Raw genomic sequence first — 97,577 nt, forward strand, 5'->3', positions numbered from 1 at the left:
TGGACCGAGGAAGAGGTGGATAAGCAGCTCCACCAGATCATGAATACGATCTACACCATGAGCGTGGAGGCCGCTGAAAAGTACGGCCTTGGCTACAATCTGGTGGCGGGCGCCAATATCGCCGGCTTCCAGCGGGTCGCCGACGCCATGATGGCCCAGGGTATCTTCTAAGCGTTTTCCGAGATGTCAAAAGGTCTGGCAGGGATCTCCTGCCAGACCTTTTTTCAGGAATCAGCAATATCCCAGTCCGCCCGCCCGCTTGGTGATTAGAGTCCAGACCTCCAACGCAGCTGGCGTTCTTTCATCCATCTCTTTCCCCGCTCACGAACGCGCCGCCGGGCAGCTCCCTGGCCCCGGCAGGACCTCCTTTCGATCCATTCTCCAGCGCATCCTCGGTGACGGACGGCTGCGGCTCCACCGGCGTCCAGGCAGGCTGTGCGTCCTCCCCTGCCGCCTCCCGCAGCTCCGCCTCCGTCTCCGGCGGCTCGTCTCCATTGGGGACGTTCTCCCGCAGGTAGTCCATCACCTCGTCCAACGTTGCGGCATCGGCAATGTCTGCGTAAACAGTTCGTTCAAAAGACAATCCCTTGCCAGTGTCCAGGAACAGGAAGCGGATCCCCTCCTCAAAATACAGCTCCGCCAGATCCCCATAAGCGAAAAAGCCGTCTCCGGCGCTCCAGCCCGCCTCCTGTCCGGCCCAGCGGGGCATAAAGACGGCGTCGCTGCCCTCCTGGAGCTTTTCCAGGTCCCCGGAGACGGAGCTGCCAGATAGGCCCAGGACCCCCGGATACAGCACATTGTAGATATCGCCTGTCCCCAGCTGGCCCCGGATGCAGTCCGTCACCTCTACCGAAGCCACGGTATAATAGGCCGCCTCTTTGCCGGCCATCACCTCAAAGCACCGCAGATTCCGCACGGTGCCCCGAAAGACAGCGGTATCCATAGCTAAAATTTCCTCCGGCTCCAGCCAGGCAAGGCAGGCGGAACTGCGGTTCTGCGCCGGCGCCTTGTTCGCCGCAGCCTGGGGATCGGCGCCCTCCACGGCCAGTTCCGACCACTTCACGCCGGTAGAGCGGATGGGCCGGGCCTCCGCATCCTCCGGCGTGCTCTCCGGTGTGGAATAGTGGCTGCCGTCCAATCTGCTGTCCTCGATCAGGCCCGTTCCCTCGTCAATCATCCCGGCAGGCCGCAGCCTGTTCATAGCAAGGCCCGCTGCCAGCACCACCGCCAGGCAGGCCGCCAAAGCCCCGTACCGCCGCCAGCGGAACGGCTGCTTTTTCGTTTTTTCCGCTTCTTCCGCCTGGTCCTCCCGAATCTGGCCCACAGCGCGGAACAGTTCTTCTCTTGTCATAGATCATACCCCTCTCGTATCAGGTATTCCCGCAGGCCCTTTCGGGTCCGGTGGAGCAGAGACCGGATCTTGGCTTGGGTATAGCCAGTGGCCTCCCCGATCTCCGCCATGGTCTCACAGTGCCAGTACCGGCGCAGAAAGGCCCGCCGCGCCGCCGGAGAAACGGTATCCAGATACGCTGAGATGCTCTCCCCCAGCCGCCGCAGGTCAAAGTCCTCCCCTGCCGGGTCGCCGCCCACGCACTCCGCCAGTTCCTCAAGCACCAGCTCGAAATCACCGCATCGCCGCCGGGCCGTGTTATAGCTGTACCGGTCCAGAGCCGTGTTTCGGGCAATGCGGCCCAAAAACACCGCCAGCTTGGCAGGCCGCTGGGGCGGTATGGCGTTCCAGGCCCCCAGCCAGGTGTCGTTCAGGCACTCCTCGCCGTCCCGGCCGTCTCCCAGAACCCGCCGGATGATAGCGCCGCAGTATCCGCCGTATTTGGCCGCCGTAGCCTGGATAGCCTCCTCCGACCGCGCCCAGTACAGGGCGATGATATCCTTGTCCTCCATGCCGTCACTTCCTTTTGAAAGCTGCTTTCACCCATATAGTCGGCAAAAGCCCGCCCTTTGTCGCGCAGGCTGGGAAATTTTTTGCAGGAAACGGACCGCTCCCACCGGAACAAAGCGCCTGGAACACACAGTGTATCCCAGGCGCTTTTCACATGGAGAAATGAAAACCATGCCGCCATCCCCTTGGTGTCATCCGAACTTTCTGAAATCAGGTGCGGGACCTTCCCTGTCCGATGTGGGATCACAAGGCCAGCATCTCCGTCAAAGAGAGAACCCGCGCCCTGCCAACGGTCTGACCCGCGCCGGCAGACACGCCCGCCGCATAGCCGGGGAACAGCTCCAGCGGACGGTAGGTCTCGTCCGGCGCCAGCGGTGGCTCCTCTCGCAGGAAGGCTCCCACGCCCCGGCCGGTGCGCTTTCCCCGGGCCTCCCGCCGGACCCAGAGGCGGAAAAATTCCTCCTCCGCTGGTGCGCCCATCCGGGCCAGAAGCCGCCTGCTCACTGGGCGGAACGCTTGGATATCGACCCCGATGGGCTGGTCTGACACGCCCGCCAGCACCGCCCCGGCGGTGTGGCTGACGCTGAAGCACACCTGGGGCCAGTCCGGAAAAAAGGGCTTGCCCAGAGGCGTGGTCTCCATCAAAGGAAGTTCCCGCCACTGGTACTGTTCTTCCAGCGCCCGGCGTAATATCCAATAGGCACACAGGATCTCCGCCTGCTTCTCCGGCGGGCCTGACAGACGATGCCGCCGCTCCAGCGGCAAGGCCTCCAGCAGTTTGGCCCGCTCCCCCGCCGTCAGGGGCCGGTCCAGCCGGGCGGCCCAAAGCGTGATGGCCACGATGGCTCCCCTCCCTTGGTTTTTTCTTTATTCTACCGGCTTTTCCCCCCCCTGTAAAGCCCGGGGCATCATCAAGGGGGCTGAAAAAACCTTGTCAAGCCCTCTTTTTGATTTTGAGCTGGTATGAGCGTACAAAATTTTCGAAAAAAATTTGTGAAAAAAAGAGGAAAATTAAAAAGTGCGGGGTATAGTATTGATAATCCTGTTTTTATCCCCGCCCAGCGGGGGTATGACGGCCGGATATCCTGGCTAAACTGAACGAAAGGAGGGACCCGGCTTTGGCATTCCCGCAGAGCTTTCTGGACGAGCTGATCGCCCGCAGCGACATTGTGGATGTGGTGGGCAGCTATGTGCAGCTGACCCGCAAAGGCTCCAACCTCTTCGGCCTGTGTCCCTTCCACAGTGAAAAGACCGGCTCCTTCTCCGTCTCCCCCGACAAGCAGATCTACCACTGCTTCGGCTGCAAAAAGGGCGGCGGCGTCATCAACTTCATCATGGAGGAGGAGAACCTCACCTTTCCCGAGGCGGTGCGCTTCCTGGCCAAGCGGGCCGGTATGGAGGTCCCGGAAGAACAGGGCGACCGGGAGGCAGGGCGCCGCCGCCAGCGGCTGCTGGACCTGAACCGGGACGCCGCCCGCTTCTATTACCAGCTTCTTCAGCAGCCCGAGGGCCGGGCGGTGCAGGAATATCTGGACCGCCGCAGGATCCGCAGGGCCACCGCCGTGAAGTTCGGCATGGGCGCCTCGCTGGATTCCTGGGACACCCTGCTGACCGCCATGACGAAAAGGGGCTACACCAAGACTGAGCTGCTGGAGGCGGGTCTGGTGGTGCAGAACAAGAACGGCGGCCTGTACGACAAGTTCCGCAACCGCCTGATGCTCCCGGTGATCGACACCCGGGGGGATGTGGTGGCCTTCGGCAGCCGGGTTTTGGACAAGTCTGAGCCAAAATACATGAACTCCTCCGAAACGCCGGTGTATTCCAAACGGCGGGTCCTGTACGGATTGAACCTGGCGAAAAAGAGCAAGCGGCCCAACATCATCCTCTGCGAGGGCAACCTGGACATTGTAACGCTGCACCAGGCGGGCTTCGACAACGCGGTGGCCTCCATGGGCACGGCGCTGACGGTGGAGCAGATCCGGCTCCTCTCCCGCTTTACCAAGGAGCTGGTGCTGTGCTACGACAACGACAACGCCGGAAAGATCGCCACGGAGCGGGCCTTGCAGCTTTTGAACAACTCTGAATTCTCCGTCAAGGTCCTGCAGCTTCCCCGGCGGCTGGTGGACGGCGAATATATCAAGCAGGACGCCGACGACTTCATCAAGTTCCAGGGGCCGGACGCCTTTGAGCGGCTGCTGACCGGCAGCGAGAACGGCGTGGAGTTCCGGATGGCCCAGGTGGCCGGGAAGTATGACCTGGCCAGCGACGAGGCCAGGGTAGCCTACTGCGGAGAGATCAGCGAGCTGCTGGCCTCTCTGCCCAACGCGGTGGAGCGGGAGATCTACACCGTCCGGGCCGCTGAGACCGCCAAGATCACGCCGGACGCCATGAAGCTGGAGGTCCAACGGGCCTTTAAGCGCCGCCTTTCCCAAGAAAAGCGGGCAGCGCTGCGGCGGGAGCTGAATCCGGCAGTCCAGGCCCAGCCCAAGGAGCGGGCCTTCCGCTATGACAACATCCGCTCCGCCAAGGCGGAGGAGGGCATCCTGCGGCTGCTGCTGATGGACGCCAGCCTCTTCCCCCCGGAGCTGTCCCTGACGCCGGAGCAGTTCTCCTCCCCCTTGCTGGGCAAGGTCTACGGCCTGCTGCGGCAGGCCCAGGCGGCGGGACGCATACCCTCCGCGGCGGTCCTCACAGGGGAGCTTACCAACGAGGAGATGAGCCACCTCACCGCCGTCTGCCAGCAGCCGGAATCGGCCCGGAACGGAAAACAGGCCCTGGCGGATTACATACGCGTCGTACAGACAGAGGCGAGCAAACGGGCCGGCGGAGGGAATTTGGACCCCCTGCTGGCGGCGACAGAAAAATACAAAGACAAAAAGAGAGGAAAGCAGCATGGCGAATAAAAAGGAATTGACCCCCGAGGAGCTGGAGCAGCAGGCGGACGCCCTCCTGGCCGCCGCCGACGCCGCCGACGCGGAGATCACCGCTCCGGCAGAGGCCCGCAAGCCCGCGAAGAAGTCCGGGAAGAAAAAGGAAGCGGAGCCGGAAGAGCCTCCCCGCCTCCTGACCGACGAGGAGGCAAAAAAGGCCGGCATCCTCCGCCTGGACGACAAGCAGGTGGCGGCGCTGCCCGCCTCCGGCTGGCTCATCAACAATGAGAAGCTGCGGGAGCTGCTGGCCAAGGGCAAAAAGAAAGGCAAGCTGGAATCCGCCGAGCTGATGGAGGCCGTGGACGACCTGAACCTGGAAGGCGAGCAGATGGACCAGCTGTACGACTCCCTGGAGGCGCTGAATATCGACATCAGCACCGACGAGGACCTTCTGGCGGACCTGCCGGAGGAGGGTCCTGCCGCCGAGGAGATCGCCGACGTGGAGGAAGAGGAGCTGGTAGATCCCAATACCCTGGTCAACAACTTCTCCATCGACGATCCCGTACGGATGTATCTGAAGGAGATCGGCAAGGTGCCGCTGCTCTCCCCCGACGAGGAGGTCACGCTGGCCCAGGCCATGTCCGCGGGCAACGCGGCGGCGGAAAGGCTGGAGGCGCTGAAAGCGGCCCGGGAGGCCGGCGAGGCCGTGGAGATCACCGCTGAGGAAGAGGCGGCCCTGAAAAAGGACCACAAGGCCGGTGAAGCCGCTAAGCAGAAGCTTGCGGAGGCCAACCTCCGGCTGGTGGTGTCCATCGCCAAGCGCTATGTGGGCCGGGGCATGCTGTTCCTGGACCTGATCCAGGAGGGCAACCTGGGCCTCATCAAGGCCGTGGAGAAATTCGACTACACCAAGGGCTATAAGTTCTCCACCTATGCCACCTGGTGGATCCGGCAGGCCATCACCCGGGCCATTGCCGACCAGGCCCGCACCATCCGCATCCCCGTCCATATGGTAGAGACCATCAACAAGGTCATCCGGGTCAGCCGCCAGCTTTTGCAGGAGCTGGGCCACGACCCCTCCCCCAACGAGATCGCCGCCGAGATGAATATGCCGGTGGATAAGGTCCGGGAGATCCTGAAGATCGCCCAGGAGCCGGTCTCCCTGGAGACCCCCATCGGCGAGGAGGAAGATTCCCACCTGGGCGACTTCATCCCCGACGAGGGCGCCTCCGAACCCAGCGAGGCCGCCAGCTTCACCCTGCTGAAGGAGCAGCTGATGGACGTTCTCTCCACCCTGACTCCCCGGGAGGAAAAGGTGCTGAAGCTGCGCTTCGGCATCGAGGACGGCCGCACCCGCACCCTGGAGGAAGTGGGCAAGGAGTTCAACGTGACCCGGGAGCGCATCCGCCAGATCGAGGCCAAAGCCCTGCGAAAGCTGCGCCACCCCAGCAGAAGCAAAAAGCTCAAGGATTTTCTCAACTGATCTTTGGCCGAAAAGGCATTCCGCCCTGGGCGCAGCTTTCGCATAAAAGGGGACCCCAGAAAGGCCCAGCGAAGCGGGCTTTCTGGGGAGAGGAGGCGCGGCGCAGGGAGCGGCACTTGCCGCCTGGGGCGAGGGCCGCGATACGGAGCATGCGCCGACGACGCGCCACCCCAGCAGAAGCAAGAAGCTGAAGGACTTTTTGAACTGAAGCCACACAAATACTTTTCATGTGTTTGGACGTAGCCCCTTCAAACTGACCTGAAAATGAAAATAAGAGCATGACCCTGCGCCGCCGGGAAAACCCTGGGACCGGGTCATGCTCTTGTTTTTCGCTGTCACACGCCGGCGGGCGGCGCCTCCCATTCCACCAGCGGGACAGCTTCGTCGTAAGATACGTTGTATTGATAGCATTGGTTTTTCCAGAAGGACACTGCGAAGGTATCTCCCCATCCCCCGACGTGGAACACACCGCCAGTTCCCAGTTCATAGCCGTCACAATAGTTGAGACAGTAAGCATAGACGGTCCCATTCTGTTCGCTGAACACGATATACTGGTCCGGCCAGCCCTCCGCGCCGTCCAGCAGGCGCAGAACGCACTCCCGCTGTCCATCGCCGTTCAGGTCTGCCCAAGCCAGCTTTTCGATCTTCTGCGGCGTATCCGCGTACCGGTCCACGCCGCCGGGGGCCAGATACCGCTCCAGCACCGTCCAGCCGGTGTCGCCGCCAAAGCCGTCGGCGGAGACGCCGTAAAATTCCGTGCCGTCCTCCAAGACCGCCTGTATGGCAGCCTGGGCCGCCGCGTCCCGGTCCGGGTCCAGTTCCCGCCGTTCCCGCTCCCGGCCATAGTCATAAATGGGCAGAAGCAGCGGCTGGTCCGCACTGGAATCAAACTCCTCGCCAAAGGTCAGGTCCAAGGTCGTCCGAACCTCCCGCAGGTTTTGACTGTCGGGGACGATGTCCGCCATTTCCGTATATGCCTCTACCGGCTCCTCGATCCCCTCTTCAAAGACCGTCTCCCATTCCAGCGCACCGTCCGCCAGACTGCCCTTCTGCACATAGTGGCCACCCATGTGGCCCCAGTTGAAGGCCACGGCGTTCTCTCCCGGCCAGGTGTACAGGCTGGCATGGCCGCTGGAAAAGTCCCCTAGCTCCGCCACTGCGCCGTCCGCCCAGCCGTAGACAGTGGTGTGATACGCCGCCTCGCTGTCACCATACCGGACCGTCAGCTCCGGTACGCCGTCCTTGTTAATATCGTAGAGGCAGTAGCCGCTGCTCAGCATTCCAATCTCGTAAGGATATTCGTTGGGGTCATAGTCCGGCCGGTCGATGTCCCGCACTGCCGCCTCCCGTCTGCACAGCTCCCGCAGGAAGTCCACATAGGTCTGCTGCCAGTCTGCCAGTCCGGATTCGTCATAGGCAAAGTCCAGCTCCCGGCGCTCTCCGGCGCTTTCCTCCGCCGGGCCTTCCGGCTCTTCCGCCTGAACAGGCGGCTCCTCCGCCTCTGTTCCCTGCGTTTCCGCCCCGCAGCCTGTCAGCAGGCACAGCGCCAAAACCATCCCCATCCATCGTTTCATAGAAACACCGCCTCTATCTGATCTTTACTCAGTATAGAGACGGTGTCGCATTTATGTCAACTACAATTCAGTAACAAACGATGTCAAAACAGTTACAGGTCTTTCACGGCTTCCAGCAGCACCGCCCGCTCATTGGGCAGGCCTCCATCCACGACCCTCTCCAAAAGCGTGTTCAGTGCCCGGCCCACAGCCGGTCCCGACAGGCCCATTTCTGTCAAGTCCTTTCCGTTTACAGCAAGCTGTTTCAGGGAAAAGCAGGCGTCCTCCGCCAGCAGGCGGTCCAGAATGTCCTCCGCCTTGTCGATCTCCGCCTGCCGGTCCCAGAACTGAGGGGCCTGGGCAAAATTGTCCGCCCGCTTCACCAGGATCAGCCGCCGCAAGTCCTCCTCTCCCAGGACATTCAGAGCCTTTCGGACACCCCGGTCCGTCCGGGGGATGTCCCGGTCGTGCCACTCCACCAGCCGAGTCACCGTCTCCCGCAGCTCGTTGGAGCATTTCAGCCGCCGCAGCATTCCGTCAGCCAGGTCCCGGCTGATAGCCGGATGGCCGTAAAAATGGCCCAGGCCTTTTTCATCTGCTGTAAAGCAGTTTGGCTTTCCAATGTCGTGGAGCAGCGCGGCACACCGCAGCACCGGGTCCCCCGGTATCCAGTCCACCGCGTGGAGGGTGTGCTCCCACACGTCGTAGCAGTGGTGGAAATTTTTCTGGTCGAAGCCCACCATGGGCAGCACTTCCGGCCAAAACACGCCCACCACGTCCGGATACTCCCGCAGCACCGCCGCCGCGTCCTTGCCCTGCAGCAGCTTGAAAAATTCCACCTGGACCCGTTCGGCGGCGATATCCCGCAGCAGCTCCCGATTTTGGTGGATGGCCGTCGCCGTGCCGGGTTCGATGGAAAATCCCAGCACTGCCGCGAACCGCAGGACCCGCAGGATGCGGAGGGCGTCCTCCTGAAAGCGGCGGTCCGGGTCTCCCACGCACCGCAGAATGCCCGCCTTCAGATCAGCCTGTCCGCCGAAGGGGTCCCGCAGCGTTCCCCGCAGGTCCATGGCCATGGCGTTGACAGTGAGGTCCCGCCGGGCCAGGTCCTCTTCCAGCGACCGGGTGAAGGCAACGGAATCCGGCCGCCGGTGGTCGTGATAGGTCCCATCGACCCGGTAGGTGGTGACCTCCACGCTCTGATGCTGGGACCGGACCGTCACAGTGCCGTGCTTCAATCCCGTGGGAAAGGCGTGGGGACCGAACACCGCCATGATCTCCTCCGGCAGAGCGCTGGTGGTCACGTCCCAGTCCTCCGGCTCCCGGCCCAGCAGCGTGTCCCGTACGCAGCCGCCTACGCACCACGCCTCATAGCCCGCCGCCTCCAGGGCCTCCAGCACGGCCCACACATATTTTGGCGCCTTCGCCACACTTTCACCTCATTTCCCGTTGCATTTTCAGGGGAACTGCATTATAATAATTGGGCTGTGTCAAGAATATTTCCTGAAATGAATATGTGATATTATACACCGTTTTTTCCGTTTTCGCAACGCGAAAAGCTTTTTGGAAAGGAAGTTCACGTTCCATGATGAACAATCCAAATCCCATTTCCACCTATCTGGTCCCTGGCAAGCGGGTCCATCTGGTGGGCATCGGCGGCGTGTCCATGTGTCCCCTGGCGGAGGTGCTGCGGGGCATGGGCCTGCTGGTCCAAGGCTCCGACATGACGGACAGCGACACCGTGGAGCATCTGCGGGGCCTGGGCATTCCCGTGGCCATCGGCCACAACGCGGAAAACCTGGGCGACTGCGACTTCGTGGTCCGCACCGCCGCCGTACATGACAGCAATCCGGAGATCGCCGGCGCCGTGGCCCGGGGCATTCCCGTGTATGAGCGCGCCCAGGCGTGGGGCGCCATCATGCGGCACTACCCCAACGCCCTGTGCGTCTCCGGGACCCACGGCAAAACCACCACCACCTCCATGTGCACCCATATCTTTATGGCCGCTCAGGCGGACCCCACTGTCATGATCGGCGGGACCCTGCCCCTGCTCCACGCCGGTTACCGGGTCGGGCATGGCGACACCATCATCTTGGAATCCTGCGAGTACTGCAACAGCTTTTTGAGCTTCTTCCCCACCGTGGCGGTGATCTTGAACGTGGAGGAGGACCACCTGGACTTCTTCAAAGATCTGGCGGACATCGAGCGCTCCTTCCACCGGTTCGCGGAGCTGGTCCCCGCTGCCGGCCATGTGGTGGTCAACGCCGACAATCCAGGGGCAATGGACGCTGTGGCCGGTGTGGACCGCCCCCTCTTCACCTTCGGCCTGGACCATCCCGCCGACTGCACCGCAGCCAATCTGCGGGAGGCGGACGGTGTGCCGGACTTTGACGTTCTGATCCGCGGCGAGAAGTATGCCCACGTGACCCTGCACGTCTATGGCCGCCACAACGTGCTCAACGCCCTGGCGGCCGCGTCCGCCGCCTGGGTTCTGGGCATCCCCGGCAGCGCTGTGGAAGCGGGCCTGTCCGCCTTCACCGGTGCGGGCCGCCGGTTCGAGCATAAAGGCACCTTCAACGGCGCTGAACTTTACGACGACTACGCCCACCATCCCGACGAGCTGCACGCCCTGCTGACCACCGCCCGGGCCATGGGCTACCGCCGGGTCGTGGTGGCCTTCCAGCCCCACACCTACACCCGCACCGCCAAGCTGTTCGACCAGTTCGTGGAAGAGCTGAAGCTGGCGGATGTGGTCATTCTGGCGGAGATCTACGCCGCCCGGGAGCAGAACACCCTGGGCATCTCCTCCGCCGACCTGTGCCGGAATATCCCCGGTTCCGTCTACTGCTCCACTCTGGATAAGGTGGCGGAACAGCTGCGGCAGACCGCCCAGCCCGGCGACCTGATCCTGACCGTGGGCGCAGGCGACATCTACCGCGCCGGAGAAAAACTTTTGAAAAAGGACTAAAGAGGACCATGGAAATCTCCCCGCTGTATCACAACACCCGCCCGGAAGGCGCGCTCCTCCCCCAGGAGGACGTTGCCTTCGGCATTCTGGAGGAGCTTGGCATCGACTATGACCGGGTGTCCAGCGACCCCGCCGACACCATGGAGAAATGTGCCGCCGTCAGTCAGGTGCTGGGGGTGCCCATCTGAAAGAACTTGTTTCTCTGCAACCGGCAGAAAACCCAGTTCTATCTGCTGTGCATGGGGCCGGACAAGCCCTTCCACACCAAGGATCTGAGCCATCAGATCGGCTCCGCCCGCCTCTCCTTCGCCCCGGAGGAGAGCCTCTGGGAGCTGCTGCGCTGCACCCCCGGCTCCGCCACCATCCTGGGCTTGATGAACGACAGGGAACACCAGGTCCGCCTGCTGATGGAACGGGAGGTCTATGAGGCGGAGTATCTGAGCTGTCACCCTTGCATCTGCACCAGCAGCCTGAAGCTGAAAACCGCCGACATCCTTCACAAATTTCTGCCCCGCACCGGCCATGCGGTCACGGTGGTGGACTTATGAAGGCCAAAACACCTGCCTCTGGCAGGTGTTTTCTTGTTCCAAACCACTCTTTTTCCATCCCGCAACTGGCAGTTGCTAAAATTGCAAGTCCGTTTGGTGGACTTTTTCCGCCCTTCCCGGTATACTGATACTAATCACTAATGAAACAATTTTCTTGTTTTATTAGGGCCGCATAAGCGGCCCCGGCGGCAAAGCCGCCTGTGATGAAAGTCCATGCTTTTCCTGCGCGACGTAGGCACGGCGGCGCGATGCGCCGCAATAAAAAACTTTTTTAAAGTTTTTTATCAGGAAACAGTATGCGGAAAGCATTGAGTAAACAAAGGAGAACGCATTATGGATCTTGGAACCACCATCAGCCGTCTGCGGGCGGAGCGAAGCATGTCCCAGGGCGATCTGGCGGAGGCGCTGGACGTCTCCCGACAGTCCATCTCCAAGTGGGAGACCAACGCCAGCGTGCCGGAACTGGACAAGCTGGTGAAGCTGAGCCGCCTGTTCGGCGTGTCCCTGGACCAACTGGTCACCGGTGAAGCGCCCGCCGCCCCGGAAATGCCCTGCCATGCCTCCCCGGCCGCCCCCGCTCCCCCAGAGCCGGCCCCCACGCAAAAGCTCCCCGGCCACAGACTGGCGGGAATCATCCTGTTGTGCATGGCGTTTTTGATCTGGCTGCTGCTGACGGTGATGGGCGGTCCGCTGGAGGGACTGGTCCTGGCCGCTCCCTTTCTGCTGTGCGCCGCCATCTGTTTTGCCTGCCGCAGACGAGCGGGGCTGTTCTGCGCCTGGACCGTCTATCTCTCTGTGGAGCTGTACCTCCGCTGGGCCACCGGCATCACCTGGGGCCTGGTGCTGATGACGCCGAGCTTTGAGCCGTGGATGAACTACACACGCCTTGCCATCGCCTGGGTGCAGTTCTTCGCGATGCTGCTGATGTTCTTCCTGACCATCCGCTCCTTCCGTACTGTCCATATCGACCTGAAAAACCGACGGAACCTGTTTTTACTGATCGTCGGCTGGACAGTGCTGGCTACGCTGTACCTTCTGCGGCGTTGGGGCTTTCCCCTGCTCTTTCACGGCCCCGCGTTTGATACCAGCCTGGGCTTCCGGCTGCTGCTCAAATCGGGAGATGTTCTGCTTCTGGCCCTGCTCGCCGCACTGCTGACTGCCACGGTCTGCGGCCTGCGCACCCTGCGCCAAAAGGAAGCCTGACGAAAACAAAAGAAGGCCCGCTGAGTTTCCTCAGCGGGCCTTCTTTTGTCGTGCTGGAATTTATTTCTTGCTCAATGCCTCGTCGATGGCCTTGGCGGCAGTCTTGCCGGCGCCCATAGCCAGAATGACGGTGGCAGCACCGGTGACGGCGTCACCGCCGGCGTACACGTTCTCCTTGGAGGTCAGGCCGTCCTCGTTCACTACGATGCCGCCCTTCTTGTTGATCTCCAAGCCCCTGGTGGTGGACTTGATCAGGGGGTTGGGGCTGGTGCCCAGGGCCATGATGACGCAGTCCACATCCAGCTCGAACTCGCTGCCGGGAATTTCCACAGGACGGCGGCGGCCGGAGGCGTCAGGCTCGCCCAGTTCCATCTTGATGCAGCGGATCTTGTTCACGTCGTCGTTTTCGTCGGCCAGGATCTCCACAGGGTTATTGAGGGTCTTGAAGATGATGCCCTCTTCCTCGGCATGCTCCACCTCTTCCTTACGGGCGGGCAGCTCCTCCATGCCCCGGCGGTACACGATGTACACCTCAGCGCCCAGGCGCTTGGCACAGCGGGCAGCGTCCATAGCCACATTGCCGCCGCCGACCACGGCCACCTTCTTGGGGTGCTGGATGGGCGTGTCGGAATCGGGCAGGTAGGCCTTCATCAGGTTGATGCGGGTCAGGAACTCGTTGGCGGAATACACGCCGCGGTAGTTGACGCCGGGAATATTCATGAACATGGGCAGACCGGCGCCGGAACCGATGAACACGGCCTCAAAGCCCTGCTCCTCCATCAGCTCGTCAACGGAAATGGTGCGGCCCACCACAGTATCGGTGGCAATGGTCACGCCCAGGGCCTTCAGGCCGTCCACTTCCTTCTGGACGATGGCCTTGGGCAGACGGAACTCGGGGATGCCGTAGACCAGCACGCCGCCGGCCAAGTGCAGCGCCTCGAACACGGTGACGTCATATCCCTTGCGGGCCAAGTCGCCAGCGCAGGTCAGGCCGGCAGGGCCGGAACCGATGACCGCGACCCGGTGACCGTTGCTGGCAGGCTTCGCGGGGGCCTCGGTGCAGTGGGCGTTGTGCCAGTCAGCCACGAACCGCTCCAGGCGGCCGATGCCCACGGGATCGCCCTTCTTGCCCCGGACGCAGTACTTCTCGCACTGGCTCTCCTGGGGGCAGACACGGCCGCACACGGCGGGCAGGGCGGAGGTATTGGAAATGATCTGATAAGCGGCCTCAAAATCGCCCTTGGCCACCTCGGCAATGAACTCCGGGATATGTACCATGACAGGGCAGCCCTGCATACAGGGTTTGGCCTTGCAGTTCAGGCAGCGCTGGGCCTCGTCCAGAGCCTGTTCCTCGGTATAGCCCAGGGCCACCTCGTCAAAGTTCTTGTTGCGGACGTTGGGGTCCTGAGAGGGCATGGGATTTTTCGTCAAAGACATGTTGGCCATCTTATTCAGCCTCCTTCTTGAACAGGTTGCAGGTCTCCTCGTGCTTGTGCATCTCAAAGTCCCGGTACATCTGGTTGCGCTTCACCGCCAGATCCCAGTCCACCTTGTGGCCGTCGAAGTCGGGGCCGTCCACGCAGGCGAACTTCATCTCGCCGCCCACGCTGAGGCGGCAGCCGCCGCACATGCCGGTGCCGTCGATCATGATGGGGCTCATGGAGACGGTGGTGGGGATGCCGTAAGGCTCGGTGGTCTTGGAGACGAACTTCATCATGATCATGGGACCGATGGCGAACACCTCGTCATACTGGTTGCCGGCGTCGATCAGCTCCTTCAGCGCGTCGGTCACCAGGCCCTTGCGGCCATAGGAACCGTCGTCGGTGCAGACCACCAGCAGATCAGAGGACTTCTTGAAGTCGTCCTCTAGGATGACCAGGTCCTCGGTGCGGAAGCCCACGATGGCGTGGACCTCGGCGCCGTCGTCATGGAACTTCTTCAGCACGGGATAGGCGATGGCGCAGCCCACGCCGCCGCCTACCACGGCCACCTTCTTCTTGCCCTCGGTCTCGGTGGGCTTGCCCAAGGGGCCGACGAAATCCTGGAGGCAGTCGCCCTGCTTCAGGTGGGCCAGCTTCTCCGTGGTGGCGCCCACGGTCTGGACGATGATGGTCACGGTACCCTTCTCAGGGTCGTAGCTGTTGATGGTGATGGGGATCCGCTCGCCCATTTCGTCAACCCGCAGGATGATGAACTGGCCTGGCTGGGCCTTTTTGGCCACCAGCGGCGCTTCAATCTCATACAGGGTCACAGTGGGGCGGAGGGCTTCTTTTCTCACGATACGATACATAGTTTTCCTTCTTTCCCTCATGTAGAAATTTTCGGAGTTACGCGGGGTGTTCCTGCGATCAGACACATTGTTTACATTTTAACAGATTCACGTTGGACAGTCAATTCCTTTCCATAGTCAAAGCCCCAAATTTTTTGTGTTTCCTTTGTGGCTTTCGTGGGAAGACTCACCTCAACAGGGTTATCTGCCGCCCGTTGGATCGGATCAGCCCCTCCTCCCGCAGGCGCTTCAGCTCCCGCATCATGGCGCTGCGGTCCGTGGCGATGTAGTCCGCCAGGGTGCTGAGGGAAAAGGGCAGAGTAAAGCTGTCGCTCCCCTCCTGCTCCGACATCTGGCGGAAATAGCACAGCAGCTTTTCCCGGATGGAGCGGCGGGACAGCACATCGACCCGCCGGCTGAGGGCCTGGGCCTTTTCCGAGATCAGCCGCAGCATGTTCTGCACCAGCATGCTGTGATGGGTGCAGGCCTTTTCGCACCGCTTCAGGATGTGGGGATAGTCGATGAACAGCACCTCGCAGGGAGAGCGGCACACCACCTCCAGGCTGTCGCTCCCGCTGCCGGCGAAGGCCAGGGAGCGGCCGAACACGCCGCCAGGCCCCAGCTCCTCCAGCACGGTGGCTACGCCCTCCTCGTCAATGCGGATCAGCGCTGCGCTCCCCCGCTCCAGAACGCCCACCACATCTGCCTGGGGAGACGCCAGGTCACAGATCAGCTCGTCAGACCGGAAGCTGCGCCGCACCGCCTGAAAGCAGCTGAGCATCCGGACGTACTCCTCATAACTGATATCCTGAAATAACGGGCTTTTTTCAAATTCCTCCTGTTTCAGCAAAATAGCCCCCTTCTTTCTGTTGCATATATCACAGTCTTATCGTACCAGCTTTCCCTGAAAAAGTAAAGAGCTATTTAATACAAATTTCATAAATTATTCATCATTACTGCCGGAAGATATTGTATATTATAGATAAAGAGCACCGACCCCATCACAGGCGGTCAGCCCGCCTTGAAGAAATGAGGCAGATCCAGTGAACATAGCTTATTTTCTGCTCCCCAAGAACCGTGTCGCTTATCTGTATGATGACTGCACTTTTCGCCAGGGGCTGGAAAAGATGCGGCATCACGGCTACACAGCCATTCCCGTCATAACCCGCACCGGCCAATATCTGGGCACTGTCAGCGAGGGGGATTTTCTCTGGCGCATCCTGTCGGAGCAATCCTGCTCCATGAAGGAGCTGGAACACCTTCAGGTGCGGGATATCCTGCAGACCTGCAACAACTATCCCTCCGTTCGCATCACTGTTACCATGGAGGAGCTGCTGCAAAGCGCCATGAACCAGAATTTCATCCCTGTGGTGGATGACAGCGGCAGCTTCATCGGCATCGTGACCCGCAAGGACATCATCCGATACTTCGCGGAGGAAAAGGGCGCAGTCTCCCCATTGCAAAAGATCGTATAGGCGCGGAACACAAATCCGGCGGGAGATCTCTCCCGCCGGGCTTTTTTATGACCGGCGCAGTTGAGAAGACGCTCCTTTTCAACTGCGCCTCTTCCGTTACTGGCCGTCAGGCCAGGCGGCGGCGCAGCTGCTCGGGATTGTCCGCGTAGTCCAGCGCCGTCTCCATGGTGATCTGCCCTGCCCGGTACAGCGCCAGGATGGACTGATCCATGGCCAGCATCCCCTCCGCGCTGCCGGAGGCAATGGCGTTGTCGATCTGGTGGCTCTTGCTGTCCCGGATCATGCTGCGGATGGCGGTATTCATGTGCATGATCTCATAGGCGGGCACCAGGCCGCCGTCCTTGTCCGGCAGCAGCTGCTGGGACACCACCGTCCGCAGCACCATACTCAGCTGGACCCGGATCTGGGCCTGCTGGGTGCTGGGAAAGGAATCCACGATTCGGTCCACGGTGTTCACCGCTCCCTTGGTGTGGAGGGTCGCGATGAGCAGGTGGCCGGTCTCCGCCGCCGTCATGGCGGTGCGGATGGTCTCCTGATCCCGCATCTCTCCCAGCAATATCACGTCCGGTGCCTGCCGCAGGCAGGCCCGCAGGGCGGAGAGGTAGTTCTCCGTATCGATGGCGATCTCACGCTGGCTGACGATGCTCTTCTGGTCCCGGTGAAGATACTCGATAGGGTCCTCCAGTGTGATGATATGGGCCTCCCGCGTCCGGTTGATACGGTCGATGATGCATGCCTGCGTGGTGGATTTTCCGCTGCCCGCTGTGCCGGTGACCAGCACCATGCCGTGGCCCGTGTCCGCCAGGTCCATCACCGCCGGGGGGATATGGAGAGACTGCCAGTCCGGGATATCGAAGGCCACCACCCGAACCACCGCCGCCAGAGAGCCGTGCTGGCGGTAGGCGTTGACCCGGAATCGGGCCAGGCCCGGCAGGGCGAAGGAGAAGTCGTCGTCTCCCGCCTCCCGATAGTGGTCCATGGGCCGCGCGGCCATGGTATACAGCTCCGCGATCAGCCGCTCCGTCTCCTGGGGAAAGACCCGCTCATCGCTGACGGGGCGGATGCGCCCCTCCGTTTTTTCACAGACGGGGCCGCCGGCCACGATGAACAGATCCGAAGCCCGGTCCTCCACCGCCCGTTTCAAATATTCCAACAGTTCTGCCATGGCAGACACTCCTTTTCGTTAAAACATAAAGCCGTCCCACAGCTGTAAGCTGTCGTCCGCCTGCCAGTCGGTAACAGACACCGCCTGCCACCGCAGCACGGTCCAGGCCGTTCCCTCCAGCCGCACCTCTACCTCCAGGGCCTGGGTGTCGGAGATGGGGCAGGTGTAGGCATACGTATCGCCGTCAACAGTGACGCCGCCCGGAAGCTCCCCCGCCCGCAGTCGGGCCAGGATCTCTTCCGCCTGATAGTCCGCCGCGTAATAATTTGCCACCGCTTCGGCGGAGGCGTCGGACAGCCGCCCGTCCGCCCGAACAGTGGACAGGCTCAGCAAGGCAAACACCGTCAGGCACAGCACGGCGAAAATCACCAACAGAGAGCTTCCGCCCACCGCCGGCGGGGAAAACCGCTCCTTTTCACGCATCGCCGTCCACCTCCTGCCATGCCACGTCCAGGGAAAACAGCTCTCCGCCGTCCCACTCCACCGCCACATGGGCCATGGCCAGACCGGATACGCCGGAGTCTGTCCCCTGGGCCGTCAGGCGGTACGTGCCGCCGCCAGGCTGCCAGTTTTCGTCATAATCGACCCACAGCAGTCCCTGGGCGCAGTCTCCGCCCAGCCGGTCCGCTGCGTCGGACAGCCGCCGGCCCATGTCGCCCCGGCCGCTTTTCAGCGTTTCCGCCGCATTCTGGGCCGCCAGGACCGCCTGGTCCCGCGCCTCGTACCGGCGGGACGCCCGGTCCGACAGCACGAACACCTGCACGCACAGCGCCGCCGCAAGGGCGAACACCAGCACCATCATCAGCTGCTCCATCAGCGCCAGGGGCGCCTTGCTCTTCATGCCGCCCCCTCCTCTCCGCTGCGGAGCGCCAGGACGATCCGGTCTGCCTCGCCCTGGGCATAGGTGATCTCCGCCTCCAGCGCGCCACTGACGGTCCAACCGAAGGTCAATCCCCCGACCTCCAGGATCTTCTCCCCATCCTCCGGGGACAGCGCCGCGCCGGCGTCGCTGAACAGCTCCCGGATGTAACCGTCGTGGTAATAGACCCGGGTGATGTACTCCGTGCCGTCAATGGCCTCCCGCAGGAGCAGGACCTCGCCGCCCGCCTGCCCATCGAAGCCGGACACCTCCACACTGCCCGCCGCGTCTCCTTGGCGGACCTTCGTGGCGATATACTGGGCGGCGGTGCGGCGGTCATAGGCGCTCCGGTCCCGCTCCGTCAGGCTCCGGTAGGCGTCCGCCCCCAACAGCAGCACCAACAGCACGCAGGCTGCGAAAATGCCGAACAGCAGCAGCACCAGCAGGCCGTCTGTATGATGTTTGATCGGTTTATTCCTCATCATGTCTCATTTTCCAGCACCGTGATATCCGGCATCAGATTCTCCGCGAAAATCTCATAGTACACCGTGTACCGCTCCTCGTCCACCTGCACACCATAGTGCTCCTCCAAATAGGCCACGTCCATGGGATAGATCCCCTCCACCGCGTAGCAGGCCACGGCAGCCCGGCGCAGGGAGTCCTCCAGCTGCCGCTTTCCCTCCTGGTCCCGGCCGGTCCGCAGCCGCTCCAGAGATGTGGAGAAGCACAGCAGCACCGCCGCGGCCAGCGCCAGCAACATTCCGCCCCGCAACAGGGCGGGCCAACGTCTCGTCCGTTTCATCGTCTCACCCGATCGCCGTCATGATATTCATCAGGGGCAGCATCACCGCCAGCAAAATGGCGCCCACCAGCAGCGAGGTCACCAGCACCAGCGTCGGCTCTACCCGGCTCACCTTCTCCTCCAAAGCAGTCTCACTGGCCTCTGTCAGACGGCGGGAGACCTCCTCCATCACCGCGTCCACGGTGCCGCTGCGCTGGCCCAGGGCCAGCAGACGGCATTCCGCCGCCGGCAGCACGCCGGTATCCCGCATGGACCCGGCCAGCTCTCCGCCCTGCTCCAGCAAGTCCAGACAGGCTCTGCACCGAGCCTGAGCGGCCGGCACATCTCCCTGCAGCTTGCCAGACAAGGCCAGCGCCTCCTCCAGCGGCAGACCGCTTTGCAGGCCCATGGCCAGCGCCTGGGCAAACCGGGCGGTGTTCAGCTGGCGGGACACGCCTTTGTCCCCCCGGCCCTTCCGCCACCAGGACAGTATCGCCTCCCGGAAGCGCCCGCCAGCGGCAAAGGCCGCCAGAAAAGCCACCGCCAGGACCAGCAGGACGCACAGCACCGGCATGGCGGCGTCCAGCCCCCGGCCCAAGGCCAGCAGGCCCCCGGCCACGCCGGTCAGCTGCCCGCCCAGGGAGGCGTACACCTCGTTGAACACCGGCAGCACCTGGCTCAGCAGCACCACGATCACCACCAGCATCAACAGCAGCAGCACCGCCGGATACAGCAGTGCGCTGCGGATGCGCCGGTCCAGCCGCGCCCGGTCCTCGTAGTACCGGGCCAGCGCCGCCAGGGCCTCTTCCAGCCGTCCGGCCCGCTCACCCACCTCAATGAGTCCCGCCGCGTACTCCGGGAACTGCTCGGACTTCCGGATGGCCTCCGCCAGCGGGCAGCCGTCGTCCACCTGGCGGGCCAGGTCCTCCAGCAGCGCCCGGTCCACCTGGGTCTCCTCCGCCAGCAGAGCCAGACCGTCGCCCACGCCCACACCGGCGTGGAGCAGCAGCGACAGCTCCAGGCAGATATCCGCGATCTGTTCATGTGTCAATGCGTTTTTCATGCTTCGCTCCAGTCAAAAATGGGCCACGCCCATTTTTCCATAGAATTCTTTTTTAATATAGCAGATTCTCCGCAAAAAAGGAAGCCCCTTTTGGGCAGAAAAAACGTCCCCAGCGGGAACGCTTTGGGCCGGAAAAAGCCCCGGGCGGATGCCCGGGGCTTTTGGTCTTATTCGTCCCACACGGGATCGGCGTTCAGAGCGGTCCAATTTTCCATCAGTTCGTCCTTCACGCGGCGGTCATAGTCGTGGGAGTTGGTGGCTTCCAGCACCACGAAGTAGTGCCAGTCGCTGGGGTTATTGTCGCTCCACTGGGTCGCGTTCGCCAGCAGGCCTTCCTCATCCACGCGGCGCTCCAGCACATTGTTGATGAGCTTCATGGCCGCGGCGCGGGTGATGTTGTTCTTGGGACGGAAAGTGCCGTCGGCATAGCCGTCAATCCAGCCCAGGTAAGAGGCATAGGCGATCTCATCCTTGGCCCAGTAGTCCTCCGGTACATCGGTGAACAGGTTGGGCAGTCCCTCCTGCACCACGGAGAAGCGGGCCGCGATAGCCGCGAACTGGGCGCGGGAGATGTAGGCGTTGGGACGGAAGGTGCCGTCCTGGAAGCCGGTGATCACGCCGGCGTTGCTCAGCGTGGAGATCGCCTTGTTGGCCCAGTAATCGGCGGAGACGTCGCTGTAATTATTCAGGTCCGCGAAGTAGATGGCGCGGGTCTCCTCGGTCATCAGGCGGTAGAAGATGGTGGCCACCTGGGCGCGGGTGATATAGTTGTTGGGACGCACGGTGCCGTCGGCATAGCCCTTGATGTAGGCGAAGTGATCCTCCTTGTTCAGGTTCAGGTCGCCCGCCAGAGGCACCTCCTCGTCCAGGATGGTGGTATCGTCATCATCGTCACGGCGGGGAGGATCGTCGTCATCGTCATCATCGTCGCCCGGGTCATAGCTGCTGCGGCCAAAGTTGGCGGTCACAGTGTAGTCCTTGCCGCCCTCAACGGTGATCGCCTTATTGAGAGTCGCACCGCTGGTGCTGCCGGGCACGCCTGTGATGGTCCAGTTGCTGAAATAGGTACGGGAGATGGACGTATTACGGCTGGCAGTCGCAGAAACCGTGATACTGCCACTCGCAACATACTCGCCCTGATCGTCCTTCAGCGTAAAGACCTCGGAGGTCTTGTTGACCGTACCGTAGTTGTTGTTGGTCTTGTAGGTCACCTTGACCTGATACTTGTCGGGGATCTCGTCGCCCTGTCCGGGTTCAGTGCCGCCGACCTTGTCGGTATCGTAATACAGCCGCAGCGTTACGATATCATCAGCGCTTTCAATTTTCTTCAGAGTTCCGCTCATGGTGGAGACCTGCTCATTCAGGCAGTAGCCCTCGTAGGTCTTTGCTTCAGCCGTTACAGTGTCTCCGATCTTGCCGGGCAAACGCTCCGTGTCCGTTGCGGTCTCGGGATACGTTCCATCGGCATCTGCCTTGTAATGTTCGACGATGTACAGAACCGTTTCGCCAGGAATGATCGGGGTCGTGCCTGGGATGAAAGTATAGGTATAAGTCACATCCTCTGTGCCGCTGACGGTTTCGGGAGGCGTTGTATCCCAAGCGCCGTTTTTGAAGCCCTCGCCAGCTATCATATCGGTAGGCGCGGTCAGCGCGGCACTGCCGTTCTCTGCCCACTTTCCTTCCGTTTCCAGCGTCAGATATTCGACCTTGGGATCAGTCGTTCCGTCAGCCCAGGTGCCGTTGACCACTTCGAAGGTGACCTTCTTCTGGTACTTGTCAGGTGTGCCATCGCCGCCATCATCGCCGCCGACCACGTCGATATCGTAATACAGCCGCAGCGTTACGATATCATCAGCGCTTTCAATTTTCTTCAGAGTTCCGCTCATGGTGGAGACCTGCTCATTCAGGCAGTAGCCCTCGTAGGTCTTTGCTTCAGCCGTTACAGTGTCTCCGATCTTGCCGGGCAAACGCTCCGTGTCCGTTGCGGTCTCGGGATACGTTCCATCGGCATCTGCCTTGTAATGTTCGACGATGTACAGAACCGTTTCGCCAGGAATGATCGGGGTCGTGCCTGGGATGAAAGTATAGGTATAAGTCACATCCTCTGTGCCGCTGACGGTTTCGGGAGGCGTTGTATCCCAAGCGCCGTTTTTGAAGCCCTCGCCAGCTATCATATCGGTAGGCGCGGTCAGCGCGGCACTGCCGTTCTCTGCCCACTTTCCTTCCGTTTCCAGCGTCAGATATTCGACCTTGGGATCAGTCGTTCCGTCAGCCCAGGTGCCGTTGACCACTTCGAAGGTGACCTTCTTCTGGTACTTGTCAGGTGTGCCATCGCCGCCATCATCGCCGCCGACCACGTCGATATCGTAATACAGCTTCAGTGTCAGGATCTTGACTTGTTCGCCCTCCAACGTCGGCATGACAACTTCGCCGGACTGGATGGAAGTCTCGGTATTCAGCGCATAGCCACTATATTCTTTAGGATTGGCCGTGACCGTCTTGCCGATCTCACCGTACAGGGGGAAGTCCGTATCTTCTTCTTGTAGGGTATACCCTTCCCCACCCTCATTTTCCAGATAATGCTCCACCTTGTAAGCGGCTACCTTGGGTTCGATCTGCTGGCCCTCAGCTACAAACGTCCAGGCGCCGGTGATCATCACATCTTCCGCAGGCATCTCAAAGTTTTCTGTATGATCCCAGCCAATGAAGGTCCACTTTCCATCATAGGTCCCATCTGTGGCCTCTTCCGTGGTCAGAGGCGCGGCAATTTCCACAGGTGCGCCGTACATGTAAGAGGCTGTTTCAGGAACCTTACTGTCCGCAGGCGCGTTCCCAGTGACCTGATAGGTCACTGTATAAAAATTGCGGGCATAGTACAGCTTCAGAGTTACGATATCCTCGGCGCTTTCAATTTTCTTCAGCGTGCCGGTCATTATGGAGTTCTCCGCATCCAGGCTGAAGCCCGTATAGGACTTTGCCGTGGCCGTTACTTCGTCTCCGATCTCGCCGGGCAGACGCTCTGTTTCATCCGCAGTTTCGGGATATGTTCCGTCCAAAGTCTCCTTGTAATGCTCGACAATGTAGAGAACATGATCGGGTTCAAACGGAGTCGCGGCCAACTCATAAACAGCGGTCAGCGTCATGTCTTCAGCCACGCTAAGCTCCGTGCCCGCCTGATAGGAAGTCCCGTTTTCATCCTGCCAGTTGGTAAATACATAACCTTCTTTGGTCGGAGCGGAGGCGATGGTGATGGTCTCATTTTCCCTTACGGTAACAGGGTCATAATTTCCATTGGGATCAGGAGTTCCGCCATTCAAATTGTATGTAACCGTATACTTTTCGCCAAAGTCGATCTCAGGGGAGCCGATGGCGTCGGTGGTGAACTCCACCGGGCCGCCGGTCTTTGTGCTTTCAAATTCCAAAGAAACGCCGGTATTGGTCTTGATGACGCCGGACGGGTCAACGTCCTCTTTCAGCCGGATCGTGAAGGAGACCGTCTGCTCCTCCGCGCCGATGGTGCCGATGTCCCAGACCAGAGCGCCGTCTACGTCAGTCGTCAAGCCACCAGCGTCTTCCACTTCAAAATAATCGGTATTGACCACGTCGGTCATCACCGCGTTTTCACCGGCGTTGATGGTCTCCTGAATGGTCTGACGCAGTTGATCGAGGATGGTGTCCAGCGCGTCAGAGGCGGCAGCGGTATAGAGAGGGTTGTCGTCCTTGTCCACAGAGGAAATGGCTATCAGCGAATCCTCAGTGCCACTATCAACATCAATGCCAACGGTCATGATGGTAACGCCGGAGTTCTTCAAAGCATCCGCTTCTAATTTACCATCTATTGGGCCATAGATACCACTCCCTCTCTCAGGTTCTCCGTCGGACAGGAACACGATGAACTTATTTTTATTCTCGCCTCTGTCCAAAATGGCCTTTGCCGCTTTCAGACCAGCGGTATAGTTCGTGCCGTCTCCATGCTTTGCGTTCAGGTCCTGGGAATCAATTTTACTATTTAACTCAGCCGCGTCTTGGGTCAGCGCAACTGAAAAATGGCTCTTGCCGGAGAAGTCCGTCAAGCCGACGTTGATCTCGCTTCCCTCTGTCAGCATACCACCCACGAACTGCTTTGCCGCTTCCTTGGCGTAATACATGCGGTCATAAATAGTGTACACGTCTTCATTGCAAAAGCCTGGAGCGCTAAATTCAAGCCACCAATGCACTGGGCACTGATAATAAGTATATGATCCTCCTAAACCATACTTAGTTTTTCTTCAAGCTTTTTGCCGCACGTTGTCCTATCATAATCAACTCTGTCAGCCATACTACCGGAGCTGTCGATCACCAGCACCACGTCGGCGGGCAGGTCGGTGGTGGTGGTGCTCTGGGAACTGGTCCCCTTTACCGACAGCGTGATGGTATATGTACCATCTCCATTGTCCCTGACCGTCTTGTCCGCGGTCACGCCTGTCGCTTCCTGAGCGGCGTCTTTGTCGCCATATTGGACAACATCGCTCGCCGCCAGGGCCGCCGTGGGCAGGATGCCGGTCAGCATGCATACCGCCAGAAACACAGCGAATAGTTTTTGCAGTCGCTTCTTTGCCATCATGTTCTTCTCCCTTATTCCAAGAATTTTGAAATCCGAATATGCGGCGGCTGGGCCGGCGTGGCGGGCGCGCTCCCCGCTTTAGCCCCCTGGCTTTGCGTCCCGGCCTTTCAGCCGGTTTGCTTTTTTCGAATATTCCGCGGACTCCCCCGCGCGGGAATGAAAAGGACCTTCTGTCTTGCTGGCGCAAGACAGAAAACGGGCAGCCCGTTTTGGCATGGCCGCCGGCGCTCCCGCCGTCGTTTCATGGGGCTATTATAGCACACCCTGGTTACAAAATCAGTTACAAATCCAAATTTTTACTTCAAAATCACATTGTCATTTTTAACAAATTTAATCGTAATATTTTATATATTTTTTACATCGTTTCATTCCTGCGCACATGTGGAAAGCGGGGGGCCGCCGCCCCCCGCTCTGTTCTTTATTCCGGCTGGATGCCCCGCTCCGCAAAGGCCCGCAGCAGCAGGTCCATGCCGGCGGGGATGGTGATGGGCTCGCCGCAGGACTTGATGGCGTTGGCCACATCCTTCAGGCCGTTGCCGGTGACCACGCTGACCACGGCGTCGTCCTTTCCGATGATCCCCTGTTCGCACAGCTTTTTCACGCCCGCCGCGCCGGTGACGCCCGCCGGCTCGCCGAACACGCCGCAGGTGCGGCCCAGCAGCTTCTGGGCGGCCATGATCTCCTCATCGGTGACGTTGACCGTGAGGCCATGGCTCTCCCGGATGGCCATCAGGGCCTTGTCGGCGTTCCGGGGCACGCCCACGGCGATGGAGTCCGCCAGGGTGTTCTCCTCCATGGGGTGCCAGGGCTCGCCGGTCTCGATGGCGCGATTCAGGGGGCAGCAGCCCGCCGCCTGGGCGGAGATCAGACGGGGCAGACGGTCGATGAACCCGATGGCGTACAGGTCCTTCAGGCCCTTCCAGAGGCCCGCGATGGTGCAGCCGTCACCCACGGAAATGGCGATGTAGTCCGGCACCTGCCAGTCCAGCTGCTCCATGATCTCCAGAGCCACGGTCTTTTTGCCCTCGGACAGATAGGGATTGATGGCGGCGTTGCGGTTGTACCAGCCCCACTTGTCGATGGCAGCCTTGCTCAGCTCGAAGGTGTCCTCATAACTGCCCTGAACGGAGACCACGGTGGCCCCAAAGGTCATCAGCTGGGCCACCTTGCCCTTGGGGGCGCGGGAGGGGACGAAGATGTACGTTTTCAGGCCCGCCGCCGCGGCGTTGCCCGCCAGGGACGAGGCCGCGTTGCCGGTGGAGGAACAGGCGATCACCTTGGCCCCGGCCTCCCGGGCCTTGGCCACCGCCATGGCGGAGGCGCGGTCCTTCAGGGAGGCGGTGGGATTCTGGCCGTCGTCCTTCACCCACAGCTTTTTCAGGCCCAGCTGCTCCGCCAGGCGGGGCTCTTCATACAGCGGGGACCAGCCGACCCGCAGGGGCGTAGGCTGGGTCGCCTCTTCAATGGGCAGCAGCTCCCGGTAACGCCACATGGTCCGCTCCGCCCGGGCCGCCAGCTTTTCCTTGGTGAGCTGGGACCTGATGTAGTCGTAGTCATAGGTGATGTCCAGAATGCCGCCGCATTCACAGGTAGTCAGGTCCGGCGTAGCCTCGTAGGTCCGGCCGCACTTGACGCATTTGCCATATAAGACGTTTTTCATAGAGGATTCTCCTTATTCAGATTTATCCTGCTCTCCATCCTCTTTCAAATTCTCCAAAGCCACACGGACTGCTTCAACCACAAAGGCAGTAAAAGTACACTCTTGACCTCGGATCGCCTCCTCGACCTGCTCAATTACATCGTTTGGAAAACGAATGCTTTTGCTGGTGGTCGATGGAATTTTGGGGATTTTAAATTTAGCCATACCGCACCTCGTCATACAAGTATATGACAAGTGTATTGCAATATACGTTTCATTGGTGAACTGCAAAATGAGCTGCATTTGAATTGCATTTGTAGCTCAGCTGTGGTATACTTCGAACGAGGTGATAAAAATGGAAAATCTCCCCAGGTACTACACGATCCTGTTCAACGCCGTGACAGACGCCATCACCGCCATGGAGCAGCACAATTTCGGCACGGCGAAGGCGCTGCTGATCCAGGGACAGCAGGCGGCGGAAACCGCTTATATCGGAGGGAAGGAGGATGTGTCCCGCACCGAGACACTGGAAAAAAGAGCCGCATCAATTTAACAACAGGGGCGGGGCCGGCAGCCCCGCCCCTGAGGCGTTTTTCAGGTAGGTGAATTTTTACAGCGCTTTCAGCACGCCGCTCTCCTCGTTGAAGGCGTTGATCAGCTCATCCAGATCCTTGGCCTGAGCGTGGACGGTGTCCCAGGTGCCTTCCACGTCGTACCACAAGGCGTTCAGGTCGTGCATGTCCTTGCCCTGCTGCTCGACCCAGGTGTAGTACTTCAGGTTGTGGACCCGCTTGCGGTCAGCGTAGGTCAGCTCCATCAGGTTGTCGGTCTTGAGACCCAGCATGTGCAGATTGTGGTCCAGGGCAGCCTCATGGACGTTGTAGGCGCCGTGGAGCTCGTTCAGCTCGGTGACGCGGCTGCCGTACATCACGGCGGAGTCGGTGAGGACGGTGCCCACCACGTCGTGCTCGGTAAACTCGTAATACTTGGCCATCTTGATGCAGCACAGCACGTTGGCGATGCCGGAGATGCCCAGCCAGGTCAGCTTCTCCACCAGCTCGGGGTCCAGCTTCAGGGTGTTCAGCAGGTAGTCCTGGCCCTCGGGGGTGTTGAACAGGCGCAGCAGCCGCTGGCTGTCCTCGTCGTCGATGGCGATGGCCATGTCGGTGTTCTTCACGTTGTGGATCCAGGGGATGTGCTTGTCGCCGATGCCCTCGATGCGGTGGCCGCCGAAGCCGTTGTTCAGGATGGTGGGGCACTGGAGGGCCTCGCCCACCGCCAGCTTCAGGTGGGGATACAGCTCCTTCAGCCTATCGCCGGTGGACATGGTGCCGGCGGAGCCGGAGGTGAACGCCGCGCCGGCGAACTTATCGCCAGGACGCTTGACGGCCTCGAACACATCCGCCAGGGCGTTGCCGGTGACGTTGTAGTGCCACAGGGGATTGCCCATCTCCTCAAACTGGTTGAAGATCATGTACTGGGGGTCCAGCTTCAGCTCGTTGGTCTTGTCGAAGATCTCCTTCACGTTGGACTCGCAGCCGGGGGTCGCAATGACCTCGGCGCCGATCTCGTGGAGCCAGTCGAAGCGCTCCTGGCTCATCTCAGCGGGCAGGATAGCAACGCCCTGAGCGCCCAGCAGCCGGGAGTTGAACGCGCCGCCGCGGCAGTAGTTGCCGGTGGACGGCCAAACAGCCTTATGCACGTCCACATCGAACTGGCCGGTGACCAGCCGGGGCGCCAGGCACCCGAAGGACGCGCCCACCTTGTGGCAGCCGGTGGGGAACCACTTGCCCACCATGGCCACGATGCGGCAGGGCACGCCGGTCAGCTCCGGCGGCAGCTCGATGTAATTGGGCACCGCCTGGAACAGGCCGCCGCTCTCCTTGGCCTCGTTCTTCCAGGTGATGCGGAACAGGTTCAGGGGATTCACATCCCACAGGCCCACGTCCTTCAGCTTCACCTGGACCTTCTCGGGAATGGTCTCGGGGTGCTGCATCTGGGCGATGGTGGGGATGATGATGTTGTTTTCTCTGGCCTTCTTGATGTTGTGGGCCAGGCCCTGCTTGTTGATGCTCAAATCGATCATGACGTTTTACCCTCCTGTTGTTTGTTGTCGATATAAGAATACAGAGTGTACTTGGATATCCCGAAATACTTGGCGATCTTATCGCCGGACTTGGTGACCAGAAAGGCCCCGTTCTGGTTCAGGAACTGGATGGCCCGCACCTTGTCATCTTTGTTCATCAGCGCCACCGGCTTTCCCACCAGGGCCACCGACTGTTGGATCAGGTCCTCCAGCAGGTCGTTGACGTTGACGATCTTCTCCGGCTCCGTCTGGGTCGTGTCCCGGGGAGAGATCAGGTCCTTCACCGCCCCGTCCAGCATAGCCAGGGCCGAGATGTCATAGTTGATGGCCAACAAGGCGATGACCTTGCCCCGGTTGTTGCGGATATATATCGTGGAGGATTTCAGCACCTTGCCGTTGGGGCTTTTCGTCAGGTAGCCCAGGTGGTCCTCCACCGGGATGTCCAAATGGGCATCCTGCTGCACGAACTGCTCCACCGCCACGTTAGAAGCACCGTCTCCCACTTTCCGGCCCGTCACGTGTCCATTTTCGATGTAGACGATGGAATTGTCCATCGTTTTGCCGCAGAGGTCGTGGATGACCACCTCACAGTTGCTGCCAAACTGCGCCGCGATCCCCGCCGCGATCTGCTTCAGCATTTCCAGCTTATTCGCTTCCAACGATATACACGCCACCTTTCTCCTGTAGATTCTCTCATTGCTTCTGATATCATCATACCACATTTTCCAAAATAATCAACAGGTTTCCTAAATTTCTTTTAGTTTTTCTGCCATTTCCCAGCGAATTAACAAATATGGAGCGAAAGCCCGCCTGGGACTGGGTCCCAGGCGGGCTTGACAGCGTTTCATTTAGAATATGGCGCGGGAAAAATCAGTCCTCCTCAGGAGCCAACTCAGTGGTGAACTCCTTGGGCGGGAAGATCTTGGAGAAGATCAGGAAGAAGATGAGACCCACGATCAGTCCGGGGATGATGGGCTGGCTCAGCTTCATGCCGAACAGCACGCCGCCGGAAATCTTCTCCAGGTAAACCACCACGATGGAGCCGGCGATAACAGAGGCGATGGTGCCCTGCCAGGAGCCGCCCTTCCAGTAGTGGCCCAGCACATAGGGGAAGAAGGTGCCGGCCGCCCGGAGGGTAAAGCAGAAGGTCAGGATGGCGATGAGGCTGGCGGGGTTGAACAGCGCCGCGGCGGCAGCGATGACACTGACGATCACCATGGTGATCTGGGTGACCCGCATGATCTCCTTGCTGTCAGCCTCCGGCTTGATGTAGACATGATAGATGTCGTTGGCGAAAATGGAACCGGCGCCCAGCAGGTCGGAGTCGGAAGAGGACATGGTGGCGGAGATGATACCGGCGAACAGCAGGCCGCAGATGATGGCGGGCATGGTGCGGATGGCCAGCACGGGCAGGGCATAGCGAGCGCCCACGGCGTCGAACTCAGCGGAGCTGAACACGCCCATATTGATCAGGGCCAGAGTGATGATGCCCAGGATGGCGGGGATGAACGCGAACACGAAGTTGATGATGGCAGCCAGAACGGAGCCCTGCTTGGCAGCCTTGCCGTCACGGGCGGCATAGTACCGGGAAACAGCCTCCTGGCCCACGGTGAAAGTGGCCACATACATGATGACCAGGGAAATAACGGCCATGGGGCTGTAACCCTTGAACATATCAAAAGTCTCAGGCGGCACGTTAGCCACCACAGACTCCCAGCCGCCGGCGGTGTTCAGCGCGAAGGGCACGGCAATGATCATGCCGATGATGATGAGGAACACCTGCACAAAGTCGGTGAGTGTTACGGACCACAGACCGCCCATGACGGAGTAGGCCGTAACTACCACTGTCACAATGAGGATGGCAGGCTTGAAGCCGATGCCCAGCATGGTGGACAGAATGGTAGCGGAAGCCACAAACTGGCCTTCTGTCAGCCCGATCAGGGGAATCAGCATGATAATGGCGGTGACCAGGCCGGAGCCCTTGCCGTAGCGCCGGCGGAAATACTCAGGCACAGTCTTGACGGTAGCCGCCCGGAATTTGGGAGCCAGGAAGGTCAGGATGACAAAAGCGATGCCCATGGTCAGGATGTACCACGCGGAGGAAATGCCGTGGTTCTGCATGCCCTGCTGGACCACGCCCAGAGAGCTGCCGCCGCCGATTTCTGTGGCGGCCAGGGTACCGGCCATCAGGAAGGGGCCCAAACGGCGGCCCGCCACCATAAAGTCGGTGTTGGAGGTGATCTTCTTGGAAGAATACCAGCCGATGAACAGCATCACCAGAAGGTACAGCACCACGATCACTGTGACTGTCATGTTAACTTGCATTATGTGTCTCCTTTCTCAAACACACCAAAAACATACGGAGACCTGCCCCAATCACCACCGCCTATTTCACGCGACTGCCTTGGTCCAAGTCTCCATTGACAGGGAAATCATAGCAATTTTTTAGCGCCCTGTCAATTTCTTTGAACAGACTGTGAACGACATTCTCTCTTTTTACCAAATATTCTAAAAAATTTTTGTATAATCTAAATATTTTTCCGGTCGTTTTCCAGAAAATGCCTCTCTTGCCCGCCGGATTCTAAAAAATTTTTTGGTTTTCTAAAAAATCATTTGACAGCATGGCGTGCCCGTGATATCATAAAAATAAGTAGGGTGAATCAATCGATCACGCGTTCCTGAAAACTATATTTTATGGAGGGCAAACATATGGATTTTGAAGCGATCAAGAGAGCAGCAGAAGGCTATAAGACCGACATGGTCCGGTTCCTGCGGGAGATGATCTCCCACCCCAGTGAGAGCTGCGAGGAAAAGGAAGTGGTCATGTGCATCAAGGCCGAGATGGAGAAGCTGGGCTTTGACAAGGTGGAGATCGACGGCCTGGGCAACGTCATCGGCTGGATGGGCGAGGGCGAGAAGATCATCGCCATCGACTCTCATATCGACACTGTGGGCATCGGCAACATCAACAACTGGGAGGCCGACCCCTATCAGGGCTACGAGACCGACGACATCATCTTCGGCCGCGGCGGCTCCGACCAGGAGGGCGGCATGGCCTCCGCCGTGTACGGCGCCAAGATCATGAAGGACATGGGCCTGATCCCTGAGGGCTACAAGCTCATGATCGTCGGCTCCGTCCAGGAAGAGGACTGTGACGGCATGTGCTGGCAGTACATCGTCAACAAGTATTTCAACGGCCCAGAGGACGCCCGCAGCAAGATCGACTTCGTCATCTCCACCGAGCCTACCGACGGCGGCATCTACCGCGGCCACCGGGGCCGCATGGAGATCCGGGTGGACGTGAAGGGCGTCTCCTGCCACGGCTCCGCGCCCCAGCGGGGTGACAACGCCATCTACAAGATGGCCGACATCCTCCAGGACGTCCGTGCCCTGAACGAAAACGGCGACGGCCCCTCCAACACCGTCAAGGGCCTGGTGAAGATGCTGAATCAGGAGTTCAACCCCGAGCACTACGAGGACGCCCAGTTCCTGGGCCGGGGCACCTGCACCACCTCCCAGATCTTCTACACCTCCCCCAGCCGCTGCGCCGTGGCCGACAGCTGCGCCATCTCCATCGACCGCCGCATGACCGCTGGTGAGACCTGGGATTCCTGCCTGGAGGAGATCCGCCAGCTGCCCAGCGTGAAGAAGTACGGCGACGACGTGAAGGTCAGCATGTATATGTACGACCGTCCCGCCTGGACCGGCACCGTGTATGAGACCGAGTGCTTCTTCCCCACCTGGATCAACAAGGAGAGCGCCGCCCATGTCCAGGCCCTCATCGACGCCCACCACGCCCTGTGGGGCGACAAGCGTATCGGCCATGCCGACGCGGACCCCAAGAAGGACGCCATGCACCTGCGCGATGGCCGTCCCCTGACCGACAAGTGGACCTTCTCCACCAACTGCGTGTCCATTCAGGGTCGGTACGGCATCCCCTGCGTCGGCTTCGGCCCCGGCGCCGAGTCCCAGGCCCACGCTCCCAACGAGATCACCTGGAAGCAGGACCTGGTGACCTGCGCCGCCCTGTACGCCGCCGCCATCCCCCTGTATAAGCCTGAGAACAAGACCGACGACGTGACGGAGTTCCGCCAGAGCCTCACTGATAACGACATCAAATAAAGTGTATATTTGGAGTAGTATCAAATCTGATTGCGGCAGTCGTCTTATTCGGAGCCGGGGCAACGGAGATAAACAATCTTCAATATAGCATCCCGGCTACCCTCTGCGTCATAGGAGCTGTTTGTACAATCGTGAAGCTGAGGAAGGATAAGAAATAAGGGACCGCCGCGAACAATATAAAATGTGAAAAGGAGTATTGAACATGTCTAAGACCATTGAACTTGCCAAGCACCTGGAAAAGCTGCATATCAACAACATGTACAAGTCCGACTTCTACTGGACCTGGGACAAGACCGACGAGGAGCTGGACGCCATTTTCACCGTGGCCGACGCCCTGCGGGACCTGCGGGAGCGGAACAAATCGACCCGCATCTTCGACTCCGGCCTGGGCATCTCCATCTTCCGGGACAACTCCACCCGCACCCGGTTCTCCTTCGCCTCCGCCTGCAACCTGCTGGGCCTGGAGGTCCAGGACCTGGATGAGAAGAAAAGCCAGATCGCCCATGGCGAGACCGTCCGCGAGACCGCCAACATGGTGTCCTTCATGGCCGACGTCATCGGCATCCGGGACGATATGTTTATCGGCGAGGGCCACAAGTATCAAAAGACCTTCATGGACGCCGTGAAGGAAGGCTACCGGGACGGCATCCTGGAGCAGCAGCCCACTCTGGTGAACCTCCAGTGCGACGTGGACCACCCAACCCAGTGCATGGCCGACATGCTGCACATCATCCATGAGTTCGGCGGCGTGGAGAACCTGAAGGGCAAGAAGATCGCCATGACCTGGGCCTACTCTCCCAGCTACGGCAAACCCCTGTCCGTACCCCAGGGCGTCATTGGTCTGATGACCCGCTTCGGCATGGACGTGGTGCTGGCTCATCCCGAGGGCTATGACGTGATGCCCGAGGTGGAGGAAATTGCCAAGAAGAACGCGGCGGCCACCGGCGGAAGCTACAAGAAGGTCGCCACCATGGAAGAGGCCTTCCAGGACGCCGATATCGTCTATCCCAAGAGCTGGGCGCCCTTCGCCGCCATGGAGCAGCGGACCAAGCTGTATCAGGCCGGCGATCAGGCGGGCATCGACGCCTTGGAAAAGCAGCTCCTGGCCCAAAACGCCCAGCACAAGGACTGGACCTGCTCCGAGGAGATGATGAAGCGGACCAAGGACGGCAAGGCCCTGTATCTGCACTGCCTGCCCGCCGACATCACCGGACTGAGCTGCGCTGAGGGCGAAGTGGACAACAGCGTGTTCGACCGCTATCTGGTGCCTCTGTACAAGCAGGCCAGCTTCAAGCCCTACATCATCGCCGCCATGATCATGATGAGCAAGGTGAAGGACCCCGCGGCCACACTGATGGCCATGGACGCTGCCGGCAAACGGAAGCTGTTTTGATCTATAAAGGGGAACGGCGCCATGAATCAGAAACGCTGGAATCTTGTGACTGTAGCGGCTCTCGCCGCACTGGCTGCAGGCCTGCTCCTTACGCGGTCCGTTCCCTTGGCGGGGCGATTGCTGCTCATCGCTGGGACCATTGCGTTCCTTGCCAGTATGATCGGTTCCCGCCGTTCTGCAAAGGCTTACAGCTGCCCGCTCTGCGGCGGGCGGCTGCGGCCCATGGGCCGGTATTTTCCGGGCCTTCCTCAAACCAGTTTTTTTCACTGCACGCACTGCGGCGCTTCATTTCCCCTAGAGGAGCTGGAGAGAAACGAAGATTCCCAAAACCTCCATTCCTAACTCCTCATTCTTAATTCCTAATTGACCGAACGAGGTAATATCATGGGTAAACGTATCGTCATCGCCCTGGGCGGCAACGCGCTGGGCAAAAATCTGCCGGAGCAGATGATCGCTGTGAAGCACACAGCCAAGGCCATCGTGGACCTGATCGAAGAGGGCCATGAGGTAGTGGTGGCCCACGGCAATGGCCCCCAGGTGGGCATGATCAACATCGCTATGACGACCCTGTCCCGGGAGGACCCCACGCACCCCCTGGCCCCCATGTCCGTCTGCACGGCCATGAGTCAGGGCTACATCGGCTATGACCTGCAGAACTCCCTGCGGGAGGAGCTGCTGGACCGGGGGCTGGCAAAGCCCGTGGCCACCATCCTCACCCAGGTGGAGGTGGACGAGAAGGACCCCGCCTTCCAGAATCCCACCAAGCCCATCGGCACCTTTATGACCGAGGCCGAAGCGGAGGAGATGCGCCGCCGGGGCAACGCCGTCATGGAGGACGCCGGCCGGGGCTGGCGGCGGTGCGTGGCCTCTCCCCTGCCCAAGTCCATCATCGAGATCGACACCATCCGCGCCCTGCTGGATGCGGGCCAGGTGGTGGTGGCCTGCGGCGGCGGCGGCATTCCGGTGTACAAGACCGGCGTTCATCACCTGAAGGGTGCGGGCGCTGTCATCGATAAGGACTTCGCCTCCGAGCTGCTGGCGGAGGAGCTGGACGCCGACGCCCTCATCATCCTCACCGCTGTGGAAAAGGTGGCCGTCAACTTCGGCAAACCGGATCAGCAGTGGCTGGACCGCCTGACCCCGGAGGAGGCCCGGCAGTACGCCGCAGAGGGCCAGTTCGCCCCCGGCAGCATGCTGCCCAAGGTCCAGGCGGCGGTGAAGTTCGCCGAGTCCAAGCCCGGCCGCACCGCCCTCATCACCTTGCTGGAAAAGGCGAAGGACGGCATCGCAGGCAGGACCGGCACCTCCATCGCCCTGTAAAGGGCCAAAAAAAGCGGAGCACGGGACGTTGGGATATGCCTTTCACGGCCCCGCCCGGCAAAATAGGTCGACCTGTTAAAATCAGTTAGGGGGGCGGAAAACCGCTCCCCTTTTTTTGTGCGCTTTTTTTCAGATTTGTCTATTTTCATAAAGGTCGACAAACAGACCCTGGGAATTTCCGGCTATTTTTTCATGAAAATGTAAAAAATCTGTTGAATTTTCAAGCGTGAGCTTGTATGATATCATCAAGAGAGGTCATTTTTGACCTGTCGGATCCTACTGTTTTCATAACGCATAAAGGAGGAAAATTAGAATGAAGAAGTTTCTTGCACTGCTCCTCACTCTGGTCATGGTCCTGAGTCTGGCCGCCTGCGGCGGTGACAAGGCCGAAGAGCCTGCCAAGACCGACGAGCCCGCCAAGACTGATGAGCCTGCCGCTCCCACCGTGAAGGTCGGCTTCATCTGCCTGCACGACGAGAACTCCACCTATGACCTGAACTTCATCAACGGCGCCAAGGCCGCCTGCGAAAAGCTGGGCGTCACCGACTACGTCATCAAGACCAACGTCCCTGAGGGTCAGGAGTGCTATGACACCGCCGCCGAGCTGGCGGACGACGGCTGCAACATCATCTTTGCCGACAGCTTCGGTCATGAGGACTACATGATCCAGGCCGCCAAGGACTTCCCCGATGTGCAGTTCTGCCACTCCACCGGCACCAGAGCCCACACCGAGGGCCTCAGCAACTACCACAACGCCTTCGCCTCCATCTATGAGGGCCGCTATCTGGCGGGCATTGCCGCCGGCATGAAGCTCAACGAGATGATCGCTGACGGCAAGTTCACCGCGGAAGAGGCCAAGATCGGCTATGTCGGCGCCTACACCTACGCCGAGGTGGTCTCCGGCTACACCTCCTTCTTCCTGGGTGCCCGCTCTGTGTGCCCCACCGCCACCATGGAAGTCACCTTCACCGGCTCCTGGTATGACGAGACCGCCGAGAAGGAAGGCGCGCAGAAGCTCATCAACAACGGCTGCAAGCTCATCAGCCAGCATGCCGACTCCATGGGCGCTCCCACTGCCTGCGAGCTGGCCGGTGTACCCAACGTGTCCTACAACGGCTCCACTGCGGCCGCCTGCCCCAACACCTACATCGTGTCCTCCCGCATCGACTGGGCGCCCTACTATGAGTACGCCATCGGCTGCGTGATGAACGGCGAAGCCATTGACGCCGACTGGACTGGAACCCTGGCCACCGGCTCCGTGGTCCTCACCGACCTGAACGAGAACGTCATCGCCGAAGGTACTGCCGACGCCATCAAGGAAGCCACCGCCAAGCTGGAGGACGGCTCCCTGCACGTGTTCGACACCGCTGCCTTCACCGTGGGCGGCACTGCTCTGGACAGCTATCAGGCCGACGTGGACACCGATGCCAACTATACCCCCGACACCGAGGTCATCCTTGACGGCTACTTCCACGAGTCCGAGTTCCGCTCCGCCCCCTACTTCGACCTGCGGATCGACGGCATCACCCTGCTGGACGAGGCCTATTGATCCTCTCCTGGGTATGTCATTGTGCATGCATACCTCCCCTGCCCGGCTCACACCGGGCAGGGATTTTTTTGAAGAAAGCCCCTGGAATTTTGATTTACATTACCTGTGGATTATGGTAAAATTGTTTTATACAAATCGGCTCACGGATCGGCTCAAACCCCGGGAGGCGGCTCTCCGGCCCCTCCCCTAGAGAAAGGATGACAGCCTTGGAAACTGCTAAGAACGCCATCAGAATGGAGCACATCACAAAGCGCTTCGGCAATGTGGTGGCCAACCACGATATCAATCTGGAGCTCCACAAGGGCGAGATCCTGTCCCTGCTGGGTGAAAACGGCAGCGGCAAGACGACCCTGATGAACATGCTCTCCGGCATCTACTACGCTGACGAGGGCCAGATCTACGTCAACGACCAGCCGGTGACCATCTCCTCCCCCAAGGACGCTTTCGATCTGGGCATCGGCATGATCCACCAGCACTTTAAGCTGGTAGACGTTCTGACCGCCGCCGAAAACATCGTGCTGGGCCTGAAGGACGAGGGAAAGCTGGACCTGAAGAAGGCCGAGCAGACCATCACGGAGATCTGCCAGCGGTATGGCTTCGAGATCGACCTGAACCGGAAGATCTACGAAATGTCAGTCTCCCAAAAGCAGACGGTGGAGATCGTCAAGGTGCTGTACCGGGGAGCGGAGATCCTGATTTTGGATGAGCCCACCGCCGTCCTGACGCCTCAGGAGACGGATAAGCTCTTCGCCGTCATGCGGAACATGAAGGCTGACGGCAAATCCCTTATCATCATAACCCACAAGCTCCACGAGGTGCTGGAAGTCTCCGACCGGGTGGCGGTTCTGCGGAAGGGTGAGTACATCGGCGACGTACATACCTGCGACGCCAGCCAGCAGTCCCTGACGGACATGATGGTGGGCCGGGCCGTGACATTGAACATCGACCGGCCCCAGCCGGTGAACGTGGCTCCCCGCCTAGAGGTCAAGGGCCTCACGGTTTACGACGAGCTGGGCGTGAAGCGCCTCAGCGACGTCACTTTCACTGCCAACGCCGGTGAGATCCTGGGCATCGCCGGCATCGCCGGCTCCGGCCAGCGGGAGCTGCTGGAAGCCATCTCCGGCCTCTACCCCATCGCATCCGGCAGCGTCCGCTTCCACGACCCGGAGGGCAAAAACGGCCCGGAGGGCCGGGAGCTGGTGGGCCTGGACCCCATGGCCATCCGCAAGTGCGGCGTGTCCATGGCCTTTGTGCCGGAGGACCGGCTGGGCATGGGCCTGGTCGGCTCCATGGGCATGACCGGCAACATGATGCTCCGCTCCTGGCGCAGCGGCAGGGGCGTGTTCCTGAACCGAAAGGAACCGGAGGCGCTGGCCAACCGAATCTGGAAGGAACTGGAGGTGGTGACCCCCAGCACCGCCTTCCCGGTGCGGCGGATGTCCGGCGGCAATGTGCAGAAGGTACTGGTGGGTCGGGAGATCGCCCAGGACCCCGCCGTGCTGATGACGGCCTACGCCGTCCGGGGCCTGGACATCAACACGTCCTACACCATCTATAACCTGCTGACAGAGGAAAAAATGAAGGGCGTGGCCGTGGTCTATGTGGGCGAGGACCTGGACGTTCTGCTGGAGCTGTGCGACCGCATCCTGGTGCTGTGCGGCGGTCAGGTCAGCGGCATCGTGGACGGCCGCACCGCCGACAAGCGAGAAGTGGGCACCCTGATGACACGCGTGGGAGGAGGCAGCGCTGATGAATAAGACGATGAAATTCCATATCTCCAAACGGGCCTCCCTCCCCTGGTACAAGGCGTGGGGCATCCGGGCCGCCGCCATCCTGGCGGCTCTCCTGACCTGCGCCGTGGTGACCATGCTGCTGACGGGCGAGAACCCCCTCAACATCTTCACCACTCTGTTTTACGGCGCCTTCGGCACCGCCCGCCGGTCCTGGGTCACGATCCAGGAGCTGGCTATCCTGCTGGGCATCTCCCTGGCGGTGACCCCCGCCTTCAAAATGCGCTTCTGGAACATCGGCGCCGAGGGCCAGGTGCTCATCGGCGGCCTGGCCACCACTGCCTGCATGATCTGTCTGGCGGATAAGCTGCCTAACGCCGGGGTCATCCTGTGCATGATCCTGGCCAGCATCGCGGCAGGCGCGGTGTGGGGCTTTCTGCCCGCCTTCTTCAAAGCCCGGTGGAACACCAATGAGACGCTATTTACCCTGATGATGAACTACATCGCGACCCAGCTGGCAGCCTATTACATCATCGTGTGGGAGGTGCCCAAGGGTGCCGGCAAGATCGGCATCATCAACCAGAGCAGCGAGATCGGCTGGCTGCCGAGACTGGGCAACCAGTACCTGCTGAGCATCCTGATCGTTGCACTCCTCACCGGCGTCATGTACATCTATCTGAATTACAGCAAGCACGGCTACGAGATCGCCGTGGTGGGCGAGAGCCAGCGCACCGCCAGCTACGCGGGCATCAAAGTGGAACGGGTCATCATCCGCACCATGGTGCTCTCCGGCGCGGTGTGCGGCCTGATGGGCCTGCTGCTGGTGGGCGGCATCAACCACACCCTCACCACCACCGTGGTGGACGGCCGGGGCTTTACCGCCGTCATGGTCTCCTGGCTGGCAAAATTCAATCCCATCGCCATGATCTTCACCAGCCTGCTGCTGGTGTTCCTCAGCCGGGGCGCCAGCGAGATCTCCAGTGCCTTCGGCCTGAACCACTCCTTCTCCGATATCCTGACCGGCATCATCCTGTTCTTCATCATCGGCAGCGAGTTCTTCATCACCTATAAGATCAGCGTGCGGAGATCCGCCGGAAAGGAGGCCTGAGCGATGTTTGATCTGGTATCTTTTATCCCCCGGGCAGTGATGCAGGGCATCCCCCTGCTGTTCGGCAGCACCGGCGAGATCCTGACGGAGAAATCCGGCAACCTGAACCTGGGCATCCCCGGTGTCATGTATGTGGGCGGCATCTGCGGCGTCATCGGTGCGTTCTTCTATGAGCAGGCCGTTCCGGCGGCGGAGATGAACGCGGTCCTCGCCATCGGCGTCCCACTGCTGTGCTCTCTTCTGGGGTCTTTGCTGATGGGTCTGGTGTACAGCGTGCTGACCATCTCCCTCCGGGCCAACCAGAATGTCACCGGCCTGGCATTGACCACCTTCGGCGTAGGCGTCGGCAACTTCTTCGGCGGCTCCCTCATCAAGCTCACCGGCAGCGAGGTGCCGTCCATCGCCCTGTCCGCCACCAGCGCCTACTTCAGCAAGTCCCTGCCCTTTGCCGGCGGCCTGGGCTGGTTCGGCCAGGTGTTCCTGTCCTATGGCTTTCTGGCCTATCTGGCGGTACTGATCGCCATCGCCGCCTCTTATGTCATCAAGCGCACCCGGGTCGGCCTGCATCTGCGGGCCGTGGGCGAAAGCCCCGCCACCGCCGACGCGGCGGGCATCAGCGTCACCAAATACAAGTATCTGGCCACCTGCATCGGCAGCATGATCGCGGGCCTGGGCGGTCTCTACTATGTGATGGACTACGCCTGCGGCGTCTGGTCCAACAACGCCTTCGGTGACCGGGGCTGGCTGGCCATCGCCCTGGTGATCTTCACCATCTGGCGGCCCAATGTCAGCATCCTGGCCTCCATCCTCTTCGGCGGCTTCTACATTCTGTATCTGTACATCCCCTCCGGCCTGGACCTGTCAGTCAAGGAGCTGTACAAGATGATCCCCTATGTGGTAACGCTGGTGGTGCTCATCATCGTCTCCATGCGGAAGAAACGGGAGGACCAGCCCCCCGCAAGCCTGGGTCTCCCCTACTTCCGGGAGGAACGCTGACCCGTCGTTTCCCGCCTGACCTGAGCCGCCGCTGCCAGCCGCAGCGGCGGCTTTTTCCGCGCCTTTGAGCATCCTTTTCGAGATTCACACTTTGTTCCCAATTTATTCACTTTTTCCCCTTGTCCTCTGTGCTATGGTATAGTCGATTTACTTGAAAAATCGCAAACAATTTTTCAAACGGGCTGTGCCCGCCGTACGCAAAAAGCATGCGGTTATTGACTATGAAATCCAACTATGAAAAGGTGATCCCCATGCGACTTCCCGATCCTCTCCGCCGCTTTCCCTGGGGCGAGCTGCGGTACGCCCTGTGGCTGCCGGCCTATCTGCTGGCCTTTCTGGTCATGGAACGTCTGTCCGGCCCGGGCTACTGGGCCACCCAGCTGCCCATTGACAGCCGCATCCCCTTCTGTCCGGGATTCGTCATCCCCTACTGCCTGTGGTATCCCCTGCTGGTGTCCGTGGGCCTGTATCTGCTGCTGCGGGACCGGCCCGCCTTCCAACGCTATATGGTCTTTCTGTCCCTGACCTTTTTCATCAGCGAGGGGATCTGGCTCCTGATCCCCAACGGCCAGGACCTGCGCCCCGCGGTGATATCCGGGGACGACTTCTTCGCCCAATGGGTCGCCGGCCTCTACACCATCGACACCAACACCAACGTCTTTCCCTCGGTCCATGTGGTGGGTTCCATCGGCGCGGCGCTGGCGGTGTGGGACTGCCGCCGCCTCCGGCCCGGCGTCCGGTGGGCCACGGCGGCCCTGAGCACTCTGATATGCCTGTCGACCCTGTTCATCAAGCAGCATACCCTGCTGGACGTTCTGGGCGGCCTGGCCCTGTCCTTCCTGGCGGCTATTCCAGTCTATCGCCGCAGTCTGAGCCAGGTCTTCCACCCGCTGACCGCCCCGGAATAAGCCCCGCAAGGAATCCTTGCTTGCCTGCTTCTCCCTGCTCCTCCGCAGAGCTTTCTCTATATTTTGAACGTCTTTCAACAAATACTGCGGCACCTCCCGATGCAGGACTCTGCAACAGGAGGTGCCGCTATGCCGTTTTATCGTATTCTTTCAGTTCTCACAAGAAACGCCGTTTTGCAGACTTGGGCGGATCTCTTTTTTATTCAACGACAAACAGGACATCGCCGCTTTTGACCTTGTCGCCGACTGCGACAAGCACTTTTTTCACAGTGCCGTCGGCGGGGCTGGCGATGGGCTGCTCCATTTTCATGGCCTCCATGACAGCTACAACAGAGCGCGCCTTGACAGCATCCCCTTCCTTTACATTCAGAGAAACAACCTTTCCAGGGATTCTTGCCTTGATTTCCATACTAAATAGCTCCTTTCAAATAAATGCTCAAAATTCTTGTACTTCATCCGATCAGATGGATCGTGCTTACAAAAATGCCCGCAGCAATAGCAGAAGTGAACACGCCGGAAATATTAGCTCCCATGGCCACCGGCAGGATCATCGCAAACGGATTTTCATCCATGGCGGCATGCTGCGCTAATTTCGCCGTTGTCGGAACACAGGAGACGCCTGCGATCCCGATCACCGGATTGAAATCATCGCCCCGGCGCTTGTAGATCCAATACATCACCCAGCCGCCAAAAAGTCCGCCGATCGCAGAGACCGCCAGCGCCATGATCCCCAGGATCAAGATCGTCAGGACCGTAGGATTCAGGATAGTAGAGGCTTCGCACAGAACGCCCAGGATCACTCCCAGGAAAAATGTCGCAAAGTAAGAAAGGCCCTCTTCCAGCAGTTCCGTATATTTTCCTATCTGAGCCTCCTTGACCGCCATGCCAATGAAAAATGAGAAAATCAGCGGCGAGGCCACCGGCAGCAGCAGGCACAGCACAAAACAGGAAACTACAATAAACACGAATTTGGAACGCTGGGATACTTCCGGCACCTCCACGTACATATCGATCCCACGATACTTTTGGGGGATGAATGCCTTGATCAGGAATGGATATCCGCCATATGTCAGGCTGAGATACAGGTATGCGATAATGGAGATCGGCACAAACAATTCCGGCGCCAGCATCAAAGAGGTGAAAAGGACCATGGGACCATCAGCGCCGCCGATGCTGGCCACCGCCGCGGCTGCCCCGGGCGGCAATCCAAATAAAAGGATGCCCGCCACCAGCGTCACGAACGTGCCAAGCTCCGCGAAAATGGCAATGATGATGGAGCTCCAGGGCTTGGCCAGAAGGTAGCTGATCTCGCTCCTCGCTCCAATGCCCATGAACACCAGACAGGCGATCAAGCCATTGGAAAATGTAAGGTTATAGATGGGCTGAAGGAAGTTGATCTGCATGATATCCATCAGTTCCACGGCGTCGGATACGAGCGGGTCCACGAACATGTTGCCGATGACCCCGGAATTCAGGAACATGATGCCCGCGTTCACAGACATCATAGCGATCCCCATGGGGACCATGATCAGCGGCTCCAACGTTCTTTTGAAACCAAAATAGGCCAGGATAAAGCCAAGGACGATCAAGACAATCCGCGCCACGGACACCACAGGCTCCATCGCAAAGAACGTACTGATCCCGGGGAACAGCTGAGACAGAATATCCAATTATTCCACCCCTTTCCCGCCAGACAGCAGCTTATTGATCAGAACGATGATCCCCACAACGCCCAGGGAGATCACCGCGGTAGCCGCGTATGCCAGCAGCGCGTAGACTACGACATTCATGGTCACTGCTCCTCCGATTCCACCGGATGCTCTCTGTTGTAATCCGCGATGATCCGGGGCAGGACCATCTGGTGATGCGGACAGATGCCCTTCGGATTTTGGTAGGCGGCGGCGGTAAACGCCTGCAGATAGGAGCGCAGATCGCTCAAGCGAACGATCTCATCCACCATGCCGGCCGTGGCGCAGTATTCCGCATGAGATTTGTCCGCGTAGTCCTGGATCAGCCGGTTCATTTTATCTATTGTGGGCTGCAGATCCTTGCCAGCCGCGTGGTCCTTCACCAGACGGCGGGCATACATGGCCGCCGCAGCCGTTTCACCATGCATGACATAGATCTCCGTTGCGGCCGTACCCAGAGAGAACGCATTGGTGTCGTTGCCCTGCGGACCGCCAAGAACGTAATGCGCGGCGGCCGTGCCTTTCCGCATAGTGACCTCCAGCATGGGCAGATCGGAATTCTGGATGGAGTAGATCAGGCTCTGCCCCAATCCCAGCAGCTCGGCCCGCTCTGCTTCATTGCCCACGTCGATACCGGAGGTATCCTGCAGCCAGATCATGGGGATGCGGTCTCTTGCGCACAGCGTCACAAACTCGCTCATTTTAATGAGGCCCTGGCGATAGAGCTTTCCTCCCACGCCTAAAGCGTCCTCGCGGTACTCGGGATAATCCAGCAGGAATCCCTGGACATTTGCCACGATGCCCGTCAGCATACCGTCGATCTTGGCCAGGCCGGTGACCATCTCCGGTCCATAGCCCTTTTTATACTCCATGAATTCAGAGCCGTCCACCAGGCGGGCAATCACATCATAGATCTCATAGGGTCTCTTGTGATTGGCGGGAAACAGCGAATACAGGTCATCGGCGGGATAGGCGGGTTCCTTCGGCTGGGATACCCGGAAGAATTCAGGATCAAAGGCCGGCGTATATCCAATATACTTGCGAATGGCCTCCAGCACGCCTTCCTCGCTTCCGTAGACCTCCCGGATAAATCCGGTCTCATCATGGTGGATGGATACGGTCCCGGGAATGTCCTGCTTCAAGCCCTTCTGCGCTTCGATCAGCGCCATGGCGGCCTCCTGATCCACATGGCCCTTCGGCGACATACCGCCTACGATACCGGCGCCGCCCACCGCCATATTGGCGTCCTTATGAGCGACCAGGATCGTGGGGCTGATGGAGTGATAGCCGCCGCCGGCGGGGTTCGTCCCATAAATGCCGACAATGACAGGGATGCCCAATTGATTCAGTTGGGCGTTCCGGTAAAACGGCGTACCGCCTCCCCGACGGTCCGGATAGACCTTTTCCTGCTCATCCATCTTTACGCCGGAGCAATTCAAAAGATAGATCAGCGGGATCCGCAGACGTTTTGCCGTGTCAGAAGCCCGCAGCAAATTCTCAGCCTGCCCAGGGACCCAGGCGCCCGCCATTTTCTTGTTATCCGAGGCGACGATTACAGCCCACCGGCCATTGACACGGGCCAGGCCCTTGACAATATTGGTGGACCCATTGGGATTGCCCCGGGGATTGAACAGGCTGTTCAGTGGATGCCAGGTTCCCTCATCGATAAGCTTTTCAATGCGCTGCATCGCGCAAAGCTGGCCGGCGCTATTCAGATCAGCCGTGGGCTTTCCAGCCTCCAGGATCTCTTCCGCTTTCTTTTTCAGCGCATCCTCAGCGCCGCTCAGAAGTTCTTTGTTCTCTTCATCAACTGCGAAAAGAGGCTCGCCGACAGCTTCCATATGCTGAAAGTAGCGCGGCATAGAGTATTCGTTCATCAAATGGTCCTCCTTTTCGGACTGTATAATTTCAGATTCTGTTGAACAGCGTAAACGGTTCACTCTTTTCCGATGTAAAGGCGGCTGGGATCGATCTGGTTGCGGAGAATCTCCAAGCACTCCTCTTCAGGCGGCTGAGATTCCACAGCTCTGGATATATCGATCTCAAAGCCCGTATTTTCCTGGATCTCCTGTGGTGTGACGCCCGGAAAATACTCAGCCACATACATCCGCTTTGTCTGTTCATCGAATCGCATCAAGCCCAGATTCGTGATCACCACTTGCGGTCCGCGATCCTCTGGCAGGCCCTTTTTCCGGCGTCCGTCCGGCCCGTCGATCCAGCCCGGGCTGGTCAAATAGTCCACCTTTTCCACAAAACGGCGCTTCTGGTGCTGCATCATTAGGACGGTGTTGACATAGGTGGCGATGCCGTTGGCGCCGCCGCTGCCTGAAAACCGTGCGGAGGGATGATGATAGTCTCCAATGGAGGTGGAATTCAGATTGCCATAGGGATCGACCTGCGCTCCGCCCAAAAAGCCCAGATCCATCAGCGGCTTACGCAGATTGTTGTTCTGCATCCCAAAATACCGGAAGGTCTCCCCCAGGGTTGAAGCGCCATTAGAAAAGCGCAGGTCCGCGACGCTGGTGGGCGCCTCGATCGGACAGCCGTCGATCATACCGCTCTCCACCAGAAGGCAGCAGTTGGGCGCGTAAGTCCGCTTTGCCAAAGACGCGCCTACCAGCGGGAGGCCCGTGCCCACGATCACACGCTGTCCATCCTTGATCTGACGCGCGATCATAATGACCTGCATTTCCTTATTTGTGTAGCTCATGCTTTCCCTCCTTCCGATTCCAGCGCAACGGTAAAGTTCATACCCTTGCGGACGCGCAGATCCATCAGGCGCTTGGTCCCCAAGCGCTCCAAATATGCGTAGTGATCGGCAGGCTCTTGGACCCAGCTCTTCAGGAACTCCTCATACAGCCCGTCCTCTCTGCTGACTTTGTCGTAATATTTCAAAAAGTTCCGGTCATAATCATAGTAATTATAGACCTGAGAGGGATGTGCGCCGAACGGCGCCAGGACGATGGCGTCGGGAATGATGCAGGAGATCTGATTCAGCCCAGGCTCTCTGCGGATCTCCTGCTCCGTGACGATCTCCTCGCAGCTAATGATGACATGTCTTGCACCCAGGGCCATATCCAGATCGTTGAACACAGCGCCCTCGATGCGGCATGTCCCATCCAGTGCCGCCTTCTGCACATGGATCAGCGCCACGTCGATATCGGGAACAGGGATGTAGCACAGCTGATCGCCGGGCTTGAAGGGATTTTCGGCGATCTTGCACTTCTGCGGCGGAAGCTTGGGATGCTTGGCCCGTACCTCCTCACTGATGCCGACCTTATCCACCAAGTCGCTGCCCAGCATATGCTTGACCGCGATGAAGGGGAATCCCAGCGCCGCAGCGTGATAGAGCGCGGCATGGATATCCAGGGAATAGTCCTCAAAAAGGATCTTTCCCTCCTCCACATATTTCCGGTACCTGCGCGACACGTTGGTATAGCCGGAGTTTGCGCAGTAAGAATTGATATACGCCGTGCAGCAGTCCGCGCCGATCAGCATATCCGCATCGCCGCCGGAAGCGGCGCCATGCAGATAAAGGCCGGTCCTGCCCTGACGAATGATCTCCCGCACCAGTGCATAGGGCTTCCGGTTGGTGGTGCAGCCGCCGATACAGATGCTGTCTCCATCATGAACATACGTTGAAACAGCTGCTTCCAGGGACATGATCTTGCTCATATCAGGCAGTTCCCCCTTCCCCGTCAACGGCCCTTGAATACAGGCTCCCGCTTCTCCAGGAAGGAAGAGGTAGCCTCGTTTTTATCCTCGGTGGCCCACAGCTTGCCAATGCACGCCGCCTCGAAGTCGATCTTATCCAGGCTGTTTTTCTCGGCCTCGATCATGCACTGCTTGGCATACTGGATCGCCAGCGGGGACTTTGAGGCGATCTCCTTTGCGATCTGCCGGGCGCGGGGAAGCAGATCCTCACGGGTCAAGATCTCGTCGACCAATCCGATCCGCATCGCCTCTGTGGCAGTGATGCGCTCACCGGTATAGACCATTTTGCGGGCCGTGCCGTTGAAGCACCGGGCGGTGAAATGCTGGGTCAGGCCCAGGATCCCCATGTTGATCTCACCTAAATTGAACTTAGCTTCAGGAACGCAGAGACGAATATCGCAGCAGATAGCAAGACCCACACCGCCGCCGAACGCGGAACCGTTCAGCGCACAGATCACGGGCTTGGGGAAGTTGTAAAGGTAGGCACGGACATTGTTGTTCCGTTCAGTATACAGCGGGCCGGTTTCGCCATCCAGCGCGGTGAACTCCTTGACATCGGACCCGCCCACGAACAGCTTCTCGCCTTCCGCCGTCAGGATCAGGACGCGGATGGCCTTATTTTTGCTCAGCTTATACAGCGCCTCATATAATTCTCCGTAATCATCAGAGCCCAGGGCGTTTACTGGGGGCTTGTTGATGGTGATGGTCGCAATGCCGAGTTCTTCTTCAAGCTCGACTTTGATCGTATCAAATTTCATGGTTTCCTCACTTTCACTCATTTGCCGCTTGCACGGTTTTTCTTTTCTTCATTTGACCAAGAAGCACGATGACAAACAGGACGATACCGATGATGTCGGTGATCGAGCCCGGATAGAGCATGCAGAAGCCGCCGACCAGCAGCATCACGCACTCCAAAATATTCGCTTTTCTGAGGAAATACCGCTGGGAGCCTGCAGAGATCGCAATCACGCCGATCACGCTGGTCACCAGGGCAGATATCAGCGTCACGGCCTGCACGTTCTGGAGGATCAGCACTGGCTGATAGACAAACATGAACGGCAGGACAAAGAGCACGATGCTCATCTTGCAGGAGGTGACTGCCACATTCAGCGGCTTGGATTTGGAGATGCCCGCCGCCACATAGGAGGCCAGGGCCACGGGAGGCGTAATGTTGGAGAGAACGCCGAAATACATCACGAACAGGTGCGCCGCGATTTCAGGCACACCTAGGCGGATGATGGCAGGCGCCGCCAGAACGGCCAGGATGATGTAGCAGGCCGTGACAGGCAGGCCCATGCCCAGGATCACGCAGGCGATAGCGGTATACAGCAGCAGCAGGAACAAAGAGCCGCCGGCCAGATCCACCAGCGCGCTGGAAAGCGTCAGGCCAAGTCCGGTCAGGGAGATGACGCCAACGATGATGCCGGCGCAGGCACAGGCCGCGATAATGGAAACAGCCTGCCGGGAACCATCCACCAGGATGTCGAACAACATCTTCAGGTAGCCGCGGATATCCCGCTCCTTCCCCAGCTTCTGAACGCCGTAAAGCACCACGATAGACCAGAAGCCCCAAAAAGCCGCTCTCTGTGCGGAGGTCTTGGCGATGCAGATGAAATAGATCAGGATCAGCATCGGGATGATATACAAATAGCCTTCCTTCATGACGGCCTTGAACTTTGGAAGCTGATCCTTGGGCATACCCACCAGATTCTGCCGACCAGCAATGAAGTCCACAGAGAACAGGATCGCCATGTAGTAAAGTATCGCCGGCAGAGCCGCTGCCGCAATGATGGTCGAATACGCCACGCCTAGGTTTTCCGCCATGATGAACGCTGCCGCGCCCATGACCGGCGGCATGATGAGACCGCCGCTGGCGGAGACCGCCTCGATGGCTCCGGCATCATCAGCGGAATATCCCGTCTGCTTCATGAGCGGAATGGCGATCGAGCCAACACCTGCGACGTTTGCCACGGCGCTGCCGGAGATCATACCCATAAGGCCGCTGCCTACCACCGCGACCTTGGCGGTGCCGCCGCGGAACCTGCCGCAGACGCTGTACGCCAGCTGCAGGAAAAATTCACCGCCGCCGGTCTTTTCCAGCGCCGCGCCAAACAGCACGAACAGGAACACCGTGGTCGCGCTGGCGCCGATGGTCGTTCCAAACACGCCCTCTGTGGTCAGGAACAAATGCGTGGACAGCCATTCCAGATCAATGGCCCGGTGCTGCAGGAAGCCCGGCAGGTTTCCAAGCATAGCATAGGCGATAAAGATAACCGCGATGATAGGCATTGCTGCTCCCAGGGATCTGCGGCAGGACTCCAATACCAAAAGCACGGCCACGCAGCTCACGATCACGTCCATCGTAGACGGGTTGCCGCCGCGATACGCCAGTGCGTCCAGTTCCATGATGAAATAGGTGCAGCAGAGAATGATGCCGACGGTACAGGCAAGGTCGATGAGAAACATCACCTTGTTCTCTTTAAAATCCGGCCGTCCTTCTTTTTTCTTCAAGACCGGATACACCATAAAGGCCATGCCCAAGCCCAAAGCAACGTGGACCGCCCGCAGGGTCTGTGTAGCGATAGGCCGCAGACCGCCGTAAATTTGAATGACGGCCAGAATAAGTCCCAGCACTATGGTGATTTTTGTGCGCCATTTAGGTGCCATAGAAGTTCTCCTTTCCGTATGCGAGGTTTAGCCCGCTCCTTCTGCTCCGCCGGTCCCGCCGGCAAAACAGAAGGAGCCAGGCCGGAATGTCTCAGCGAGGTCAGGCCAGCGGATCCTCGATGGTGATGTCATGATCCGCGAACCACTTGACCGCGCCGGGGTGCGGCGTAATGGTGCAGCCCTCCGCCAGACCGCCCTCCAGGGTGTACTCGGCGCCAGAGGTAGAGATCTCAGTGAGTTCATCGCTATGCTGGTAGATCGTCTCCAAAATCGCGTAGACCGCCTCGTCGGAAACCGCTTCATTGACTGTGTAAGCAGTGATGAAGCCGGCTGTGGTGACGTCCTCCGTCTGGCCCTTATAGGTGCCCGCCGGGATCGTGACGTACTTCATGGCAGCTGCCAATGCGGGGTTTGTCTCCTCCATCTTCTCGATAGAGCCATCAGGAACAGAGAGAATCCGCACATCCATGCTCTGAGAGAGATTCAGCAGTCCAGAGACCAGAATGCCGCCGGAATACACCGCGGCGTCAGCGGTGCCATCCTGCAAAGCCTCGGTGCCCTGGTCTTGGTTCACGGAAACGATCTCGATGTCATCCAAGGTAACGCCGCCCAACTGGAGCAGACCATTGCCCACGATATGGCGGACGCCGCTGCCGACCACGCCGATGGCAACGCGCTTGCCCTTCAGGTCCTCAATGCTGTGAATGTCAGAATCGGCGGGAACAGCGATCTGTCCGATGGAATAGTGTCCGCCGCACATCCAGCGCAGATTTTCGTATTTCTCGCCCTGGAACAGGTCCTGGCCTATGACCGCGTCATGGTCAGCAGGCGGCTGGGTCATACCGATATCCAGCCGGTTCGCTCCGGTCAGACGCATGTTCTCCACCGTTCCGTTGGTGGAGGAAGCGGTCATATTGATATTCGTGTACTTTGTCACCAGATTCGCAATGCCGCTGCCCAGCACATACCATGTACCGCCCGCGCCGGCGGTACCGATCACCAGGCTGGTGGAAGGGCTGTCGATCTTATCGGTGGCGGCAGCGGGTTCCTCTGCAGCGGGGGCATCCGTCTTGGGCGTATCTGTGGTGGTCTTGCTACCGCAGGCAGCTAATGACAATACCATTGCGATTGTCAAAAACAGAGCGAGAGCCTTTTTCATCTTTTTCATACTAATACCTCCCTTTTTTTGTAGCGGACAGCCCGCGGCCGTTCGGGTCATCCGAATATCTTACAGTCCTCATATGCGGACCATAATACTAAAAAATCTCAGATGTTCTGCCATAAATCCAGCGGCTCGCCTGCGCTTTGGAGATGTCGCAAAACAGGGGACCGTGACTTGACAACTTCGTTCTAAGGGACTATCCTTAACTTCAAAGGTATATGTTTCAACGAAATCAACAATTAATCTTTATGTTTATTTCTCCGATATGTAAATATTAACACATTCATTTTCAGAAAAAAATTATATCTAACTTATCGTTTCGTTCCAAATAATGAAACAAAGCAGAGCCCGCAGCTATACGCAAAAGAGGTGCAAATCATGGAATTATCTCAGCTTCGCTATTTCAAAGCATTGGCCGAAAACGGAAATCTGACAAAAACCGCCAGCAAACTGTATATCTCTCCCCCCGCCCTGAGCACCAGCATCTCCAATCTTGAAAAAGAGCTTGGGATTTCTCTTTTCGACCGGGTAGGCCGCCGCATGTATCTGAACAGCAGCGGGATCCTGTTTTTAAAACGGATCGATAACGCGCTGTCCGCTCTGGACTACGCCAAGGCAGAAGTGATGGAGATCGGCATGAAGAAGGAGTCCACCGTGTATGTGGCATCCACCAGTCCCAATGTGTTTCAAAACGCTTTTCTATCTTTTTGGCAGGAAAATCCCAACTACAAGATCTCCCACGAGTCGCTGCGGATCAATCAGATCAACTGCAAAGACTTGTTTTACAAATACGACTTTTTGATCGCCAGCCCAATGGACTTCATCTGCCCGCAGAATATCTCGTCGCAGGTCCTGTATGATTCCGACTATGCCGTCCTGGTCGTAAATCCCGCCCATCCCCTTGCGAATTTGAATCAGGTATGCTTGCGGGAAGTAAAGAATCAGCCCTTTATTGCCCTGTCCCCGCAATATTCCTCCAGGCATTTCTTTGATGTCGTATGCCACAAGGCCGGTTTTATCCCCCATGTCATTATGGAATGCGACTATTCCATGCGGTTCAATATGGTGATGGCCGGTGCGGGAAACACCATCGCAACCGCCCATACAAAGCTGCTGGGGCATTTGGGAAACGCAGTAGCGATCAAGATCAATCCGCCCTTCGTACATCGTGTGCAGTGCATTTTCTGGGACAAGACCCGCCACCAAAATCAAGCCGCATCAGCCTTTCTCTCTTACATCACGGAATATTTCAAAAACATGTCCTTCGAAACACTGGGCAATTAAACCATACATATCCGAAAGCCGTGTAAAGAGCCGGAATCAAACATACCTCCTGCCGCGGAACAGCCGCGGCAGGAGGTATTGATTTATGCTGACTGCCAAGGAGGCACGAAACCGCGGCAAAAGCACCGCATCATGCAAAAAAGCCGCCGTGGAGCTGCAGCTCCACGGCGGCCAAACAATGTTTCCACGCACACGAACGGACCGCGTCATGCGCGATATCACAGCGATGGCAGTTTTATGCCGTCTAGACAGGGTGCTTCCTCAGAAGCGGGATCTTTACCGGTTCTGGTGCCGCCGGGCGGCGGTCAGGAGGTTCTCCATCAGCATGGCCCGGGTCATAGGCCCCACGCCGCCGGGAACCGGCGTGATCCAAGACGCCTTCGGCTCCACGGCGGCAAAATCCACATCGCCGCAGAGCTTGCCGTTCTCGTCCCGGTTCATGGCCACGTCGATGACCACCGCCCCCTCCTTCACCATGTCCGCCGTGATGAAGCGGGTCCTGCCGATGGCGGATACCAGGATGTCCGCCTGGCGAGTCATGTCCGCCAGGTTTTCCGTCCGGGAGTGGCAGACCGTCACCGTACCGTCGGCCTGGGTCAGCAGCATGGCCATGGGTTTGCCCACGATGTTGCTCCGCCCCAGCACCACACAGCGCTTTCCCGCCGCCGGGATCTCATAGGCCCGCAGCATCTCCATGATACCGGCAGGGGTGCAGGGCAGAAAGGCCGGGGTCCCGATAGCCAACAGCCCCACGTTAACGGGATGGAAGCAGTCCACATCCTTGTCCGGGGCGATGGCATTGAGCACCTCGCCAGCGTCCAGCGGCTCCGGCAGGGGGAGTTGACATAAAATTCCATCCACCGACGGGTCGCCGTTCAGGGCCTCCACCAGGGCCAGAAGCTCCTTCTGGCTAGTAGAAACAGGCAGCCGGTGGGTCATGCTCTCAATGCCGCAGGCGGCGCAGTCCCGCTCTTTTCCGTTTACATAAACTTGGGAAGCCGGGTCCTCGCCCACCAGGATCACCGCCAGGCCAGGCCTGCGGGGCAGCTTTGCCGCCTCAATCCTGACCCGCTCCTTCACCTGGGCCGCCAGGGCCTTGCCGTCAATCCGTCCTGCCATCCAGTGCCTCCTTTTCCTTCGCCGCCTGGGCGGGCGCTTCGTTCTCCGCCGTCTCGGCAGCTTCACCGGCGGCCGTTTCAGCATCCGTTTCGTCCTCCGCCGCCATCTCACCGGCGGCCGGTTCCGTATCCGCCGCTCTGGCCGTTTCACCGGCTTCCGCCGCGGCCCGGGCGGCCAGCTGGTTCACCAGCAGTCCATCGGCAGTGCGCTTTTTAACGCGGATGTTATAGAACAGCATGAAGGCAGCCACCGCCGCCATCACCACGCTCAGCGCCTGGGACACCCGGACCGGCTCGCCGAAAAGGGTCCAGTCGAATAGATACAGACTGTCGGTCCGCAGCCCCTCTACCCAAGCGCGGCCCAAGCCGTACCACAGGAAGTAAAACCATGTATTCTCCCCGTCAAACCTGCGGCCCTTGGATACCACCAGTAAAATCAGCAGCAAGCCCGCCAGATTCCACATACTCTCATAGAAAAAGGTGGGATGGACCTCGATATACTGGACCTCGCTGACCCACAGCCGCATCCGCCAGGGAAGGTCCGTCAAGCCGCCGAAGGCCTCCCGGTTGATAAAATTGGCCCACCGGCCGATGGACTGGCCCAGCAGCAGGCCCATAACAGCCAAATCTGTCATGGCACCGAATCGCAGCTTTTTGTGCCGGGTGTAAAAAAACGCCACCAGCACACCTGCGATGACCGTACCGTAAATAGCCAGGCCGCCGTCCCAGATCCGCAGCATCCCGGCCCAGTCCAAGCCGCCGCCGACGGTGCGGTACAGGTCCAGGTAAAAAATCACGTAGTAGATCCGGGACCCCAGGATGCAGCAGGGCACCGCCCACAGCACCAGATCCAGCACATTGTCCTGGGTAAGGCCGTATTTGGGGGCCTGTTTCATGCACAGCAGCAGACCCGCCAGCATAGCGCAGGCCAAAATGATGCCGTACCAGTAAATGCCGTGGCCCACATGAACGGCAATAGGATCGGGGTTGAATTCCCAGCTGCCGAACAGGCCGGGAAAGCTGATGGGCATATTCTTCAAAGCAGTCAAAACAGGATCGTTCCTTTCTTTCTAAAAAACCGGGTCCGCTCATGCCTTTGGCACGATCTCACTGAGGGTCATCCGCTCCCGCCGGATGTTCTCCCGCAGGAAACTGGTCACGTCCTCCTTGGTGACGGATTCAAACACCTGGGGGAAGCGGAAGGGGTCGTAGCCGTGGAAATAGCCCTCTGTCAGGGATACGGCGATATTCTCAAAAGAATTCAGCCCCCGCAGATTGGCGCCGAAGGCCGCCCGGCGCACCTGCTGGTAAAAGTCCTCGCTGATGCCCTCCCGGACCAGCCGGTCCGCCTCCTTCAGGATCTCCTCCTGGACCAGCCGGGGGTCCTTGCAGTCGCCGCCGGCGTAGAGATAGGCCACGCCGGGCATCATCTCAAAGGAGCCGCCGAAGCTGGTATTGATAAGGCCCTGGTCATAGAGCCGCAGATACAGGGGGCTGGAATCCCCAAGCAGGACATCGCAGGCCATGTCGCCCACCACTGCCAGCCGCAGGTAGTCCTCTCCATCTGCCGCTGGGCGGCACTTGAAGCCCGTCAGGAACTGGGGGCAGGAGACCTCCATCTCCATGCGAGTCTCCCCCGCTGCCACGGCCTCCGGCTCGTCGCCGTAGTCCCTGGGGATGGCCGGGCCGCTGACCTTGGGCAGGACCCGCCGGGCGATATCCGCCACATGGATGGGGTCCACGTCCCCCACCACCGTCAGGATCATGTTGGCGGGTGTATAGAACGCCTTGTGGCACTGGTACAGCGTCTCCGCCGTGATGTGGGAGATGCTCTCCACCGTACCGGCGATGCTGGTGCGGGCGGCGTGGGTCCGGTACAGGGACTGCATCATCCGGTTGTAGATCTGCCAGTCGGGGTTGTCCTCGATCATGCGGATCTCCTGGCCGATAATGCCCTGCTCCTTGGCCACACTTTCCTCGGTGAACCAGGGGATGGACACGAAGGACAGCAATATCCGCAGATTCTCCTCAAAGTGGTCCGTGGAATCGAAGTAGTAGCCGGTCATGGCGTTGGAGGTGAAGGCGTTCGGCTCCGCGCCGTTCTTCGCCAGCTCCTGAAGGGCGTTGCCCTCCCGGGTATCGAACATCTTGTGCTCCAGATAGTGGGCAATGCCCGCCGGGGTGTCCAACCACTTTCCATCCAGCTGGAAGCGGATGTCCATGCCGCCGTAGCGGGTCGCGAAGAAGGCGTATTTCTTGGCAAAGCCCGGCTTCGGCACCACGCAGACCTGCAGCCCGTTAGGCAAAGTCTCCCGGTGGACAGACTCGCCGATCCGCTCGTAAAAGCTCTGCTTCATTCCGCCGCCTCCTTTCCCTGCAGGAAGTACACCGTGTCCAGCTTCACTGTCTCCATGGCGGCGAAAATGCGCTCCGCCGTCACGTTCCGCACCTGCTCCGCCAGCTCCTCCGGCGACTCGCTCTGGCCGGTGGCCGCCTGGCCCAGATAGAAGTTCTCCAGCTTGCCCTGGGAATCCCCCATGGAGGCGTAGGCATTCAGCAGGGTGCTCCGGGCGCCGTCCAGCTCCCAGTCCTCCAGATCGCCGTTCCGCACCGCCGCCAGCTGAGCCAGGATCTCGTCGTAGGCCCGCTGATAGTCAGCGAACTCGATGCCGGAGGACACGGTGATGATTCCCTTCTGCCGGTGATAGAGGGAGGAGGCGTAGTAACACAGGGACAGCTTCTCCCGCACGTTCAAAAACAGCTTGGAATTGCTGCTGCCGCCGAAGAGGGTATTGCCCATCAGCAGAGCGGCGGTGTCACTGCTGCCGCAGGAAAAGCCCATGCCCAGCTTGCCCTGGGTCACGTCCATCTCGTCGGTGATCCGCAGGACCTCCTCTCTGGCAGGGTGCTCCCGCACCAGGGCAATGTCCCGCACCGTTTTGCGGGGCAGGGTCGCAAAGGCGGCCTGCAGGGCCCGCTCCACCCGCTCCTGCCGGGCACTGCCGCAGTAGAACAGCTCCAGCCTGGCGGAGGCGATCAGGTCTTTGTACTGAGAAAACAGCTTTTGAAGCTGCACCTTTTCCACACCGGCCTCGTCTCCCAGCCGCGGCACGCCATAAGGCTCCCCGGCGCACATCTCCCGCAGCAGCCGCGCGTCGGCATAGTCCCGCTTGTCGTTGATAAGGCTGCGGATGGCATCGATCAGATTGGTCTTTTCGCTGTCAAAATAGGCGGGCACGAACCGGCCCCGCTCTGTGGCGGGATCGCAGATCAGCTCGCCCAGCAACGCCGCCACCGGCTCCAGCAGCTTCTCCCCCACCGGGGCGTAGCTGTCGTCAATGAGACTGGCCACAAAGCCCACGCACTGGTTTTCGCCCTTTTTGCGGATGGTGTAGTCGATCCGGGCGCCGTACAGCTTGTCCAGCCGGGCGGACAGGCTGCCCATATCCGGGCAGGACACGGTCCCTCGCCGCAGCACGGCGGGCAGCAGAGCATAGGCCGCCGCCGTCTCCTGCCGCAGGGGCGTTACGAACTGGGCGGACAGCAGGCTGGTCTTGAATTTCCTCGCCGGGAGATAGGTGAGATATACGCCCTCCGCCAGCTCGGTCCTTGTCACGTTCAAGATCGTCTCAACTCCTCTTTTGTGTGATAGATATCCAATTATGACCTATTATAGTATAACTCTTCCAATAATTCAAATTCTATTTTCCTAACAGGGAAAACAATAGAGATTGGAGATATATGATAAGCGCTAAAAGATATCTGTACTCTGGAATCCTTGCCTTTCAATCTCAGCCCCCTACCAAGGGTTTTGTTTGGAAGAATCCGCCGGAAAGCGCATATCTGCACTCTCCACTCCTATCTCTTATCTTTTATCTTCCCCAGCGTTCTCAGCAGGTTCCCCCGCGCGATCATCTCCCGCTCCCGCTCCGTCATTCCCAGTTTCTCCAGCTCTCGGAACAAAACAGGGACGCAGCCGCAGTCCTCCAGGCCCCTGGCCCCCTCGTTGCCAGGGCCGAAGTACTGACAGAAGTCGAAGCCGCAGGCCACGTGCTCCACGCCCATCACGTTCGCCATGTGGGCGGCGTGGCGGGCCAGCATCTCCGCCGTCTGCTTCGCCGGGTCATCGTGGATGAAGGCGTGATGGACGTTCAATCCCACCACGCCGCCGGTGTCCCGGATGGCCCGGAGCTGGTCGTCCGTCAGATTCCGCCGCACATCGCACAGGGCGCGACAGTTGGAGTGGGAGGCGATCACCGGTCCCCGGGCCAGCCTCATCACATCCCAAAAGCCCCCGTCGTTCAGATGGGACACGTCCACCACCATGCCCAGCTCCTCCATCCGGCGGACAGCCAACTTTCCCAGGGCCGTCAGGCTCTTCTGGGGGTCTCCCTTTGCCCCGGCGGCCAGGGCGTTCTCCTCGTTCCAGGTCAGCATCCCGATCCGGACGCCGAATTCCCGCCACCGCTCCAGCCAGCGCAGATCCGTCTCCATGGCTGCCATGCCCTCCACCGCCAAAAAGGCGTACAGCTTTCCGGCGGCATTGGCCCGCTCCGCCTCCTCCACGTCCCGGGCCACCGCCAGCCATGGGCACTCCGCAAATTCCGCCAGGGCGCAATCCATCATCCGCTCCATCCGGAAGGCAACCGTCTCCGCCCCCGGCACGTCCTTCCAGAAGGTCTCCCCCGGAGCGCTGGTCCACATGGCCAGCACCAGGCCCTCCATGCCGCCCCGCCGCAGCAGATCCAGATGGCGGCGCTCCAGAACACGGTCCTCCCCCGCCAGCCGCCGCCGCGTCACATCATATAAAAGGTCGGAATGACCGTCAAAGATCCCTGCCATAAGTCCTCCCAATTTATAGGTAAGAGATAAGAGATAACAGATAAAAGATATTGGGACACGATCTCTGCTCTTATCTTTTATCCTTTATCTCTGTTCTGTCGTTTCCATTATACGCTCCTTTTCCCATTTCTCCACCGCCGGCTTGAAATTTTCCAAATTTCTTCTCCATTTCCCCTTGACTTTTTCACCAAATTCCTGTAAACTATTTGTTGTTGTAAAGGTCTAGAACTTTACAGGAAGGAGCGGTCCCCTTGAAAAATCAGACCTATCGCATGACCATGCTCTTCGATTTTTACGGGGAGCTGCTGACCCAGCGGCAGCGGGAATTCTTCGACCTCTATTATAACGAGGACCTGTCCCTGGCGGAGATCGCGGAGAACGAGGGCATCTCCCGGCAGGGCGTTCGGGACGTGATCGTCCGTGCGGAGGCCGCTATGCAGGAGATCGAGGACAAAACCGGCATCATCCGGCGGTTCGAGGCCCAGCGCCCCCATCTGGATGCTATTATCGCCGCCGCGGGTGAGATCAAGACCATCAATTACCGCCAGTTTGAGGACAGCCGGCTCACGGAGCTGGCGGACCGCATCCTGACAGAGACCGGCGCGTTAAAGGACTGAGCTATGGCATTTGAAGGACTTTCTGAAAAACTCAACGCCACATTCAAACGCCTGCGGGGCAAGGGCCGCCTGACAGAGAACGACGTGCGGGAGGCCATGCGGGAGGTCCGCCTGGCCCTGCTGGAGGCCGACGTGAGCTACAAGGTGGTCAAGGAGTTCGTAGCCGCCGTTACAGAGCGTGCCATCGGCGCCGACGTGCTGGACAGCCTGACCCCCGCCCAGCAGGTCATCAAGATCGTCAACGAGGAGCTGACGGCCCTGATGGGCGGCGCCGCCGCCAAGCTGTCCATGGCCAACAACGGCCCCACCGTGGTCATGATGGTGGGCCTCCAGGGCGCGGGCAAGACCACCACCACCGCCAAGCTGGCGGGATTGATGCGCAAGCAGTACACCAAGCGGCCGCTGCTGGCCGCCTGCGACGTATATCGCCCCGCCGCCATTGAGCAGCTGAAGGTGGTGGGCGGACAGCTGGACCTGCCGGTGTACGAGCAGGGCCAGGGCGACCCGGTGAAGATCGCGGAAGCCGCCCTCCGCCACGCCAAAGACCACGGCAGCGACATGGTGTTTCTGGACACCGCCGGTCGCCTCCATGTAGACGAAACTCTGATGGACGAGCTGAAGCGGATGAAAGCCGCGGTCCATCCTAACGAGATATTGCTGGTAGTAGACGCCATGACCGGCCAAGACGCGGTGAATGCCGCCAGCGCCTTTGACGAGGCTCTTGGCATCGACGGCGTGGTCCTCACCAAGCTGGACGGCGACGCCCGGGGCGGCGCGGCTCTGTCCATCCGGGCGGCCACCGGCAAGCCCATCAAGTTCGTGGGCACCGGCGAAAAGCTGGATATGATCGAGCCGTTCCATCCGGACCGCATGGCGTCCCGTATTTTGGGCATGGGCGACATGCTGTCCTTCATCGAAAAGGCCGAGCAGGCCTTTGACGAAAAGCAGGCCGCCAAGCTGGAGGAAAAGCTGCGGAAGAATCGCTTCACCCTTCAGGATTACTTCGACCAGCTCCAGCAGCTCCGGAACATGGGCGACCTGAGCCAGATCGCCGGGATGCTGCCCGGCCAGCTGGGCCGCCAGCTCCAGGGAGCCAGCATCGACGAAAAGCAGATGGCCCACACCGAGGCCATCATCCTTTCCATGACTCCTCTGGAGCGGGAAAATCCTCAGATCCTCAACGCCAGCCGCAAAAAGCGCATCGCCGCCGGCTGCGGCCTGGAAGTAGTGGATGTGAACCGCTTGCTGAAGCAGTTCGACATGATGCAGCAGCTGACGAAGCAGATGACCAAGGGCCGGATGCCTCAGATGCTGGGCGGCAAAGGCGGCAGGATGCACGGCTTCGGGCGGAAAAAGCGCTTCAAGTGAATGGGGAATTCCTCCTCAGCTGTTACGCCGCGGTCCGCGCAGGGGAACTGGCGCGTCTATCCCCGCTGGCAGTTTAAACTTTCCCACTTCTAATTTCTCATTGAAACTGGCATAAGTGCTCTCGCATTTATCAATAGATCAACAATTCAAAATTTTGGAGGTACAACATCATGGTCAAGATCAGACTGCGCCGCATGGGCGCCAAGAAAGCTCCCTACTACCGCGTGGTAGTGGCCGACTCCCGCTTCCCCCGCGACGGCCGCTTCATCGAGGAGATCGGCACGTACAATCCCTGCGTCTCCCCCGCCGTCATCAAGATCGACACGGACCGCGCCCAGGCTTGGATCAAGTCCGGCGCTCAGCCCACCGACACCGTCAGAGCTCTGCTGAAAAAAGTGGAAGTCCTCTGATCCGGAGGATAGAGCATGAAGGACTTGCTGCTCTACATCGCCAGAAACCTTGTGGATGATCCCGACGCGGTCTCCGTTACGGAGATCCAGGGCGATCAGGAGCTGACATTGGAGCTGCGTGTCGCCCCCGACGACATGGGTAAGGTCATTGGCCGCCAGGGCCGCATCGCCAAGGAGATCCGGACCGTGGTCCGCTCCTATGCCCAGCGCACCGGTGTGAAGGTTTCCGTGGATATCGTAGACTAAAAAACTGGAGCGGACCATCCGCTCCAGTTTTTTTGCTTTCCAAGAGGCTCCTCAAAAGGGCCGCCGCTCATTCGCCCCAAATCACATCTACGATGACGCCGTCCTGAATCTCGATATATTCACTCTTCAAAATGTAGTCTGTCTTGCCGATGCGGACCTCCTGGTCTCCTACCTTGGTGGTCATGACCTCCGCCGTGGGAGTCTCGGTGGTGGCGGTGAACAGCAGGGTCACGTGGGTCTCATCTTCCACCCAGTTGCCGCCCGCGTCCAGGACATAATAGGGCTGGCGCTCCACATCCACGATCTCGCCGCCCACCAGGGCGCCGCTGGCCATCAGCTTGGAGGGCAGGTGCTTTTTGCAGTTGTCATACAGCTCCTCCGGCACGCCCTCTGCCCGCACCACAAAGGTCACCGGGGTCATGGCCCGCTCCGCGGATACGCTGTCGTCAGGGCCTAAGATCTTCCAGGCCGCCAGGACCAGCACCGCCAAGATCAGAACCACGGCGATCAGATCGATGATATTGAATTTTCCAACGCGCTTTGCTTTTTGTTCCATGATATCCTCCATAAGGGACGTTTCTTCCTGTGGACAATGTACGGGAAATATTGTATACTATTTTCCGTGATTCCACAAGGACTTTTTTATAAAGAGAGGCTTTTTCATGAAAGTCATCCATCTCATCAGCGGCGGCGACTCCGGCGGAGCCAAGACCCACGTGCTGAGCCTGCTGCAAAATCTGAACAAAACCATCACCGCTCAGCTGGTCTGCTTCCGGGACGGTCCCTTCGCCGAGGAGGCCCGGAGCTTGGGCATCCCCACGGAGATCATGGGGGGCAACAACATCCCCCGGCTCCGCCGCCAACTGACGGACTACATCCGCCGGGGCGGCTATCAGGTGATCCACTGCCACGGGGCCCGGGCCAACATGGTGGGTGCGCTGCTGCGCCTCCCCACGGGGCTGCCGGTGGTCAGCACCGTTCACAGCGACTATAAGCTGGACTACATGGGCCGCCCCCTGAGCCGCCTGACCTTCGGCAATATCAACGCTTGGGCCCTGCGGCAGGTGGATTACCGCATCGGCGTGTCCGACGCCATGGTGGACCTGCTGATCTCTCGGGGCTTCGCTCCGGACCGGTTCTACGCCATTTACAACGGCATCGACTACGCCCCCGCCCCAAGCCAGGGGGACCGGCTCCCCTACCTGCGGAGCCTGGGGGCCGACGTGGACGGAGACAGCGTGGTCATCGGCATCGCCGCCCGGCTGAATCTGGTGAAGGACATGTCCACTCTCATCCGGGGCTTCGCGGCGGGGCTGGCCCAATGCCCCCGGCTGCGTCTGGTCATCGCCGGTGACGGCGAGGAGCGGGACAAGCTGGGCGCCCTGGCAAAGGAGCTGGGCGTGGAGAAGCAGGTGACCTTTGCCGGGTGGATCTCCGGCGGCATGGACCGGTTTTACAGCGCCCTGGACGTCAACGCCCTCACCAGCCTGTCGGAGACCTTCCCCTACGCCCTGACGGAGGGTGCCCGGTTCCACCTGGCCACGGTGGCCACCGCCGTGGGCGGCATCCCCTACCTCATCGACCAGGACGTGAACGGCTTTTTGATCCAGCCCGGCGACTGGGAGGCCCTGGGCCGCTGCTTCGCCGCCCTGGGCAATGACGACGGCCTGCGCCGCCGGATGGGGGAAAAGCTATTTGAAAAAGCGTCGGCCCAGTTTTCCATCCAAAAGACAGTGGAGACCCAGCTCCACATCTACGAAGAAATTCTCCGCCGCCACAGCCGCCCCAAAACGGAGCGGGACGGCGTGGTGATCTGCGGGGCCTATGGCCGGGGCAACGCCGGGGATGACGCCATTCTGGAGGCCATCCTCCAGGAGATGCGCTCCATCGACCCAGACATGCCCGTGACAGTCCTCAGCAAGGACCCCAGATCGACCCGCCTGGCCTATCGGGTCCGGGCCGTCAGCCGCACCAACATCCCCGCCTGGCGGCGGGCCATGAAGCGGGCCAGGCTCTATATCAACGGCGGCGGCAGCCTGATCCAGGATGTCACCTCCCGCCGGTCCCTGTGGTTCTACCTCCACAACATCCAGACTGCCAAACGGTGCGGCTGCAGGGTGCAGATGTACGGCTGCGGCATCGGTCCCGTGACTCGGGACAGCCACCGGAAGCTGGCGGCCCGGGTCCTGAACGCGTGCGTAGACGTGATAACCCTTCGGGAGCCGGACTCCCAGGCGGAGCTGAAGGCCATGGGCGTCACAGAGCCGGAGATCCTGCTGACCGCCGATCCGGCCCTGACCCTGCGGGGGGCCCCCAGCGACGAGACGGACAGCGTGCTGCTGCGGGCGGGCATCCCGCCCCACGGCCGGTATCTCTGCTTCGCCCTGCGGCACTGGCGGGGCTTTGAGGCCAAGGCCCCCCTCTTCGGCAGGGCGGCCAGATACGCCTATGAGACTTACGGCCTCACTCCGGTGTTCGCGGCGGTGGAAAAGCACCTGGACCCGGAGGCGGGCCGCCTGGCCGCCCAGGGGCTGGACGGCATCCCTCACTACTTCCTGGACGACACTGGCGCCGCCGGCACCATCATCGGTGCCCTCAGCCGGATGGAGGCGGTGGTATCCATGCGGCTCCACGCCCTGATCTTCGCCGCCGGACAGGGCATCCCCCTGGCAGGCGTGGTATACGACCCCAAGGTCTCCTCCTTTCTGCGCTACATCGGACAGGAAAATTTCGTGGACCTGGAGGCCCTGACGGAGGAGGCCCTCCGGGCCATGATCGACCGGGCCGTGGCCAAAACGGCCCAGCCCGAGGCCCAGGCCGCCGCCGTCCAGCAGCTCCAGGAGCTGGAGCAGCGGAACGTAGAGGTGGCCCGCCGCCTGCTGGGAGCCTGATCCCCCTCTCCCACACATTTTTTCTCACGCTCCCTCAACGAAAAAGCAGCCGCTGCCGCGGCTGCTTTTTCGTTTGAATAGATTCTTATTTGGTGGGGAATCCAAAAGTCCCCCGCATGTCGAACAAAAAGCGCAGGAAGCTTTTGGGATAGGCAATGAAGCTGCCCTCATCCACCATGGCCAGCAGCTCTTCCAGTGTGACCCAGCGGACATCGTCCACCTCCTCCGCCTGGAGCGTCAGCGCGGAGATATCCATGTCCCGCTCCGCCACAAAGAAGTCGTCAAAGCCCCCGGCGAAGTTCACCGTCACCGTGGGCCGCACGCCGGTCAGGTCCAGGACATAGCCCAACTCCTCCCGGACCTCCCGTTCTGCGCCCTGGCGTGTGGTCTCACCGGCGTCCACGCCGCCGCCCACCGTCACGTCCCAAAGCCCCGGCCAGATGTGCTTGCTGGCTGTCCGCTTCTGGATCAGCATGCGGCCCCGGCTGTCAAATATGCACACGTGGACCACGATCCGCAGCTCGCCGGGGCCTTTCTTTGCATAGCGCTCCGCCGTTTTCCCCAAGGGGACGCGGTTTTCGTCATACAGGTCTACCAGTTCCATCCTCGTCTCTCCTCACTGCCGCCGGGCAGTCTCATAGTCGTCGCCCCGGCGATAGAAGGGGCAGGCGTTGTTGGCGCTGCGCAGAAAGCGCTCCATCTCGTCCTCATCCAGGTCCATTGTACAGTAATAAACGTCCATCTCGCCGTCATAGTCGTAGTGGACGCACTCCTCGCAATTCGCCGCCACAGGGCATCACCTCTCAGCAAGATCATGGTTTTTATAAGATTATCGCATAGATCCCATCCACATCCAAGCGCTGTTTCATCACCAGCTCCTCCACCGCCTCCCGGGCGGCGGGCGGCGCGGCCCAGCACATGCCGCACCCGGCGGTGATGGACCGGGGCACCGGGATCAGCCGCCCCGGCACACCCGCCGCCTTGCAGGCGCACTCCATGGCCATGGCCCCGGCGGTGGTACGAAAGGTCACCACGCACTTTTCCGTCCGCTCCCGCATCACAGCGCCTCCACCGCCAGGGTCCGGACGGCCTCCGCCGCCGCGTCCGTCTCCTCCTCCGTGTTGGCCCAGCCCCAGGAGAACCGGACAGCTCCCTGGTCCGTGGTGCCCAGCGCCCGGTGGAGCCGGGGCGCGCAGTGCGCGCCGGGCCGGGTCGCGATACCGAACCGTTCCGCCAGCTCGTCGGCCACCTCCGCCGAGTCCAGGTCCCCGATGTTCAGCGTCACGATGGGGGCGCGCTCCGCAGCGTCCAGATCGCCGTACAGTGTGACCCCCGGCGCTTCCCGAACAGACTGGTAAAACCGCCGGGCCAGGGCCGTCTCATGTTCCCGGATGGCCGCTATTCCGGTCCTGGCGATGTAGTCCAGCGCCGCCCCCAGTCCTGCCAGCCCGTGGCTGTTGAGGGTCCCGGCCTCCAGACGGGTCGGGTATTCGGCAGGCTGGGTCTCCAGATAGCTCTGGACCCCGGTGCCGCCCACAGCGAAGGGACGGATCTCCACATCCTCCCCCACGCACAATCCCCCGGTGCCCTGGGGCCCCAACAGGCTCTTGTGGCCGGTGAAGCACACCACGTCGATGTGCTGCTCCTCCATGTGGATGGGGAATACCCCCGCCGTTTGGGAGGCATCCAGAATGAGCAGCAGGCCATGCTTGCGGCAGAAAACCCCTACCCGGCCAATGTCCACCAGATCCCCCGTCAGGTTGGAGGCGTGGGTGCAGACCACCGCCCGGGTGTCAGGCCGCAGCAGCCGCTCAAGATCATTGTAGTCGATCTGTCCCCGCCTGTCCGCCGGGACGAAGTCCACCGCCGTCCCCCGCTCCCGCAGGCGGTACAGGGGCCGCAGCACGGAGTTGTGTTCCAGGTCCGTGGAGATCACATGGTCCCCCGGCCCCAACAGGCCGCTGATGGCGATGTTCAGGGCCTGAGTGGAATTGGGCGTGAAGCACACCCGCTCCGGCCGGGGGCAGCCAAACAGGTCCGCCAGCTTTTCCCGGGCATCGTACACCGTCCGGGCGGCGGACAGTGCGTCGCTGTGGACGCCCCGGCCACAGTTGCCGAAGCCGTTCATGGCGGCAGCCGCCGCCTCCGCCACGCCGGGGGGCTTGGGCCGGGTCGTGGCGGCGTTGTCCAGATAGATCATGGCTTGATGACCTTTCCCGCCCCAGCCAGCGTCTCCACGATGCTGTACATGTTGGTGGCGCTGCCCACCGCCAGCTTTTCCGTCAGGCCGTAGTAATTCAGGCAGGTGCCGCAGGTGAGGATCTCCACGCCCTGGGCCTCCATGCTCTTCAGGTCCTCCAGGGAGTCGCTGCCCTCCACCGTCAGCTTCGCGCCGCCGTTGTAGAACAGGATGGTCCTGGGCAGTGTGGGCAGCTGGCTGACGGCGAAGAGAAATCCCTTCATCAGTGTCCGGCCCAGCTCGTCGCTGCCCCGGCCCATAGCGTCGGTATCCACCGCCACCACCAAGTCCCCCCGCTGGTCCGGGACGCAGCTCATCTCCGGCTCCACCGCCGTCTCGCCCACAGGGTCCGTCGCCTCCATGGTGACCACGAATTTCCCTTCGCCCCGCTTCTCCGCTTTCGCCGTCAGATGGTGGCCCGCCGCCATTCTCGTCAGGTTCTGCACGGCGATCTCATTGTCTACATGGATCTCCAGCGTCCCCGGCTCGGTCATCTCCCGCAGGGCACGAGTGGCCTTGACCACCGGGATGGGGCATTGCTCGCCAATGGCGTTCACAACGATATTCCGCATAATCTGTTCCTCTTTCTCCGCCGGGGCGGTGTATGTTTCCTTTTATTGTACCGCTGGATGGCCCGGAAAACAAGGGGCTGTTTTTTCAAAAGAACAACGCCGCCGCAAATACCACCAAAGCGCCCTTCCTTTCGGTGGAAAATCCCGTGCATATCGCCGTTTCTCGGCAAATTCCTTGACAGGCGCCGCAAAAAGCTCGTAAAATAATACTGTCCTATACCGAAAAGATTTGAGGTCCCGCCTATGAAAACGCCCTTTGTGACAAAAGACCAGCTGGAGGCCATCGCCGCCCAGTACCCGACCCCTTTCCACATCTACGACGAGAAGGGCATTCGTGAAAACGCCCGCCGCCTGAAGGCCGCCTTCGCCTGGAACCCCGGCTACCGGGAATACTTCGCCGTGAAAGCGACTCCCACCCCCGCCATTTTGAAGCTGCTCCATGAGGAGGGCTGCGGCTGCGACTGCTCCAGCGAGGCGGAGCTGCTGATGGCGGAGCGCTGCGGTGTCACCGGCGAGGGCATCATGTTCTCCTCCAACAACACCCCCGCCCGGGAGTTCCAGCTGGCGGACCGGCTGGGCGCCATCATCAACCTGGACGATCTGACCCTGGTGGACTTTCTGGAGCAGTCCATCGGGAAGATCCCTGAAAAGATCTGCTGCCGCTACAATCCCGGCGGCGTGTTCACTCTGGGCGAGACCCGGGAGGGCTTTCAGGTGATGGACAACCCCGGCGACGCGAAATACGGCATGACCCGCGCCCAGATCGCCGAGGCCTTTGCCCGCCTGTCTGCCATGGGCGCCAGGGAGTTCGGCATCCACAGCTTCCTGGCCTCCAACACCCTGTCCAACGACTACTACCCCGCCCTGGCCCGCATTCTGTTCCAGCTGGCGGCAGAGCTGAAGGCGGAGACCGGCGTGCACATCACCTTCATCAACCTCTCCGGCGGCGTGGGCGTGCCCTACCGCCCGGAGCAGCCCGCCAACGACATCGCCGCCATCGGCGAAGGCGTGCGGAGGGCCTACGAGGAGATCCTGGTCCCCGCCGGCATGGGCGACGTGGCGCTGTACACGGAGCTGGGCCGCTTTATGCTGGCCCCCTACGGCCATCTGGTGACCCGGGCAGTCCACGAAAAGCATATCTACAAGGAGTATATCGGCGTGGACGCCTGCGCCGCCGACCTGATGCGCCCCGCCATGTACGGCTCCTACCACCACATCACCGTCATGGGCAAGGAGACCGCCCCCTGCGACCACAAGTACGACGTGGTGGGCTCCCTGTGCGAGAACAACGACAAATTCGCCGTGGACCGGATGCTGCCCAGGATCGACCGGGGGGATCTGCTGGTGATCCACGACGCCGGCGCCCACGGCCACGCCATGGGTTATAACTACAACGGCAAGCTCCGCTCCGCCGAGCTGCTGCTCCGGGAGGATGGCTCGGTGGAGCTGATCCGCCGGGCGGAGACCCTGGAGGACTATTTCGCCACCGTGGTGTGGTGAGCGCGGACATGACAAAGACGCTTCGGCTGTGCCGGAGCGTCCCTTTTTTACGCGCTGGTATCAATACCAATAGGGAAAGTTCGGATACGGCACTTCCTCGCCCCTCTTCTTTGCCATCCGGTTCTGCACGAGGGCGATCAGGAAGTAAATAGCGCACTCCGCGAAAATATAGATCTCCTGCGCAAGATGTCTGTCCCTGCCGCTCTCCAGCGGAAGCAGCTCTGTCAGCGGCGTATAGAATATGACGAAGTACCCGATGAAAAGACAGGCCCCCAACCCATATCTGAATTTTTTATAGCCCATGTTTGTCTCCTTCGTCGCAGATCAATTTTAATTTACAGAATAAGTTCCAAAATGCGTAAAAATACCAAAAGTTGATGACGAGCCATTTTTATGTAATAGGGGAGAATAATAGTCTGAGTTTATATCTCCTCGTTTGATTGTCTCACGGTCCAAAAGTACTCGCTTTCCATTGTTCTCAATAGAATACTCTTTTATAAAAAGTTTTCCTAAGGAAGGTACATATCTAGTAAGAGAAGCTTTGCTTCCAATCTGTAAATATGTTGTTTTCATAAATGGGGTTATTGTAATGGATATCTTATTAGGAAATGAACTCTGATTGCTTTTGCTAAACTCAATATGCTCATAGAATGGAGAAATTCGACATTCAACTGATTTAGCCCCGATACTTTCTTCGGAAAAATATTCGAAACTAACGGCAAGATAAAGTATCATAGCAGATATGACTAAGAAAATTATCCGGTAGAAAGTATGCTGGCGCATAAATGCAAATCCTCCCAAACTTAGTCATAAAAATCGGCGTATTCTACCGCAGTTGCAACATCAGAAAACGGCTGGCTATAAGGATCATATTCGTAAACCAAGCAAGTATTTTTATACCAATATCCGCATTCAAAATCTCTGGTGTGCTCAGTAATATAAATCGAATCCTCATTATTGCCTCCATCGCTACTTGATGCGATGGTCTCTTTTGTATATTCATTCGTTACTGTTGCAGTCCCCCAAACTGTCGGAAGATTTACAGGCTTACCATTCTCATCTACTGTTTGAAACATCAAATCATAATATAAAATTGGCTGCCGTGATGCTTAGTAGATCACATATCCCGATACGGAGATCGTATCGGATGAATTGTTCCTGATCGCCAGCGTGTAATCCCCTCCCTGGTCATTTTATCTGCCGGGCGGAAACGCTGGACAACGATTTCGCCAGCTATGGCGTAAGCAGAAAAACCAACGCGCTCCCAGCTGCACTGGTGCGGCCGGGGGCGTTTTCATGTGCGTCTCCGATAAGGGACAGCATTTCATCCAAAACTGATTTTCACCTGCGGCGGATGAAGCACCGCACGATCTCCATAGAGCCGAAGATCAGCAGGTGATAGAGCAGGATGATCCCGCCAAACAGGAGGATATCCGCCACGTAACACATCTCCGGGCGGATCCCGCAGATCATGCCGGTCAGCACGGACCAGAGGACCAGCGTCAGCAGACGGGTCGTGATGGGGGACCAGCCCAGGGTCTCAGTCCAGAAATTCCCGCCGGTCATCTTGTCCGCCAGCCCTTCCACCAGGCGTTTGCCCACTGGGAGGCGAAAGAAGACGGTCGTGAAGAGCAGCACCGCCAGAACGGCCAGCCTTGTGTTGATCGGTGTGATGGGGGTCATCATAAGATCGCCTCCTATTCCTCTGCATACGCTTTGATATGCAGCGTACAGTTGCCCGTGGTGCCAGCAGCAAATTCTGCCGTTACTTGAAACGCCGCGCCGGCCACATTGCAGGAAAGCGGCTTTTCAAACGTCACATCAGTGCTTTCCGCCAGCTCATATGTGCCGCCGCTGTTTTTCGTATAGACCCGTACTTTCACGGCGGTTGGTCCCTGGGTCGAGACCAGCGACACATTCACCGTACTGCCGCCCAGAGAATTACCGTCAGTCAGCACTTCATATTCTCCCGTCTGGGGAGAGAGTCCAAACGTCTTGCTCTGATCGACTGGCTTTGGCAGGAACAGTCCGCCAGCCGCGCTTGCGGAAAAGGTGCAGAACAGCAGAACCAACAGCGACAGCGCGACATATTTTCTATATTTTTCCCTCATGGATAGCCCCTCCCTGGCCATTTTATTTGTCTGGCGAAAGCACTGGATAACTATTTCTCCACGGAGCTATGGTGACAGGATGAACGCAGCGTTCTCCCGGCCGATTCGGCATAGCCGGAGCATTCTTTTTTATGCACGGGCGCAGTATTACCTGCTCTGCTGGCCTTCTGCCAGCTCCGCCCGCACTTCATCGACTGTCTTTCCGATGGTCTGAACAGGCTTTTCCGAATACCAGCCCAATCTGCCGATCTCATTGCCGTCCCTGTCGTACAGGGGTTCGGACGTGGCGGTGCGCATCGCCGCCATCTCTTCCTCGCTGACCGGCAGCTCTTTCGGGCAGCGGATATAGCCGGCAAGCCCATCCTCATTGACCGCGGGCTTCAGGTCCGGGGAATACCCCACCGCTTCCCGCAAAACATCGGGGCCATAGGTCTGTCCCTTGGCGTTCACCGGGTATTTTCCATTCACCAAATACGCATCCGCCAAAGCCCACAGCTCGGGGTTCTGGGCGGTGCTGTCTGCCAGCTCGGCCGCCACCGTTTCCATGTCCTTCCCAATGATATCGGGACGCGAGAACTCCACAAAGAAGCTGCCGATACGCTTTCCAGCCAAATCATAGAGCGCTATAAATTTCCCGTCATAGCGGCCAAAAGCCCTTTCATCCGCAGCGGCCAGCTCTTCATAGCGGACATAACCGCTCTGCCCCTCTGTTCCCATGGCGGCCACCAGATCAGGGTGTCTTCCAGTCTCCAGCGCCGCCGACAATGTGCCGTATGTCTCTCCGCGGCTGTTCACAGGCAGAGCCATGTCCACGTCGTCAGTCGAGCGAGACTGTGATCCATTGGAGGTGGTCAGCCGATGTGTTTGAAACGGATCGAATTTTCCATCTGCCTGTTTCACATGCAGAACGCCGTAACCGGTGATTTCGGTCCCGCTGAAATAGGTGTATTTCGTCTGGGTCACAAGGAAATAGTAGGGATCTGACAAGGTGGCAAGGCTTGAGCGCACCACTTTGCCCTCATTGTCCTCTATAAACGCCTGCGCCTGCACCTGGTCCACAGGGATCGGTCTGTTATCCGCCGATTTGATCCACGCCGCCGAGCTGTACCGCCCCTGATCCTCGTAAAGCGTGGTCCAGATCTCATAGTTCCGCCCATTGCCGTCGGCAGGCCGCGGGTCCGACTCGGCGATCTCTCTTGCGAAAGCGGGCACGCTGATGGAACAGCAGAGTGCGATCGCCAGAAGCAATGCCGCCAATTTTTTCTTCATAGCTGGCTCCTTTCATGAACCGTTAAAATGAACAGCAGGGTCATATTAAATTGTTATTGCCGTGATGCTCAATAATTCACTTTCCCCCGATACGGAGATCGTGTTGGACGAATTATTTCTGATCGCCAGCGTGTAATCCCCTCCCTGGTCATTTTATCTGCCGGGCGGAAACGCTGGACACCTATTTCGCCAGCTATGGCGTAAGCAGAAAAACCAACGCGCTCCCTGCCGCACTGGTGCGGCGGGGGCAGTTTCACGTGTCCCGAATACGGCTCGGCGATCCTTCATACCCGCGGCGGATGTCGTTCACCGCCTTGCCCTTTAGATTTAAAATCACGACTCAATGTCCAGAAAAGGATGCCCTTTACCGCAAAAAATGCAATTTCTGGAAGCAGCATACTGGTAAACCGACAGACACGCAGAAAACAGCAAAGACACCAAATCGAAAAAAGCACATGTGGGGTGTAAATGGCCAAAAACTTTCCAAAGTCATGCTGGGAAAATGTTGCATGAGCAAATATTTTCCCAGCATTCCGCAGTATGCGCCGTGCAAGGCACCATGTAACGATTTGCCAAGGGAGAAAAAGCAGTACAGACAAATATTCAAGAGGTTCTCTAACAGAAAATGACAACCACAATCCTTCCATTAGCCCTACGGTGTGAATCAGTAATATTCGGAACATGATATTTGTCCTATAGGCATCCATAAACCACTTCATGGCACCCTCCACACGCATCGTTTGATGTGGGAAAAATTACAAATTCAACCCGTAGAATATAACTCCGTCTTTACCATGCAATCTAAAAATCTTTCCACTCCACCATCATTGTAGACCCATACTATATGATACCATGACATACTTCCCGAATAATAGGTAGATTTATAGTATTTTCCCATAACCTTGCCATCATGCTTGATATAGTAAAGAAGCTGTGCCCCTGCACTTATTGCCGTGACAGTAAAGCAAATAGGGCCTAAGCCCGGGATAAAGCCCATTAAACTAACAGCTGAACCCGCAATAGTTCCTTCAATAAAAGAATCTCCAGTTGTCATCCCTAAATATATAAAACCCTCAGGCGAATAATGCCCGTAGCGGCAAGTGTCATCCTCCAATGGCATAATGCCATTAGGTTTACCGCCTACGAAAAACCGTTGTCCACTTTGAGCAATCTGAGATGAACAATAAGTATGTTCATTTTCAATGGCTAACGCAGGAGCAGATAAGGATATACATGTAGCTAAGGCTAAAAACAAACAAATTATTCTTTTTTCATAATTCCCTCCCTTTTTGCCGCATATGATATTAGTAGATCACATATCCCGATACGGAGATCGTATCGGATGAATTGTTCCTGATTGCCAGCGTATAATATCCCTTCTGGCTGACTCTAAATGTCTCGTAGAAATTTCCGGTTTTCGTATTTGCCGAATAAAATAATCCATCCGGCGCGATAAAGCCGAAATCCACGCTGGCCGAGTTCGGCTTGTAGGTGGCGCTGATCGTGATCGTCTCACCGATATCCAGTGGGAAGGACTTATCATTTGTAAACAGCAAATTACCAGGAATCTCCGCATTAAAGTTGTTTGTCGCCCGTACTATGGCTATCTCCTGCTCCACCACTTCGACTGCTCCCGCGTTGATCGTGAGACATCCGATCACCGCGGCACAGGCCAACACGATACAGAGCAATTTTTTAAGCCTCATAAAAACTCACCTCCTTTCCTGTATCACCACTCCGACGAAAAGTGATTGCCTGGTACGACCTCCACCTCCTCTCCTCTCATATCCGCCATGTCCAGAAGATCATCCGGCTTCGGGGCGGCTATGTAGCCGATGATAAGCCCCGTTACCAGCGCCAGCAGGCACAGCAGCGCCGCCAGCCAGACCGCCATCCGGCGGCCCTGTTTTGGCTTCGCCCCGGCGGGCGGCTCCAAAGCAGCCGGCTCCGGGTCAGGCGGCTCCTCTTCCTCCGCTGGCGCCGCCGCGCCGTAGACCAGCTCGTCCAGAGTCACGCCGTACAGCCGGCCCAGCTCCATCAAATTTTCCGCGGACGGCGCGGCCATGCCGGTCTCCCACCGGGACACCGCCTGCCGGGATACGTCAACCCGCTCCGCCACATCCGCCTGGGACAATCCCGCAGCCTGCCGCAGGTCCCGCAGCCTTTCTTCCACGCCCATCTTCAGCTCCTTTCTTCCACCATAGCAAAATGTCCAATTTTTGTAAACCGCATCTAGTTTACAAGGGGGCAATTATTGATTGCCCCCTTGCTTTCCGCCCATATTCGCCCCTCACCGGGTCGGAATGATCTCGATCCAGTACCCGTCGGGGTCGCTGATGAAATAGATGCCCATTTTCGGGTTTTCAAAGCACACGCACCCCATGGCCTGGTGCTTCGCGTGGGCCGCCTCATAGTCCGCCGCCTGCATGGCCAGGTGGAACTCGCACTCCCCCAGGTCGTACTTCTGGGGGTGGTCCCGCAGCCACGTCAGCTCCAGCCGGAAATCCGTCTTCCCGTCCCCCAGGAACACGATGACGAAGCTGCCGTCCTCGGCCTCCTTCCGCCGCACCGGCTCCAGGCCCAGGGCGTCCTTGTAGAATTGCATGGATTTGTCCAGATCGGACACATTGAAGTTGAAATGGTTGAAAGTCAGCATACGTCTCACCTCATGTTTGATTTGATAGTGGTTTCTTAAGTTCAGTATAGCACGCAGGGCACCCCCGCCGCAAGCGCGGCGGAAAAAAGTCCCCGGGCCGCCGCCCAGGGACTATTTTTGTATCATTCCGCACGGCGTTCAGATCGCCTGCTTTTCCTGCAAGATCTGCTGCTTCAGGATGGGGTACACCTCGTAGATGTCGGTGATGCTGTACGTCGGCTTTACATCCTTCGGCACGTCCTTGTCCCGGGACGCGGTGAGGTGAGAGTGGATGTGGAACGTGACGCCAAAGCCCATCCGCTGGGGGCCGATGACGTCCCGGGAGAAGGTATCGCCCACGTAGGCGCAGGTGGCGGGGTCCGACTGGATCTGATGCAGGGATACCCGGAAAATATTGGGGTCCGGCTTGCGGTAGCCGGTGACGGAGGACAGCGTCACATCCTGGAAATAATCCCGGATGCCGTACTCCTTCAAGATCCAGAACACCTGGTACAAACTGGCGGTGTTGCTGATGACCCCCAGCTTCAATCCCAAGCTCTTCAGGCCCTCCAGCATCTCCACCACGCCGGGCCGCAGGCTGCGGTGGTAATAGGTGATCTCCCACATGTGGGCCAGCTCCTCAGCAAAGGGCTTCACCGTTTCAAAATCCAGGCCGAATTCCGGCAGCACATAGTTGCCCCAGATCTCCTCGGGCTTCAATTCACGGTTGGTGGGAGCCCGGTAAGCGGCATAGTTGTCCCAGCCGTCCGCCAGCTTTTTCACGGCGGTGGGAATATCCATGTCCACAGCGATTCCCTTTTCCCGGAGGATGCGCAGGACCCCTTCGGCGGATGCCGCGCGGCTGGCATCGTCGGTATAGATGTCCTCCAGCGTACCGCCCATGTCAAACAATACGGTATCGATCATAATCTCACTGCCTTTTCTCAAGCCTTGCCGCAGGGGCGGCCTGGGGTTTATTTTTCCAGTATCGGTAATAAAGGAATATCGACGATCCGCCGCCCAGTACAAGAGGAGGCAGCACGAACATCCCAAAGAGCCACAGGATCATCTGCCGGACCTCCGGCTCATCTTTTGAATAGATCAGCAGAGTGATGAGGCAGGCCAGCATCAGTAAAAACGCCCAAAGATACGCTGCCGGCAGCAGCCGCTTCTCCGTTTTGGATAAAAACCATGCCAGGCCGCACACCGCCGCTCCGACGGCCGACGGGATCAAGGCCTCCAGCAGGTTCACTGCCGTCACCGGCAATCCGGCCAGCACCGCGTCCAGCGGGTCCAGCAGGAAGAAAAACAGTGCGCCGTAAACAAAGATGAACAGCCATGCGAGGCAGAAGGAATACAGCATCAGGGTGCTTTTCACCTTGCCGTTCTCTGTCATCTGGAACGCTCCCCAGAAACTGTCGGCGGCTTTGGTGACCTTTTCGTTGTATTTTTGTTGTTGAATGGGGTTGCCGCGCATGGATCTTCCTCCTTTTAGGGAAGGCGGGCGGCCATATCAGCCGCCCGCCCGACGGAGCCGCATTCAGCGGCAGGATATCACATGTTGGGGTTCTGGTTCAGCCACAGGGTCCACATATCCTGAACGTTGGGATAGTTCCAGTAGATCGCGTCCAGGTCGTTGGCGCGGGCACCCAAGTCGGCCAGCTTCTCGGGGTTCCAGTCGTCCTCCACGTCGTCACGGAGCATCCAGTTGCCTTCCTTGGAGAAGGGCTTCAGGCCGCCGCTCTTGCCATCAGCGCCGCCGGTGACGAAGCGGATGAACAGACGGGCGCCGGCGGGGTTGTCGCAGCCGGCCACAGCGAACATGGATTCCACGTTCAGCAGGGCGTTGTAGGGAGTCAGGTTGGTGCACCAGGCGATGTTGTAACCGGACTCGTCGCGGTTGCCGATCTTACCGGCGGAGGCCAGGGCCAGAGCGGGATCGTCGGCGGTGGAGTTGTGAACGGCCAGCACCAGCTCGTCGCCGTCGCCGATGAAGGTCATCTTCGCCTGGCTGAAGCGCCACAGGTACTCAACGCCGGCGTTGTTCTCGGGGACCTCAAAGGGGAACTGAGAAGCGTCGTAGGTGTACTCCAGGTCCTCACCGTAAACGTCCTTATAGGACTGGGCCATCTCATCGGAATAGTTGATGAAGCTGGCGAACAGGGACAGGTAAGCAGTCTCCTGGCCGATCTCCTTGGTGTACAGGCGGTACTTCTGGCTGCCATCCTCGTTCTTCTCGATGATCTGCCACCAGCTGGTGATGGGCTGGCCATCGGGGAATGCCTCAGTATTATAATACCAGAAAGCCTGGGATGCGTAAAGGGGGTAACTGAACGTTAAATTCTCCTCGTCAATGTGAGAGCAGATGTCACGGGGATAGAACGGCTCGATGATGCCCTGAGAATAGTATTCAAAGAACACGTTGCCGTTCACGTCCTTGGTCTGCAGCACGTCGGCGGTGATATTGCCGGTCTCGTTCTCGATCTGAGCCTTGCTCAGCACCTCGTCAGAGTCCAGATCAGACACCTCCAGCTTCAGCTCGGGATAGGTCTCGTTCCACTTGTCCACGACCTTCAGCATTTTGGAGGAGGTGGCGTAGACGTTGATGGTGTCGGCGCCGGCGGCAGCCTCTTCCTTGGCCTTCTCATAGAGCTCCTCGTCGGTCATGTCGCTCCACTCGTCCCAGTAGGGGCCGTGGGCCTCGGTGCCGGTCTCCACGTCATAGCCCAGGTTCAGGGGGCACTCCGCCTCGGTAGTGGCGGGTTCTTCCGTGCCAGGAGCGTCCGTGTTGGCGGGCTCGTCGGTCTTCTTGTCGCCGCCGCAGGCGGCCAGGCTCAGCACCATAACGCCGGCCATCAGGAGTGCAAAGAGTTTCTTTTTCATCGGGTCTTCTCCTTTCGTTTTTGAAACATGTAGGGATTCTCCGCTGGGTCATTTATAAACTCGCGGTCACACCGCGCGCTTAATGAGTCTGGTGGTCTCCTTGTTGTAGACGTTGATCTTATCCTGGTCGATGATAGCCCAGACCTTCTGGTCCAGATCGTAGTGGACCTGGCCCAGTTCCTTCACCAGGAATTCCTCCTCGCCGGCCTTCAGGGTCACGATGGTCTCAGATCCAGCGGGCTGGCTGGCATAGATGGTGACAGGCAGGGCGCCCTCAACGGCTTCACGGGAGATGAGGATCTGCTCGGGACGGCAGGCCAGCACGCAGTCGAACTCGCCGCTGGCGGGCTTCTCCTCGTCGGTCAGGGTGTCGGGGCTGAAGGTGTGGTCGCCCAGTTCGCTCTTGACCACCAGCTGGCCGTTCTTCATCTCGGCCTTGCCAGGGATCAGATTGATGCGGGGATTGCCGATGAAGTCGGCCGCCTGCAGGTCGATGGGGTTGTTGTACAGCTCCATGGGCGTGGCCACCTGGTTCAGCATGCCTTCCTTGAACAGGGCGATCTTGGTGGACATGGTCAGGGCCTCGGTCTGGTCATGGGTCACGTAGATAATGGTGGTGCCCAGCTCCTTGTGCAGACGCTGCAGCTCAGCGCGCATGTCGATGCGCAGCTTGGCGTCCAGGTTGGAAAGAGGCTCGTCGAGAAGCAGCAGCTTGGGGCTGCTGGCTACGGCACGGGCGATGGCCACGCGCTGCTGCTGGCCGCCGGACAGCTCTGTGGGATACCGGTCCTTGTATATCTCGATCCGCATCATCTTCAGGGAGTCCATGACCCGCCGTTCGATCTCGGTGTGGTCCATCTTCTGGATCTTCAGGCCGAAGGCCACGTTGTTGTAAACGGTCATGTGCGGCCACAGGGCGTAGGACTGGAACACCAGGTTCAGTCCCCGCTTGCTGGGCTCGGCATAGTAAGCGTCGTTGGCGTTGATCATCTCCACGCCGTCGATGGTCATGATGCCGTTCTGGGGCTTTTCCAGGCCGGACACCACGCGCAGGGTTGTGGTCTTGCCGCAGCCGGAGGGACCCAGCAGGGTCATGAAGTCGCCATCCTCGATGGTCAGGTTGATGTCCCGCAGGACGTGGTTGCTGCCATAAAATTTATCAATATGCTTTAATTCGATACGACTCATATCATTCTTTCCTTTCTGTCAATAAACACGGTTCCTGGAAATCACCAGCTCTTGCTGATGTCGGCTCCGCCGATCTTGTTGGCGGCGATATAGCACACCAGGATGAACAGCAGCACACACACGGAGATGGCGTCGGACATCTGGTTGTAGCCCTCCTGAGAATAGGTGAAGGCCAGATAGGACATGGTCCGGGTGGTGGGGGTCATCATGATGATGATCAGGTCCAGCTCCTTGGCGATGGAGATGAACACCAGCATGAAGCCGGAGATAAAGCCGTTCTTCGCCAGGGGGATGATGATGGAGGACATCCGCTTCCAGAAGCTGGCGCCGGCGATATCCGCCGCCTCTTCCAGCTCCACGCTGATGGAAAGCATGTTGGCGGTGCCGGACCGGCTGGCGAAGGGGAAGTGCTTGACCACGGAGGTCAGAACGATCAGAGTGAAGGTGCCGTACAGAGAGGGGATCAGGCCTCCCAGGTGCGGACGGGAGAACATGGAGAAATACATGGTGGAGAACGCCACGCCGCTCATCAGGTAGGGCACGAACACCAACTGCTCGGTCAGGTTGCCGTACCATTTGCCGCGGCCGCGGGAGCTGATGTAGCCCAGGAACTGGCCGCAGAAGGCGGTCAGGATGGAGGCGATCAGAGTCAGGCGGATGGTATTCCAGAAGGCGCTGGTAAACTCGGGATTTCGGAAGATGCCGGGATAGTTGGTATATTTGGCGATGTCGCCGGACTTGCCGATCCAGTTATACAGCGTCAGGTTGTCCAGGCCGTAGCCCGCGCCGGTGGTGATTTGGAAGGTCTCCATGATCAGCACGAAGAAGGGCATCACCATGGCCAGGAACAGGAACACACCCAGGAACACCATCATGGGCTTCTTGGCCGCGCCCAGAGGCATCAAAGTGCTGCGGCCGCCCTTGCCGCCCACGGTGGCATAGGACTTGCGGACGCCAATGATGCGCTGGTTGCCCACCAGGATCAAAGCGGCCAGACCCACCAGCACGATGGACATGGCGTAGCCCACGCCGCGGGGGCCCTGGTCGATGAACACGCGCATTTTGGTGGCCAGGGTGTAGTAGCCGATGCGGTTGCCCAGGTTGGCGGCCACGCCGTATGTACCGATGGATTTGGAGACGGTCATGACCAGGGCGGACAGCACGGAGGGCATGATCAGGGGCAGGGTGATATGGCGCAGGATCTGGGCCTTGTTGGCGCCCTGGATCTCACCCATCTCCTCCAGCTCGGAGTTGATGGAGCGCAGCGCGCCGGACACCTGGATGTAAGAGAAGGCGTAATAGTGCATGGACATGCACAGGATGATGGCGATGGGACCGTAGGCCAACCAGTCGGGGATCGGGATCCCCATGCCCGCCAGGAAACCGTTGGCGCCGGAGGTCTTGTTGCGGAACACCGCCAGCCAGGCCAGGGCCTTGGTCCAAGAGGGGATCATGTAGGGGATGGTGACCAGCAGGCCCAGGACCTTCTTGCCAGGCAGGTCGGTGCGGATCATCAGCCACGCCAGCACCGAGCCCAGAGGCACGGAGATCAGGGTCGTCATGGCGCCGCAGAACAGGGAGTGCATCAGAGGCTCCCACAAAACGGCCTTGGCCATGGCGCCGCTGAGCATGTACTTCCAGTAGTACAGGGTAAAGTCGCCCACATGGGCGCCGGGATTGCGGCGAAGCTCGCCCTGAGCCATGGTGACGGTGGATTTGATCATGGTCAGCAGGGGAATGACGATCAGGCAGAACAGGATGATCAGGCTGACCAGCACGATCATGTTGAACGGGTTCTTTACCACGTTCAAGATCAGGTTTTTCAGCCTTGTCTTCGTCAGGGGCTTCTTGGGAAGGTTTTTCTTTGACACGGTAACACCTCTTTCTCAAAACTGCCGGGAATGTCGCCTGGGATGGGATCGCGTTGCTCAACTCTCTCAAACTCCGCTCACGTTTGTCAGTGATAAGCCGTGATCAGGGGCATTTCGTGCAAACGTTTGCGTTTTGCTACTCTAATTATAAAGAATTGAAACGCCTTTTGTCAATTGATATGTTTGCTATTTTGAAGAGTTTTTTTTATTCATTTTCACAATTCTTATGAAAAAGGAACAAATTTTTCTGCGATTTTCACAGCATTTTAACAGTCTGCTGTTTTTCTTTCGCCTACGTTTGCGAACACGTTTTCGCGCAGTTCCCCAGCCTTTTCTCTCCTCGCCGGACCGCATCCCCAGTATACCGCGCCCCATCCGCCGCCGCCAGCACAGCTGTGTAAAATCTGTGATAAATCAACCCCACTGGGCCGCATACAGTCCGGCGTAAACGCCGCCCGCCGCCAGCAGCTCATCATGTGTTCCCTGCTCCGCCACGCCGCCCTGGTCCAGCACCAGGATGCGGTCGGCGCTCCGCACGGTGGCCAGCCGGTGGGCAATGACAAAGCAGGTCCTTCCCCGCCGCAGCTGCTCCATGGCCTGGCTGATCTCCCCCTCGGTCTCCGTGTCCACGTTGCTGGTGGCCTCGTCCAGGATCACGATGTCCGCGTCGGCCAACAGGCACCGGGCGATGGCCAGCAGCTGCCGCTGCCCCTTGGAGATGCCCGCGCCCTCGTCGGTCAGCACCGTGTCATAGCCCTCCGGCAGCGTGGTGATGAAGCGGTGGATGCGGGCCGCCCTGGCGGCGGCCTCGATCCGCTCCATGGTGGCCCCCGGCGTCCCATAGGCGATATTCTCCGCAATGGTGCCGCCGAACAGCCAGGTGTCCTGCAGGACCAGCGCCAGCCGCCGCCGCAGTCCGTCCCGGCTGTACCGCCCTACCGGCACGCCGTCGATGGTGATGCTTCCTCCCTGCGGCTCATAAAACCGCAGCAGCAGGGATACCAGAGTCGTCTTTCCCGCCCCGGTGGAGCCCACCACCGCCGTCAGGCTCCCGGCAGGCACATGGGCGGTGAAGTTCCGCAGCACCGGCCGCTGGGGATCGTAGCCGAAGTCCACGTGGTCGAAGGCGATATCCCCCCGGAAGCGCTCCGCGGGGATGGCCTCCGGCCCGTCCGCCGCCTCCTCCGTCTGGTCCAGCAGGTCCAGGACCCGCTCTGCCGCCGCGGCGCTGGCCTGCAGCTCGCTGAGCAGGTTGGCCGCCTCCCGGATGGGTCCGGAGAACTTCCGGGAGTACAGCACGAAGGAGGACAGCTTCCACAGCGGCAGGCTGCCGGACAGGTACATCGCTCCGCCGAACATGCTGATGGCCGCCAGGGACACGTTGTTGATAAAGTTCACCGACGGCCCCAGGGCCGAGCTGGCCCGGTCCGCCGCGTAGTAGGCCCGGGAGGCCTCGTCGTTGTAGGTCTCGAACTGCTTCAGGTCCTCCGCTTCCACGCCGTAGGCCCGGATGGCCCGCTGGCGGCCCACCCGCTCCTCGGCAAAGCCGTTGAGCGCGCCCAGCTCCTTGGACCGCAGCCGGAACAGCGGATGGATGCGCTTCATTTGGGCGTGGGTCAGCGCCAGTGACAGCGGCACCGTCACGAAAAACACCCCCGCCAGCCTGGGGGACAGCGCCAGCAGGCACACAGCGGAGCCAGCCACCGTCAGCACACTGGTGCCCAGCTGCAGCAGATCGGTGGAGATAGCGGCGTTCACCGTGTCCACGTCATAGCAGACCCGGCTGATGAGATCCCCCACCGGATGGGTGTCGAAATACTCCACCGGCAGCTCGCTCATGCGGTCGAAGGCTGCCTTCCGCAGGTCGTGGGACACCCCCTGCCCCACACGGATCAGCCGGACGGCGATCAGGTAGTTCAATCCCGCGGCTCCGGCGTAGCAGGCCAGCATCCCGGCGCAGTTCCGGGCCACGGCGGCAAAGTCCACGCCGCCCGCGCGGATGCCGATGGCATCCACCGCCCAGCCGGACAGCAGGGGCGCGGCCAGCGCCAGCAGGCTGGAGACCGGCAGTAGCGCCAGCAGCAGCAGGAGCTGCCCGTCGTAGGGCCGCAGGAACCGGCCCAATCGCTTCAAAACGCTCTTTTTCATGCGCCGTCCTCCATCTGCAGTTTTTCCATGCTGCGGTAGCGGGGGCTGGAGGCCAGCAGCTCCTCATGCCGCCCCTGGGCGGTGATCCGGCCCTCCTCCAGCACCAGGATGCGGTCCGCCTCCTTCAGTGAGGCGATCCGCTCTGAGATGACCACCAGGGTCACGCCGGGACAGTCCCGGCGGATGGCGGCCCGCAGCGCCGCGGCGGTGCGGTAGTCCAGCGCGCTGTCGGCGCTGTCCAGCACCAGGACCCGGGGCTTCCCCGCCAGCGCCCTGGCGATGAGCAGCCGCTGCCGCTGCCCGCCGGACAGATTGGCCCCCCGGATATCGACCCGGGTATCCAGCCCCTCCGGCAGATTTTCAATGAATTCCCACGCCTGGGCGGTCTTGGCCGCGGCAATGACGTCCTCCCGGGGCAGCCCCCGAAGGAAGGAAATGTTTTCGTAAACGCTGTCGTTCAGCAGCGCCTCGTTCTGGAACACCACACCGAAGCGGCCCCGCAGATCCTCCCGGCTCTGGCTCACGGCGTCCTGCCCGCCGACCCACACCACGCCCTCGCCGGCGTCGTACAGCCGCAGCAGCAGGCTGACCAGCGTGGTCTTTCCGCTGCCGGTGGGGCCCAGAATGCCCAGGGTCTCTCCCCGGTCCAGGGTAAAGCTGGCGCCGTCCAGGTCCTTCTCGACCCCCAGGTAGGAGAAAGACACCCCCTCCATCCCCAGCTCCGGGCCGGAGACGGCCCGACCGGGCTTCACGGTCTGGTCCTGAGGGGCCAGCAGGATCTCCTCGATCCGGCGGGCGGAGGCCGCCCCCTTGCTGATCTTCACAAAGAGCTTGGCCATGCCCAGGGTCGCGGTCTGGATCAGGGCGAAGTAGGACAGAAAGGCCACGATCCGCCCTGCGTCCAGCTGTCCCCGATCCACCAGCACCGCTCCCACGGCCACCACCAGCACAAGTCCGCTGTTCAGCAGCAGATCTGTGATAGGATTGGCCGCCGCCATGACATGGGCGGCGGTCTCCTCGGTCCGGCGGGCCTGTCCGTTGGCAGCCTCAAACCGGCTCCGCTCCCGCCCCTGGCAGGCCAGGGCCTTGATGACCCGCACGCCAGAGGCGTTCTCTCGGATGATGCGCACCACGCCGTCCACCGCCGCCTGGGCCTTGGTGTAATGGGGAATGCCCCGCTGGGTCACCAGCCAGATGGCGAAAAAAGTCAGCGAACACACTGCCAGCTGCACCGCTCCCAGGGCCGGGGCCTGCAAAAAGGTCAGCACCAATCCCCCCAGTACCAGCATGGGCGCCCGGATGCCGCCCCGCTGCACCTTGTCGAACATCTGGTGGACATGATAAGTGTCGTTGGTCAGCCGGGACACCAGCGAGGACACGGAGAACCGGTCCATCTGGGCGCAGGACAGCCTCTCGACCCGGCTGTACACGTCCCGCCGCAGCCGCCGGGTCACCTCCATGGACACCCAGGCCGCCATGCGGTTGGCGGTGACGTTGCAGAAAAAGGCCCCGAAGGCCATGGCCATCATCAGTCCGCCGGCCCGCCAGATAGCAGCTGCGTCCCGGCTGGGAACGCAGTCGTCGATGATATGGGCTAGCAGCAGCGGCAGCATCAGCTCCAGTACGGCAGCGGTGAACTTGATGCTGACCCCCGCCGCCACGCGCCGGGCAAAGGGCCGCAGATATCCCATCACCGTCCTCACAGGCGTTCCCTCCTTTTGCGTTTTTAAAACAATAAAACGGGGCGGGCCTGCGCCCACAGGCGCGCCCGCCCCCATTGGAGTCAGGATACCACATCCCGGCTGTATGTCAATTCGCATTTTGTTGCAACTTGCAACCGTTTTTTTGACGGCTGTCCCGCCGGGAAACGCCGCCTCCGTCTCACCTCTGGTGGCCGCACCAGCGGCGAAGCCCGCAGTTGTAGAGGGCCGCCATGCGGGTATCCAGCACCGGCATCTCCGTTTCGCCGTCCTCCTCCTGAACATACCAGTGCTGGCCATCGGTGCGGAGCAGCGGCTCCAGGTCCTTCAGGGAGTAGCTGTCCAGCAGGACGCTGCCCTTTCCCCAGATCCGCAGGACGTAGGGCACGTCCACGTCGGCAGGAGAGTCGATCAGAGCCAGCTTCAGCTCCTGGATGTAAGCGCCGCGGAAGGGCTGGTCGATGGCGGCGTCCTGAAAACCGCTGTCGTAAAACGCCTCCAGCGCCTGCTCCAGGTCGCTGTTGTTCCACACCGGAGCCACCACCTTCGCTTCCGCCAGCCGGACCCGCCGCTTCCCGGTGGAGGGCAGTCCGGAAATGGGAAACAGGTCATCCAGGACAAAAGGCGCGGTCCTGGTCTTGGGCAGAAAAATACGGGCAGCGCTGTCGGCCACCAGGCTGCTGGTGAGGGCATGGATAGCCCAATCCAGATACAGATCAAAATTCCGGCCGCTCTCCTTGCAGCGGTGGGCGCCGCTGTTGAGGAATTTGGACATGGCGTCATAGTCCGTCAGGGCCATGGGCGGCAGGGGGCTTTCATACAGGGGCTTGATGAACGGGGAACGGGACATGGGCAGGACCTCCAAAGCCGGGAATCCGGCAGAATGAATGATATCGTCAACGCAGTTGAAAGGGAGCTTGTGCTCCTTTTCAACTGTGACGGCTATAGAACGATTGTACCATATTTTTTGTCGAAAATCAACTGTAAGCCCATCGGAACACAAAAACGCGCCGCGGAAGGGATCTTTCCCTTTCCGCGGCGGCGGACCGTCATGTCTCGTTCATCAGCCGGAGGCCCGCTTCCTTGTCCCCGGCGATGATGAGGTGGGCGTCCGGCCGGAAGCGGTAGGCCGGGTCCAGCAGCGGCACGATCACGTCGCCGTTCTTCACACCCAGGATGTTCACGTTATACCGGCGGCGGACGTCTACCTCCGTGACGGTACGGCCCTCCCAATCCTCCGGCGTCTCGATCTCAAACACGGCGTACTGGGGCGTCAGCTCAAAATAGTCGAAGGCGTTGCGGGCGGAAAAGCGCATGGCGGTGCGGAAGGCCATATCCATCTCCGTGTGGACCACATAGTCCGCGCCGATCTTCTTCAGGAACTTGATCTGCTTCTCCTGGTCCGCCCGGGCCACCACGCACTTGGCCCCCAGCTCCTTCAGGGCGGCGGTGGCCTCCAAAGAGCATTGGAAATCGTCCCGGACGCAGACGAAGCATACGTCGAAGTTCCGCACCCCCAGGGATTCCAGCACCTGCTCGTCCTGGCAGTCCCCCACGCAGGCGGCGGTGACTTTGGAGGCTATGCGGGCGACCCGCTCCTCGTCCTGGTCCACCACCATGACCTCGTTGCCCAGGTCCATCAGCTTACCGGCCAGATGCCGTCCAAAGCGGCCCAGGCCCAGCACCAAAAAGGATTTCATACCATATCCTCCTTATCCGATCAGGATCTTTTCCGGCACATGACGGAGCTTCGCCTGGGGCCGGTCCCGGGTCATGGCCATGGCCACGGACATGCTGCCCACCCGGCCCGCAAACATCATCAGCAGCACCGTCGCCTTGGAGAGCGTGGGGAGCGTGGGCGTCAATCCCCGGGTGAGGCCCACAGTGCCGATGGCGGAGATAGCCTCGAACAGCGCGTCGTCCATGGAAATGCCCTGAGCGCACAGCACCATGCAGCCCGCCAGGCAGGCCAGGAAATATATGCACACATTGGAATAGGCCTTTTGGATATCGCCCCGGTCCAGGCGGCGGCGGAAGATGTTCACGTCCTCCTTCCGGCGGGCCTGGGCAAAGGCACTGAGCAGCAGCGCCGCAAAGGTGTTGACCTTGATGCCGCCGCCGGTGGAACCGGAACCGGCGCCGATGAACATGAGCACCATGGTCAGCAGAGTCCCGCCCTGGCTGAGGGCCATCTGGTCCGTGGTATTGAAACCGGCGGTACGGGTCGTCACTGACTGGAAGGCCGCCATCAGCAGCTTCTGGCCGGTAGGCAGTCCCGCCAGAGCATGGTCCCGCTCCAGCAGATAGAACGCGGCAGCGCCCCCCGCGAACAGGACTGTGGTGAAGGTCAGCACCAGCTTGGAGTGAAGCCGCCAGCGACGGACGTGCAGGCCGTGGGTCAGCAGATCGTCCCACACCAGAAAGCCCAGGCCGCCGCAGATGACCAGGGCCATCAGCACCAGGTTGAGCAGCGGGTCCCCTGCCGCTGTGGTCAGGGACGCTCCCGTCCCCAGCAGATCAAAGCCCGCGTTGCAGAAGGCGGACACGGCGTGAAACACCGACATCCAAAGGCCCCGGGCCAGCCCGTACCGCGGGCAGAACCACAGCGTCAGTGCCGCCGCGCCCGCGCCCTCGCACACGGCGGTGACCAGCAGGGCGCGGTGGGTCAGCCGCACCACGCCCCCCACCTGCAGCGCGCCAATGGTGTCCATCAGCACCGCCCGGCGGTGCAGGCCGATGCGGCGGTGCAGCAGCATGGAGACCAAGGCGGAAACGGTCATGAAGCTCAGTCCCCCCACCTGGATCAGCGCCAGGATCACCGCCTGGCCCAGCAGGGAGAACTGGCTCCAGGTGTCGTACAGCACCAGCCCCGTGACGCAGGAGGCAGAGGCGGCGGTGAACAGCCCGTCCAGAAAGGGAACGCCCTGCCCGCTCCGAGAGGCGATGGGCAGCGACAGCAGCGCCCCGCCCGCCAGGATCAGGGCGGCGAAGCTGAACGCCAGGGTCTGGACGGCATTGAATTGAACGCGGCGGTGGGTCATAAGCGCCTCCCTCCTGAGAGCAGTTTCCAAAAATACCAAGAAACGTTCGGCGGCCCGGGAATTTCATGACTGCGTTGACTTGGCGGGCGCCGGCCCGCCTGCGTCCTCCTGTCTCCCCGTTTTCCTTTTTCTCATGATCTCCTGGACTTGCTCGGGTTTGATACATTATAGCCTGTTCCGCCGCCCAATACAAGGCCCATACAAAAAAGAGCCCCTCTTTTCACAGAGGGACCCTTTTTCTTAACAGCCGTTTAGTGCAGCTGTTTACGCCGTTTACAAATACCGCTCCAGCACAGCAGCCAGCTCCTTGATATCCACGGGCTTGGCCACGTGTGCGTTCATACCGTGCTCCAAACACCGCTGGATGTCCTCGGAGAAGGCGTCCGCCGTCATGGCTACGATGGGCAGGCCGGCGTCGGGCCGGTCCAGCGCCCGGATGGCGTCGGCCGCCTCGTAACCGTTCATCACCGGCATGCGGATATCCATCAGAATGGCGTCGTAATAGCCTGACGGAGACTGCTGGAACATATCCAGACAGATCTGGCCGTTCTCTGCCCACTCCAGCTCCAGCCCCATGCTTCCCAGCAGTTCGCGAGAGATCTCCCAGTTCAGTTCATTGTCCTCCGCCACCAGCAGCCGCCGGCCGGACAGGTCCGCAGCTGGTTTCTTTTCCCGCTCGGTCTCCTCCTCGCCGCCGGTATAGGGCAATAGGCCGTAGAACAGGGTCGAGCGGAACAGGGGCTTGGCCAGGAAACCGCTGATGCCAGCATCCCGGGCTTCCTCTTCGATCTCGCTCCAGTCGTAGGCGGACATCAGCAGGATAGGAACGTCGTCTCCCAGCTGCCGCCGCAGCTCCCGGGCGGTCTTGACGCCGTCCATGCCGGGCAGCTTCCAGTCCAGCAGGATGACATGATAATCATTGTGGATCTTGTGGTGCTGGGTCACCATCTTCACAGCGCTCTCGCCGTCCAGGGTCCATTCCGCCCGGATGCCGATGGATTTCAGCGACGCCACGGTGCTCTCGCACAGCTGCTGGTCGTCATCCACCACCAGCATGGTCCAGTCGGGCAGGATCATATCCTCTTCCCGTTCCTCAGCCCGCTCCAGATCCAAAACCACCTGGAACTCGGTGCCTTTGCCCTGCTGGCTGGCCACAGTGATCTCACCGCCCATGGCGTCCACGATGTACTTGGTGATGGCCATGCCCAGACCGGTGCCCTCGATCTTATGGACCCGCTTGCTGTCCTCCCGGGTAAAGGATTCGAAAATGTGCTTCCGGAACTCCTCGGACATGCCGATGCCGGTATCCTTTACCCGGATGCGGATGCGGACGCGATCGTCCCCCTTAGGAGACTTCTCCTCGTGGAGGGCCAGTTCGATAGAGCCGCCCTCGGGGGTAAACTTGATAGCGTTGGACAGCAGATTCAGCATGATCTGGTTCAACCGCACGCTGTCGCCCCGCACGTTCTCCGAGGAAATGTCATAGATGAATACGTTGAACCGCTGGTTCTTGGCCTTCACCTGGGGCTGGACGATGCTGACGATACTGTCCATGATCTCCCGCAGAGAGATCAGCTCCGTATTCAGCGTCATTTTCCCGCTCTCGATCTTGGACATATCCAGCACGTCGTTGATGAGACCCAGCAGATGCTTGCTGGACAGCGTGATCTTCTTCAGGCAGTTCTGCACCTGCTGAGAATCGTTGATATTGGCCGACGCAATGGCCGTCATGCCCACGATGGCGTTCATGGGAGTGCGGATATCGTGGCTCATGTTGGAGAGGAATTCGCTCTTAGACCGGCTGGCCTCCTCAGCCTCCCGCCGGGCCTCCTCCAGCTCCGTCATTTGTTCCCTGTTCATGCGGAAATATTTCAGGAACACCGCCAGCAGCACCAGCAGAATTGCCGCGCAGCAGCACATGGCGGCAGCCAGAGACTGGACGCCCATGTCCTCCACCGCCTCGTTCAGAACGCCGTAGGGCATGACTGTCACCAGATACCACTCGGAATTGGGCAGACTGGAGCAGTACAAGTGCCGCCGGTCGCCATACATACGGAATATGGTGGAATAGTCCTCCCCGGAGGCTATGGCCGCCTTGATCTCGGCCAAATAGTCCTCCGGCTCCTTACCATCCAGTTCCTCATAAATGGCCAGGACCCGCTCAAAATAGCTGTTGCGGAAAGCATCAAAGCTGCGGATGACAAAGCTGCCATCCTTGCGGATAACGAAGGAGTACACCAAAGAGTCCTCGTCCTCCAGAGACAGTGTGTCACTGATATAGCTGACAGGCAGTTCCCCCACCAGGGCGGCACAGATCCTCCCGTTGGGAAGCTCCATGCGGAAAGGGACCCCCATGAGGACCACCAAGTCCCCCGCCGGGTTCCTCCCCACGTAGACCTTGTCCTCCCCCTCTTTCAGCGACGCCGCGAAAGGCTCGGAGTCCAGAAACTGTCCCCCGCCGCCGTAAAGCACCTCCATGCTTCCGTCCTCATAGTAATAGGACAGGGAATCAAATCCCCGGGCCTGGGCACTTTCAGTCAGCCATGTTTTCAATGCCGCGGCATCGTTCCTTTTGGCAGCAGGAATGGTCTCTGCCAAGGTTCGGATTTGGGCCAGCCGCAGGTCTGTCATAGTCTCAAAATGCTTGGAGATGCGTTCATTCATGCTGGCCATGTAGATGGTGCCCACCTGATTGATGGTAGCTGAATTCTTCTTGTTCAGATAAAGCCCCAGCGCCGCGAACACGATGACGCAGAAAATGCTGACAGTGATCAGGCTGGCCGTCAGAAAATGCGCGATCCGATTCCGCATGTCACTCCTCCGCTTCCTGATAGGCCCGGATAGCTTCGGCAGTGACCAGATAGTCCGCCTCCACCTGCTGCGCCAAGCCGTCCGCCTCCGGCGTCCAGCCGTGGCGCAGCGCGTCGGACAGGCGGCTGCTGGACTCCCCCAGCCGGGTGAAGCTCAGATTCTGGCACACGCCCTTGATCGTATGGGCCGCCCGAAACGCCTCTTCATAATTTTTCTCCGCCATGGAGGTCCGGAGCAGGTCGCAGCTCTTGTCCTCCAGAAATTTCAAAACGAATTTTCGCACCAGGCGGTCGCTGCGCAGGCGTGCGGATACGTCCGCATAGTCTCCGCCCAAGGCAGTATAGCAGTCCTGCAGTGTCATTTGTTGTCTCCTCCTTGCTTTCCTTCTGTCTCGCTGTCGATGGGAGAGATAGCGGACAGCATCTGCTTCATAGAGCTGTCATAAAAGAGATACTGCCTGCGGCCCGACCGCTTCACCGCGTAAAGGGCCTGATCCGCCGCGTGGAACAGCGCGGTGTAGTCCTCCCCCGCCACAGTGGTCCGGGCCACGCCCATACTGATGGAGATGGAAAAGCCCTCATACTCGCCGTTAAGGGTATTGAAAATACGGCGGATGATCGGCTCCACGTCCTGGTCATACTCCAGGAAAATCAGGAATTCATCACCGCCGACCCGGGCCACGATATCTCCTCCCCGGGTGCTGTTTTTTAGCTTCCGGGCCACATACTGAAGAATGCGGTCACCGAAAATGTGGCCAAAATTGTCGTTGGCAGACTTGAAGCGGTCCAGGTCCAGCATCACCAGTGCGTAATGACCATCGGGATCGTCGGCCATGCGCTGCCTGATGCGCTCCTGGGCACTGGCGTGGTTCAAAAGACCTGTGAGGCTGTCGTGCGAAGCCCGCTTTTCCAGGTCCGTCAGCTTCATGTGGGAGTCGTGGATATCCATGGCCTTGCCGATGGCCCCCATGTATTGGGGCGGCTCATCGCCGGACCAGAGGGCTTGGGTCACGATCCGGTACCACCGGACCTCCCCGCTGCAGCTGAAGGGGCACTCATAGTTGACCACCGGCCGCTCCGGCGTGGTGCTGTGCAGAGCCTTGGACAGCTCCCGCCACACGTCCGGCCCCAGGATCTGGGAAAGCTGCAGGTCGTGCTCCGGGTCCATGATGACCTCGTTCAGTCCCAGCCGCCGGGCGCCCCAGGCGGACAGTGTCAGCATGGCCGGCTCCGGGGAATACTCGAACTGGATCTCCTCCGCCACGGCGGCGAAGAAGTTGTATTTCATCCGCTCCCGGTCCAGCAGCCGCAGTGACCGCTCGGAGGCCACCAGCTCCTCGTGGCGAAGCAGCTCCTGGGTCATATTGCGGACGGCATACTTATCGGCCTGGTTAATAGCTTTTTTCAGCTCTTCCTGCAGGGTGGGAGCCACCTGCCGGAGGCACTCCAGAAGCAGCGGGCTGAAAGCGCCGCATTTTCCATCCTGGATCATCTCCAGAGCCTTTTCGTGGGTAAAGGCGGGCTTGTAGACCCGCTCGCTGGTCAGCGCGTCGTAAACGTCGGCCAGCGCCACGATCTGTGCGGAGATGGGGATCTCGTCCCCCTTCAATCCGTCTGGATAACCGTGTCCATCATAGCGTTCATGGTGCCAGCGGCAGATCTCGCAGGCAGTCCTGATCAGCGGCTCGTCCTGATAGGCGGGCAGCCTGGCCAGCATCTCCGCGCCCACCAGGGAGTGGGTCTTCATGTGGGCGCACTCCTCCTCTGTCAGCCGCCCCGGCTTATTGAGGATCTTCTCGTCAATGGCGATCTTGCCGATGTCGTGAAGGGCCGACGCGGTGGTGATGAGGGATATCTCCATTTCGGAGAGCGGATAGCGGTTGGTGATCTGCAGCAGCTGCCGCAGCAGCAGCTCCGTCAGCGTGCGGACATGAATGATGTGACGGCCGCTCTCACCGTTTCGGAACTCCACGATGTGACTCAGGATATTCACCATCAGGCTGCTGGTCCGCTCTTTTTCATAGATCTGGTCGGCCACGATGCCCACCAGGCGCTTCTGCTTGGCATACAGCAAAATGGTGTTCACAACCCGGCGGTGGACGATCAGCGCGTCGAAGAGCCGGGCGATAAAGTCGGTCACGCCCAGCTCATAGGCCCGCTCCACCTGGGAGGAGCTGCTCTCGGCGGAGATCATGATGACCGGGATCTCTTCGATCCACTGCTTTTGATTCATCACCGACAGGACCCCGAAGCCGTCCATCTGGGGCATCACCACGTCCAGCAGCACCAGGGCAATCTCCAAGGAGTGCTTCTGGAGAATAGCCAGCGCCTCGGCGCCGTTCTGCGCCTCCATGATCTCATATTCATCGCCCAGCATGTCTGCCAGGATGGAACGGTTCATTTCGGAGTCGTCCACGATCAGGATCTTCAGTTTAGAAGAATGATCGGAAAAAATAAAGATCACCTGCTTTCCAGCGCGCACAGACCGGGCCTCGGTGCTGGAAAAGCGCCGGGGCCTGGCTGCACATGATATTTCATGGTGTATTATACACATTTGAATTGGCGGCTTCAAGGATAAAATACAGGCAAACGACATTTTCCGGGATTTTTGTCATTTTGCCAAAGACGCTTCCCCCCGCCCATCCGGCGGCTGATGCAAAAGAGCCAATCATCTCACGACCAGCCGCGCTGAAAGCGCGCCGTCGCGGGGCCGCCCGGGCTGAACGGAGGGCCGCCCTGCCCCGGCTGAAAAAGGGCGGCTGTTTGACCGCATAAAATAACATAGACATCTCCGAAGCACATGGAGATATTACATTCAAAACGTGCTCCAAAGCGTAGAAAACCCGTATTCCCTTTATCCACTGAGGGTATCAGTTATTCAAAAGAGATCCGATCTGGATATAGCCCCTCTGCATGCGCTTGATCGACTCCTGCGTATGCTGGCGCATGTATCGAAGAGCCTTGGTGTAATCTCTCTTCTCAATAGCATGCAAAAACTGCTTATGCTCCTCGATCGGCGGCTGGCTGTTGTCTGTGATCAGGCTGCTGGAGGCAGAGCGGTATATGCTGGATCAGGGATACGGGCAGGTCATCAATCTTGCCTCGATGAACAGCTTCATCTCCGGACAGCGCGTGGGCGCGTACGCGGCCTCCACGGGTGCCATCAGTCAAATCACAAAGGCCTTTGCCAACGAAGGGAGTGGACGTGGCGTCCGTGTACGCCATCGCACCTGGCTATATCAAAACGGATATGACAGCGGCCCTTCAGGAGGGCGAAGCCGCCTATCAGAGCATTCTGGGGCGGATTCCTGAGGGGCGCTGGGGCGTGCCGGATGATCTGGTGGCCCCCGTCTTGCCGCTGGCATCCGACGCTGCCGATTACATCAACGAGATCGTCATGCCTATTGACGGCGGATATTTGGCCCGATAAGCCCTCTCCAAAACCAAAAGCAGGCCCCGGAAATGCCTGCCACAGACGATCCCCTTAAGCGGGAGCCCCGAAAGACCTGCCGGCTGCATTTCTTTCACAGGCTGCCCCTTAAGGGGATTTTTTCTTTTTGCCTTCGCGGCAGATAAACGCCGCCAAAAACCCTGCCTTGACCTTCCATCTGGAATGCGGTACAATATGACCGTCAACAGCCGCTATGCTGAAGGAGTGATACGATGCCCAGTATTTCTGTGATCGTGCCTGTCTATCAGGCGGAGAGATTCTTGAAAAAATGCGTGGAGAGCGTAACGAAGCAGACCTTTTCCGACTGGGAACTGCTCCTGGTGGACGACGGCTGCACCGACGGCTCCCCCGCCATCTGCGACCAGTGCGCGGCGGAGGATGACCGGATCCGGGTGTTCCACCGGCGGAAGAACGGCGGCGTCAGTGAGGCCCGAAACCTGGGCCTGCGGGAGGCCCGGGGCGACTATATCGCTTTTTTGGACGTGGACGACCGCTATGAGTTCCGGGCGCTGGAGACCCTGTGGTGTCTGCGGGAGCAGTCCGGCGCGGACACTGTGGGCTGTGCCCACCTGAACCTGGCTCCCAGCGGCCAGAAGGCCGTGGAGCCGCTGCTGCCCGCGGGCGTGTACGATCAAGAGGGCATCCGGGCGGGCATCGTGTGTCCCCTGCTGGGGGACCGGCTGACCCAGCCAGTGTTCAACGGCTTCATCTGGCGCTATCTGTTCTCCGCCCAGGTCATCCGCGCCGCCCATCTCACCTTCGAGGGGGCCTATCTGGAGGACGAGCTGTTTTTGATGGAGTACTTCTGCAACGCGCAGAAGCTGGCGGTGACGGAGCAGCCGCTGTACCGCTATTTCCTGAATCCCGCCTCCGCGACCCATCAGTATATGAAGGACTATCAGAAGGTCTTCGGCCGCTTTGTGGAGCGGAAGGAGGCACTGGTGAAAAAGTACGCCCTGGAAGAACTGCGCCCCCAGTGGCGGGAGAATACCAACTGGGCCGGGCTGCTGATCGCCATCGGCAACGAGTACGCTCCCGGCAATTCCAAGTCCATCCGCCAGCGGCAAAAGGCGGTGGCAGAGCTGTGCCGCCGTCCGGACATGGCCAAGGCCATCGCGGAGATCGCCCCGGCGGGCCTCAGCCCCAACAAGCAGATGGTGGCCAATCTGGTCCGGGGAAAGCACTTCTTCATCCTGACCCAAATGTACCGTCTGAAAAACCGTATCTGAATCGAGGAAGCGTTTTATGACCCTTTTGCGGGAAAGTTATGTATATCAGCTGTGGCTGGCGCTGCTGTCCGTGTATGAGGACAGTATCCTCCACCGCCTCCTGGTCCGTGCGGGGGCGTGGTGCAATGGACAGATCGACGGCAGCCGCGTGCTCCGGCCCCTGTGCCGGGAGGGCGCGGTGGCCCGGGCCTGGCCGGACAGCGTTCTGTGCCGTCTGCTGACCTGGCTGGTCAACTTGCCGGGGGAACTGCTGCATAAGCTGTACGGAGCCTTTCAGCTCAGCTTTGAGGACAGCTTCTTTGCCCGTCTGGCCTTTGCCATGGGCGAGGAGACCGCCATTGCCCAGTTCTGGTGCGTCGCGCTGCTGTGGATCATCCCCTTTACCCATTGGAACAACGCGTACAGCCTGCTGGGCTTTGCCGCCCTGCTGGTGCTGTTCCACGCCGGGGCTATGCGGCGGAAGGACTTCCGGCTGGACCTGGCCCATACCGGCTTTTATCCTCTGGTGCTGTTTGGTGCCATGTTCCTGGCGGTGTTTTTCTCCTACGCGCCGTCTCTGTCCCTGCGGTTTTTGTTCTATCACCTCTCCGCTGCCCTCTGTGTGCTGGTGACGGTCAGCGCCGTCCGGAACGGCGAGGATCTGAAGCGGCTGTGCGCCGGCGGGGCCGTCTGTGTGGCGGTATCCGGCGCCTACGGCATCGTCCAGCGCATCCAGGGTGTGGAGGTCAGCCGTTCCACTGTGGATCTGAAGGTCAACGCCGGTATGCCGGGGCGAGTCGTGTCGATCTTCGACAACGCCAATACCTTTTGCGAGGTCTTGCTGCTGCTGCTCCCACTGGTGGTTGCGCTGATCATCTGTTCGAAGCATCTCTATAGTAAGGCGCTGGCCTGCGGAGTCCTTGTCGTAGGCGTTGCCGCCGCAGGTATGACGTATTCCCGGGCCAGTTGGGTGGGCATCGCCTGCGCCATGGCGGTGTTTGTCTTTCTCTGGAAGCCCAAGCTGATCCCCGCATTTTTCCTGCTGTGTTGTCTGGCGGTCCCCTTCCTGCCCACCACGATCTGGAACCGTATCCTGACCATCACAAACACCTCGGATTCCTCCACTGCCAGCCGGATTCCCCTGCTCCGGGCGGCCCTGGAGGTCATCCGCAGCCGCCCCATCCGGGGCGCGGGCCTGGGGACCGCAACGCCCCAGGCATATATTGCCGATTGGAATCTGTATCACGCGGATTTTCCCTATGTCCATTCTCATAACTTCTACCTGGAGATCTGGGTGGAGGCGGGACTGCTGGGCGCGGTGAGCTTCGTGGCCTCCATGCTATGGAATATCAAGCGGGCGGCCCATACCGTCCGCCACAGCGCCGACTCCACCGTCCGGACCATCACCTGCGCCGCCGCAGCAGCTCTGTGCGGTACCATGGTCTGCGGCCTGGCGGACTACCTGTGGAACTATCCCCGGGTGATGTGCATTTTCTGGTTCGTCTTTGCCGTGGCCCTGTCCGGCACAAAATTGTGCCGGGCGAATGCGGCGGATAACTCTTGACTTTGAGCCGCAAATCAGTAAAATAGAAGAGGTACGGGGCACACTGCGCACCCCGTCCCATCCTGCCCGCAAGCATTGCGCTGCGGATGGATCGTGTGAGCCGACTGCTGTGTCCGGGCGGACGGAACGGTTCACCAGAAAGCGTTGGGACACGGGCGGCGGTTTTGTCCAGCCTGTGGACTGTGTGAAAGATGTCCGTTGGCTGCAGAACCGGCCACAGGCAGAAAATTTGGGCTTCGCGATTTTGTGTCATATAACCGACGAAAACTGAATATCCGGGTGTAGCGCAGTTGGTAGCGCGCTTGCTTTGGGAGACCAGACGGCGGTATCAGTTACGGACGTCCCTCCATCCCGCAAGGGCTGAACGCTCTATGTAAAGGCGTTTCCTTCGTTTCTCTTTTTGTGTCTCACTTTCCCCGCAAGACCACAGCACAACGCACAGACAGGAAAATTTGCTTTTCTCCTCGCTGCCATGCTATCATGGTAAAACTGAATATCCGGGTGTAGCGCAGTTGGTAGCGCGCTTGCTTTGGGAGCGTGAGGCCGAGGTTCGGGCCGCGCTTCTCGGAAATCCCGGAAAGCCTTGGGACACATGGGCTGACAGTGTTTTATCTCTCGCCGTAAATTGGTCAAAAATCGGCGTTGACCACATGTTTGACCACAATTGGAAAAATCAATAACCGGGTGTAGCGCAGTTGGTAGCGCGCTTGCTTTGGGAGCAAGATGCCGGGAGTTCGAGTCTCCCCACTCGGACCAAAAAGCCTCTGAAATCGTATGATTTCAGAGGTCTTTTCTTTGGATATTGCGACGCAGAATTTCGATTAAAACATTTATATATTGAGTTTCCGAGTAATTTTTGGTAGAATAAATTTACCAGAGGATTGCTTATGCTTCGGCATGATCCCTATTTCAGTAGGGATTTCCTTACTAATTAATCTGCTGTTCCTTTGGGAAGTCTGATTTTTCGGATAATGTTGTGTTTTATGAAGCAATTCCTCTGGCCCTTTATTGAGGTGTTAATATGGAACCGTCATTAAAAACGAAACTGGATCGAAATATTTGGATAACGCGCAAATGCCGCATCAATGCGTCTGAAAGGTTGTTATCCCACGCTAAATACATTGAAATCTTAAATGTTTACTACTCAATTTTTGTCATTATTCTGTCACTCATTTCATTAACTAAGCAGGACAACTTGCTCTCTATGATTAGTTTATCATGTTCAATTGCGCTTACGATCTCTATAATATATGCAAATGTAGCAGGATATCGCGAGCGCTCGTCTTCTCTAAAGCAAAACTATATTGAGCTACAGCTGTTATTAGACCAGCTTTCTTGCATAGATGATAATGATACAGATAGTGTCGTAAATATCAGTGTTAAGTATGCAGAACTGTTAAAATCATCAGAGAATCATATCCCCATCGATATGTACCAACTAAAAGTTAGCAATACAGATCCTGGCTTGGCGCTATCCAAGGAAGAGAAGCGTAGCTACTATTGCCAACTTGCTTGGAGATATTTGTGGAGAGGAGCATTGATTCTCTTGCCCCTCGCTGCAGCTATTCTCTACTTTGTCCTGAGGTGAAACAAATGAATGCTGCTCGATATTTTCATCGTTATTTTTCATTAAAACAACTTCATCAGATTTATTCGGATAAAATTAAATATCGAGCGACTGTTGGTATGGATAGAATAACACCAAAAGCTTTTGAAGATATATGATGTAAAGGGTGGGAAAAACAGCCCCACCCAAATACATCATAGCTGTGACGGCTCATTTGTGGTG

At 59.5% G+C, this 97,577-nt stretch carries 91 protein-coding genes, 1 tRNA gene, 2 pseudogenes and 1 riboswitch; of the genes and pseudogenes, 30 read left to right on the forward strand and 64 right to left on the reverse strand.

All coding sequences use genetic code 11. The annotated features are described in order from the left end of the window. Positions 1–171 (forward strand): annotated as a pseudogene (locus tag Q0Z69_RS05070) (NADP-specific glutamate dehydrogenase); the annotation flags it as partial. A gap of 130 nt (positions 172–301) precedes the next feature. Here the strand turns inward: Q0Z69_RS05070 and Q0Z69_RS05075 are convergent. From Q0Z69_RS05075 to Q0Z69_RS05085, 3 genes are all read right to left on the reverse strand, one after another. Next, positions 302–1,351 (reverse strand): hypothetical protein, encoded by a 1,050-nt coding sequence (locus Q0Z69_RS05075; protein ID WP_298030331.1) that lies wholly within the window; start codon positions 1,349–1,351, stop codon positions 302–304. Further along, positions 1,348–1,902, reverse strand: coding sequence for an RNA polymerase sigma factor (locus Q0Z69_RS05080; RefSeq protein ID WP_298030334.1), 555 nt, complete (start codon positions 1,900–1,902; stop codon positions 1,348–1,350). The genes Q0Z69_RS05075 and Q0Z69_RS05080 overlap by 4 nt, the downstream gene beginning before the upstream one ends. A gap of 241 nt (positions 1,903–2,143) precedes the next feature. Next, a complete protein-coding gene (locus Q0Z69_RS05085) occupies positions 2,144–2,740 on the reverse strand; it encodes a 4'-phosphopantetheinyl transferase superfamily protein (protein WP_298030336.1) in 597 nt (198 codons plus the stop codon). Between the two features lie 278 nt (positions 2,741–3,018). Between Q0Z69_RS05085 and dnaG the strand changes: the two genes are divergently transcribed. Next, a complete protein-coding gene (gene dnaG, locus Q0Z69_RS05090) occupies positions 3,019–4,803 on the forward strand; it encodes a DNA primase (RefSeq protein WP_298030337.1) in 1,785 nt (594 codons plus the stop codon). A gap of 223 nt (positions 4,804–5,026) precedes the next feature. Further along, positions 5,027–6,253 carry an RNA polymerase sigma factor RpoD gene (gene rpoD, locus Q0Z69_RS05095; protein ID WP_367272240.1) on the forward strand — a complete coding sequence of 409 codons (1,227 nt, stop codon included), beginning with the start codon at positions 5,027–5,029 and terminating at the stop codon, positions 6,251–6,253. A gap of 335 nt (positions 6,254–6,588) precedes the next feature. Here the strand turns inward: rpoD and Q0Z69_RS05100 are convergent, their stop codons facing one another. After that, positions 6,589–7,827, reverse strand: a complete 1,239-nt coding sequence (locus tag Q0Z69_RS05100) for a hypothetical protein (protein WP_298030343.1) — start codon at positions 7,825–7,827, stop codon at positions 6,589–6,591. A 92-nt stretch (positions 7,828–7,919) separates the two neighbouring features. After that, positions 7,920–9,236, reverse strand: a complete 1,317-nt coding sequence (locus Q0Z69_RS05105; RefSeq protein ID WP_298030346.1) for a CCA tRNA nucleotidyltransferase — start codon at positions 9,234–9,236, stop codon at positions 7,920–7,922. A 155-nt stretch (positions 9,237–9,391) separates the two neighbouring features. Between Q0Z69_RS05105 and murC the strand changes: the two genes are divergently transcribed. The 4 genes from murC to Q0Z69_RS05125 all read left to right on the forward strand — a co-directional run bounded on the left by murC (position 9,392) and on the right by Q0Z69_RS05125 (position 12,525). Continuing rightward, positions 9,392–10,774: a UDP-N-acetylmuramate--L-alanine ligase gene (gene murC, locus Q0Z69_RS05110; RefSeq protein ID WP_298030349.1), complete on the forward strand. Its 1,383-nt coding sequence runs from the start codon at positions 9,392–9,394 to the stop codon at positions 10,772–10,774. Between the two features lie 8 nt (positions 10,775–10,782). Further along, positions 10,783–10,962, forward strand: a complete 180-nt coding sequence (locus tag Q0Z69_RS05115; RefSeq protein ID WP_298030352.1) for a hypothetical protein — start codon at positions 10,783–10,785, stop codon at positions 10,960–10,962. Between the two features lie 6 nt (positions 10,963–10,968). After that, a complete protein-coding gene (locus Q0Z69_RS05120) occupies positions 10,969–11,322 on the forward strand; it encodes a prolyl-tRNA synthetase associated domain-containing protein (protein WP_298030354.1) in 354 nt (117 codons plus the stop codon). 333 nt (positions 11,323–11,655) lie between these two features. Further along, positions 11,656–12,525 carry a helix-turn-helix domain-containing protein gene (locus Q0Z69_RS05125; protein ID WP_298030357.1) on the forward strand — a complete coding sequence of 290 codons (870 nt, stop codon included), beginning with the start codon at positions 11,656–11,658 and terminating at the stop codon, positions 12,523–12,525. Between the two features lie 60 nt (positions 12,526–12,585). Here Q0Z69_RS05125 and gltA read toward each other — a convergent pair whose 3' ends face one another. The 3 genes from gltA to Q0Z69_RS05140 all read right to left on the reverse strand — a co-directional run bounded on the left by gltA (position 12,586) and on the right by Q0Z69_RS05140 (position 15,644). Then, positions 12,586–13,971 carry an NADPH-dependent glutamate synthase gene (gltA, locus tag Q0Z69_RS05130; RefSeq protein WP_298030360.1) on the reverse strand — a complete coding sequence of 462 codons (1,386 nt, stop codon included), beginning with the start codon at positions 13,969–13,971 and terminating at the stop codon, positions 12,586–12,588. A 1-nt stretch (position 13,972) separates the two neighbouring features. Further along, complete coding sequence (locus Q0Z69_RS05135) at positions 13,973–14,815, reverse strand: sulfide/dihydroorotate dehydrogenase-like FAD/NAD-binding protein (RefSeq protein ID WP_298030363.1); 843 nt, start codon at positions 14,813–14,815, stop codon at positions 13,973–13,975. A 166-nt stretch (positions 14,816–14,981) separates the two neighbouring features. After that, entirely contained in the window at positions 14,982–15,644 is a 663-nt protein-coding gene (locus tag Q0Z69_RS05140) for a Crp/Fnr family transcriptional regulator (protein WP_298030365.1), read from the reverse strand. Between the two features lie 193 nt (positions 15,645–15,837). Between Q0Z69_RS05140 and Q0Z69_RS05145 the strand changes: the two genes are divergently transcribed. Then, entirely contained in the window at positions 15,838–16,269 is a 432-nt protein-coding gene (locus Q0Z69_RS05145) for a CBS domain-containing protein (protein WP_298030367.1), read from the forward strand. Between the two features lie 106 nt (positions 16,270–16,375). Here the strand turns inward: Q0Z69_RS05145 and Q0Z69_RS05150 are convergent, their stop codons facing one another. From Q0Z69_RS05150 to Q0Z69_RS05195, 10 genes are all read right to left on the reverse strand, one after another. Beyond that, positions 16,376–17,434: a type IV pilus twitching motility protein PilT gene (locus Q0Z69_RS05150; protein ID WP_298030368.1), complete on the reverse strand. Its 1,059-nt coding sequence runs from the start codon at positions 17,432–17,434 to the stop codon at positions 16,376–16,378. 18 nt (positions 17,435–17,452) lie between these two features. Continuing rightward, a complete protein-coding gene (locus tag Q0Z69_RS05155; RefSeq protein WP_298030371.1) occupies positions 17,453–17,857 on the reverse strand; it encodes a hypothetical protein in 405 nt (134 codons plus the stop codon). After that, positions 17,850–18,275, reverse strand: coding sequence for a hypothetical protein (locus Q0Z69_RS05160; RefSeq protein WP_298030373.1), 426 nt, complete (start codon positions 18,273–18,275; stop codon positions 17,850–17,852). Before Q0Z69_RS05160 ends, Q0Z69_RS05155 begins: the two co-directional genes overlap by 8 nt. Then, entirely contained in the window at positions 18,272–18,778 is a 507-nt protein-coding gene (locus Q0Z69_RS05165) for a DUF4860 domain-containing protein (RefSeq protein WP_298030374.1), read from the reverse strand. The genes Q0Z69_RS05160 and Q0Z69_RS05165 overlap by 4 nt, the downstream gene beginning before the upstream one ends. Continuing rightward, a complete protein-coding gene (locus Q0Z69_RS05170; RefSeq protein ID WP_298030378.1) occupies positions 18,775–19,095 on the reverse strand; it encodes a hypothetical protein in 321 nt (106 codons plus the stop codon). The genes Q0Z69_RS05165 and Q0Z69_RS05170 overlap by 4 nt, the downstream gene beginning before the upstream one ends. A gap of 4 nt (positions 19,096–19,099) precedes the next feature. Further along, positions 19,100–20,137: a type II secretion system F family protein gene (locus Q0Z69_RS05175; RefSeq protein WP_298030381.1), complete on the reverse strand. Its 1,038-nt coding sequence runs from the start codon at positions 20,135–20,137 to the stop codon at positions 19,100–19,102. Positions 20,138–20,304: 167 nt separating this feature from the next. Beyond that, a complete protein-coding gene (locus Q0Z69_RS05180) occupies positions 20,305–24,306 on the reverse strand; it encodes an S-layer homology domain-containing protein (protein WP_298030384.1) in 4,002 nt (1,333 codons plus the stop codon). Positions 24,307–24,383: 77 nt separating this feature from the next. Beyond that, positions 24,384–24,737: a hypothetical protein gene (locus Q0Z69_RS05185; RefSeq protein WP_298030387.1), complete on the reverse strand. Its 354-nt coding sequence runs from the start codon at positions 24,735–24,737 to the stop codon at positions 24,384–24,386. A gap of 42 nt (positions 24,738–24,779) precedes the next feature. Continuing rightward, positions 24,780–24,871, reverse strand: a riboswitch (cyclic di-GMP riboswitch). A 287-nt stretch (positions 24,872–25,158) separates the two neighbouring features. Beyond that, positions 25,159–26,400: a threonine synthase gene (locus tag Q0Z69_RS05190; protein WP_298030389.1), complete on the reverse strand. Its 1,242-nt coding sequence runs from the start codon at positions 26,398–26,400 to the stop codon at positions 25,159–25,161. 12 nt (positions 26,401–26,412) lie between these two features. Next, complete coding sequence (locus Q0Z69_RS05195) at positions 26,413–26,604, reverse strand: YlcI/YnfO family protein (protein WP_298030391.1); 192 nt, start codon at positions 26,602–26,604, stop codon at positions 26,413–26,415. Between the two features lie 130 nt (positions 26,605–26,734). On the opposite strand from Q0Z69_RS05195, the gene Q0Z69_RS05200 reads away from it, so the two are divergent. Next, on the forward strand, positions 26,735–26,932 hold the full coding sequence (locus Q0Z69_RS05200) for a hypothetical protein (protein WP_298030395.1): 198 nt from the start codon (positions 26,735–26,737) through the stop codon (positions 26,930–26,932). A gap of 57 nt (positions 26,933–26,989) precedes the next feature. On the opposite strand, the gene Q0Z69_RS05205 is transcribed toward Q0Z69_RS05200, so the two are convergent. The 3 genes from Q0Z69_RS05205 to Q0Z69_RS05215 form a co-directional block, all read right to left on the reverse strand. Continuing rightward, positions 26,990–28,465 (reverse strand): pyridoxal-phosphate dependent enzyme, encoded by a 1,476-nt coding sequence (locus Q0Z69_RS05205; protein ID WP_298030398.1) that lies wholly within the window; start codon positions 28,463–28,465, stop codon positions 26,990–26,992. Then, on the reverse strand, positions 28,462–29,124 hold the full coding sequence (locus Q0Z69_RS05210) for a transcriptional regulator (protein ID WP_367272237.1): 663 nt from the start codon (positions 29,122–29,124) through the stop codon (positions 28,462–28,464). Before Q0Z69_RS05210 ends, Q0Z69_RS05205 begins: the two co-directional genes overlap by 4 nt. Positions 29,125–29,335: 211 nt before the next feature. Next, on the reverse strand, positions 29,336–30,790 hold the full coding sequence (locus Q0Z69_RS05215) for a sodium:solute symporter (RefSeq protein ID WP_298030401.1): 1,455 nt from the start codon (positions 30,788–30,790) through the stop codon (positions 29,336–29,338). Between the two features lie 384 nt (positions 30,791–31,174). Between Q0Z69_RS05215 and Q0Z69_RS05220 the strand changes: the two genes are divergently transcribed. From Q0Z69_RS05220 to Q0Z69_RS05255, 8 genes are all read left to right on the forward strand, one after another. Continuing rightward, positions 31,175–32,587: a YgeY family selenium metabolism-linked hydrolase gene (locus Q0Z69_RS05220; RefSeq protein WP_298030404.1), complete on the forward strand. Its 1,413-nt coding sequence runs from the start codon at positions 31,175–31,177 to the stop codon at positions 32,585–32,587. Positions 32,588–32,789: 202 nt separating this feature from the next. Beyond that, entirely contained in the window at positions 32,790–33,980 is a 1,191-nt protein-coding gene (gene ygeW / locus Q0Z69_RS05225; protein WP_298030407.1) for a knotted carbamoyltransferase YgeW, read from the forward strand. 384 nt (positions 33,981–34,364) lie between these two features. Further along, on the forward strand, positions 34,365–35,300 hold the full coding sequence (gene arcC / locus Q0Z69_RS05230; protein WP_298030410.1) for a carbamate kinase: 936 nt from the start codon (positions 34,365–34,367) through the stop codon (positions 35,298–35,300). Positions 35,301–35,613: 313 nt separating this feature from the next. After that, a complete protein-coding gene (locus tag Q0Z69_RS05235; RefSeq protein ID WP_298030413.1) occupies positions 35,614–36,849 on the forward strand; it encodes a BMP family ABC transporter substrate-binding protein in 1,236 nt (411 codons plus the stop codon). A gap of 197 nt (positions 36,850–37,046) precedes the next feature. After that, on the forward strand, positions 37,047–38,606 hold the full coding sequence (locus Q0Z69_RS05240; protein WP_298030417.1) for an ABC transporter ATP-binding protein: 1,560 nt from the start codon (positions 37,047–37,049) through the stop codon (positions 38,604–38,606). After that, the gene (locus Q0Z69_RS05245; protein ID WP_298030420.1) at positions 38,599–39,687 is read left to right on the forward strand and encodes an ABC transporter permease; all 1,089 of its coding nucleotides are present in this window, start codon (positions 38,599–38,601) and stop codon (positions 39,685–39,687) included. Before Q0Z69_RS05240 ends, Q0Z69_RS05245 begins: the two co-directional genes overlap by 8 nt. A gap of 3 nt (positions 39,688–39,690) precedes the next feature. After that, entirely contained in the window at positions 39,691–40,683 is a 993-nt protein-coding gene (locus tag Q0Z69_RS05250; RefSeq protein WP_298030422.1) for an ABC transporter permease, read from the forward strand. A 221-nt stretch (positions 40,684–40,904) separates the two neighbouring features. Further along, the gene (locus Q0Z69_RS05255) at positions 40,905–41,591 is read left to right on the forward strand and encodes a phosphatase PAP2 family protein (RefSeq protein ID WP_298030425.1); all 687 of its coding nucleotides are present in this window, start codon (positions 40,905–40,907) and stop codon (positions 41,589–41,591) included. A 199-nt stretch (positions 41,592–41,790) separates the two neighbouring features. On the opposite strand, the gene Q0Z69_RS05260 is transcribed toward Q0Z69_RS05255, so the two are convergent. The 8 genes from Q0Z69_RS05260 to Q0Z69_RS05295 all read right to left on the reverse strand — a co-directional run bounded on the left by Q0Z69_RS05260 (position 41,791) and on the right by Q0Z69_RS05295 (position 50,828). Further along, on the reverse strand, positions 41,791–42,000 hold the full coding sequence (locus Q0Z69_RS05260) for a biotin/lipoyl-containing protein (RefSeq protein WP_298030428.1): 210 nt from the start codon (positions 41,998–42,000) through the stop codon (positions 41,791–41,793). A gap of 43 nt (positions 42,001–42,043) precedes the next feature. Continuing rightward, entirely contained in the window at positions 42,044–43,261 is a 1,218-nt protein-coding gene (gene madB, locus Q0Z69_RS05265) for a Na+-transporting malonate decarboxylase, carboxybiotin decarboxylase subunit (protein WP_298030431.1), read from the reverse strand. Between the two features lie 122 nt (positions 43,262–43,383). After that, positions 43,384–45,156: an acyl-CoA carboxylase subunit beta gene (locus Q0Z69_RS05270; protein WP_298030433.1), complete on the reverse strand. Its 1,773-nt coding sequence runs from the start codon at positions 45,154–45,156 to the stop codon at positions 43,384–43,386. 59 nt (positions 45,157–45,215) lie between these two features. Further along, positions 45,216–45,989, reverse strand: coding sequence for a CoA-transferase subunit beta (locus tag Q0Z69_RS05275; protein ID WP_298030437.1), 774 nt, complete (start codon positions 45,987–45,989; stop codon positions 45,216–45,218). Further along, positions 45,986–46,954, reverse strand: a complete 969-nt coding sequence (locus Q0Z69_RS05280) for a CoA transferase subunit A (RefSeq protein WP_298030440.1) — start codon at positions 46,952–46,954, stop codon at positions 45,986–45,988. The genes Q0Z69_RS05275 and Q0Z69_RS05280 overlap by 4 nt, the downstream gene beginning before the upstream one ends. A gap of 23 nt (positions 46,955–46,977) precedes the next feature. Further along, entirely contained in the window at positions 46,978–47,751 is a 774-nt protein-coding gene (locus Q0Z69_RS05285) for an enoyl-CoA hydratase/isomerase family protein (protein WP_298030443.1), read from the reverse strand. Between the two features lie 13 nt (positions 47,752–47,764). Further along, positions 47,765–49,660, reverse strand: coding sequence for a TRAP transporter permease (locus Q0Z69_RS05290; protein WP_298030445.1), 1,896 nt, complete (start codon positions 49,658–49,660; stop codon positions 47,765–47,767). A 100-nt stretch (positions 49,661–49,760) separates the two neighbouring features. Continuing rightward, positions 49,761–50,828: a TAXI family TRAP transporter solute-binding subunit gene (locus Q0Z69_RS05295; RefSeq protein ID WP_298030447.1), complete on the reverse strand. Its 1,068-nt coding sequence runs from the start codon at positions 50,826–50,828 to the stop codon at positions 49,761–49,763. Positions 50,829–51,200: 372 nt separating this feature from the next. On the opposite strand from Q0Z69_RS05295, the gene Q0Z69_RS05300 reads away from it, so the two are divergent. Continuing rightward, entirely contained in the window at positions 51,201–52,106 is a 906-nt protein-coding gene (locus Q0Z69_RS05300; protein WP_298030448.1) for a LysR family transcriptional regulator, read from the forward strand. A 276-nt stretch (positions 52,107–52,382) separates the two neighbouring features. On the opposite strand, the gene folD is transcribed toward Q0Z69_RS05300, so the two are convergent. The 5 genes from folD to Q0Z69_RS05325 form a co-directional block, all read right to left on the reverse strand. Beyond that, positions 52,383–53,225, reverse strand: coding sequence for a bifunctional methylenetetrahydrofolate dehydrogenase/methenyltetrahydrofolate cyclohydrolase FolD (gene folD, locus Q0Z69_RS05305; protein ID WP_298030452.1), 843 nt, complete (start codon positions 53,223–53,225; stop codon positions 52,383–52,385). Further along, entirely contained in the window at positions 53,209–54,273 is a 1,065-nt protein-coding gene (lgt, locus tag Q0Z69_RS05310) for a prolipoprotein diacylglyceryl transferase (protein WP_298030453.1), read from the reverse strand. Before lgt ends, folD begins: the two co-directional genes overlap by 17 nt. Before the next feature lie 39 nt (positions 54,274–54,312). Continuing rightward, positions 54,313–55,581: an EF-P 5-aminopentanol modification-associated protein YfmH gene (locus Q0Z69_RS05315; protein ID WP_298030455.1), complete on the reverse strand. Its 1,269-nt coding sequence runs from the start codon at positions 55,579–55,581 to the stop codon at positions 54,313–54,315. Next, a complete protein-coding gene (locus tag Q0Z69_RS05320; protein ID WP_298030563.1) occupies positions 55,578–56,840 on the reverse strand; it encodes an EF-P 5-aminopentanol modification-associated protein YfmF in 1,263 nt (420 codons plus the stop codon). Before Q0Z69_RS05320 ends, Q0Z69_RS05315 begins: the two co-directional genes overlap by 4 nt. Before the next feature lie 242 nt (positions 56,841–57,082). Beyond that, positions 57,083–58,066 carry a dipeptidase gene (locus Q0Z69_RS05325; protein ID WP_298030456.1) on the reverse strand — a complete coding sequence of 328 codons (984 nt, stop codon included), beginning with the start codon at positions 58,064–58,066 and terminating at the stop codon, positions 57,083–57,085. A gap of 251 nt (positions 58,067–58,317) precedes the next feature. Here Q0Z69_RS05325 and ylxM point away from each other — a divergent pair, with 251 nt between their 5' ends. The 4 genes from ylxM to Q0Z69_RS05345 all read left to right on the forward strand — a co-directional run bounded on the left by ylxM (position 58,318) and on the right by Q0Z69_RS05345 (position 60,707). Next, complete coding sequence (gene ylxM, locus Q0Z69_RS05330; protein WP_298030459.1) at positions 58,318–58,683, forward strand: YlxM family DNA-binding protein; 366 nt, start codon at positions 58,318–58,320, stop codon at positions 58,681–58,683. A 3-nt stretch (positions 58,684–58,686) separates the two neighbouring features. Then, the gene (ffh, locus tag Q0Z69_RS05335; protein WP_298030461.1) at positions 58,687–60,051 is read left to right on the forward strand and encodes a signal recognition particle protein; all 1,365 of its coding nucleotides are present in this window, start codon (positions 58,687–58,689) and stop codon (positions 60,049–60,051) included. 167 nt (positions 60,052–60,218) lie between these two features. Then, complete coding sequence (rpsP, locus tag Q0Z69_RS05340) at positions 60,219–60,461, forward strand: 30S ribosomal protein S16 (RefSeq protein WP_298030565.1); 243 nt, start codon at positions 60,219–60,221, stop codon at positions 60,459–60,461. A 15-nt stretch (positions 60,462–60,476) separates the two neighbouring features. Continuing rightward, on the forward strand, positions 60,477–60,707 hold the full coding sequence (locus Q0Z69_RS05345; protein WP_235220969.1) for a KH domain-containing protein: 231 nt from the start codon (positions 60,477–60,479) through the stop codon (positions 60,705–60,707). Positions 60,708–60,774: 67 nt separating this feature from the next. On the opposite strand, the gene Q0Z69_RS05350 is transcribed toward Q0Z69_RS05345, so the two are convergent. Beyond that, the gene (locus Q0Z69_RS05350) at positions 60,775–61,263 is read right to left on the reverse strand and encodes a DUF4330 family protein (RefSeq protein ID WP_298030465.1); all 489 of its coding nucleotides are present in this window, start codon (positions 61,261–61,263) and stop codon (positions 60,775–60,777) included. Between the two features lie 106 nt (positions 61,264–61,369). Between Q0Z69_RS05350 and csaB the strand changes: the two genes are divergently transcribed. Continuing rightward, positions 61,370–63,598, forward strand: coding sequence for a polysaccharide pyruvyl transferase CsaB (gene csaB / locus Q0Z69_RS05355; RefSeq protein ID WP_298030469.1), 2,229 nt, complete (start codon positions 61,370–61,372; stop codon positions 63,596–63,598). Positions 63,599–63,683: 85 nt separating this feature from the next. On the opposite strand, the gene Q0Z69_RS05360 is transcribed toward csaB, so the two are convergent. The 5 genes from Q0Z69_RS05360 to yedF are packed head-to-tail and all read right to left on the reverse strand — an operon-like array spanning position 63,684 to position 66,409. Then, positions 63,684–64,202 carry an NUDIX domain-containing protein gene (locus Q0Z69_RS05360; RefSeq protein WP_298030470.1) on the reverse strand — a complete coding sequence of 173 codons (519 nt, stop codon included), beginning with the start codon at positions 64,200–64,202 and terminating at the stop codon, positions 63,684–63,686. Between the two features lie 12 nt (positions 64,203–64,214). Next, on the reverse strand, positions 64,215–64,388 hold the full coding sequence (locus Q0Z69_RS05365) for a DUF6472 family protein (protein ID WP_298030472.1): 174 nt from the start codon (positions 64,386–64,388) through the stop codon (positions 64,215–64,217). Between the two features lie 31 nt (positions 64,389–64,419). Continuing rightward, a complete protein-coding gene (locus Q0Z69_RS05370; protein WP_298030475.1) occupies positions 64,420–64,656 on the reverse strand; it encodes a DUF3343 domain-containing protein in 237 nt (78 codons plus the stop codon). Continuing rightward, the gene (locus Q0Z69_RS05375; protein ID WP_298030476.1) at positions 64,656–65,798 is read right to left on the reverse strand and encodes an aminotransferase class V-fold PLP-dependent enzyme; all 1,143 of its coding nucleotides are present in this window, start codon (positions 65,796–65,798) and stop codon (positions 64,656–64,658) included. The genes Q0Z69_RS05370 and Q0Z69_RS05375 overlap by 1 nt, the downstream gene beginning before the upstream one ends. Continuing rightward, a complete protein-coding gene (gene yedF / locus Q0Z69_RS05380; RefSeq protein ID WP_298030477.1) occupies positions 65,795–66,409 on the reverse strand; it encodes a sulfurtransferase-like selenium metabolism protein YedF in 615 nt (204 codons plus the stop codon). The genes Q0Z69_RS05375 and yedF overlap by 4 nt, the downstream gene beginning before the upstream one ends. A gap of 32 nt (positions 66,410–66,441) precedes the next feature. On the opposite strand from yedF, the gene Q0Z69_RS05385 reads away from it, so the two are divergent. Further along, positions 66,442–66,588 carry a hypothetical protein gene (locus Q0Z69_RS05385; protein WP_298030479.1) on the forward strand — a complete coding sequence of 49 codons (147 nt, stop codon included), beginning with the start codon at positions 66,442–66,444 and terminating at the stop codon, positions 66,586–66,588. Positions 66,589–66,652: 64 nt separating this feature from the next. Further along, positions 66,653–67,909 carry a diaminopimelate decarboxylase gene (locus tag Q0Z69_RS05390; protein WP_298030481.1) on the forward strand — a complete coding sequence of 419 codons (1,257 nt, stop codon included), beginning with the start codon at positions 66,653–66,655 and terminating at the stop codon, positions 67,907–67,909. Positions 67,910–67,969: 60 nt separating this feature from the next. Here Q0Z69_RS05390 and Q0Z69_RS05395 read toward each other — a convergent pair whose 3' ends face one another. The 24 genes from Q0Z69_RS05395 to Q0Z69_RS05510 all read right to left on the reverse strand — a co-directional run bounded on the left by Q0Z69_RS05395 (position 67,970) and on the right by Q0Z69_RS05510 (position 92,047). Beyond that, complete coding sequence (locus Q0Z69_RS05395; RefSeq protein ID WP_298030484.1) at positions 67,970–68,212, reverse strand: hypothetical protein; 243 nt, start codon at positions 68,210–68,212, stop codon at positions 67,970–67,972. A 27-nt stretch (positions 68,213–68,239) separates the two neighbouring features. Then, a complete protein-coding gene (locus Q0Z69_RS05400) occupies positions 68,240–68,692 on the reverse strand; it encodes a hypothetical protein (RefSeq protein WP_298030487.1) in 453 nt (150 codons plus the stop codon). Between the two features lie 20 nt (positions 68,693–68,712). Continuing rightward, complete coding sequence (locus Q0Z69_RS05405; protein ID WP_298030489.1) at positions 68,713–68,985, reverse strand: hypothetical protein; 273 nt, start codon at positions 68,983–68,985, stop codon at positions 68,713–68,715. Positions 68,986–69,250: 265 nt separating this feature from the next. After that, entirely contained in the window at positions 69,251–69,595 is a 345-nt protein-coding gene (locus tag Q0Z69_RS05410) for a hypothetical protein (RefSeq protein ID WP_298030492.1), read from the reverse strand. An 11-nt stretch (positions 69,596–69,606) separates the two neighbouring features. Then, positions 69,607–70,020, reverse strand: a complete 414-nt coding sequence (locus Q0Z69_RS05415; RefSeq protein ID WP_298030494.1) for a hypothetical protein — start codon at positions 70,018–70,020, stop codon at positions 69,607–69,609. A gap of 147 nt (positions 70,021–70,167) precedes the next feature. Further along, a complete protein-coding gene (locus Q0Z69_RS05420) occupies positions 70,168–71,289 on the reverse strand; it encodes a hypothetical protein (RefSeq protein WP_298030496.1) in 1,122 nt (373 codons plus the stop codon). 284 nt (positions 71,290–71,573) lie between these two features. After that, positions 71,574–72,008, reverse strand: a complete 435-nt coding sequence (locus Q0Z69_RS05425) for a hypothetical protein (RefSeq protein WP_298030500.1) — start codon at positions 72,006–72,008, stop codon at positions 71,574–71,576. A gap of 44 nt (positions 72,009–72,052) precedes the next feature. Continuing rightward, complete coding sequence (locus Q0Z69_RS05430; protein ID WP_298030504.1) at positions 72,053–72,544, reverse strand: hypothetical protein; 492 nt, start codon at positions 72,542–72,544, stop codon at positions 72,053–72,055. Positions 72,545–72,593: 49 nt separating this feature from the next. Next, a complete protein-coding gene (locus Q0Z69_RS05435; protein ID WP_298030507.1) occupies positions 72,594–72,995 on the reverse strand; it encodes a hypothetical protein in 402 nt (133 codons plus the stop codon). A gap of 23 nt (positions 72,996–73,018) precedes the next feature. Further along, on the reverse strand, positions 73,019–73,468 hold the full coding sequence (locus Q0Z69_RS05440; RefSeq protein WP_298030509.1) for a helix-turn-helix transcriptional regulator: 450 nt from the start codon (positions 73,466–73,468) through the stop codon (positions 73,019–73,021). 111 nt (positions 73,469–73,579) lie between these two features. Next, on the reverse strand, positions 73,580–73,945 hold the full coding sequence (locus Q0Z69_RS05445; protein WP_298030512.1) for a VOC family protein: 366 nt from the start codon (positions 73,943–73,945) through the stop codon (positions 73,580–73,582). Between the two features lie 138 nt (positions 73,946–74,083). Beyond that, positions 74,084–74,851: an HAD family hydrolase gene (locus Q0Z69_RS05450; protein WP_298030516.1), complete on the reverse strand. Its 768-nt coding sequence runs from the start codon at positions 74,849–74,851 to the stop codon at positions 74,084–74,086. Positions 74,852–74,855: 4 nt separating this feature from the next. Beyond that, a complete protein-coding gene (locus Q0Z69_RS05455) occupies positions 74,856–75,401 on the reverse strand; it encodes a hypothetical protein (protein ID WP_298030519.1) in 546 nt (181 codons plus the stop codon). A gap of 77 nt (positions 75,402–75,478) precedes the next feature. Continuing rightward, positions 75,479–76,807 (reverse strand): extracellular solute-binding protein, encoded by a 1,329-nt coding sequence (locus Q0Z69_RS05460; protein ID WP_298030522.1) that lies wholly within the window; start codon positions 76,805–76,807, stop codon positions 75,479–75,481. Between the two features lie 66 nt (positions 76,808–76,873). Continuing rightward, positions 76,874–77,995, reverse strand: coding sequence for an ABC transporter ATP-binding protein (locus Q0Z69_RS05465; RefSeq protein ID WP_298030524.1), 1,122 nt, complete (start codon positions 77,993–77,995; stop codon positions 76,874–76,876). Positions 77,996–78,036: 41 nt separating this feature from the next. After that, positions 78,037–79,866 (reverse strand): iron ABC transporter permease, encoded by a 1,830-nt coding sequence (locus Q0Z69_RS05470; RefSeq protein ID WP_298030525.1) that lies wholly within the window; start codon positions 79,864–79,866, stop codon positions 78,037–78,039. Between the two features lie 414 nt (positions 79,867–80,280). Next, on the reverse strand, positions 80,281–82,014 hold the full coding sequence (locus tag Q0Z69_RS05475; RefSeq protein WP_298030528.1) for an ABC transporter ATP-binding protein: 1,734 nt from the start codon (positions 82,012–82,014) through the stop codon (positions 80,281–80,283). Next, the gene (locus Q0Z69_RS05480; protein ID WP_298030531.1) at positions 82,011–83,717 is read right to left on the reverse strand and encodes an ABC transporter ATP-binding protein; all 1,707 of its coding nucleotides are present in this window, start codon (positions 83,715–83,717) and stop codon (positions 82,011–82,013) included. The genes Q0Z69_RS05475 and Q0Z69_RS05480 overlap by 4 nt, the downstream gene beginning before the upstream one ends. A 178-nt stretch (positions 83,718–83,895) precedes the next feature. Next, positions 83,896–84,564: a hypothetical protein gene (locus Q0Z69_RS05485; protein WP_298030534.1), complete on the reverse strand. Its 669-nt coding sequence runs from the start codon at positions 84,562–84,564 to the stop codon at positions 83,896–83,898. A 199-nt stretch (positions 84,565–84,763) separates the two neighbouring features. Further along, positions 84,764–85,414, reverse strand: coding sequence for a TrkA family potassium uptake protein (locus Q0Z69_RS05490; RefSeq protein ID WP_298030536.1), 651 nt, complete (start codon positions 85,412–85,414; stop codon positions 84,764–84,766). A 12-nt stretch (positions 85,415–85,426) separates the two neighbouring features. Next, positions 85,427–86,755 (reverse strand): TrkH family potassium uptake protein, encoded by a 1,329-nt coding sequence (locus Q0Z69_RS05495; RefSeq protein WP_298030538.1) that lies wholly within the window; start codon positions 86,753–86,755, stop codon positions 85,427–85,429. A gap of 273 nt (positions 86,756–87,028) precedes the next feature. Beyond that, on the reverse strand, positions 87,029–89,566 hold the full coding sequence (locus Q0Z69_RS05500; RefSeq protein ID WP_298030541.1) for a hybrid sensor histidine kinase/response regulator: 2,538 nt from the start codon (positions 89,564–89,566) through the stop codon (positions 87,029–87,031). A gap of 1 nt (position 89,567) precedes the next feature. After that, positions 89,568–89,927 carry an Hpt domain-containing protein gene (locus Q0Z69_RS05505; RefSeq protein ID WP_298030544.1) on the reverse strand — a complete coding sequence of 120 codons (360 nt, stop codon included), beginning with the start codon at positions 89,925–89,927 and terminating at the stop codon, positions 89,568–89,570. Continuing rightward, entirely contained in the window at positions 89,924–92,047 is a 2,124-nt protein-coding gene (locus Q0Z69_RS05510) for a diguanylate cyclase domain-containing protein (protein ID WP_298030547.1), read from the reverse strand. Before Q0Z69_RS05510 ends, Q0Z69_RS05505 begins: the two co-directional genes overlap by 4 nt. 581 nt (positions 92,048–92,628) lie before the next feature. Here Q0Z69_RS05510 and Q0Z69_RS05515 point away from each other — a divergent pair. The 5 genes and pseudogenes from Q0Z69_RS05515 to Q0Z69_RS05535 all read left to right on the forward strand — a co-directional run bounded on the left by Q0Z69_RS05515 (position 92,629) and on the right by Q0Z69_RS05535 (position 97,376). Then, a pseudogene (locus Q0Z69_RS05515) lies at positions 92,629–92,995 on the forward strand (SDR family oxidoreductase). Positions 92,996–93,228: 233 nt separating this feature from the next. Continuing rightward, on the forward strand, positions 93,229–94,245 hold the full coding sequence (locus Q0Z69_RS05520) for a glycosyltransferase (RefSeq protein WP_298030552.1): 1,017 nt from the start codon (positions 93,229–93,231) through the stop codon (positions 94,243–94,245). A gap of 16 nt (positions 94,246–94,261) precedes the next feature. Next, complete coding sequence (locus Q0Z69_RS05525; RefSeq protein ID WP_298030555.1) at positions 94,262–95,788, forward strand: O-antigen ligase; 1,527 nt, start codon at positions 94,262–94,264, stop codon at positions 95,786–95,788. A gap of 680 nt (positions 95,789–96,468) precedes the next feature. Further along, positions 96,469–96,544: transfer RNA gene (locus Q0Z69_RS05530), tRNA-Pro, on the forward strand. A 265-nt stretch (positions 96,545–96,809) separates the two neighbouring features. After that, the gene (locus Q0Z69_RS05535; RefSeq protein ID WP_298030558.1) at positions 96,810–97,376 is read left to right on the forward strand and encodes an SLATT domain-containing protein; all 567 of its coding nucleotides are present in this window, start codon (positions 96,810–96,812) and stop codon (positions 97,374–97,376) included. Positions 97,377–97,577: the final 201 nt, after the last annotated feature.

Origin of the sequence: uncultured Dysosmobacter sp., assembly GCF_947631165.1 — a bacterium.
Taxonomy (GTDB): Bacteria; Bacillota; Clostridia; order Oscillospirales; family Oscillospiraceae; genus Oscillibacter.

Bases quoted from the DNA above. Each gene is read 5' to 3' on its own strand.
- Q0Z69_RS05075 (WP_298030331.1), bottom strand. From the start codon at position 1,351: ATGACAAGAGAAGAACTGTTCCGCGCTGTGGGCCAGATTCGGGAGGAC.
- Q0Z69_RS05080 (WP_298030334.1), bottom strand. From the start codon at position 1,902: ATGGAGGACAAGGATATCATCGCCCTGTACTGGGCGCGGTCGGAGGAG.
- Q0Z69_RS05100 (WP_298030343.1), bottom strand. From the start codon at position 7,827: ATGAAACGATGGATGGGGATGGTTTTGGCGCTGTGCCTGCTGACAGGC.
- murC (WP_298030349.1), top strand. From the start codon at position 9,392: ATGATGAACAATCCAAATCCCATTTCCACCTATCTGGTCCCTGGCAAG.
- Q0Z69_RS05115 (WP_298030352.1), top strand. From the start codon at position 10,783: ATGGAAATCTCCCCGCTGTATCACAACACCCGCCCGGAAGGCGCGCTC.
- Q0Z69_RS05125 (WP_298030357.1), top strand. From the start codon at position 11,656: ATGGATCTTGGAACCACCATCAGCCGTCTGCGGGCGGAGCGAAGCATG.
- gltA (WP_298030360.1), bottom strand. From the start codon at position 13,971: ATGGCCAACATGTCTTTGACGAAAAATCCCATGCCCTCTCAGGACCCC.
- Q0Z69_RS05135 (WP_298030363.1), bottom strand. From the start codon at position 14,815: ATGTATCGTATCGTGAGAAAAGAAGCCCTCCGCCCCACTGTGACCCTG.
- Q0Z69_RS05150 (WP_298030368.1), bottom strand. From the start codon at position 17,434: ATGGCAGAACTGTTGGAATATTTGAAACGGGCGGTGGAGGACCGGGCT.
- Q0Z69_RS05155 (WP_298030371.1), bottom strand. From the start codon at position 17,857: ATGCGTGAAAAGGAGCGGTTTTCCCCGCCGGCGGTGGGCGGAAGCTCT.
- Q0Z69_RS05160 (WP_298030373.1), bottom strand. From the start codon at position 18,275: ATGAAGAGCAAGGCGCCCCTGGCGCTGATGGAGCAGCTGATGATGGTG.
- Q0Z69_RS05165 (WP_298030374.1), bottom strand. From the start codon at position 18,778: ATGATGAGGAATAAACCGATCAAACATCATACAGACGGCCTGCTGGTG.
- Q0Z69_RS05170 (WP_298030378.1), bottom strand. From the start codon at position 19,095: ATGAAACGGACGAGACGTTGGCCCGCCCTGTTGCGGGGCGGAATGTTG.
- Q0Z69_RS05175 (WP_298030381.1), bottom strand. From the start codon at position 20,137: ATGAAAAACGCATTGACACATGAACAGATCGCGGATATCTGCCTGGAG.
- Q0Z69_RS05185 (WP_298030387.1), bottom strand. From the start codon at position 24,737: ATGGCAAAGAAGCGACTGCAAAAACTATTCGCTGTGTTTCTGGCGGTA.
- Q0Z69_RS05190 (WP_298030389.1), bottom strand. From the start codon at position 26,400: ATGAAAAACGTCTTATATGGCAAATGCGTCAAGTGCGGCCGGACCTAC.
- Q0Z69_RS05195 (WP_298030391.1), bottom strand. From the start codon at position 26,604: ATGGCTAAATTTAAAATCCCCAAAATTCCATCGACCACCAGCAAAAGC.
- Q0Z69_RS05200 (WP_298030395.1), top strand. From the start codon at position 26,735: ATGGAAAATCTCCCCAGGTACTACACGATCCTGTTCAACGCCGTGACA.
- Q0Z69_RS05205 (WP_298030398.1), bottom strand. From the start codon at position 28,465: ATGATCGATTTGAGCATCAACAAGCAGGGCCTGGCCCACAACATCAAG.
- Q0Z69_RS05215 (WP_298030401.1), bottom strand. From the start codon at position 30,790: ATGCAAGTTAACATGACAGTCACAGTGATCGTGGTGCTGTACCTTCTG.
- Q0Z69_RS05220 (WP_298030404.1), top strand. From the start codon at position 31,175: ATGGATTTTGAAGCGATCAAGAGAGCAGCAGAAGGCTATAAGACCGAC.
- ygeW (WP_298030407.1), top strand. From the start codon at position 32,790: ATGTCTAAGACCATTGAACTTGCCAAGCACCTGGAAAAGCTGCATATC.
- arcC (WP_298030410.1), top strand. From the start codon at position 34,365: ATGGGTAAACGTATCGTCATCGCCCTGGGCGGCAACGCGCTGGGCAAA.
- Q0Z69_RS05235 (WP_298030413.1), top strand. From the start codon at position 35,614: ATGAAGAAGTTTCTTGCACTGCTCCTCACTCTGGTCATGGTCCTGAGT.
- Q0Z69_RS05240 (WP_298030417.1), top strand. From the start codon at position 37,047: ATGACAGCCTTGGAAACTGCTAAGAACGCCATCAGAATGGAGCACATC.
- Q0Z69_RS05245 (WP_298030420.1), top strand. From the start codon at position 38,599: ATGAATAAGACGATGAAATTCCATATCTCCAAACGGGCCTCCCTCCCC.
- Q0Z69_RS05250 (WP_298030422.1), top strand. From the start codon at position 39,691: ATGTTTGATCTGGTATCTTTTATCCCCCGGGCAGTGATGCAGGGCATC.
- Q0Z69_RS05255 (WP_298030425.1), top strand. From the start codon at position 40,905: ATGAAATCCAACTATGAAAAGGTGATCCCCATGCGACTTCCCGATCCT.
- Q0Z69_RS05260 (WP_298030428.1), bottom strand. From the start codon at position 42,000: ATGGAAATCAAGGCAAGAATCCCTGGAAAGGTTGTTTCTCTGAATGTA.
- Q0Z69_RS05270 (WP_298030433.1), bottom strand. From the start codon at position 45,156: ATGAACGAATACTCTATGCCGCGCTACTTTCAGCATATGGAAGCTGTC.
- Q0Z69_RS05275 (WP_298030437.1), bottom strand. From the start codon at position 45,989: ATGAGCTACACAAATAAGGAAATGCAGGTCATTATGATCGCGCGTCAG.
- Q0Z69_RS05280 (WP_298030440.1), bottom strand. From the start codon at position 46,954: ATGAGCAAGATCATGTCCCTGGAAGCAGCTGTTTCAACGTATGTTCAT.
- Q0Z69_RS05285 (WP_298030443.1), bottom strand. From the start codon at position 47,751: ATGAAATTTGATACGATCAAAGTCGAGCTTGAAGAAGAACTCGGCATT.
- Q0Z69_RS05290 (WP_298030445.1), bottom strand. From the start codon at position 49,660: ATGGCACCTAAATGGCGCACAAAAATCACCATAGTGCTGGGACTTATT.
- Q0Z69_RS05295 (WP_298030447.1), bottom strand. From the start codon at position 50,828: ATGAAAAAGATGAAAAAGGCTCTCGCTCTGTTTTTGACAATCGCAATG.
- Q0Z69_RS05300 (WP_298030448.1), top strand. From the start codon at position 51,201: ATGGAATTATCTCAGCTTCGCTATTTCAAAGCATTGGCCGAAAACGGA.
- folD (WP_298030452.1), bottom strand. From the start codon at position 53,225: ATGGCAGGACGGATTGACGGCAAGGCCCTGGCGGCCCAGGTGAAGGAG.
- Q0Z69_RS05315 (WP_298030455.1), bottom strand. From the start codon at position 55,581: ATGAAGCAGAGCTTTTACGAGCGGATCGGCGAGTCTGTCCACCGGGAG.
- Q0Z69_RS05325 (WP_298030456.1), bottom strand. From the start codon at position 58,066: ATGGCAGGGATCTTTGACGGTCATTCCGACCTTTTATATGATGTGACG.
- ffh (WP_298030461.1), top strand. From the start codon at position 58,687: ATGGCATTTGAAGGACTTTCTGAAAAACTCAACGCCACATTCAAACGC.
- Q0Z69_RS05345 (WP_235220969.1), top strand. From the start codon at position 60,477: ATGAAGGACTTGCTGCTCTACATCGCCAGAAACCTTGTGGATGATCCC.
- Q0Z69_RS05350 (WP_298030465.1), bottom strand. From the start codon at position 61,263: ATGGAACAAAAAGCAAAGCGCGTTGGAAAATTCAATATCATCGATCTG.
- csaB (WP_298030469.1), top strand. From the start codon at position 61,370: ATGAAAGTCATCCATCTCATCAGCGGCGGCGACTCCGGCGGAGCCAAG.
- Q0Z69_RS05360 (WP_298030470.1), bottom strand. From the start codon at position 64,202: ATGGAACTGGTAGACCTGTATGACGAAAACCGCGTCCCCTTGGGGAAA.
- Q0Z69_RS05370 (WP_298030475.1), bottom strand. From the start codon at position 64,656: ATGCGGGAGCGGACGGAAAAGTGCGTGGTGACCTTTCGTACCACCGCC.
- Q0Z69_RS05375 (WP_298030476.1), bottom strand. From the start codon at position 65,798: ATGATCTATCTGGACAACGCCGCCACGACCCGGCCCAAGCCCCCCGGC.
- yedF (WP_298030477.1), bottom strand. From the start codon at position 66,409: ATGCGGAATATCGTTGTGAACGCCATTGGCGAGCAATGCCCCATCCCG.
- Q0Z69_RS05385 (WP_298030479.1), top strand. From the start codon at position 66,442: ATGTTTCCTTTTATTGTACCGCTGGATGGCCCGGAAAACAAGGGGCTG.
- Q0Z69_RS05390 (WP_298030481.1), top strand. From the start codon at position 66,653: ATGAAAACGCCCTTTGTGACAAAAGACCAGCTGGAGGCCATCGCCGCC.
- Q0Z69_RS05395 (WP_298030484.1), bottom strand. From the start codon at position 68,212: ATGGGCTATAAAAAATTCAGATATGGGTTGGGGGCCTGTCTTTTCATC.
- Q0Z69_RS05400 (WP_298030487.1), bottom strand. From the start codon at position 68,692: ATGCGCCAGCATACTTTCTACCGGATAATTTTCTTAGTCATATCTGCT.
- Q0Z69_RS05405 (WP_298030489.1), bottom strand. From the start codon at position 68,985: ATGTTTCAAACAGTAGATGAGAATGGTAAGCCTGTAAATCTTCCGACA.
- Q0Z69_RS05410 (WP_298030492.1), bottom strand. From the start codon at position 69,595: ATGATGACCCCCATCACACCGATCAACACAAGGCTGGCCGTTCTGGCG.
- Q0Z69_RS05415 (WP_298030494.1), bottom strand. From the start codon at position 70,020: ATGAGGGAAAAATATAGAAAATATGTCGCGCTGTCGCTGTTGGTTCTG.
- Q0Z69_RS05420 (WP_298030496.1), bottom strand. From the start codon at position 71,289: ATGAAGAAAAAATTGGCGGCATTGCTTCTGGCGATCGCACTCTGCTGT.
- Q0Z69_RS05425 (WP_298030500.1), bottom strand. From the start codon at position 72,008: ATGAAGTGGTTTATGGATGCCTATAGGACAAATATCATGTTCCGAATA.
- Q0Z69_RS05435 (WP_298030507.1), bottom strand. From the start codon at position 72,995: ATGAGGCTTAAAAAATTGCTCTGTATCGTGTTGGCCTGTGCCGCGGTG.
- Q0Z69_RS05440 (WP_298030509.1), bottom strand. From the start codon at position 73,468: ATGGGCGTGGAAGAAAGGCTGCGGGACCTGCGGCAGGCTGCGGGATTG.
- Q0Z69_RS05445 (WP_298030512.1), bottom strand. From the start codon at position 73,945: ATGCTGACTTTCAACCATTTCAACTTCAATGTGTCCGATCTGGACAAA.
- Q0Z69_RS05450 (WP_298030516.1), bottom strand. From the start codon at position 74,851: ATGATCGATACCGTATTGTTTGACATGGGCGGTACGCTGGAGGACATC.
- Q0Z69_RS05455 (WP_298030519.1), bottom strand. From the start codon at position 75,401: ATGCGCGGCAACCCCATTCAACAACAAAAATACAACGAAAAGGTCACC.
- Q0Z69_RS05460 (WP_298030522.1), bottom strand. From the start codon at position 76,807: ATGAAAAAGAAACTCTTTGCACTCCTGATGGCCGGCGTTATGGTGCTG.
- Q0Z69_RS05465 (WP_298030524.1), bottom strand. From the start codon at position 77,995: ATGAGTCGTATCGAATTAAAGCATATTGATAAATTTTATGGCAGCAAC.
- Q0Z69_RS05475 (WP_298030528.1), bottom strand. From the start codon at position 82,014: ATGAAAAAGAGCGTTTTGAAGCGATTGGGCCGGTTCCTGCGGCCCTAC.
- Q0Z69_RS05485 (WP_298030534.1), bottom strand. From the start codon at position 84,564: ATGTCCCGTTCCCCGTTCATCAAGCCCCTGTATGAAAGCCCCCTGCCG.
- Q0Z69_RS05490 (WP_298030536.1), bottom strand. From the start codon at position 85,414: ATGAAATCCTTTTTGGTGCTGGGCCTGGGCCGCTTTGGACGGCATCTG.
- Q0Z69_RS05495 (WP_298030538.1), bottom strand. From the start codon at position 86,755: ATGACCCACCGCCGCGTTCAATTCAATGCCGTCCAGACCCTGGCGTTC.
- Q0Z69_RS05500 (WP_298030541.1), bottom strand. From the start codon at position 89,566: ATGCGGAATCGGATCGCGCATTTTCTGACGGCCAGCCTGATCACTGTC.
- Q0Z69_RS05505 (WP_298030544.1), bottom strand. From the start codon at position 89,927: ATGACACTGCAGGACTGCTATACTGCCTTGGGCGGAGACTATGCGGAC.
- Q0Z69_RS05520 (WP_298030552.1), top strand. From the start codon at position 93,229: ATGCCCAGTATTTCTGTGATCGTGCCTGTCTATCAGGCGGAGAGATTC.
- Q0Z69_RS05525 (WP_298030555.1), top strand. From the start codon at position 94,262: ATGACCCTTTTGCGGGAAAGTTATGTATATCAGCTGTGGCTGGCGCTG.
- Q0Z69_RS05535 (WP_298030558.1), top strand. From the start codon at position 96,810: ATGGAACCGTCATTAAAAACGAAACTGGATCGAAATATTTGGATAACG.